Origin of the sequence: Thermohalobacter berrensis, from assembly GCF_003609645.1 — a bacterium.
Classification (GTDB): domain Bacteria; phylum Bacillota; class Clostridia; order Tissierellales; family Thermohalobacteraceae; genus Thermohalobacter; species Thermohalobacter berrensis.
Genome location: NZ_MCIB01000004.1, coordinates 1 through 89,535 on the forward strand (window position 1 = coordinate 1; position 89,535 = coordinate 89,535).

An 89,535-nucleotide genomic window follows, 5' to 3' on the forward strand; every position below is an offset into this window, starting at 1 on the left:
GGCTTCATTGGTTAAGTAACGGACATCTTAGTCTATCTTCTTTGGTTTAAGTAACGGACGTCGAAGTCTATCTTCTTTGGTTTAAGTAACGGACATCTTAGTCTATCTTCATTGGTTAAGTAACGGACATCCTAGACTCTCTTCTTAGGATAAGTAACAATCCTCATAGGCAATTAGAAAAGATAAAAAAGACAAAAAAATAAAAGCCGAGAACATAGTGATCTACCTTACACCACCATAGATAGCTTATTACCAAGCCATGATCTTTCGACCATGACCAAGCAGGTCACTACCTATGATAGTGGTCTGTTCAACCCTGCATGATATCTTAACAGCCCTATACAACCTCTCGGCTGTATAGAACCATTAGTAGAATTAAAAAATTCTACATCGACACCATACAGGATCTTAGCTCGACCTTATACGATAGGTTGGGACCCTATTGCAATCAAAATAATCGACTACAATAGAGCCTTTCCCAACCATATAAGATCTTCCCTCCGACTGCATGTGAGCCTTTCGACCTACATGCAATCTTTGGCCGACCCATATATACCCCAAAATAGGAGCATATATGAGTCTGGGCTCAACCACCATGTTCCCGACACTAATATTATGTGTAGCTATATAAATAATATGCAAAAATTTTTAAAATTTATTATCTATTTATATTTAAAAATAATATTCTAAAGTAAGAGTTATTATTGTATTAAAATTAGTTTTTTCATGGGTTATATAAGTGTATCTACCACTTAATTCAAGTTGTAATTAGGGTGAATATATATTATAATTTAATATATCATAGAAAAAGAATGTAATTTTTTAGATATTATATTTATTTTAAAATGTTTTATGGGGGTATAAAAATGGATTCTAGTGCCTTGTATGATACTGGAGTTTCTTTTGATGAGTTTGTAAATAGGGATAATGATACCTATAAAGAAAAAACTTTAGAAATACTTAATAGTATTAACTTTACTGAAGAACAAATAGAGAAAATAAAAAGTATAGATAAAAACATAAAGGTTTTAATATGTGGAGAAATATGGTGCCCCGATTGCATGATTAATATACCTGTTGTGGAAAAAATGAGAAAATATAATGATAAAATAGAACTTTCCATTGTTCCTAGAGATGGTAATGAAGAATACTTTATTAAATATGCTCCTTGTGAAAAGGTAAAAATACCTACTTTTGTGTTTTATGATGAAGATTTTAATGAATTAGGTAGTTTTGTAGAGCATCCAAAGAAAATCAAAGATATTGTATCAAATGGAAATCAAGCAAATATTATAGTTGCTAAAAGAAAATATAAAAAGGGCGAATATGCCCAAGAAACATTAAGGGATATACTTGAAATTCTACTATAGGAGTCGTTTCGACTCCTTATGTTTTTATAACACATAGGAAATTGTAATCAAAGAAAAATGGAAGGAGCAAAAGAATGAAAAAATTAAATGTGTTCATATCAGTATTATTACTTGTAATAATATTAGTAGGTGTTTATCAATTTCAAAAGGGTGATTTAATAGAAAAATTATCTCTTTCAAAAGTAAAAGCATCTGAGAAAGAACTTGAAACCTCTAATATTATAGACCATTATTTAGCACAGCCAAATTCAGATTGGAGTATTCATAAAGAAAAAGTAACTGTTAAAGGTATATATATTACTGGAAATACTCTTGCATATAATAAGAGATTTTATAAACTGTTAGATCTTTTAAATACTACAGAATTAAATACTATGGTAATTGATGTTAAGGATGACAATGGTATATTAACTTACGAATCAAATGTAAAGATGGCTAATGAATTTGGGGCGGACAAGCAACCAAAGGTTAAAAATTTCATGGAGAAGATGGAGATTTTAAGAAATAATAATGTATATCCAATTGCAAGAATTGTTACATTTAAAGATAAAATAGCAGCTTCTAGAAGGCCAGATTTAGCTATAAAAACAAAAGATGGCAAAGTATGGAGAGATAATAAGGGAAATGCATGGTTAAACCCATACAATAAAGAGTCTTGGGAATATCCAATAAGATTAGCAGAAGAAGCTGCTTTGATGGGATTTAAGGAAATTCAATTTGACTATGTAAGGTTTCCAACAGATGGAAATAGATCTATCATAGATTATGGTGAGATAGCTAAAAATAAAAGTATGGCTGAAGCTATTTCAGAGTTTTTAGCTTATGCAAGAAAAAGGTTAGAGCCTAAAGGGGTTTATGTATCTGCTGATATTTTTGGTTTAGTAACAACTGTTAAAGACGATATGGGAATCGGACAACACCTAGAAACCCTATCTACTAGTGCAGATATATTAAGTCCCATGGTTTATCCTTCACATTATGCTTTAGGGTCATATGGAGTTAAATATCCAGACTCAAATCCTTATAAAATAGTTCATACAAGTTTATCTACAGCTAAGAATAGAATAGACAAGCTTGAGACTCAAAAGAAAAAGGCAATTATACGCCCATGGCTTCAAGACTTTTCAGCACCATGGCTAAAGAAATTATATGGTAAACATTATGTAAGTTATGGGCCTGAGCAAATTCGAGCACAAATTAAAGCCACTTATGATGCTGGATTAGAAGAATGGATTTTTTGGAATGCAAGTAATAGGTATACAGAAAATGGGTATTTAAAAGAAGAAAATATAAACAATTAAAATAGAATTTAAAGAAAGAGGATTCATAAAGAATCCTCTTTCTTTTTACTTTTTTTACTTTGTTATATGTTTTTTATTCTAATGGAATAATAATTTTACTAAATTAAATTTAAGTAAAATATATTTATAAATATAGTTAATTAACTTTAAAGGGTGGTAAAATGAAATTTAGCAACTTTAAATTTTCTTTAGATGATGATTATTTTAATAGAAGTGAAAGACATTTATCCTTTGGAGATGTTAAAGAAAGAATTATAAAATTTATTAAAAGAGACCCTGTAGCTAGCTATAAGTTAGCCATAGGTACAGACTCACAAGTTAAAGGGGGCTATACAGTTTTTGCTTCAGCTATTGTTGTACATAGAGTAAAAAAAGGAGCATGGGGATGTATAAAGAAAAATATACTGGATAGAGAGGTAATGAACCTAAGAGAAAAAATATCAATCGAAACTAATCTAACTTTACAGTTAGCCTCTAAATTTACTCCCGATTTTTTTGATGAAATAACAGAAATAATATTGCCGTATGTGGATAAGGGAGCAAACTTTTCCCATGAAGTACATATTGACATAGGTAAAAAGGGAGAAACAAAAAGGTTTACGAAAGAAATGGTAGGATATTTTGCTGGACTCGATTTTGAGGCTAAAATTAAGCCAGAATCATATGCGGCTACTTCCTATGCAAATAAATATACAAAATAAAAAAATCCTTTGACTTCATAATAAAATGATGTTACAATATGTAGTGCTTTGGGTATTATACAAGTACAAAATATTGTAATTGGGGGTAAGAAAATGGCACTTACAGAAAACGCTATAAAAGTACTTGAAAAAAGATATCTTAAAAAAGACCTTAAGGGAAAAGTTGTAGAGACACCAAATGGAATGTTTAAAAGGGTAGCCAAACATATTGCTAAGGCTGACAAGCTGTATAATAAAAATGCAGATGTAAAAAAGATAGAAAAAGAATTTTATGATATGATGGAAAATCTTGAGTTTTTGCCAAACTCTCCAACTCTTATGAATGCTGGAAGAGAATTAGGACAATTATCAGCATGTTTTGTACTTCCTGTTGAAGATTCAATGGAAGGAATATTTGATGCTATTAAAAATGCTGCTCTTATACATAAAAGTGGTGGAGGTACTGGTTTTAGTTTTTCAAGACTTAGACCAAAGGGATCTACTGTTAAATCAACTGGAGGAGTAGCTTCAGGCCCTATAAGTTTTATGAGGGTTTTTAACTCTGCCACAGAAGCTGTAAAACAGGGTGGTACTAGAAGAGGAGCTAACATGGGAATACTTAGAGTTGACCATCCTGATATAATGGAATTTATTGAATGTAAAAAAGATATTACAGAGATTACAAACTTTAATATAAGTGTTGGTTTAACTGAAAAGTTTATGGAAGCAGTTGAAAAAGGAGAAGATTATGACCTTGTTAATCCCCACACAAAGGAGGTTACAGGTAAATTAAATGCTAGGGAAGTATTTCAGCGTATAATAGAAATGGCTTGGAATAATGGTGAACCAGGTATAATATTTTTAGATAGACTAAATAAATTTAATCCTACACCAGGATTAGGAGAAATAGAAAGTACTAATCCATGTGGTGAACAACCATTACTTCCATATGAATCATGTAACCTTGGTTCAATAAACTTAACTAAAATGCTTAAAAAAGTTGGAGACAAATATGAAATAGACTATGAAAAATTAGAAAAGACTGTATATAAAGCTGTTCACTTTTTAGATAATGTAATAGATGTAAATAAATATCCTTTAAAGAAAATAGAAGAAATGACTAAAAGCACAAGAAAAATCGGATTAGGAATAATGGGCTTTGCTGATATGCTTTTATATTTAGGTATTCCATACAATTCAGAAGAGGCTGTAGAATTAGCTGATAAGTTAATGAAGTTTATAAACGAAAAATCAAAAGAAAAATCTATGGAATTGGCAGAAGAAAGAGGAGTATTCCCTGCATATGATGATAGTATTTATAAAGATAAAGAAATAAAGATTAGAAATGCAACCACTACAACTATAGCACCAACAGGAACTATAAGTATAATAGGAGGTACAAGTAGTGGAATAGAGCCACTATTTGCTGTTACATATGTAAGAAATGTAATGGATAATGATAAATTAATTGAAGTTCATCCATTGTTTGAAAAAATTGCAAAAGAAAGAGGTTTTTACTCAAAAGAATTAATGGAAAAAATAGCAGAAGAAGGTTCAGTAAGCCATATAGATGAAGTACCAGAGGATATTAAGAAGATATTTGTTACTGCTCACGATATATCTCCAATATGGCATATAAAAATGCAGGCAGCTTTCCAAAACCATGTAGATAATGCAGTTTCTAAGACTGTTAACTTTAAACATGAGGCAACAAAAGAAGATGTTGAAGAAGTTTATATGTTAGCCTATAAACTAGGATGTAAAGGGGTTACAATATATAGAGATGGAAGTAGAGACAATCAGGTTTTAAGTACAGGAAAAACTAACCAAAAATCAGTAAATATTAAAGAAAAGGTAAAACCAAGACCAAGGCCAGATGTTACTGAAGGCATGACAGAAAAGGTTAAAATCGGATGTGGAAATCTATATATTACTGTAAACTATGATAAAGATGGAATATGTGAGGTATTTACTAACTTAGGTAGAGCTGGAGGCTGTCCAAGTCAAAGTGAGGCAACAAGTAGACTGGTATCTATTGCATTAAGGTCAGGAATGGATATTAAATCAATAATAGAGCAGCTAAAGGGTATAAGATGCCATTCAACACTTCGTCAAAGGGCAACAAACAAGAATATCAAAGTACTGTCTTGTCCTGATGCAATTGGAAAGGCCCTTGAAAAGGCTATGAATACTTATGTTGATTTAGATAATAACTTAACAGTAGATGATATAGCTAGGGAAATAGAAAAGGAGAAGGAAAATATTCTTGAAAATTCCTTAGCAAAAAATGAGGTTTCTATTAGTGCTGATACTGAAATTAGTGAAAGTTTATGTCCAGAATGTGGAACAAAGATAGAACATGAAGGTGGATGTACTATCTGTAGAAACTGTGGATATTCAAAATGTGGTTAAAATATCATAAATCAATATAAAAAGGATACCTAGAAATAGGTATCCTTTTTTAGATTCTTTAATACTTAAACTAATAAGGTTTAAAATAAATATAATTATTGCTTGGAGAGGTGTAAACATTTTACAATAATAGAAAATAAGTTTATTATTTTAATATAAAGTTTTATTACAATTATTATGTGATTAATTAGAATTCAAACAATTAAGTAAATGGGTTTATTATTTAATTATTAGTTAAGGGAAAATATGTAAAATCAGTTATAAAGTATAAAAAGTAAAAAGGAGAGTATTTAAATGAATAATAGGGTATTTAAAAACATATTAACCATAATTAGTTTTATGGCATTACAAATTGTTCTTTCGTGGATTTTACAGCTAATTATTTATGATATTTTAGCCACTGATATAGACAGTGCGATATTTTATACTTCAACACCAATAGTTCCTCTTATATATATCGGGCTTAATAGTCTTGGAGCATGGATTGCTTACAAAAAATCAAGAAATAAATTTAAAATTATTTCATGGGTTACTCTGTGTATGATTATATCTCCAATTACATACTTCTTTTTCTCTATGATAATATGGATTTAATAAGCTATGTATAATACCTATGGAAGGAGAATATGATTTGAAATTAAAATACTATATAACTGCTTTAATGTCTTCAATAGCATTATTATTTTATTTTTTTCCATGGATATATGATATGCACAAAGGATTAGATTTTTGGGAAATTAGTCTTAGTTGGTTTATGTATGCTTGGATATTATTACCCATACATATATTTTTTAGTATTCGATTAAAATTAAGAAATAATTCTAACTGGAAACACCATTTAATTTCTGCTATTCTTATTTTAATAACTTATATAATATTATATATTGCAATATATATTGGTATTATAGTACATGTATAGAAGATTAAAAAATGACATAAAAGGTTAAATATACCGGAAGATTCTTGAACTTTTCTATTTCATGAATATTTGTATAGAAATTTATCTAGATATGTATTACAGAATGTTAATAAAGCTATGCAGGATGATTATATCTAAATGTAGAAATTACTTAGTAAGAATATTCAAAAAATTAATAAAATCATGGAGGGACACAATGAGAAAAGAAATAGAAAAGTTAATAGACAATATAAGTAAAGTAATAATAGGGAAAAGGTCTGTTATAGAAAAAATAATTATATGTCTTTTATGTAAAGGTCATGTTTTACTAGAAGATGTTCCTGGCACAGGAAAGACTACTTTAGTACATTCTTTAGCAAAATCATTAAATTTATCTTTTAAAAGAATACAATTTACTCCTGACTTGTTACCTTCTGACGTATTAGGTATATCTGTATATAATCAGAAAAGTGGAGATTTTGAATTTAAAATAGGTCCAGTATATAGTAATATAGTTTTAGCAGATGAGATAAACAGAACTTCTCCTAAGACACAGTCAAGTCTTTTAGAAGCAATGCAAGAAGAACAGATAACAGTAGATGGTATAACTTATCCACTACCACAACCCTTTATAGTATTAGCAACACAAAATCCAATAGAATATGAAGGGACATTCCCACTTCCTGAAGCACAGCTTGATAGATTTATGATGAAATTATCACTAGGATATCCTGATAAAACAAGTGAAAAGGCTATCTTAAGGAAATTTAAGCTACAAAACCCAATTGAAACCCTTAAGTCGGTTCTATCTGTAGATGATGTTTTAAAGATGCAAAAGGAAGTTGAAAAGGTTCATGTTGACCAGGCTATAGATGATTATATTATAGAGATTGTTTCAAAGACCAGAGAAAATAAGGATATACGTCTAGGTGTTAGTCCAAGGGGATCAATCGCATTATTTAAAGCAGCACAAGGCCATGCATATATAAACAATAGAGACTATGTAATACCAGATGATGTAAAGAAATTAGTTATTCCTATTTTTAGTCATAGAATAATCTTAAAGCCAGAGGCCAAGATTAAAAAGCTAAATGAAAAAACTGTTTTAGAAAATATATTATTAGACACAAAGGTATCAGTGGTGAAAAATCATGGATAAACAATTAAAAATATTACTTTTATTATTAGTAATATTTGCCCTTTTAGTTGGAGGGAAATTTATTTATTTACTTTTGTTTTTAGTTTCAGCAGTTTATTTATATTCTTTATATACTTTGAAAAACTGTGAGGATAAAATTGTAGGTGTCTTTTGGGGGAATGATTATCAAGTTGAAAAAGGGGATAAGATAAAAGTCGATTATAAAATCTACAATAGTAGTATATTTCCTGTTCCATATATAATGATATTTCCTAATATATCTAAGAGATTAGATGATAAAGCTAGAGAAAAAGAAGTTTATTCATTATTACCCTTTGAATATTTAACTATTAAAAAGGAGTTTAAATGTAAACATAGGGGGACCTATCAGGTTGGAGAACTTGATGCTAAAATAGGAGATATATTTGGGATAAAAAATAAGAATTTCAAGATAAAAAATGATTTGGTTATAACAGTCTACCCTAAAGTATATAAATTAGATGCCTTTAATATATTTGGTAAAGAGTTTTATGGTAAGGTATCTGCAAATGAAAAATTTTATGAAGATTATTCTAGTATAAAAGATATTAGAAAATATCAGGTTGGAGATAGTCTAAAAAGGGTAAATTGGAAGGTTACAGCAAAAAAAGGTGAATTATATGTAAAAAATTATGATGTATCATCTGATACACAGATTCAGCTTTTTATGGATTTCCAGCTTGATAAATATAGTAATGATACAGATGGCTTAATAGAAGAAAAATTGGTTGAATGTGCAATAAGTATAATTCATTTTGCTCTATATAGAGATATAGATATAAACTTTGTCACATATACGGACCAAAAAATTAGCTTAAATGCAAGGAACATAAGTAGATTTAATGAATTTTTAGAGCTAAGTACAAGAATAAGACCAAGTAAAAATATTAATTTAGGTGATATTCTTTTAAATGAATTGAGGTCAGTTTCTTTAGGTTCAACTATTATTATACCAACACCTGAAATAGATGATAATTTAGTATCTTCTTCATTATCATTAAAAAAAATGGGGTATATCATAACCTTTATAGTTGTTAGGGATTTTAATAAGGATAAATGGGTATTAGAAAATATAAAATTAATAGAAAAAGCAGGAATAAGGGTTTACAGGGTTGATATTGAAGATGATTTAAACCTTGTACTGAGGTGATTATGTGGATAAAAATGATAAGTCAACATTTATTTTTAAGTTATATATTAATATTTTTATAAACTATTTTCTTATAAGACTATTATTTGATACTTTAGAAATAGAACATAACCTATATATGTCGTTAATTATCCTATTACTATCAGCAGTTTCTATTGTGCTTATATATATTATATGGAAAAAGCCCTTAATATTAGCTTCAGTAGTTTTAATATTATTTCCGATTATGATATTTATGTATAGATATGAACATGAAATATATCTGAAGATGCTACAAAAAATAGATGATTTTATTATATGGGCTTCTAGATTCTTAAGTGGATTAACCTTTCTTTATAATCAATATTTTTATATATTAGTTGTATTGATTATTTTCCTCCTTTCATTAATAACATTCGTTTTTGTGTTTAAAATAAAAAGTATTTATCCCTTAACTATATTTGGTACTATATTGTTTTTATATAGATGGTTTTTGTTTTTAGATAAGGCACTCATCTATTATATATTTTATATAATGCTTGTCTTACAGTTATACACATACAGAGTTTATAAGAAAAAGGAAAATTTATGGATTAATAAATCAATCTCTTTTGGTCCTGCAGTTTATAAAAGATGGATTATATATTCTACTAGTGTAGTAGTAATTATTGTCAGTATAGTTTCTGTATTTCCCAAAAACTTTGCTCCAATTACTTGGAGATGGCTCGATGATAAAGTACAAGAAATATTTCCTCAGGTTACAGAGTGGCGTAACTCAAGAAAGGCATCAGAGAATTATGGAAGTAGTATAAGATTTGATTTGTCTTTAACACAATATCAAGAATCCCACAAGAGACTGGGAGGGCCCATTAATAGGGATAATGTGTTAATGATGAAGGTAAAGAGTAAAGAACCATTGTATTTAAAGGGAATAGTTAAGGACTTTTATACAGGAGCCTACTGGAAATCTACAGAAGATGTATTTCATGAACAGATATCAAATACAGATTTAACTATACACAAAAATAAAGAAATTAAAGGTGAATTAATAGTTCAAACTATTGAGCATATAAACTTAACAACCTCAACATTGTTTAATAGTTATATACCTATAAAGGTAAGTCTTGAAGATAATACATTTTATACAACAGATGAATATGAGCTATTTGCTGGTATCCTTTTAACAAAAAATCAAAGATATACAATATACTCCATAAAAAAAGAAATCAATAGAGATGATATGAATACCTCCAGCTATAAAAAAAGAAAAGAGCATGAAAAATATTTACAATTGCCTGAAATATTACCTAAAAGGGTAGTTGAGCTTGCTAAGAAAATAACTAAAGGCTATAAAAATGATTATGATAAGGTAAATGCATTAGTAAAATATCTTAGAGAAAATTATAAATATACCTTAACCCCACCGGAAACCCCTTATAATAGGGATTTTGTAGACTATTTCTTATTTGATTTAAAAGAAGGATATTGCACTTATTTTGCATCATCCCTTGCAGTCCTTACTAGGAGTATAGGTATTCCATCAAGATATGTTGAAGGATTTAAAACTCCAAATGAAAAGGATGCAGGTATATATTATGTTTACAGTAGTAATGCACATGCTTGGACTGAGGTTTATATAGAAAATATAGGCTGGGTGCCCTTTGAAGCTACCCCTGCATATACAGGTATTAATTATGATGAGTACTTTGATGAAAAACAAGTTGAAAATAATAATGAAACACTATCTAATAATGAAATAACAGATTATAGAACAGGTAATGATGATATGAAAAATAGCCTTTTAGAAAATTTATTACAGGAAGAAAGTAATGTTAGTGTAAATGATTTTAAAGAGGAAAAGGACAATAGTAAAGGTATTTTAGTTATTTTTATTATTTTAGTTTTATTACTTTTAAGTAGAATAATATATAGTTATATTAAAATTAAAAAAATACTTGAATATGATTATAGAGAAAACAAAAGAGAAGGTATAATTAAATACTATTTGATGATTCTAAGTTTATTCAAATTGATAAACAAACAGAAATTAGAACATGAAACTTGCTATGAATATAGTAATAGAATAATAAAAGCATTACCTCAATATCTAGATAAATTACCTTATATAACAGATATTTTTATTAAATCAAGATATGGTAAAGAGGAAATAAATGAAGATGAAGTTTTAGATTTAAAAAACTATTTCCTAAAATGTGAGGAGTATGTTAAGAAACAGATAGGATTATTAAAATTTTTATTTTTAAAGTATATTATGATGAAAATATATAATATAAAAGTTGAGTGAGTCAGATGACCGTCTTCTGACTCATTTTAATATTTTGGTAGTTTTATTTAAATTAATTGCAAAAAATTTAAACATTAAATAATGGTATAATACTTATTATAAACTATTTTTTAGAGTAAGGGGGATAATATGAAATTGTTAAAACAAGTCTTTGTTATTCTAATGTTAGTTGTAATTATTTCTACTAATTGTTTTGCTCAGTCACAGCCTATACAGACATTAAAAAAAGAGATTATAGTAAATGATATAAGAAGGACAGTAAATATGGTAATTGTGGATTTAAATAATCCAGATATTGAATTAGATGTAGTAATATCCAATGATATGATAGGTGGAGATGAAGAGTTTGAAAATATGCTAAGTCGTAAAAACATAGATGCTGCCATAAATGCTAATTTTTTTGATGCGTATGAAAGCTTAGAGCCATATGGAACAATTATGAAAGATGGAAAAATATTATACCTTGAAGGTGAAAATACTTCCATGGGAATTAGTGAAGGAAATAATATAGTTTTTGATAGGTTTAAGACAGTAATAAAGGGCTATCTTGATGGGAAAAGACAAAACGAATGGAACAATAAAACTCAATCTATGGCCTTTTATTTGTTTGATGTTTGGTATGTCAATAATTTACCACTAGATCCTACAGGAGTATATCTTTATACACCTGAAAGGGGAGAATCTATCACAGTAGAAGGTGGTACAGCTATTGAAGTAATTAATAATAAAGTTAACAGAGTATTAAAAAATGTAGATAAAGTTAAAATACCTAGAAATGGGTACATAATATATTATGGCAGTCAATCAGCTACCCAAGATTACATTGATAATAGATTTAAAATAGGAAGAACTATTGAATTTGAATTTGAAACAAAATATACAGATCAAAAGAAAATAAGGAAGAACAAAGACATCAAAGATACACCAGAACAACCTAAAGAACCTACATTACTTTATGGTTGTGTTGATAAAACAACAAAAAACTATTGGGATTTAAAGAAAAACGAAATGGATTTTAATATTTTTAATGTATGGTATGTAAATACTAAACCAATTGATTCCACAGGTGTTTATCTTTACACACCTGAAAGGGGAGATAGTTTACAAGTACCTATAGGAAATGTTGTTATAGTTGAAAATGGAGAAGTAAAGGAAGTTTTATACAATACAAAACAATTTAACATACCAGATAATGGCTTTGTAATCTATTATGGAAAAGATGCAGCTGATAGAGAATATATTAAAGCAAGGTTTAGAGAAGGCAAGGCTATTGATTTTTATGATCCTAATACTAAAAAGATTAATACTGAGGAGATTATAAGTAAAGCAGTAGAGAAAAATAAAGTTGCCCTTTATGAAGAAGTTGAATATACTGAAAAACAAACAAAGATAAATTTAAATAATGTGCAGGATTTAATATCTGCTGGCCCATATCTAATAAAAGAAGGAAAAATAATAGTTAATCCAGAAGGTGAAGGATTTAAAGAAGAAAAGATTACTAAAAACAGGGCCCAAAGGAGTGCTATCGGTATAACACAGGATAATAAGCTACTTATGGTAACTGTAAGTAATGTTAATATGGAAGAATTGGCACAAATAATGCTACAACTTAGAGCAATTGAAGCAATGAACCTTGATGGAGGTGCTTCTAGTGCACTTTATGCAAATGGCAGGGTAATAACAAAACCTGGAAGAAGATTAAGTACTATTTTAGCAGTTTATAAACATAATGACAGTAATGATAAGCTAAAAGATACTGATAAAAGTATAGAGAATAAAATAGTAAACAGACAGTTTAGGGATATTTCTGAAGTCAAGAGATATGAGGAGAGTATTTTAGATTATACAGCAAATAAATTTTCTGATATAAATAAAAAGCACTGGTTTGCTAAAAATGTGAGTTATTTAGTGGCATTAAATATAATAGCAGGTTATGAAGATGGTACTTTTAGACCTAATAACGATATTAATGTAGATGCTTTTATAAAGATGATTATAACTTCACTAGGATATGATATACAAAATGGACCTACATATTGGGCATCCCCATATATTAAGAAGGCAAAAGAGATTGGTATAATTAATGGAGGAGAATTCCTCGAGTTTAACCGACCTATAAAAAGGGGAGAAATGGCTAGAATGATTGTACGAGCTTTAAATTCACAAATAAATTTAGATAAAGAGCAACTAAAAAAAGAGATTAAAGATTTTAACCAAATTGTTCCCGAGTTACAAGATGACATATTAAAGGCATATGGAATGGGTATTATTACGGGATATGAAGATGGTACTTTTAGACCTGACGAGACTGCAAATCGAGCTGCAGCTGCTACAATGATTGTAAGAATGTTAGATGCTAAATAAAGAAAATGTTTTCTCTTTATGTTGAAAAAAATATAGATATGTATTACAATATAGATGAAATTTAATAGATAATAAAAAACTGGGGAGCTAGGTGCACCTAGCTGAGAGGGAACTGATGCAGTTCCGACCCATAGAACCTGAACTGGGTAATACCAGCGAAGGGAGAATATTGTGTAATCCATTTATTTAGGATTATAGGATATATTAACCCTTTACCTTGAACCCAGTTAAGGTAAAGGGTTTTTTATTTTGAAAGGGGGTATTAGATGCCAGTAGTTAATGTAAGCCTTCAAGTAATACCAAGGGTAGAAGATGAAAGAATATATGAAGTTGTAGATAAGGTTATTAAATATATAGACTCAGCAGGAGTTAAATATGAGGTAGGTCCCATGGAAACCACTATGGAGGGAGAGCTAGATGAATTACTCCAAATAGTAAAAAAAGCACAGGAAATATGTGTAAAAGAAGGGGCCTCCAGAGTTTTATCAGTGGTAAAAATAGACTATAAGCCAGAGGGCGTGACTATGAATGAAAAAATTTATAAATATAGAAAATAAAACAATACCTATTGCATTTTTATTTTTACTAATAGCTATATGGCAGATAATAGTAGATGCTGGATTAGTAGCAAAATATATTCTCCCTTCACCTAAGGATGTATTTTTTACTTTTATAGATATTCTTCCAATGATAAAGGGGCATGTTTTAGTTACACTATATGAAGCACTATTAGGCTTTTTTATATCTATTGTATTTGCCTTAATTTTGTCAGTACTAATGGATAATATAAGTATTGTTAAAAAAGCTTTATATCCACTAATAGTTATTTCACAAACTGTTCCAATAATTGCCTTAGCTCCTTTATTTGTAATTTGGTTTGGGTTTGGTAGACTACCTAAAATAATAGTTGTCGTTTTAGTCTGCTTTTTTCCAATAGTAGTTAGTTTATTAGATGGATTAGAATCAGTAGATAGAGATATGCTTAATCTTATTAGGTCTATGGGTGGAAATAAATTTCAAATTTTTAGGTTTATAAAATTTCCGGCATCTATGGTTAGTTTCTTTTCAGGCCTTAGAATAGCTGCAACTTATAGTATAATGGGGGCAGTAATTGGAGAATGGCTAGGAGGAAGTGAAGGGTTAGGAGTGTACATGCTTAGGGTAAAACATTCCTATGCCCTTGATAAAATGTTTGCTGCAATTTTAGTAATAGTAATTTTAAGTATGACTTTATTTAGGATAGTGGCTTTAGTAGAGTACTTAGTAATGCCATGGACAAGAGAAATGGACAAATAAAATTTAGTTAAAAGGGAGGAATCATCAATGTTTAAAAAGACTATTTCTATTATGATTATTGGTTTATTAATATTTTCACTAGTTGGTTGTGGTGCATCAGAAAAAAATACAACTGAAAAACAAGAGCTAAAAAAGGTTACTGTTGTACTTGATTGGGTTCCAAATACAAATCACACAGGATTATATGTGGCAAAAGAAAAGGGATATTATAAAGAAGAAGGATTAGAGGTTGAAATTATTCAGCCTACAGAGGGAGGAAGTACTGACCTTATAGCAGCAGGTCAAGGTGAATTTGGTATAAGTTATCAGGAACAGGTTACATTTGCTAGAACTGCTGAAAATCCACTACCTATTAAAGCTATAGCTGCTATTATACAGCATAATACTTCAGGTTTTGCTTCACCTGTAGAAAAAAACATAAAAAGTCCTAAGGATTTTGAAGGAAAAAGATATGGTGGATGGGGTTCACCAGTTGAAAGGGCAATGTTAAAAGCACTTATGGAAAAGTATGATGGAGATTTTTCTAAGCTTGAGATGGTAGATATAGGAGCTGCAGATTTCTTTTCAAGTGTTCAAAAAGATGTAGATTTTACATGGATTTACTATGGTTGGGATGGAGTAGCTGCTGAAGTTAGAGATTTCCCTATAAACTTTTTAAAACTTCAAGATTTAGACCCAAGATTAGATTTCTATACTCCGGTTATAATTGCTAAAGAAGATTTACTAAATCAAAATCCTGAGCTTGTAAAGAAGTTCTTAAGGGCTACTACAAAGGGATATGAATATTGTATAGAAAATCCAGAGGATGCTGTAGAATCCTTATTAAAGCATGCACCTGAAATAGATAAAGAAATTGCAGTAGCAAGTCAAAAATATCTTGCTAAAGAATATCAAGCTGATGCTCATAAGTGGGGAGTAATGAAGGAAGAAATATGGAAAAACTATGGTGAATGGTTATATGAAAAGGGGCTAATAGACAAAAAACTTGATGTGAAAGAGGCTTACACAAATGAATTCTTGCCAAAAGAATAATGAGAAACTCTTGGTTAAAAACTTAAGAAAAAGTTTTGAAAATCTATTAGTAGTAGATAATATATCACTTACATTAAAAGAAAATGAATTTGTAACCCTTTTAGGGCCTAGTGGATGTGGAAAAAGTACAATTTTCAATATTATTGCAGGTCTATTAAATCCAGATAAGGGAAATGTATATATTGACGGAGAAAATTATACAGGAAAAACTGGTAGAGTAAGCTATATGTATCAAAAAGATCTGTTACTTCCTTGGAAAAGAATTATAGATAATGTTGCCCTTCCCCTTGTTATTAAAGGGGAAAGTAAAAGAAAAGCTAGGGAAAAAGTAAAAAAATACTTTGAGGTTTTTGGCCTTGAAGGATTTGAATATAAATATCCCTTTCAGCTTTCAGGAGGAATGAGACAAAGGGCAGCACTTATGAGAACATACATGTTTTCTAAGGATGTGATACTATTAGATGAGCCATTTGGAGGATTAGATGCAATTACTAAATCGAAAATGCAAAAGTGGCTCTTAGATGTATTAAATAAACTTAAAGCTTCTATTCTATTTATTACCCATGATATAGAAGAAGCAATATTCTTATCTGATAAAATATATATATTGTCAGATAGACCTGCTTCAATTAAAGAAGAAATAATTATTAATTTACCAAAACCTAGAGATAGAGAGATTACAACATCTGAAGAATTCAATGAAATAAAAAGACATATACTTAACATAATGAACAATTGATGGTTAATAACTTTAGCGGAGATTACATCTCCGCTATTTTTAAAATTAAAATTAGGAGTGATAAAATGGCTGTATTTGATAAAGAAGCTAAAGGATATGACAGATGGTATAAAACTGAAAAAGGAAAGTTTATTGATGATGTTGAGACTAAATGTGCATTTGACCTTTTAAAACTAAAAAAGGGTATGAAAATATTAGATATAGGGTGCGGAACTGGTAATTTTAGCATTAAATTAGCTAAAAAGGGATGTAAGGTTATTGGAATAGATATTTCAGATGAAATGTTAAAGATTGCAAGAGAAAAGGCTAAAGAGGAAGAATTAGACATAGAATTTTATAATATGGATGTATATAATTTAAAATTTGAAGATGAATCTTTTGATGCTGTTTTTTCAATGGCAGCCTTTGAATTTATTAAAGAACCTGAAAAGGCTATGGAAGAAATATTTAGAGTGACTAAAGGAGAAGGACAAATTTTAATAGGAACGATAAATAAGAATAGTAAATGGGGAGAACTATACCTATCTGATGAATTTCAAAAAAATACAGTGTTTAAGTATGGAGATTTTAAGACACTAGAAGATTTGAAAAAATTAAAAAATGAACATCTAATAGATACATCGGAATGCCTATTCATTCCTCCAAGTGCCCCTGAAGAAGACTTTACTGCAGAGAATGAAGAAAAATTATCTAAAACAGAAAAGGGAGGGTTTATATGTGCCCTATGGAAAAAATAGCATCATGTGAAATATCTTTTATACCTATAATGAGTAAAGATTATATTTCAGATATAAAAAAGGTACTTGAGATAATTAAATCTTATAATTTAGAGCATAATATAGGTATACTTTCAACAACAATAAGGGGAAATAAAGATGATATACTAAAATTAATTAAGAATATATATAATACAATGGATGAAATATGCAGTTTTACAATGGATATAAAAATATCAAATATATGTGGATGTGAGAAAGATAATTAATAATAAGTAAGTGGGAATAAATGACTATTTTCATACTAAGATTTAATATTTTTTACTTTATATGGTAAAATACTTATGGTAAAATATTCAATAGTAAAGCTATAAATGGGGTGAAAATATATGAAAAAGTTAGGATTAGTATTAGAAGGTGGAGGAATGAGAGGAGTTTATACATCAGGAGTTTTAGATTATTTTATGGAAAAAGAGCTTTACTTTCCATATGTAATTGGAGTTTCCGCAGGGGCTTGCAATGCACTATCATATTTATCTAGACAAAAGGGCAGAAGTAGAGATATAAACCTAACTTTTGCAGATGACCCCAGATATATTGATGTTAAGAATGTATTTAAAAGGGAAAATGTCTTTAATTTGGATTTTTTATTTAATGATATTTCTAAAAAATTAATACCATTTGATTATGAAAGATTTGAAAAAGCTGAAGAAAAATTTGTTGTATGCTGTACAGATTGTAATACAGGTAAGCCTGTCTATTTTGATAAAGATAGTTGCAGTGATATCTTTAATGCTGTTATGGCATCAAGTAGTTTACCATTTGTAAATTTTCCAGTAAAGCTTGAAGGAAAAACTTTATTAGATGGAGGAATTACTGATTCAATTCCCATTAAAAAATCTATAAAAGATGGAAATAGTAGAAATGTTATTATACTTACAAGACAAAAAGGATATAGGAAAAAACCCTTTAGATTTAGAAGGCTTGCCAAAAGATTCTATCCAGAATATGATAAGTTAGTTGATGCAATATGTAATCGCTATAAAGGTTATAATACTACATTAGATTTTATAGACAGACTAGAAAATGATAGAAGGGCTTTTGTAATAAGACCAAGTAAACCATTAAAGGTAAAAAGGACTGAAAAAGATAAAGAAAGATTAAAAGAAATATATAAACTAGGCTATGAAGATGCTGAAAAATTATTTGACGATATGATGAACTGGATAAAGGAAGAAAATAAAAGAAAGAATAAAGCTTCAAATTAAAAGAGCGGCTATTTAGCCGCTCTTAAGTATTAAAGTACTTCTTTTAAAAGCTTTATGAATAGTTTGTTTTGTGCTTCTATACCGATTGTTACTCTAATCCAAGTTCCCATTATAGGTCTTATAATCATGCCTCTTTTTTGAAGTTCAACAAATATTTTATTAGCATCTTTTTTAACATTTACAAATATATGGTTAGTTTCAGAAGGAGCATATTCAAGACCCAACTTGTCAAATTCTTGATATAAGTATTCTTTTCCTTTTTTATTTACCTCATAGCTTTTTTTGATAAAATCTTGGTCTTCCAATGCAGCAACTGCAGCAACTTGAGCCATTTTATTTACATTAAATGGTCCCCTTATCTTATTCATATTATGGATTATCTCTTCACTTGAAATAGCAAAACCTACTCTTAATGCTGCGAGACCATATGCTTTGGAAAATGTTCTTAAAATAATCACATTAGAATATTTGTCTAAAAGTTTAATACTATCATTTAGATAATCATCCCTTGTAACATATTCTCTGTAGGCTTCGTCATATACAACGATAACGTTTTCAGGAACATTTTCTAAAAATTCTATTAGTTTTTCTTCAGTAAACATTGTACCTGTAGGATTGTTTGGATTGCATAACCAGATTAATCTAGTTTTTTCAGTAATAGCTTCTCTCATTCCATCTAAATCATATGTCCAGTTCTTAAGAGGAACTACTATAGGCTTTCCACCCATCATCTTTGTTGTTGTTATGTATCTTGGGAATGTTATATCTGCCATTATTACTTCATCATATTTATTAATGAATGTTTTAGCAATAATGTCAACCATTTCATCTGAACCACTACTTGGAAGGATCTGTGTTACTTTTACACCAAGCTTTTCAGCTAAACTTTCTTTTAAAAGAGTAGCATTTCCATCTGGGTATATTGCAAGATTTTCTGCAGCTTTCTTTACAGCTTCAACAGCTTTAGGAGAAGAGCCTAGTGGATTTTCATTAGATGCAAGCTTTATAACTTCATCTAACCCGTATTCCCTTTTAACATCTTCAATTGGCTTACCAGGTTTATAAGCTTCAAGGTCTTTAATTTCCTCTCTAAATTTAATTGTCATGTCATTCTTCCCTCCCGCTTGTCATATTTGTATTAATATAATTATATCATAATAATAAGGTTAATATAATAAAGATATAAGCAATATTTATATTTATAGTTATTATTTTGAAATTTTTTTACAACACATAGGAAATTATAATCAAATAAAAACTGTGGATAAAATATAATTTCCGTTATGTGTTTCAAAAAAGTCAACATTTAGAATCTTTTATTTTTAATAAAAGACTTTTTTATAAAATTAGCTACATTTCACCTTATATTTCCAAAAATAATAAATATAATTGGAGGATTTTTTTATTCACTATAGAATATTATTAATAATCAGAAAATTCAAATTTTAAATCAAGGGGGAAATTTTATGAAAATATATGAAACTGATAAAATAAGAAATGTTACACTTTTAGGCCATGGGGGAAGTGGAAAAACTACATTAACAGAGGCTATGCTGTTTACAACAGGAGTAACAAAAAGAATAGGGAAAGTAGAAGATGGTAATACTGTATCAGACTTTGAAAAAGAAGAAAAAGAAAGACAGTACTCAATTAATACTTCTATAATTCCAGTAGAATGGAAGGACCATAAGTTAAACACTATAGATACTCCAGGATATTTTGATTTTGTAGGGGAAATAGAAAGTGCATTAAAGGTAGCAGCTGGTGCGGTAATCGTAGTAGATGCATCATCAGGAGTAGAAGTAGGAACGGAAAAAGCATGGCAATATACAAGAAGAGAAAAAATACCAACACTAATATTTATAAATAAAATGGATAAAGAAAATGTAAATTTTGACAAAGTTTTAAATGAGTTAAGAGAAAAGTTTGGGAAAAAGGTTGTCCCCTTTGAAATTCCATTAGGAGAAAAAGATGATTTTAGAGGACTTATAAATATAGTTGATATGAATGCAAGGGAATATAATGAAAAAGAAATAAAGTGTTTTGATACTGAGATTCCAGATAATGTTATGGATAAAATAGAACCCCTTAGAGAAATGCTAATTGAATCAGTTGCAGAAAGTGATGAAGAGTTATTTGAGAAATACTTTGCTGGCGAAGAATTTACAGATGAAGAAATTCATAGAGGATTAAGGGCAGGTGTAATAAACGGAGATTTAGTTCCTGTACTCTGTGGAGCAGCTTCTAAGAATATAGGAGTACAGACATTAATGGACATGATTTGGGATTACTTACCTGCACCTAAAGATATAGTAACTCCAGTTGGTGTTAACCCTGAAAACGAAGAACCAGTTGAAAGAAATATGGAGGCTAATGAGCCATTTTCAGCTTTAGTATTTAAGACAATTGCTGATCCATATGTAGGTAAAATATCACTATTTAAAGTTTTATCTGGTGAGCTTAAAAAGGATGATGAAATACTTAACTCAACTCAAGGGAATAAGTTGAAAATAAATCATCTTTATGTAATTAGAGGAAAAGAACAAATTGAGGTATCAAAGATTATAGCTGGAGATATAGGTGCAGTAACTAAATTAAATGATACCTATACAGGAGATACATTATGCTGTATGGAAAATCCAATTAAATACTCTGGTATTGAATTCCCCGAACCAGTAATGTTTTTGGCTGTAGAACCTAAATCAGAAAGTGATGAAGAAAAAATGAGTAATGGTTTACAAAAGCTTTCAGAAGAAGATCCGTCCTTTAAATCAATGTATAACAGGGAAACTAAACAAACTTTAATAGGTGGTCAGGGAGATATCCATTTAAGTGTTATTACAAGTAGATTAAAAAATAAGTTTGGTGTAGAGGTTGAATTAGTAGATCCAAAGGTTCCTTATAGAGAAACAATTAAAGGAAGAGCTGAGGCTGAAGGTAAACATAAAAAACAAACTGGTGGACATGGACAATATGGTCATGTATTTATTAGATTTGAACCAAGTCAAGAAGAATTTCAATTTGATGAGGAAATTTTTGGTGGTGCAGTACCTAAGCAATATATACCTGCTGTTGAAAAAGGTCTTAAAGAATGCTTTGAGGAAGGAATTTTAGCAGGTTATCCTGTAGTTAACGTAAAGGCTACATTGTATGATGGATCATATCATTCTGTTGATTCATCAGAACTTGCTTTTAAAATGGCAACAGCCCTAGCATACAAAAAAGGAATGAAAGAAGCAAAACCAATACTACTTGAACCAATAATGAATGTGGAAGTACTTATACCAGAGGATTATATGGGCGATATAATGGGAGATTTAAATAAGAGAAGAGGCAGAATATTAGGTATGGAACCACAAAAAGATGGTAAACAATTAATTAGAGCTGAAGTTCCTCAAGCAGAAATGTTTAAATATGCCTCTGACTTAAGGTCAATGACTCAAGCAAGGGGATCATTTAAAATGGAATTTTCTAGATATGAAGAAGTACCAGGTGAATTAACTCAAAAGATTATTGAACAGGCTAAAAAGGAAAAATAAAAAATTAGAAAAGCAGTTGAAAATTTTACGATTTAAAAATTTTCAACTGCTTTTTATGATTTATAGAAAATCATAATTAAATAAAAATAGTGAATAAAATATAATTTCCGTTATGTATTTAAAAAAAGTCAACTTTAAGAATTTTCTATTTTATAGAAGACTTTTTTATAATTTCTAAATAAAAAATATAAATACTTTTAAGGAAAATTACGAAGGAATAAATGTATATATTAACTCAAAAAATAAAAATACTCCTAATATTTTAAGGAGGAATTAAATTTGGCTGATTATTATATAAATCTTGATGAAGAATTAGGATTAAATGCAGTTACCAAGGTTTTAGAAGCTATGAGTGAAGTTAAAGAAGATGATACACTAATTATTAGTATGGATAGTGATGATGCAGCACAATCTAGGCATTTAGCTGAATTGTTAGAAAATAATGGTTTCGAATATCTTCCTAAAGGGAGTCATTCAGGAGAAAAGTATACCCTTATTGCCCACCTTCAAAATAGAAAGGAGGGGTAAAATGGGTAGAAAAAAAGATTATCGAAATAAAAAACACAGGACAAATGATGTAGTAATGGAAACCCAAAAAAAATTAGATATGTATAAAAAGGATGATGAGATAGAATCTCTTCTTACAGATAAAACAGCTTATGGTGAGTGGATGTCTACAACTAATGGTTGGGTAAGTTTTGAAGAACAAAATAATCATGTAGACCATATGGAAGAAATAACAAAAACAGAATAGGTAAAAGCGGCTACATTGTAGCCGCTATATTTTTAATGAAAAAATTGTTATTAGAAATGCAAAATAGATTTTATTTAAATTCCTTAGTTTTATAAAGATATTTTAAAGAAATTCTAAATAATACTTATATTCTACCATAATTGTGGAAATATACTTATTGAAAAATACTAATGAAAACTTATACAATATTATTAAAGGACAAAGAAAGTCAAAGTCAAATGAAAATTGAGGTGAATTTATGGCAAGACTAAGTGATGTAATTGAAGATTTTATAAAATCTCTTATGCAGGGAGAAAAAAATAAAGTTATAGAAATACAAAGAAATGAATTAGCTGAACATTTTAACTGTGCACCATCACAGATAAATTATGTTCTTACCACTAGATTTACAATAGATAAAGGATACTACATTGAGAGTAAAAGAGGTGGTGGTGGGTATATAAAAATAAAGAAAGTAAATATTAAAAGTGATAGGGATATATATAATCTTATATTAAATAAAATAGGTAATTCTATTACTAAAATGAAAGCCTACAGTATTATTGATAATTTTTTAGAAAAGGGTTTTATTAGTAGGAGGGAAGCAGCTTTAATGAAGGCATCACTTAATGAAAGATCATTAAATTCTGCTTCACAGTATAAAAATGAGTTAAGGGCTAGTATTATAAAAGAGATGCTGTTAGCGTTGTTAAGAGAGTAAGGAGGGGAAAGTAATGTTATGTGATGAATGTGGAAAAAATAAATCAACAGTCCATTACACTAAAATATTAAATGGAAAAAAAGAGGAGATTCACTTATGTGATGAATGTGCTAAGGATTATAAACAATTTGATATAGATTCTTCTTTTTCTATACACAACTTCTTAACTGGGTTATTAGATAATATGCAAGAGGGACCTTTTAAAAATGTTAATTATGTTCATGAACTAAAATGTAATAGATGTGGATTGACATATAATCAATTTAGAGAAACAGGTAAATTTGGCTGTAGTGAATGTTATAAATCATTCCATGATAAGCTAATACCATTATTAAAAAGGATCCACAGACATGATTCCCATATAGGAAAAGTTCCTAAAAGGGCAGGAAGTAAAATAAGGATTAAAAAGGAAATTACTAAACTAAAAAATAAATTAGAAATAGCAGTAAAAAAAGAAGAATATGAAAAGGCAGCTGAACTTAGAGACAAAATAAAGGAACTTAAAAATCAAATAGATAGTGATTAGGGGTGGTCTATATGTCTAAATGGCTAGAGGGAAAGGGTAAGGAAAATGACATAGTAATCAGTAGTCGAATTAGACTTGCCAGAAATATTGAAAATATTAAGTTTCCATATTTGATGAATAAAGATGATTCAGAGGAAGTAATTAATAATATAAAAAAGGCAATAATAGAAAGTAATACTGTTTTGTCTAGGGATTTCGATTTTCACAGATTAAATAAAATATCTCCCCTTGACAGAAAAGTTTTGGCTGAAAAGCACTTAATAAGTCATAATCTTTTAGAAACTCCAGAGAAAAGCGGTTTTTTACTAAGTAAAGATGAAAAAGTTACAATTATGATTAATGAAGAAGACCATATTAGAATTCAAGTGCTTTTTCCAGGTTTGGAATTATATAAAAGTTGGGAACTATGCAGTAACATAGATGATGTATTAGAAGAAAATATAAAATATGCCTTTGATGAAAAACTAGGTTATCTTACTTGTTGCCCAACTAATATAGGGACGGGAATGAGAGCCTCTGTTATGCTTCATCTTCCATGCTTAGTATTGACTGGCCAAATAAACAAGATTTTACAGGCTGTAAGCCAAATTGGTTTAACAGTTAGAGGAATATATGGTGAAGGCACAGATGCATTAGGAGACTTATTTCAAATATCTAATCAGACTACTTTAGGGGAAACAGAAGAGGAGATAATCGACAAATTAAAAAATATTGTAATCCAAATAATAGCAAAGGAAAGAAGTGCAAGGGATACTCTTTTAACTAAAAAGAGGACAGAAATAGAAGATAGAGTTTTTAGGTCTTGGGGTATACTTACAAACTCTAGAATTATAGATTCTAAAGAAGCTATGAAATTATTATCACATGTAAGAATGGGTATAGAAATGGGAATTATAAAAGATATAGGTCTTCAGGTAATTAATAAATTAATGTTTTCCACTCAGCCAGCTACAATCCAGAAATATTCAGGAATAGATTTAGATGCAAAACAAAGAGATATTAAAAGGGCAAAATTTATTAGGGAAAAACTGAAAAATTAGGAGGTGTCCCAAATGGCAATGTTTGGAAGATTTACTGAGAGAGCCCAAAAGGTTGTGGTTTTTTCACAGGAGGAAGCTAAAAGTTTAGGACATAATTATGTAGGAACAGAACACCTTCTTTTAGGGTTACTAAAGGAAGGAGAAGGTGTTGCTGCTAAAGCACTACAAAATTTAGGTGTGGATTTAAATAAAATAAGACAAGAAATTATAAATAAAGTAGGAAAAGGTGAAGATGGAGGGCAACTTTTAGGATTTACTCCTAGAACAAAAAGGGTTTTTGAATTAAGTATAATGGAAGCTAAAAGTTTAGGACATAACTATGTAGGAACAGAGCATCTTCTTTTAGCTTTAATAAGAGAAGGAGAAGGTGTTGCAGCAACTATATTAAAGGGAGCAGGAATAAATTTTTCAAAAGCAAGGGAAGAAGTGATTAAAATGCTTAATGAAAATTATGGAATGCAAGGTAAGGGTAAAGGAAGAAGAGATTCAGTAAAAACACCAAATCTAGATAAATTTGGCCGAGACCTAACTAAACTGGCTAATGAAGAAAAACTAGACCCTGTTATTGGAAGGGAAAAAGAAATAGAAAGGGTAATACAAGTTTTAAGTAGAAGAACTAAAAATAATCCATGTCTAATAGGTGAACCAGGTGTAGGTAAGACTGCTATAGCAGAAGGTTTAGCACAACAGATAGTAGAAGGTAAAGTTCCAGAAATACTTAAAGATAAAAGAGTAGTAACTTTAGATCTAGCTTCAATGGTAGCAGGTGCAAAATATAGAGGTGAATTTGAAGATAGATTAAAGAAAGTAATGGAAGAGATAAGAAAGGCAGGAAATGTAATTTTATTCATAGATGAAATGCATACAATTATAGGTGCAGGTGCTGCTGAAGGAGCTATTGATGCTTCTAACATACTTAAGCCAGCACTTGCAAGGGGAGAAATACAAGCAATAGGTGCTACTACATTAGATGAATATAGAAAATATATAGAAAAGGATTCAGCATTAGAAAGAAGATTCCAGCCTATAATGGTTGAAGAACCAAATATCGAAGATACAATTAAAATATTAGAAGGGCTTAGAGATAAATATGAAGCACATCATAGAGTAAAAATAACAGATGAAGCTTTAAAAGCAGCAGCTGAATTATCAAATAGATATATAACAGATAGATTTTTACCCGATAAAGCAATAGACTTAATAGATGAGGCTGCTTCTAAAGTTAGACTTAAGGCTATAACAGCCCCTACAGATTTAAAGGAACTTGAAAATAAGTTAGAAGAGTTAGCTCAGGAAAAGCAAGAGGCCATAAGCACTCAGAACTTTGAAGAAGCTGCTAGAATTAGAGATAAGGAAAAGGAAATAAAAGATGAGTTAGAAAAAAGAAAGGATGAATGGACTCAACAGAAACATACAGATTCAACTGAGGTTAATTATGAAACTATATCTGAAGTAGTATCATCATGGACTGGAATCCCTGTAAAAAAATTGGCTGAAGAAGAGTCTGAGAGACTACTTAAAATGGAGGAAATACTTCATGAAAGGGTTGTTGGTCAAGAACAAGCAGTAAAAGCAGTATCTAGTGCAATAAGAAGAGCTAGGGTAGGATTAAAGGATCCCAAAAGACCTATAGGTTCCTTTATATTCCTTGGACCTACTGGGGTAGGAAAAACAGAGCTTACTAAAGCATTGGCAGAAGCAATATTTGGTGATGAAGATGCAATGATTAGAATAGATATGTCAGAATATATGGAAAAACATGCAGTATCAAGATTAGTAGGTTCCCCTCCAGGATATGTAGGACATGAGGAAGGTGGACAATTAACTGAAAAAGTAAGAAGAAAGCCATATTCAGTTATCTTATTTGATGAGATAGAAAAGGCTCATCCTGATGTGTTTAATATATTATTACAAATATTAGATGATGGAAGATTAACAGATGCAAAGGGAAGATTAGTTGACTTTAAAAATACAGTTGTTATTATGACATCTAATGTTGGGGCTAGTACTATAAAGAAACAAAAGACATTAGGCTTTGCTGCAAATGTGGAAGATCAAGAAAAAGATGAGTATGAAAAAATGAAAGAAAATATTATGCAAGAATTAAAAAGATCCTTTAGACCAGAATTTATTAATAGAATAGATGAAGTTATTGTATTCCACTCACTTAAAGAAAGGCATATAAAAGAGATAGTTGATTTAATGGTTAATGATTTAGAAGGTAGACTAAAGAAGCTAAACATAAACATAAAAGTTACGGATAAAGCTAAAGAATATCTAGCGAAGGAAGGTTATGACCCAACTTACGGGGCTAGACCTCTTAAAAGAACTATAAGAAAGCTTATAGAAGACCAATTATCAGAAGAAATATTAAAGGGTGCAATATCCAAGGATGATAATATAGTAGTTGATTTTGACGGTGACAAGTTAACATTTAATAAAGAGACATTAAGTTATAAATAGAATTTATAAAAAAGTAGTGGGAAGGACAGATTTCTCACTACTTTTTTACTTTTCAAAACATAAAGGTAACAATATCTATAAATAGTAAAAACATACTATATCACCTCTAATGTATAATATGTTAATACTAATATTTAAGCTAATGATTTTGGTTATTAATTGAAATAATCTATATGATAGACTATAATTATTTACATAATAGTAAATACTTAAAAATATAAGATATTTAGGAGGATTTTTGTTGGCTAAGATTAAAACTAGGTTTATTTGTCAAGAATGTGGATATGAGACCCCTAAATGGATGGGAAAATGTCCATCATGTGACCAGTGGAATACTTTTGTTGAAGAAGTCTATGAAAAGAATAAAAAGATAGCAAAATCTAGATTAGAAGGAAAAGAAGCTAAAAAATTAGTAGACATAGAGACTAATGAGGAAGAAAGAATATCTACTTATATAGGTGAGTTAGATAGAGTACTTGGTGGTGGAATAGTAAAAGGTTCACTTATATTAGTTGGTGGAGACCCTGGTATAGGAAAGTCTACATTATTAATTCAAGTAGCTAACTACATTGCTAAGAATAAATTGAAAGTTTTATACGTTTCGGGAGAAGAATCTGCAAAACAGATAAAAATAAGAGCAAGTAGACTTGGTATTGAATCAGATGATCTTTATATTCTTGCTGAGACTAATGGGCAAATTATTAAAAATACAGTGGATAAGCTTAAACCAGATATTTTAATAGTTGATTCTATTCAAACAGTATATATTCCGGAGATTACTTCGGCTCCAGGTAGTGTTAGTCAAGTCAGAGAAATTACTTCTACCCTTATGAGAATGGCAAAAGAAAATGAAATGGCTACTTTTATTGTAGGACATGTTACTAAACAAGGTTCAATTGCTGGCCCAAGGGTTTTAGAACATATGGTTGATACTGTTTTATATTTTGAAGGTGAAAGACATCATACTTATAGAATATTAAGATCAGTAAAAAATAGGTTTGGTTCTACTAATGAAATAGGTATATTTGAAATGAGAGATAAAGGGCTTATTGAAGTTAAGAATCCATCAGAAATGCTCCTCTCAGGAAGACCTACCAATACTTCAGGGACAGTAGTGGTACCCAGTATAGAAGGTACACGACCTGTATTAATAGAAATTCAAGCCCTTGTAAGCTATACTGCCTTTGGAATGCCAAGAAGAGTTGCAACAGGTTTAGATTATAATAGATTAACACTAATGATGGCAGTTTTAGAGAAAAAAGTAGGAATGCAGCTTGCCAACTTTGATGCTTATGTTAATGTTACAGGGGGAATACAGATAAAGGAACCTGCAACAGATTTGGGGATTGTATGTGCTATAGCATCTAGCCTAAAGGATATACCCATTGACCCTGATACTGTAGTAATGGGGGAAGTAGGCCTAGCGGGCGAATTAAGAACAATTAATCATATAGATAAAAGGATAAATGAAGCAGCTAAACTTGGTTTTAAAACAGCATTAGTTCCTAAATCAAATCTTAAAGGTATGGAATATAATAAGAGTATTAAGGTTGTTGGAGTTACCAATATTAGAGATGCTTTAGATTTAGTTTTAGGAGGGTAGTAACTAAATGAGAATAGAAGACATTAAAAGTGATAATATATATGAGTCTTTAAAAATGTTAGCACCTGGAACACCACTAAGGGAAGGATTAGAAAATATTGTAAGAGCAAAAACAGGAGCTTTAATAGTTGTAGGGGATAGTGAGGAGGTGCTAAAGATTGTAGATGGAGGTTTTGAAATTAATAGCGATTTTACTCCAGCTCAATTATATGAATTAGCTAAGATGGATGGTGCTATAATATTAACTCAAGATATTAAAAGGATATTATATGCAAATGCACAGCTTATGCCAGATCCATACATTGCTTCAAAGGAAACAGGTATACGACATAGGACTGCTGAAAGGGTTGCTAAACAAACTGGTCAGCTAGTTATTTCTATTTCACAAAGAAGAAATATAATAACCTTGTATAAGGGATATTCCAAGTATGTATTAAAAGATGTAAGTGAAATACTAACTAAAGCCAACCAAGCTATACAAACCCTTGAAAAGTATAAAGCAGTATTAGACCAAAGTATGACTAACTTAAGTGCATTAGAATTTGAAGATTTGGTAACAGTCTATGATTTTGCTACAGTATTACAGAGAACAGAAATGGTTTCTAGAATAGTAAATGAAATAGAAAAGTATATATTAGAGCTTGGTAATGAAGGAAGGCTAATTGAGATGCAGCTTGAAGAACTAGCAGGAGATGTTGAAGAAGATGGCTTAAATATTATTAAGGATTATAATAAAGTTGAGGATAAAGACAATGAGGAAATAAGGGAAGAGATTAAGAATCTATCATCAGAAGATCTTTTAGATTTAACTAATATTGCTAAAATGTTGGGTTATGATGATGGGATTAATTCATTAGATATTAATGTTTCTCCAAAGGGATATAGGATATTAAGTAAAATCCCAAGACTACCCTCTAACGTATTAGAAAATGTTATTCAAATGTTTCCATCATTTCAGGATATCCTTAGAGCATCAATATCTGATTTAGATGCTGTAGAGGGAATAGGTGAGATAAGGGCTAGGGCAATAAAAGAAGGTTTAAGAAGAGTACAAGAGCAATCGCTATTAGATAGACATGTGTGATTTACAAACAATAAAGCGGCCTAATGGCCGCTTATTTTTGACATGTATTAAAAATATAATAATTTCAAAATTTTATATCTACTCATAATTACCTACTAACATTAACCACTAATCACTACCTAACCTACAACATACTATAAATACCTAGTGCTTTTAATTCTTTATATTTTTTAATAATTGAATCATATATATTTAGATCAAGTGTAGTAGATAAAGCTGCAATATAGAATAAGTGGTCACCAAGTTCCTCTTCAATTTTTTCTTTGCAATTATCACAAAGCGTTCCCTCTACGTGTGTTTTTAAGTTTTTCTTTATTTCTTCAATACTTTCTTTAGTGTAATCTTGTTTTTCACCATTAATTTTTATACAACCACAGGCAGTAACAGATTTGGTTAATGCCCTATTAATTTTAGCATTTGATTCTTCTAGTTTTGCCATGATATCTAGGATGCTTTTATGTCGTATTAACACATCAGAAACAGTATTTTCAAAATCATCCCACAACAAATCTTTCATCTGATCACCTCAGTTAGTTTAGTCTCTTTATTTAATTATACTTTTTTATAAAAGAATTTGTCAATTAGGAAATAAGTCTTATGTTGACAAGTTAAAAAGGGTGTGATAAAATAAAATAATTTGACAATTTCCCGAGTATAATGTATACTATTATTAGAAGCTTATGTCTATTTTGGGAGGGTATGTATATGTTTAATATTGGAGATAAAATTGTTTATCCCATGCACGGTGCAGGTGTCATTGAATCTATTGAAGAAAAAGAGATTTTAGGAAAAAAGAGAAAGTATTATGTAATGAAGATGCCTATAGGAGAAATGAAAGTTATGATCCCAGTAGATAATATAGAAGATATAGGAATAAGAGAGGTTATAACACAAGAAGAAGTAGAACAAGTTCTAGCAGTTTTAGGAGATAATAAAAGTAAAATGCCTAAAAATTGGAATAGAAGATATAGAGCAAATATGGATAAAATAAAGAGTGGAGATATATATGAAATAGCAAGTGTTGTTCGTAATTTAATGATTAGAGATAAGGAAAAAGGATTGTCAACAGGTGAAAGGAAGATGTTAAGTAGTGCTAAACAAATTTTAATAAGCGAAATTGTTCTAGCAAAAGGCATACAAGAGAGAGAGGCTGAAAATTTAATTGAAACTGTAGTGAATTAAGCGTCTTATATGGCGCTTTGTTTTTGTTTGTGAACATATAGACATACATTATAGTAAAAATTTATCATGATTAAGTATTAAGAAATGTGGTAAATTAGTTATATAATAATAAATTATTGGAAATAAATAAAGTATAGGAGGTGATAAAGAAATGGTTAATAAAATCTTAAGGGGAGCAGTATCTTTAGTAGGAGTTTTATTAGGGTATGGGATAGTAGCTTTGGCTAACTCTATTGAATACTTAAATTTTTTAAAAGAGTTTGGGTTTTATCCATATGTAATTTTTAGTTTAATTGGTGGAATTATATTTTTTATTATTTCACCCAGTATTATTAAAGTTGGAAAGAGACTTGCGGATTCTGTAGAAGGTGAATTACAAAAAGTACCAGCCTTTGATATGATTTTAGGTTCAGTTGGATTAATTATTGGACTTGTAATTGCATACTTAATAAGTCAACCATTTTTAAATTTAGAGATTCCGTACCTAGGAGTTATCATATCTATTATACTTTATTCACTTTTAGGATATCTAGGTGCAATAGTTCCTACTAAAAAAAGAGAAGACTTTTTATCAATTGTTAGCTTCTTTAAAAGGGGTACAAGTAAAGAAAAAAATTTAAAAACTAGCTCAAAGGTACAGCCTAAAGTTCTAGATACTAGTGTAATTATTGATGGAAGAATAGCAGATATTTGTAAAACAGGATTTGTTGAAGGCCCACTTGTTATACCAGAGTTTGTATTAGAAGAGCTTCAGCATATAGCTGATTCTTCTGATGCTTTAAAAAGAAACAGAGGAAGAAGGGGTCTAGATATATTAAACAAAATTCAAAAAGAAATAGATATTGAAGTTATTATTTATGATAAAGATTTTGAAGATATAAATGAAGTAGATAGTAAACTTTTAAAACTAGCTCAATTGCTTAAAGGTAAAGTTGTAACTAATGATTTTAACTTAAATAAAGTAGCTGAATTTCATGGTGTAGAAGTGTTAAATATAAATGAGTTAGCCAATGCACTAAAGCCAGTAGTATTACCAGGAGAAGAGATGGTAGTTAGAGTAATTAAAGATGGAAAGGAATCTGGCCAAGGAGTTGCTTACTTAGATGATGGCACAATGATAGTTGTTGATGGTGGTAAAAAGTATATTGGAGATACTATATCAGTAATGGTTACCAGTGTACTTCAAACTGCTGCTGGTAGGATGATATTTGCAAAGCCCAAATCAATAGCTGATAAAGCAGTATGAGGCTAAAACCCGGCGAAAGCCGGGTTTTATTAATTTTAGAAAATTATGCTATAATTAACTAGAGGTGATAGATATGTATAAAAATAAATATGTATCAGTAGTAATACCAGCTGCAGGATTAGGAAAAAGGATGAAAAGTAAAATAAACAAGCAATTTATTAAAATAAAAAATAAGCCAATATTAGCCTATACTATAGAAAAATTTGAGGAATGTAAATATGTAGATGAAATAGTTGTTGTAACAAGAAAAGAGGAAATGGAATTTTGTAAAGTAGAAGTTATTGAAAAATATGGCTTTAAAAAGGTTAAAGGAATTGTAGAGGGAGGAAAAGAAAGACAGGACTCTGTTTATAATGGATTACTTGCGGTTAGTGAAAATTGTGATATTGTTTTAATCCATGATGGAGCAAGACCATTTGTAAGTATAAAAAATATAGTTGATGGTATTAAAGGAGTATTAGAATATAAAGCTTGTGTTATTGGAGTTCCAGTTAAAGATACTATAAAAAAAGTTAATGACCAATTAGATGTAGTAGATACCCCTAAAAGAAGTGAATTATGGGCTGTACAGACTCCCCAATGTTTTGACTATAATTTAATCTTAAAGGCTTATAGAAGACTTGAGAATGAACAAATTCACGTTACAGATGACAGTAATTTAGTTGAGCTATTAGGACATAAGGTTAAAATGATAAAGGGAAGTTATGACAATATCAAGGTAACTACACCAGAAGATTTGAAAATAGGAGAGGTGATTCTAGAGAGTAACCAAAAATAGAGTGTAATAAGAGGAGGAAAAGACATGAGAGTTGGTATAGGATATGATGTACATAGATTAGTAGAGGGAAGAAAGTTAATTTTGGGCGGGGTTGAGATTAAACATAATAAAGGATTATTAGGACATTCAGATGCTGATGTTCTTATCCATGCAATAATGGATAGTATATTAGGGGCTCTAGGACTAGGTGATATAGGGAAGCACTTTCCTGATACTGACCTAAAATATAAGGGTATATCTAGTCTATTATTATTAAAGGAAGTATATAAACTATTAGAAGAAAAAGGCTATAGGATAAATAATATAGATTGTGTTATAGTAGCCCAAAGGCCCAAATTAGCTGATTATATTGACAAGATGAAAGAAAATATAGCAGATGTACTTAATACATCGAAGGAGAATATAAACATAAAAGCTACGACAACAGAGAAGTTAGGATTTGAAGGAAGGGAAGAGGGTATATCAGCTCAGGCAGTATGTACTTTATGTAATAAGTAGTAATTCGAGAAAAAAGTGAGAATAACTACTAAAAAACCCCTTTAGATAATATTAGAATAAACTGAATTGTTTGAAAAAAATGTAAAAATATGGTATAGTTAAATTACTAACTTATGCTATAAAGGGGGATTTTTTTTAAAAATGGGAAAAATAAAATTTAAGTATCCTATGATGTTGTTTGCTAAGTGTGAGTGTAGCAAACAAGTACCTATTGAAGAAATGGAAGTAGAGGAAAAATCAGATGATAAAGCTAAATTAAGATACAAGGTGAAATGTTCATTATGTGGAAAGAATATTGATAAGACCTTAAATTTAACAGAAGATGAAAAAGAGTTTACTGATTTAATGAATGTATTTAAAGTAATTCCTTCTATTAAAGATGAATTAGCTATTATTAAGTTAGATACTGTAAAGGGAAGAATGAAAGATAAAGAAATATTTCTATATGGCGACTATTCCCATTTAAGATTCTGGGATAATGTTGTTCAAAAAGATCTTATTAAAATTCCTTACGAGAGAAAAGAATAAGAATAAAGTTAAAATTTAATAAATACTGAGGGACTAACTATAATGTCCCTCAGTATTAGTTTACAACAGTCAAAGGGAATAAGGCCACTTTTCTAAAAATATCCCATCATTTGTAATAAATCCTTTATCCTTTCTAACTGAGGCTTAAACTCTGTAGTAAATAAATGTGAACATTTTTTTATATTTTTTTGTCCCATCAATAATTTTGAAGCAAAAGCCATACAGGTTGATTCGCCACATCTTTTACAGTTGATTTTAGGTAAGTGATTATATAATTCTATTGCTGTAGGTTTAGTACGCATTTCATACAAGGGTTGTATATTATCTTTGTTATTGTATGTGTTATTAATTAAATCCTTTACCATATCAATTATCTCATATGCATCCGTCTCGTTAATTGCCTTTGATACTGCAATTGAATCTTTATATAAAGTAATAATTCTAAACTCCTTCGTAAATGTTAAAGAAGGTATATTTTTATTAAATATGGCGTTTTTTATAACTCTATTAATATATGGCAGAACTTCGCCTATGTCAGTAGAAAGCTTACCTTTAAATCTTATTTTTTTGCTATCTGCTATACATGATTGCATATATGTTATGAATATCTCATCAAGATACATTAAATCACCCCAGGAGATTCTCTTAGTTATTGATAAAACTAGTTTAATTTGATAATTTCTTTTAATGCATTTACTAGAAGGTCAATGTCTTTTTTAGTATTGAAATAGCCTATTGAGATTCTTACAGTACCAGTATTTTTAGTTCCAATGATGCTATGGGCAGTTGGTGCACAATGTAGACCAGACCTTACCATGATTCCATAATCACTATCTAATCTATAGGCTACTTCTTCTGCAGATAGGCCTTCTATATTAAAGGAAACTACTCCAACAATCTTTTCAGGGTCCTTTGGACCATATATTGTAAGTTTATCTATTTCCATTAATCTATTTAAAGTATAAGCTATAAGTTTTTTTTCTTTTTCAAATATATTATTTATGCCTGTATTTAATATGTACTCTAGGCCTTCCTTAAGTCCGGCAATTCCACAAATGTTTAAAGTACCTGCTTCAAATTTATTAGGAAGATAATCAGGCTGATATTCATATGATGAATCTCCACCTGTACCTCCCTCTTTTAAAGGAGTTAGATTACCATTCCAATTCAAAATAAAGCCTCCAGTACCTGTAGGACCAAAAAGACTTTTATGACCAGTAAAAGTTAGTATATCAATATTATCCTTGTTAATGTCAATAGGATAAATACCGGCAGTTTGAGCTGCATCTACGACAAAGGGAATATCATACTTTTTAGCAATTTCTCCTATTTTTCTAATTGGTTGTATTGTACCTATTACATTTGATGCATGATTAAAGATTATTAAAGATGTATTTTTCCTAATATATTTTTCTACATCTTTAGGGTCTGTATATCCTTCCTTAGTACAAGGTACAGTAGATATAGTTATTTTCTTTTCTTTTTCTACTGTTTTTAAACATCTCCAGACAGCATTATGCTCAAGGCTACTGGTAATAACGTGATCTCCTTTTTTAACAATACCTTTTATTATTGTATTTATTGCTTCAGTTGCATTTGTAGCAAAGATTACATTACTAGTTTTTTCCTGTTTAAAGAGTTTAGCTATTAATTTACGAGTTTTGTAGACCAATCTATCAGCTTCTAAAGCTTTTCTATATGCTCCTCTACCAGAAGTAGTTCCTATATTATTCATATAATTAACTATCCCATTAACAACTTCAGGTGGTTTAGGGTAAGAGGTAGCTGCATTATCTAGATAAACCCCCATACTTGTCCTCCTTTTTGATAAAAATAGGTATAAATAAAAGAAATTTTATAACTTATTCTATATCTATAATATATTTTTTTATAACATTTGTAAATATTACCCAAAATTGCCTCATAAAAGGATTCTTGCTTTATAACTGTAAATATTGACAAAAAAGTAGGCTTGTGATATAGTTTTAACAAATAAAAAAGTTATATTTTGGAATCGAAATCATGAAGATTTCTTTAAGTCCTTATTGTGGGCTTTTAGAAATCTTTTTGTAAATTATAGGGAATTGGAGGTAATAAAATGTGTGAATCAACTGCTTATTTAATAACTAAAGATGGAGAAAAAAAGGTCATGGAAAATGTAGTAAACATGAAGCCGGAAAACGGTAAAGTGTATTTAACAGGACTTTTAGGAGACCAAAAAATAGTTGAAGGAAAAATAGAAGAAATAAAATTAATTGAACATAAAATACTGATTTCACAAGAGTAAAAGTTGATATGGGGGATTAAGAAATGATAATTGCAGTAATAGATGGAATGGGTGGAGGCATAGGAGGAGAAATTGTAGCAAAACTAAGGGAAGAGTTACCATCACATTTTGAAATCTATGCCCTTGGAAGTAATTCGATAGCAACCTCTACAATGTTAAAAAATCATGCTAATAAGGGTGCTACAGGAGAGAATGCTATTGTAACATCTGTCAAAAAGGCTAATGTAATTATTGGCTCAGTTTCTATAGTAATTCCAAATTCAATGATGGGAGAAATAACTCCTAAAATAGCAACGGCTATTGCTGATTCAGAGGCTTTTAAAATACTTCTTCCAATTGTACCTGAAAACTTTGAGCTAATGGGGCTTGAAAATAAACCTTTGATGTTGCTTATAAATGATGCAATTGAGTGTTTGAAAAAAGAGTTTAATATAAAATAATATTTTTAATATTTTGGGGGGAATAATATGAAAATACTTGATAAAAGGTATCATCACCATGATGATAGCGAATCTATTTCTTCTCAAGGGTTAAATGCTGACTCAAATGAAGAAAATAAAGATGAAAAAACTCTTAAGGTATTATTAGTACACTGGGTAAATCATAATAAATCTCACCAGGAAAACTTTCTTAAGTGGGTTGATAAGGCTGAAGAGATGGGTAAAGATAAAACGGCTCAATTTATTAAAAAAGCAAATGAGTACATAGAAAAAGCAAATGAAATGTTATTAGAAGCAAAAAAACATATGTAAATGGAAAACATATGTAAATGGAATAAAAGGGGAACTAGGTCCATGACCTAGTTCCCCTTTTATTCCATGATATTGAGTAATTAAAAATTGCTATAAAAAGTGCCTATTATAAACAAAAATTATAAAATAAAAATCATAAAAAATTACATACTGCATACAAATTATAGTGGTAATACCAAATGTAAAATTATGGATATAAATGAGAATAAATTATCAATTGATAACGGAAAGATAATCATTAAATTAACAATAAATTAACATGGTGAAAAACAAAAGAAAAACCAATGAATGTCTAATGACAACCTAATATAACTCTTAAAATACCAACAAAAAGTTAAAAAAACATATAAATCTATTGAAATATAAAAATGGATATGATAGGATATTATTGACAAATAATTCAAATTATATTCCACAATTTTGATAAAAAATTTACAAAATATGACTTTGATTGTTAAATATTTAACTAATCAACGTTAATTAATTAACAAAATTAAACCATGGGATGTATCAAAAGTTCAATATTTATTATTGAGTTGGGGGGAAGAAGATGAGTGAAAAAACAATTTCTTTGGATTTAACAACAGAAAAGCTATACAAGAAGGCTAAGGAAGAAAAAATTGAAACAGTGTGGGACAGAAAAAAGATAATGAAAGCACCATGTGGATTTGGAGAAAAAGGAATTTGCTGTAGATTATGCTCAATGGGACCATGTAGGATAAGCCCAGTTAAAGGGAAAGGAGCACAAAAGGGAATCTGTGGTGCAACAGCAGATGTAATAGTAGCAAGGAACTTTGCTAGGATGGTTGCAGGTGGAGCAGCTGCCCATTCAGACCATGGTAGAGATATTGTACATACTCTTTATATGGCAGATAAAGATGGGAACTACAAGGTTAAAGATGAGGAAAAGTTAAGGAAAATAGCTAATGAATTAGAGATACAAACAGAAAATAGAGATATATATGATGTTGCACGTGAAGTAGCAGAAATGCTATTAAATGAGTTTGGAAAACCTTTCGGTACTTTAGAGTTTATTGAAAGGGCACCAGAGAGTAGAAAGAAAATTTGGAAGGAACTTAATATTGAACCAAGGGCTATAGATAGAGAAATTGCAACTATTATGCACTCAACTCATATGGGATGTACTGGTGATGCTGAAAGTCTTATTAATATGTCTATGAGAACTGCCCTATCTGATGGTTGGGGAGGTTCCATGATAGGAACAGACATAAGTGATGTTTTATTTGGAACTCCAGTACCAAGAGAAACTGAAGCAAATCTTGGAGTTTTAAAAGATAATATGGTTAATATAGTTCTTCATGGTCATGAACCAACGCTATCTGAAATGATAGTTTTAGCTGCTGAAGATCCTGAGCTTGTTGAATTAGCCAAAAGTGTAGGAGCAGAAGGTATAAATCTAGTTGGAATGTGTTGTACTGCTAATGAGGTTACTATGAGACACGGAGTAAAAATTGCAGGAAACTTCCTTCAACAAGAATTAGCCGTATTAACTGGCGCAGTTGAAGCTGTAATTGTAGATGTTCAATGTATAATGCCTTCTTTAGTTACACTATCAGAGTGCTTCCATACGAAATTTATTACTACATCACCTAAGGCTAGAATAAAAGGTGCTACCCATTTAGAGTTTGAAGAAGAAAATGCACTTGAATCGGCTAAAAATATTGTAAGAGAAGCAATTGAAAATTATAAAAATAGACAAAGAGAAAAGGTATTTATTCCACAAGAAAAAAATCATGCTACAGTAGGCTACAGTGTTGAAAGTATAAAAAATCAATTAACTAGAGTAATGAATTCTAATGTAGATAATTCTAATCCAATAAAACCTCTTGCAGATTGTATAACTTCAGGTGTTTTAAGGGGAGCTGCAGGAATAGTTGGATGTAATAATCCAAAGGTTAAGCAAGATTATGGTCATATTGAAATGATTAAGAAATTAATAGCAAATGATGTAATAGTTGTTACTACAGGATGTAGTGCTCAAGCTGCTGCAAAGGCAGGTCTAATGAGTAAAGATGCAAGAAAATTAGCTGGAGAAGGTTTAAGAAGAGTTTGTGAGCTAGTAGATATACCACCAGTATTACATATGGGTTCATGTGTTGACATAAGTAGAATACTAAATCTAGTTTCAGATGTTTCTAAGTATCTAAATGTGGATATATCTAAGCTTCCTGTTGTAGGAGCAGCACCTGAATGGATGTCAGAAAAAGCAGTATCAATAGGTACTTATGTAGTTTCTACAGGTATTGATACATGGTTAGGTGTTGTACCACCAGTTACAGGTAGTGAAGAAGTTGTTGATATATTGACAAATAGAATGGAAGATATGGTAGGAGCTAAATTCTATATAGAACAAGATCCAATTAAGGCTGCTGAACAAATGCTTCAAAGAATAGAAGAAAAGAGGGAGAAATTAGGAATATAACTACTAATTAGGATTGGTGATGAAAATGAAAATAGCTATAACTGGAAAAGGTGGAGTGGGTAAAACAACATTTACAGCAATTTTAAGTAGATTATATGCATCTGATGGATATAGAGTATTAGCAGTAGATGCTGACCCAGATGCAAATTTAGCTTTAGCTTTAGGTTTTCCAGAAGAAATGATGGAAAAAATGGCACCTATTGCTGAAATGAAAAACTTAGTTACCGAAAGAACTAATTCAATTCCTGGTAGCTTTGGAAAGATGTTTAAGATGAATCCTAAGGTTGATGACATTCCAGATAGGTATTGTACTGAGTATAAAAATGTAAAGCTTCTTACTATGGGAACTGTTGATACTGGGGGAAGTGGATGTATATGTCCGGAAAATGTCCTACTTAAGAGACTTACTTCACATTTAATATTAAGGAATAAAGATGTAGTAATAATGGATATGGAAGCAGGAATAGAACATTTAGGAAGAGGTACAGCCCAAGGTGTAGATGCCTTAATAGTAGTAGTAGAGCCTGGGGCTAGAAGTCTTCAAACATATGAAAAAGTAAAAAAATTAGGACGTGATATAGGAATTACAAAAACATTAGTAGTTGGTAACAAAATCAGAGATGAGAAAGATGAAGAATATATTTTAAGTAAAGTTGATAAAGACAAATGTTTAGGATTTATACGTTATAGCCAAGATATAGTAGATTCCGACAGATCAGGAATGTCACCTTTTGATTACTGTAAAGAAACTGTAGAAGAAGTGAAAAAAGTTAAATCTAAACTTTTAAGCTTATAAAATAACTAGATAATATTAAACAAAGGGGGAAGAATGATGGGATTTAAATCTGATATTGAAATTGCTCAAGAGGCTAAATTAAAAGACATTAGAGAAATTGCTAAAAAAATTGGACTAACAGAAGATGATTTAGACCTCTATGGAAAGTATAAAGCAAAGGTAGATTATAACTTAATGAAAGAGGGCAAAAAAGGTAAAAAAGCAAAACTTATCTTAACTACAGCTATCAACCCAACGCCAGCAGGGGAAGGTAAAACAACAACTACTATAGGGGTTGCAGATGCATTGTCAAGACTTGGTAAAAAAGTAATGGTTGCATTAAGAGAACCTTCATTAGGCCCAGTATTTGGTATAAAGGGTGGAGCAGCTGGTGGAGGATATGCACAAGTTGTTCCAATGGAAGATATAAACCTTCATTTTACCGGTGATATTCATGCAATAGGTGCAGCAAATAATTTATTAGCTGCTATGTTAGATAATCACCTACATCATGGAAATAAACTAGGAATAGATACAAGAAAAATTACCTGGAGAAGAGCTGTTGATATGAATGATAGACAGCTTAGATATATAACTGATGGTTTAGGTGGAAAAGGAAATGGTGTACCAAGGGAAGATGGATTTGATATTACAGTTGCTTCAGAGGTAATGGCTGCTTTTTGTCTTGCTAATGATATTACAGATTTAAAAGAAAGATTAGGAAATATTATTGTTGGCTATACAAAGGACGATAAGCCAGTTACAGCAAGGGATTTAAATGCCCATGGAGCTATGGCAGCATTACTTAAAGATGCATTAAAACCTAACCTAGTACAGACATTAGAAGGAACTCCTGCCTTTGTTCATGGTGGACCATTTGCCAATATAGCCCATGGATGTAATTCTGTGATTGCAACAAAGATGGCTATGCACTTTGCAGATTATGTAGTAACTGAGGCTGGATTCGGAGCAGACTTAGGAGCTGAAAAGTTCTTAGATATTAAGTGTAGAATGGCTGATCTTGAGCCAGATGCAGTAATAATAGTAGCTACTGTCAGAGCACTTAAATATAATGGTGGAGTACCTAAGGATAAATTAAATGAAGAAAATCTAGAAGCACTAGAAAAAGGTCTTCCAAACCTATTAAAGCATATAGAAAACATAACTAAGGTATTTAACTTACCTGCAGTAGTAGCAATAAATAGATTCCCATTTGATACTGAAGCTGAAATAGATTTAATTAGAAATAAATGTAAAGAATTAGGAGTAAATGTAGCATTATCAGAAGTATGGGCTAAAGGAGGAGAAGGTGGAACAGAATTAGCTCAAGAGGTATTAAAATTAGTTGATGAAGAAAGCAATCTTGAGTTTGCTTATGATGTAAATCAATCAATAAAAGATAAAATAAGAGCTATAGCTCAAAAGGTATATGGTGCAGATGATGTAGCATTTACAAAGACTGCAGATAAAGAGATTGAAAAACTAGAAAGTCTAGGATTCAGTAATTTACCAATTTGTATGGCTAAAACACAGTATTCATTAAGTGATAATCCACACCTATTAGGAAGACCTGAAGGATTTAATATAACAGTAAGACAGGTTAAAGTATCAGCAGGTGCAGGATTTATAGTAGCACTTACCGGTGATATTATGACAATGCCAGGACTTCCAAAGGCTCCTGCTGCTGAAAAAATAGATGTAAAAGAAGATGGAACAATAACAGGCTTATTCTAATAAACAGAAACATAAATGGAGGGGAGAAGATGGATAAAGAAAGATTAGTACAAAAAAGCTGTAATGAGTTTGTAAATCTTCTCTCCTCTAAAGCTGCTGTACCTGGTGGTGGAGGAGCAGCAGCTTTAGTAGGAGGGATTGGAACTGCATTAGCTGGTATGGTATGCAACTTAACTGTAGGCAAGAAAAAGTATGCACAGTATGAAGATGATGTAAAACGAATTTTAAAAAGGGCTGAAGATTTGCAGAAAGATCTTTTAGATATGGTAGATGAAGATGCTGAAAACTTCTTACCACTTTCAAAGGCATATGGAATGCCAGCAAATACTGAAGAAGAGAAGAAGGAAAAGGAAAAGGTTATGCAACAGGCTCTTAAAAAGGCTTGTGAAGTACCTATAAAAATAGTTGAAACGTGTTATGAAGCTATAAAGCTACATCAAGGGCTAGTAGATAAGGGTTCAAGGCTGGCTATAAGTGATGTGGGAGTAGGTGTACAATGTTTGAAATCTGCCCTTATAAGTGGACAACTAAATGTAATTATTAATATAAACATGATAAAAGATGAGGAATATGTAAATAGAGTAAAGGAAAAAACAGAAAAACTAGTAAATGAAGGATCAAAAATAGCAGATGAAGTTTATGTAAAAGTAGAAAAAATTCTATCTAAATAAATTAAAAAAAGGGGGATTTAAGATGGGTGAAGTTATCTATGGTAAACCAGTTGCTGATAAGATTACTGAAACAGTAAAAAAAGATGTAGAAGAATTAAAAAATAGGGGTATTGTTCCTAAGCTAGCAATAGTTAGAGTAGGAGCTAAACCAGATGATTTGGCATATGAGAGAGGAGCATTAAAAAGATGTGAAAAGGTAGGTATAGAGCCTCAAGTAGTTGAACTTCCTGAAGATATTTCACAGGATGATTTTATAAAAGAGTTACATAAGTTAAATGATGATGAAATGGTTCATGGAATATTAGTATTTAGACCATTACCAAAGCATCTTGATGAATCAGTAATTAAATATGAAATTGCACCTGAAAAAGACGTTGACTGCTTTAGTCCTGTTAATGAAGGAAAGCTTTATGAGGGTGATGATTCTGGATTTTCACCATGTACACCAGTTGCAGTAATGGAAATATTAAAACATTATGATGTTAAATTAAAGGGAGCAGATGTTACTGTTATAGGTGCTTCAAATGTTGTTGGTAAGCCTGTAGCACTTTTATTATTAAATGAGGCTGCAACTCCTACTATATGTCATATTGATACTAAAGATACAGCTAAAGCTTCAAGAAATGCTGATATATTAGTTGCAGCTTGTGGTGTACCTAGACTAGTAAAAGAAAACTTTGTAAAAGATAGTGCTGTTGTGATAGATGTTGGTATTAATTTAGATGAGAACGGAAAATTATGTGGAGATGTAGACTTTGACAATGTAAAAGAAAAAGCTTCAAAGATTACTCCTGTTCCAAAGGGTGTTGGTTCTGTTACAACTTCAATATTAGCAAGACATGTAGTAAAGGCATGTAAAATGCAGACAGAAAAGCTTGCTGAGGCTCTTGTTTAAAAATTGTAATTAAAAAGGGGGACAGGAAATGATAATTTCAGAGCAAAAGCCTATTGAAGAGATTTTAGAAAGTATTAAAGATTGTAAAAAAGTAGTTATTACAGGATGTAGTTTATGTGCAACAACATGTAAATCTGGGGGAGAAGAAGAGATTTTAAAGCTAAAAGAAATTTTAGAGGAGCAGGGAAAAGAGGTTCTAGGATATAAAGTATTAGACCCTGCATGTAATTACTTAAAAGTAAGAAAAGATATGAAAAAACTTAAAAGTGAGTTAAAAGAAGCAGATGCTTTAATATCACTTTCTTGTGGAGATGGAACTCAGACTGTAGCAAAGGTAGTTAAGGTACCAGTTTATCCTGGAACAAACACATTATTTATAGGTGAAATAGAAAGAGTAGGAAAGTTTGAAGAGGCTTGTAGAGCATGTGGAGATTGCCAACTAGCTTGGACAGGAGGTATATGTCCTATAACAAAATGTCCAAAGAGTCTAATTAATGGCCCTTGTGGAGGGGCTATGGACGGAAAATGTGAAGTTAATTCAGATAATGATTGTGCGTGGGTTATGATCTATGAAAAATTAAAAGAAATGGATAAATTAGAAAATCTAGAAGAAGTAAAGCCTCCTACTGATTATCAAAAATGGGTACATCCTAGTAAGGTGAGTATCAGATAATAGAAAAAATAAAGATGTGTTTAAAAAGGGGGATTTTAGATGAGCTTACTCAGAGAGGTTTTAGAAAATGGAGAATTTGCAATTACAGCAGAAATGGCTCCTCCTAAGGGAACAGATATTTCACATTTAAGAAAATGTGCTCAACTTATGAAGGGAAGAGTTCATGGAGTAAATGTAACAGATTTTCAATCTGCAGTAATGCGTGTTACTTCCTTAGCAACTTGTAAGATACTAAAAGAAGAAGGATTAGAACCAGTACTTCAGTTAACTGGAAGGGATAGAAATAGAATTGCTACACAAGGGGAACTTCTTTCAGCGGGAGTTTTTGGAATAGAAAATGTATTGTGTTTAACAGGAGACCATACAGTTGTAGGGGACCATCCTCAGGCAAAGCCTGTATATGACTTAGATTGTATTGGAATATTACAAGCTGCTACTACTTTAATGGATGGTAAAGATATGGCAGGTAATGAGTTAAACAAGGCTCCAGAGTTTTATTTAGGGGCATGTGTAACTCCAGAGTATGAACCATTAGAAATTCAAATTATTAAAATGAAAAAGAAGATAAAAGCAGGAGCTAGATTTTTCCAAACTCAAGGTGTTTTTGATATTGAAACCATGAGAAAATTTAGGGAATTAACTAAAGATTTAGATTGTAAAATTTTAGCTGGAATCATTCCTTTAAAATCTGCTGGCATGGCTAAGTTTATGAATAAAAATGTACCGGGAATAAATGTGCCAGATAAGCTAATAGAAAGAATGAAGAATGCTGAAGACAAGAAAAAAGAAGGAATAAAAATCGCTGCAGAGCTTATTCAACAATTAAAAGAGGAAAATTTATGTGATGGTGTACATATTATGGCAATTGGAGCAGAAGAAAACGTACCAGTAATACTTGATGAGGCAAATCTAACTCCAAGTTATGCAGCTAATGCTTAAACTAAAGGAGTGAGAATATGAAGATATTAGTATTAGGAGGAGGACCAGGAGGATATGTAGCAGCCATAAAGGCTGCTATTCTTGGAGCAGATGTAACTTTAATAGAAAAAAAAGAAGTTGGAGGAACCTGTTTAAATGTAGGCTGTATACCTACAAAGGCATTATTAGCCTCATCAGAAGCCTTTGATATGGTTAATAAAGCTAAGGAATATGGGATTGAAATTAATGGTGATGTAAAAGTAGATTTTGCCTCAATGATGGAGAGAAAAAATAAAATAGTTGAGGAAATGATAAAAGGTATACAGTTTTTATTTGATAAAAAAAGCGTTAAGCTTGTTAGGGGATTTGGAAAATTAATAGATAAAAATAAGATAGAAGTTACTAAGGAAAATGGTACTAAAGAAGTAATTGAAGGAGATAAGATTATTATTGCTACTGGGTCTAAGCCTATAGTTCCTCCTATATTTCCCTATGATGGTGAAAATGTAATAACTAGTGATGAAGCACTTGCACTGGAAAATGCCCCTGAATCTATGATTATTGTTGGTGGAGGAGTAATTGGATGTGAATTCGGTCAATTTTTCAAAAAAATTGGAACAAAGGTAACAATAGTAGAAATGGCAAAGCAGCTATTAAATTATGAGGATAAAGATGTGGCCAAGCAGTTGCTAAGATCTTTTAAAAGAGATAAAATAAAAGTAAAGACTAACAAAAAAATAGAAAAATGTGAAATTAAAGGTAAAAAAGTAACAGCTTACCTAGATGGGGGTAAGACAATAGAGGCAGAAAAGATGTTAGTTGCAGTGGGGAGAAAACCAAATATAGAGAATATAGGATTAGAGGAATTAGGAATTGAGATTGAAAATGGAAAGATAGTAGTTAATGAAAAAATGGAAACAAATGTTGAAGGAGTATATGCAATAGGTGATATAGTAGACAGTCCTTTCCTTGCCCATGTGGCTTCTAAGGAAGGAATAATTGCAGTAGAAAATGCCCTTGGAAAAGACAAAAAGATAGATTATAAAGCTGTACCTAGATGTGTATACACAGATCCAGAAGTTGCAGCAGTAGGAATTACAGAAAAAGAAGCAAAGGAAAAGAAAATAGAATACAAAACAGGCACATTCCAATTTAGAGGCTTAGGAAAGGCAAAGGCTATAGGAAAGTTTCAAGGATTTGTAAAAGTAATTGCTGATAATGAAGACAGAATTATAGGTGCAGCAATAGTTGGACCACATGCAACTGACCTATTGGCAGAATTAACTTTAGCGGTGAAACTTGGACTTACAGTAGAAGAAGTAGGCGATGTCATTCATCCCCATCCAACACTATCAGAGGGTATAATGGAAGCATTACATGATGTACACAATCAATGTGTCCATTCTGTTTAGTAAGAATATGGGTGTAGGCTGTGTTTAGGCTACACCCATATTCCCAGTTATTGATTGCATATTAGGGGGTATTATTTATGAACTATACAATAGCTGTAGCAGGTAAGGGAGGAACTGGTAAGACAACTTTAACAGGGCTTTTAATTGATTATCTTGTAAAAACTAATAAGAAACCTATCATTGCCATTGATGCAGATGCAAATGCAAATTTAAATGAAGTATTAGGTGAAGAAGTAGATATAACTATAGGTGGAATAAAGGAAGAAGTAAATAAAACAGAAAAGGCTGGAAATAGCTTTCCGGGAGGAATGACTAAGGCTCAATATTTAAAGTATCGCCTAAATACAGGCATAACTGAAGGTAATGGATATGACCTTTTAGTTATGGGTAGACCTGAAGGGGAAGGATGTTATTGTTATGTAAATGGAATATTAAAAAACCAAATAAATACACTTTCTGAAAGCTACAAATACATAGTTATAGATAATGAAGCAGGTATGGAACATTTAAGCAGAAAAGTTGTAAAAAAACTTGATACTTTACTATTAATAAGTGATTGCTCAAGAAGAGGTATACAAGCGGTAGGAAGAATAAAAGAGCTTGTAAAGGAATTGGAACTTAATGTTGGTGATATTCACCTAATTGTAAATAAAGCTCCAGACGGAAAATTGGCTGATGGAATAAAAGAAGAAATAGAAAGACAGGGACTAAATTTATTAGGAGTAGTACCAATGGATATGAAAGTATATGAATATGATGCAAAAGGTACACCTTTAGTAGAATTGCCAGAAGACTCTGTATCTAAAAAAGCATTAAAGGATATCTTTTCAAAGATTAAACTTTAAGAAATAAACTATACTAAGGAGGCGATATTAGTGGCATTTAAAATGTCAGTCCAAAAGTCAAAGGGTAAGGTTCAAGAAGTAGAGATAGGAAAGGGAGAAAAGGCAATAAAAATTGGTGGAGAAAATGTAATACCATTTTATGATTTTGATGGTGATATTGGAAATTCTCCAAAACTTGGTATAGAAATATTAGATGTTTATCCAGAAGATTGGGTAGATTCATTAAAAGAACTATATAAAGATGTTGCTGATAACCCAGTTGAATGGGCTAAATTTGTTGAAAAAGAGATTAAGCCAGATTTTATATGTTTAAGATTTAAAGGAGCCGATCCTAATGAATTAGATAAATCTCCAGAAGAATGTGCAGAGGTTGCTAAGGCTGTTGCTGAAGCTATTTCCTTACCCCTAGTTATAGCAGGAACTAATAATCATGAAAAGGATGCAAAGTTATTTGAAAAGGTAGCCCCAGCAGTTCAAGGACATAATTGCTTATTCTTATCAGCTACTGAAGAAAACTATAAGGCTGTTGGTGCTGGAGTAGCTTTAGCTTATGATCATAAACTAGGTGCGGAGTCATCAGTAGACATTAACTTAGCTAAGCAGTTAAACGTATTATTAACTCAATTGGGAGTAAAAGGTGAAGATATAGTAATGAATGTAGGTAATTCAGCTGTTGGATATGGATTTGAATACTTAGTATCAACTGTAGATAGAATTAGGTTAGCTTTATTTAATCAAAATGATAAAACCCTACAAATGCCTATAATTACGCCTGTTTCTTTTGAAACATGGAATGTTAAAGAATCTATGGCAGATGAAAATGATGTACCAGAGTGGGGAAGTAGAGAAGATAGGGGAATTTCAATGGAAATATCTACTGCAGCTAGTGTAATTACAGTTGGTTCAAATGCAGTAGTTTTAAGACATCCGAAATCATTAGAAGTAATGAAAAAATTTGTAAGTGAATTGCACTAAACTAAATTAATTTAAAAGGTAAACAAAATTGTCAAAGGGGGAAGAAAAATGGCTTTAAAAGGGTTAGATATTTTTAAGCTAACACCAAAGAAAAATTGTAAAGATTGTGGCTTTCCAACTTGTTTAGCTTTTTCAATGAAGGTAGCAGCTGGGGCAGTTGAAATTAGTAAATGTCCTCATATGAGTGATGAAGCATTAGCAAAATTAGAAGAAGCCACTGCTCCACTAATGAGAACTGTAAAATTTGGTAAAGGTGATAATGAATATTCACTAGGTGGAGAAACAGTTTTATTCCGTCATGAGAAAACTTATGTAAATAGAAATAGATTTGCAGTAATGTTTACAGATGCTATGACTGATGAAGAGATTGATAAAAAGATTAATAATATCAAGAAAGTTAATTATGTAAGAATTGGAGAAGAAATGAAAGTAGAAATTGCTGCAATCAAGTATGAAGGTGACAAAGATAAATACTTAAATTTAGTTAAAAAGATTAAAGAGAGCGATTTAGAGGTTACTTATATGTTAGTTTGTGAAAAACCTGACATAGTTAAAGAGGCACTAGAATTATTAAAAGATGAAAATCCAATAATCTACGGAGCAAATAAAGAAAATTATGAAGAAATGGTAGGGCTAGTTAAAGATAACAAGTTTCCTCTAGGCTTAAAAGCTGATAACTTAGAAGGACTTTATGAACTAGTTGAAAAGGTACAAGAATTAAACTATAAAGAGCTTTTACTAGGAACAGAAGGAGAATCAATTAAAGATACATTTACAAAAACAGTTCAAATAAGAAGAACAGCACTAAAAGAAGAAGATAGAAAATTTGGTTATCCTTCAGTAGTTTTCGTTAATGAATTAGCTGGTGAAGATAAATTTATGACAACTGCATTAGCATCACTATTTACACTTAGATATGGTTCTATAATTGTCTTAAATGACATAGATTATTCAATAGCATTACCATTATTTGCACTTCGTCAAAACATATTTACTGACCCACAAAGACCAATGACAGTAGAACCTGATGTATATGCGGTTAATGATGCTGATGAAAACTCACCTGTATTAGTAACTGTTGATTTTGCATTAACTTATTTCATAGTATCAGGTGAAGTTGAAAGATCTAAAGTTCCTGCATGGTTAGCTATACCAGATGCAGGTGGATATTCAGTACTTACAGCTTGGGCTGCAGGTAAACTTAGTGGTTCAACTATTGCAAACTTTATTAAAGAAAGTGGAGTAGAAGAAAAAACTAAATGTAGAAAATTAATAATTCCAGGTAAAGTTGCAGTACTTAAAGGAGAAATAGAAGATAACCTACCAGATTGGGAGATAATAGTTGGTCCAGATGAAGCTATGCATTTACCAAAATTCTTAAAAGAATTAAATGAATCAATAAGAGCTGAGGCACAAGGGGCTTAATAGACCTTTTATAGTTAAAGAATTAACGAACAAATAAAGTGAAAAGTGGGGGGATTTTAATGGAAAAATTCATGACTATAGGTGAAAGAATACATTGTATTTCACCAACTATTAGGGAAGCATTACAAAATAGAGATCCAGAACCAATATTAAAAAGAGCTAAAGAACAGATTGAGGCGGGAGCTGACTACTTAGATGTAAATATAGGACCAGCAGAAAAAGATGGAGAGGAATTAATGGAATGGGTAGTAAAGCTTATTCAATCAGAGTTTGATAATGTGCCTCTTGCTTTAGATACTTCAAACAAGAAAGCAATTGAAGCTGGCCTAAAGGTTTATAACAGTGAAAATGGAAAGGCAATAATTAATTCTGCAGATGCTGGTTCTAGAATGGACTTATTTGAACTAGCAGCTAAATATGATGCAAAAATAATTGCTTTATGTGCCAAAAATGGAATACCAAGAGATAATGATGAAAGACTAGCTTATTGTACTGAAATGTTAGAAAAAGCTATGGAATTGGGAATGGAACCTACAGATATACTATTTGACCCATTATTTTTAGTTATAAAAGGTATGCAAGATAAGCAAACAGAAGTATTAGAAGCTATTAAGGCAATTACTGATATGGGACTTAAGACAACAGGTGGATTAAGTAATGTATCAAATGGTGCTCCAAAAGATGTAAGACCTATACTTGATAGAGCATTTTTAGCTATGGCTATGCAGTGTGGTCTATCATCAGCAATATTAAATCCATGTGATAAAGAGTTAATGGATATGATAAAGACTTGTGACGTAATTAAAGGAAATATACTTTATGCAGATTCTTACCTAGAGCTGTAACTTTAATTAAATGTGATATAAAGGGAAGAAAATTATTGTGTTGTTTAGATACCTAAAATTACACAATAATTTCTTCCCTATATGATTATATTATTAACTATTAAAAAAGGGGGATTTAAGGTGGAAAACCTATTTAAAACCATTTTTACAGGTTCAAAGCAAGCCCTTAAGGCTGCTGAAGATGTAGTTAAAAAGGCTATTGAAGAAAAGGGTAAAGACCATAATGTATCCTTTCCTGATACTGCATATTCTTTACCAGTAATCTATGCAGCAACTGGTAATAAAATTAAGACTCTAGGGGAATTAGAGGCTGCCCTTGATGTTGTAAGAGGGCTAATTGAAGAGGAAATGAAATTAGAAAAGGCATTAAATGGTGGATTGGCAACGGCTGTGTCAGCAGAGATAATTGAAGCAGTTAAATATGCTAATGAGGAGGCACCTTATAGTGAACCTTGTACAGGGTTTATACCAGATCCAGTTATTCGTTCATTAGGAGTTCCTTTAGTTACAGGAGATATCCCTGGAATAGCAGTTGTGTTAGGTGAATGTCCAGATAGTGAAACTGCAGGAAAAATTGTAAAGGATTATCAATCAAAGGGACTACTTACTTTCCTAGTTGGAAAAGTAATTGACCAAGCAACAGAGGCTGGAGTAAAAATGGGATTAGACTTTAGAGTTATCCCTGTAGGATATGATATAACATCAGTAATCCATGTTGTATCAGTTGCTATAAGAGCAGGACTTATATTTGGTAATGTTGAACCTGGTAAATTTGACAAACATATGGAATATACAAAAGAAAGAGTACCAGCTTTTGTAAATGCCTTCGGACCATTAAGTGAACTGGTTGTTTCATGTGGTGCAGGAGCTATAGCATTAGGTTTCCCAGTTATTACTGACCAAGAAGTACCTGAAGTACCTACATTGTTAATTACTCAAAAGGATTACGATAAGTTTGTTCCAACCTCTCTAGAAGCAAGGGGAATAAAGATTAAAATAACAGAACTTCCAATACCTGTTGCCTTTGCTCCAGCATTTGAAGGTGAAAGAATTAGGAAAGATGATATGTATATTGAATTTGGAGGAAATAAAACAGAAGCTTGGGAGCTTGTAAAGAGTGTAGATCCTTCAGAAATTGAAGACCATAAAATAGAGATAATAGGACCGGATATTGATGAGGTAGAAGGAGATCCAAAAAGACTTCCATTAGCTATTATGGTAGAAGTAGGCGGCAAAAACATGCAGGAAGACTTTGAACCTGTATTAGAAAGAAGAATTCATTACTTTATGAACTATACTGAGGGTGTAATGCACGTAGGTCAAAGGGATACTTCATGGATAAGAATAGGTAAAGAAGCCTTTGAAAAAGGATTTAGATTAAAGCATATAGGAGAAATATTATATGCAAAAATGATTGATGAATTTGATTCAGTTGTAGACAAATGCCAAGTAAAAATAATAACTGATGCAGAAAAGGTATCAGAGCTTAAGCAAAAAGAAGCAGAACCTAAATATAGAGCAAGGGATGAAAGATTAGCTTCATTAAGAGATGATAATGTAGATAAATTCTATTCATGTTTATTATGTCAATCATTTGCACCAGCTCATGTTTGTATAGTTACACCTGAAAGACTAGGACTTTGTGGAGCTGTAAGTTGGTTAGATGCAAAGGCAACATATGAGCTTGACCCAACAGGTCCTTGTCAACCTGTAGAAATAGAAGGGCTAGAAGACGAAGTTAAAGGTATATGGAAATCTATTAATGAGCATGTAGAACAAAAATCTGGTGGACAAATTAGTAGAATAAGTCTTTACAGTATTATGGAAGATCCAATGACATCTTGTGGATGTTTTGAATGTATTGCTGGGATCATGCCAGAGGCAAATGGTGTTATCATTGTTAATAGAGAATTTGATGGTGCTACACCAGTTGGAATGACATTTGGAGAGTTAGCATCAATGACAGGTGGAGGAGTTCAAACACCAGGATTCATGGGTCATGGTAGATACTTCATTTCATCAAGAAAGTTCATGTCTGCAGAGGGTGGACCTGGTAGAATAGTTTGGATGCCTAAAGAATTAAAGGATTATGTAAGGGAAAACCTAGATAAAACTGCTAAAGAGTTATATGGTATTGATAATTTTACGGATATGATATGTGATGAAACAATTGCAACTGATCCAGATGGAGTAGTAAATTACCTACAAGAAAAAGGCCATCCAGCCCTTGAGATGGATCCACTAATGTAATAGAGGGGTGATTTGATGTATCCAGATAATATAAAATATCATGAAGAGCATACATGGGTAAAGGTAGAAGGAGAATACGCATATATAGGAGTAACTAAATATGCTTCAGACCAACTAGGAGAAATTTTATTTGTTGAAATGCCTGAAGAAGATGACGAATTAGAAGCAGGAGAAGACTTTGGAGTTGTAGAATCATCAAAGGTAGCATCAGATTTAATTGCTCCAATTTCTGGGGAAGTTATTGAGATAAATGAGAAGTTAGAAGATGAACCAGAATATATAAATGAACAACCTTATGATGCTTGGATTGTAAAGATTAAAATAGAAGATGAAAGTCAATTAGATGAACTTTTAAATGCTGACGAATATAAGGAAAAGTTAGATTAATCAAAATCCCTACTAAGCATATGCTTAGTAGGGATTTTTATGGAGGCGATTTTATGGTAAAAGTAACATTTAAACCCAAAAATATCCAGATAGAAGCTAAAGTAGGAGAAAATTTATTGGAAGTAGCTAGAAGGGCAGATGTATTTATAGATGCTCCCTGTAATGGAAATGGTTCTTGTGGAAAATGTAAAGTAAAGATACTTAAGGGCAAAGTGGATTCTAAAAAATCACATCATATAAAAGAAAATGAATGGAAAAATGGATGGGTTTTAGCATGTGTTACTAAGGTAATTGAAGATATTGAGGTTGAGGTTCCTGAAAATGAGTCTTCTTGTATGAAAGGGATGAAAATAGAAGACCTTTCATCACCTAAAGATAGAGAAATTTTCCAAAGGGCTATAAATAAGATACTAGAAAATGGAATGGAATTTAGGTCATATGTAAGAAAGGATTATATTGAAATACCGCAGCCTACCCTTGATGATAACATTTCAGATTGGGATAGGATAAAAAGAAGTATAAGAAATGATTTAGGATATTCAAAGGTATTCTGTAGGCTTCCTATATTAAGAAGACTACCTCATATTTTAAGGGAAAGTAATTATAAAGTAACTATTACTCATATACCTAGAGGAGGTAATAGGACAACAATTGTCAACATTGAACAAGGTGATACTACAGATAGGCTTTATGGTGTTGCAGTAGATATAGGTACAACTAGTGTTGCTGCTTGTCTTGTTGATTTATATGAAGGGAAATTACTAGCTAAAGCATCATCAGGAAATGCACAGATGCAATATGGGGCAGATGTTATAAACAGAATTATATATGCAACAAAAAATAATGGACTAGAAAAACTTAATAAAGCTGTAATAAATGATACTATAAATCCACTTCTTAGGAAAATGTATTTAGATTCAGGTGTAGGTAAAGATGAGGTTATAGCCTTTGTTGCAGCAGGTAATACAACTATGTGTCATTTATTACTAGGGGTTTATCCAGACTACCTTAGACGAGAACCGTATATTCCTGCATTTGTGCGCTCACCATTTATTAAGGCTTCTGAGTTAGGGATAGATGTAAACCCTGAGACATTCTTATATATAACTCCTTCGGTTGCTAGTTATGTTGGTGGAGATATAACAGCAGGGGTTTTATCATCTGGGATGTGGTCTTCTGAAGAGAATGTTCTCTTTGTTGACCTTGGAACAAATGGTGAGATTGTTTTTGGGAATAAAGACTTTTTTGTAACATGTGCATGTTCTTCAGGACCTGCCTTTGAAGGTGGAGAAATTAGTTGTGGGATGAGAGCAGCAAGTGGAGCTATTGAAAAGATAGTAATAGATAAAAAAACTTATGATGTAAAACTTGATATTATCAATTCTAAAAAACCTAAGGGTATATGTGGTTCAGGTTTAATTCATCTTATAGCAGAAATGATGATTGCAGGGATAATTGATAGAAAGGGAAGAATTAACAGAAATATTGAACATCCTAGGATTAGATTTGATGAAAATGATATAGGTGAGTTTGTAGTTGCCTTTAAAGAGGATTGGGATATTGAAGAAGATATAACTATAACAGAGATTGATATAGATAACTTTATAAAAGCAAAGGGAGCTGTATATTCAGGAATTTCTACATTATTATTAAGCTTAGGAATGGACTTTGATACTATAGATAAGGTATATATAGCAGGAGGAATCGGAAATAGTATATCTATTAAAAAATCAATACAGATAGGTCTTTTCCCTGATATACCTGAAGAGAAATTTTCATATATTGGAAATAGTTCCTTGATTGGATGTTATCTTACACTAATGAGTGAAGATGCTAGGCTTAAAATGGAAGATGTGGCAAATCAGATGACTTACATTGAACTTAGTGCCCATCCGGGATATATGGATGAGTTTGTGTCAGCCTGCTTCTTACCACATACTAATATTGAAAGATTTCCATCAGTAGAAAAAATACTATAATACAATAGCCAATTTATTGTTTACAATTGACAATTAGTAAAAACAAAAATTGAAACGGGAACCGGGTTCCTGTTTCAATTGTAATAAGGAGGTTTTAAGTGGATAAAAATGCTGTAAAAGAAGATAGACAAGGGAAGGTTCCTTTTGAATATGTAAGAAAAATTTATAAAGATAAAGACCCTTTTACTATGGCTAAATTATCTGGTACAATTTATAATCAGAATAATAAAACCTTTAAATTAGAGTTAATGGGAGAAACTTATAAAGTTAAATATCCTACTGGAGAAGTTTTTGCTGATGATAATTATGAAATTAAAACCTATTCAGTGAAGACTCTTTTATTAAGATACCTTGTGAATGCTAAAGGTATTCCACTTACAGGTAAAGACATAACTTATAAAGAAATGCCTGGAGGACATGTTTACTATAGTAATTTCTACGGAAGGACTATAAGAAAGCTAGCTAGAATTTTTGGAAATAACATAGAACAGTTTGAGGCAGTACTCAAAAAAATAGGAGGAAAAAAGGTTTCTTTAGGAGATGTAGGTTATAGGGTACGTTTTTTAAATAATGTCTATATGACTTTACTTTTATGGGAAGGAGATGAGGAGTTGTCTCCTTCTGCGAATATATTATTTGATGCTAATGTTATATACTATTTTGATGCTGAAGATTTAGCAGTTGTTGGCGAAATAGCATTGTATATACTTAAAAATAATGGAAAAGTTCCCACATGGAAGGGATTATACAGTAACAAAAATAAATGATAAAAAATTAACAAAAAATTATTCTAAATAATTGAAATATAATTTCTTTTATATTATAATATTAGTTGAAAAAGGAATAAAATACCATATAAAAATTTAGTCATGAAGACTATTAAAGCCATGAAGGCTACTTATTTAAGTAGTTTTTGTGGCTTTTTCTATTTTTTGAAAGGAGATGATATTATGGATAAAAAACTATGGGAAAAATGTGTTGATTTCCATGGTCACGAATGTCCAGGGCTTGCTATAGGATATAGGGTTGCAGAGTCAGTTAGAAAAAGATTAGGATTAGATTTTTCAAAGGATGAGGAAGTTGTATGTATAACAGAAAATGATGCTTGCGGAGTTGATGCTATTCAGGTTATTTTAGGTTGTACCTTTGGTAAAGGTAATTTAATCTATAGAGGTACAGGAAAACATGCTTTTACTTTCTTTAGAAGAAATACAAATGAAGGAGTAAGAATTGTATTAAAACCTTTAAATGAAGAGATGGATAGAGAAAAACGACAAAATTACATATTAACTGCACCTGAAGAGGAAATATTCCAATTTAAAAAGCCAAATTTTGATTTACCAGAAAAGGCTAGAATTTTTAAAACAATAGAATGTGAAATATGTAATGAAGGAGCACCTGAGCATAAAATAAGGCTTATGGATGGAAAAAAGGTATGTTTAGATTGCTTTAAAGACTACTCAAGGGGATGGGACTAAAGCAATTTACAATTAAAAATGGACAATTCACAATTGAGGATAGATGAAGACAAATGTGAAATTAAACTTTTAGAGGGGGATTGAAAATGGATAAGACCAAAAAAATAGTTTATTCAAGTTTTTTTATTGCACTAGGGATAATTATACCAATGCTATTTCATACAATAAAAAATTTTGGGAGAGCATTTTTACCTATGCATATACCAGTATTATTGGGAGGATTTATTTTAGGTCCATATTTTGGACTATTAGTTGGATTGATTACACCTTTTTTAAGTTCTATACTTACTGGAATGCCACCAATTTTTCCTGTAGGGATAATAATGTTTTTTGAGTTATCAACCTATGGTTTTGTTTCAGGATTATTTTATAATAAGCTAAAACAGAATGAAATTATAACACTAACTTCAGCTATGATAATTGGAAGAATTATTGCTGCTTTAGTAGTAGCAGTTTTAGTCTATGGTTTTGGAGCAAAAATGCCAAACCCATTTACGTATATAAAAATGGCAGTTATTGTTGGATTGCCTGGTATTGCGATTCAAGTAATCCTAATCCCAATTTTAGTTCTTAGTTTAAAAAGAACACGTATATTACATGAAACTAATTAAAAGGAGGAAAAGAAATTGAAGCATAAGGAGTATTTCAATAGTATAGCTGAAAAATGGGATGATATGGTAGAACATAATAAGCAAAAGCTAAATATTCTTTTTAAACATATAAATATTGAGAAGGGAGAAAGTGTATTAGATGTTGGAACTGGCACGGGAGTATTAATTCCATATATACATAATTTTGTAGGGAATAATGGAGAAATTTATGCTATTGACCTTTCAGAAAAGATGATAGAAATTGCAAAGAAAAAGTATGATTTTAAAAATGTCAAATACTTTCAAGGTGATGTAAATAAATTAAATATGGAAAATGATTTTAATAGTATTTTATGTTATTCTGTTTTTCCTCATTTTCCTAAAAAGGAAGATACAATAAATAATCTGGCAAAAGGACTAAAGAGGAATGGCAAATTAGTTATATTCCATTCACAATCTAGAGAAAAAATAAATTCTATTCATAAAAATATAGGAGGAACAGTGGCAAATGACTTGTTACCACCAGTAGACGAAATAGCTAATATGATGATGAGGGCAGGTTTAGATGTGGAAAAGCAAATAGATAATAGTGATATGTTCTTCATAAAGGGCATAAAAAGGTAAAGGGAAAGATTGGAGGAGTTTGAAAGGAGTCTAACTTATGGACATTGATTATTTTAAAAAGTTATGGAAAAAAACTGATGAGGATAGAGATGCAGTAGAGAAGTTTTGGAATAGTAGAGCAGATGAATTTAATAAAAAAATTTCTAAAAGACAAGAAAAAGATAAGGATCCTATAAAATTTCTTATTGAAAACAATATGCTTAAAAGAGATTATAAAGTATTAGATATAGGGTCTGGACCTGGTAGATATTCAATAAGATTTGCTAAAGAATGCAAAAAAGTAGTAGCAATAGATATATCAGAAAAAATGTTAGAGAAAGCTATTGATAATGCCAAAAAAGAAAAACTAGATAATATTCAATTTAAAAAGGTATTTTGGGAAGATTTAAACCTTGAAGAAAATGATTGGAATAAAAAATTTGATTTAGTTTTTGCTTCTATGTGTCCAGGAATAAACAGCTATGAAACACTTTTAAAAATGGTAGATGCAAGTAGAAATTATTGTTTTTTGAGTGGTTTTGCACATAGAAATGATTATTTATGGAATAAATTATATAAGAAATTAAGGGGAAAAGATTACCCTAGATTTTATGATAATAAGATTTATTGCATTTTTAATATATTATGGAATATTGGATATTATCCCGAGATAAGATACATAGATAAAAATTGGGAAGAAACCTATTCAATAGATTATATTTGTAATTTTTATATATCTAGGTTTGAATTGGAAGGAGAATTAAGTATAGAAGAAAAGGAACAAATATGCAAATTATTAAAGGAATATTCTAAAGATGGATATGTAAAAGAAAATGTAAGTTCTAAAGTTGCTTGGATTTACTGGAGTGTTAAATAGAAAGGGGATTTTAATGGGAAACAAAAATATTTTAATTATTTCATTTATATTAATATTATCTCTTCTAGCTGGATGTGGTCAGGATAATATACAAGCAAATGAAAAATTAAATAAAAATAATGATAACCTAGTCATAAGATTAGAGGGAGGAGATTGGGGATATCCAACACCTTTTTTACATTATAGAAGGGGTCCGGGAGCATATAAAATGAAATTAATATTTGATAGTTTACTTGAAAAGGATGAAAAGGGTCTAATACCTTGGCTTGCAAAAGAATGGGAAATTAAAAATGATGGAAAAGAATACATATTTAAATTAAATAAAAATATAAAATGGCATGATGGAAATAAATTAACTGCAGATGATGTTAAGTTTACGTTTGAATACTATAAAGCTCATCCTCCTGTTTGGAACAATCTAATAGTTAATGGGAAAAATATAATAGAAAATGTAGATATTATAGATGATTATACAATTAAATTTATTGTTAATGAAAAGAATGCAACATATCTAGAGAGAGTAGGAACTATGCCAATAATACCTAAACACATATGGGAAAATGTAAAAGATCCACTTAAATTTTATAGAGAAGAAGCAGTTATTGGATGTGGACCATATAAACTTACTAATTATAGTAGAGAACAGGGAATTTACAAATTTAAAGCCTTTGAAAACTATTGGGGACCTAAACAAAAAGTAGATGTAATAGAATTTGTACCAGTAAGTGATCCAATCCTAGCCTTTGAAAAAGGTGATATTGATACTTTGATGGCATCTCCAGATATATTAAATAGATATGAAAACAATGAAGGATTTAAGGTAACTAAAAATAAACCATTCTGGGGATATAGGTTAATTTTTAATATGGATAATAGACCTGAATTAAAGGACAAAAGTTTAAGAAAGGTTTTTGCTTATGGAATAAATAGGGATGAATTAGTTCAAAAAGTTGCTAGAGGGGCAGGTATAGTTGCTAGTATGGGTTATCTTCCAAAAGCACATAAGTGGTATAATCCTGATATTAAAAAATATAATTTTGATATTGAAAAAGCAAGAAAACTTATAAATGGCAAAGAGTATAGTTTTAAATTATTAATAGGAAATTCTCCAAAAGAAGTAAAAATTGCTGAACTTATTAAACTAAGCCTTTCTAAAGTAGGGATTAATATAGAGGTAAAAAGTGTTGATAATAAGACAAGAGATGGATTGGTAAAAAAAGGTGATTTTGAGCTGGCCATTATAGGTCATGGAGGATGGGGAAGAGACCCAGATTTATTAAGGGATATGTACTATTCCTCTGAAACTATGGAAAGTAATAGCCCAGCCTCAGGCTCATTGCCTGGATTTTATAATGAGAAAATAAATGAATTAGCTTTGTTACAGATGAAACAGCTTAATTTTGATGAGAGAAAAGAAACAATTTATAAACTACAAGAGGTTATTGCCCAGGAGGTTCCACAAATCCCTCTATTTAATACAATTGGATATTTTGTATTTAGACCTTTAAAATATGATGGATGGATGTATACTTATGATCATCATTATCCTGAACATTGTAAGTTATCGTACTTAGAAAGGAAGTAATATTAAATGAACAAGCCTATTATTGGGAAAGCATTAGAATATATAATAACTTTCTTTATTATTCTAACATTAAACTTTATGGTTCCTAGGCTTATGCCTGGGGACCCATTTACATTTCTTTCAAATGATGAGGTAGGTGTATCATTTACTTTTACAGAAGAGGAAATAAAAAAGTATAAAGACTATTATGGATTAAATAAACCTATAACTACTCAATATGTAGATTATTTAAAAAACACACTAAGTGGATATTTGGGATATAGTATTTTTTATAATGATGAAGTTTTAAATATTATTACTGAGAGAATTACATGGACAATTTCTTTAGTATTTATATCAACTTTGATTAGTGCTTTTTCTGGAAGTTTATTAGGTTCTATTTCAGCATACTATAGGCATAGAAAAATAGATAAAGTATTATACTTTTTCTTTGTTAGTATTTCTCAAATCCCTCCATTTTTAATAGGACTCTTAATTTTATATTATTTTGGAGCATATTTAAAGTTATTTCCATTATCAGGGGGTATAACTCCTTTTATGGAATATAACTCATATTGGCATAAAATAATAGATTTAGCATATCACTTCATATTACCCGCTTTAACATTAAGTTTTGTAAATATAGGGAATTTTTACTTAGTGTCTAGAAATAGTGTTATAGAAATACTTTCTAAAGATTATATAACTACTGCTAAAGCTAAAGCACTTAAAAAAAGGAGAATAGTTTTTGTACATGCCTTAAGGAATGCTATTTTCCCTATTGTTACAAGGATATTTTTAAGTTTTGGAACTGTAATAGGTGGAGCTGTTTTAATAGAAAATGTATTTAATTACCCAGGATTAGGACTTTTAATGAAAGAGGCTGTTTTTTATAGAGATTATCCCTTAATACAGGGAATATTTACGATTATGGCATTATTCGTTTTAACAATGAATCTACTATCTGATTTAATAAATAAAAAACTAGATCCGAGGTTGAGCTGATATGGGAAGAATAATTAATATTATAAAGGACTTTTCTTTAGTAGGGAAAATATCATTAATAGCCTTAGTTATTATTTTAATAATAGCTATCTTTGCACCCTATTTATCAAAGTATCCACATGATAAACCAGTTGCTAGTCCCTTAAAGTCACCGACTAAAGAACATATTTTAGGCACAGATGACCTTGGAATAGATTTATGGGCACAAATAATACATGGAGCTAGAATAAGTTTAATAGTAGGTTTAGGTACTGCTTTAATTGCAGGGGTAGGTGGAAGTACTATAGGCATACTAGCTGGGTATTTTGGAGGGTTTATAGATAAATTTTTAATGCGATTAGCTGATGTAATGATAGTGCTTCCTGAACTTCCTACTATGATTGTGTTAGGAGTTTTCTTTGGCTCCAGTATCTATAACATCATTATAGTGCTAAGCCTTTTTTCATGGATAAAGCCTGCCAGAATTGTTAGATCAAAAACTTTGTCAATTAAAGAGGAAAATTTTATAAAAATAGCACAAATATATGGTGCTAAATTTCATTATATAACAATAAAACACATTATGCCTTATATTTTTCCATTAATTTTAATTAGCTTTATAAAGTTAATAAATAGAGCAATTATTGCTGAAGCTTCCCTTTCTTTTTTAGGATTAGGTGATCCTACATCTAAAAGTTGGGGTCTTATATTAAATTATGCAATTAATTTTAGCGGAATATATTTTACTCCATATTGGAAATGGTGGGTTTTGTCCCCTTTGATAGCTATTACGATAACAGTAGTATCTATAGCTATTATAGGTAGAGAATTTGAAAAGATATTTAAACTAAAAATATAACTATAAAGAGAGGTTTGAAGAGTATGGGAAACACATTATTAAAGGTTGAAGGACTTAAAGTGAATTATTTTTCAGAAAATGGAAAAATTGAAGCCATTAAAGAAGTATCTTTTAATGTAAAAAAGGGAGAAACTATAGGTATTATAGGTGAATCTGGTAGTGGGAAGACTTCTATAGCCATGGCTATAACTGGTCTCTTAGAAAATAATGCAGAGGTTAAAGGAAAAATTATATATGAAGGAGTTAATCTTTTAGATTTAAAAGAGGAAGAAATAAATAATTATAGATGGAATAAAATAGCCATTGTTTTTCAAAATAGACTTGATGTTTTAAATCCTGTATTAACTATTAAAGAACAGATTACTGAAGTAATAATAAGGCATAATAATTTATGTAAAGATGAGGTTTATAAAAAAGTAAGAAATCTTTTTGAAAGTATAGGATTAAGTAAAGATTGGTTAAATAGATATCCCCATGAACTTTCTGGTGGAATGAGACAAAAGGTCTTAATAGCAATGGCCCTTGCTTGTGAACCTGATCTTTTAATAGTTGATGAACCTACTTCATCTCTTGATGCTGATTCAAGAAGTGAAATAATAAACTTGCTTAAAGGAATTCAAAATAGTAATAGAAAATTTTCTATGATTGTTGTATCCCATGACCTTACATTAATTAAAGAGCTTACATTTAAAGTTTTAGTATTATATTCAGGTCATATATTAGAAGAGGGTATTACTAGAGAGGTTATAAAGAATCCTCTACATCCATATACAAGGGGGCTTTTAAATTCATCACCTGAATTAAACCCATATCAAGATTTATGGGGGATACCCATATCGTTGAAAGAAGAAAAAGGAAAGGGATGTCCTTTTTACCAAAGATGTAACCAAGCAAGGATAGAATGTTCAGAACAAGTCCCTAAGTTAAAGAATTTATCTCTAGAAAGAAAAGTTGCTTGTAACAGAGGTGGTATATTAACTATATTAGAAGCTAAAGGGATATGTAAAAAATTTACATACAAAAACAGAGTAATTAAGGCCTGTGATAACTGTAATATAGATATAAAGTCTGGAGAAATTGTTGCATTAGTAGGACAGTCAGGTTCAGGAAAAACTACTCTAGCTAATATAATCTCAGGATTTTCAAAGGCAGATAATGGAGAGGTAGTTTTTGATGGGAATAAAATAGAAAATTTTAAGGAAATAAGAAAACTTAATGGGTTACAGATTATTTTTCAAGACCCATTTTCCTCTATAAATCCAAATTTTACTATAGAAGAAGCTATAAGGGAACCCCTTGATATTTTAAAGATTGAAACAAAGGATTTAAGAAAAGAAAAAGTAAAGAAAATACTGACAGATGTACAATTACCAGTAGAACAAAGTTTTGTAAAGAAGAAATGTATGGAATTAAGCGGAGGTCAGCGTCAAAGAGTTGCAATTGCCAGAGGTTTAATCATGGAACCCAAAATTTTAATTGCAGATGAAATATGTTCTATGCTAGACCCTTCAACCAAAGCTAATATGTTAAGATTACTTAAAGAACTTCAAAACAAAAAAGGATTTTCAATGTTATATATTACACATGATTTAAATATTGCTAGAAAAATCTCAGATAGAGTCTTTGTGATGTACAACGGGAACCTAGTAGAAAGTGGTAATGCTTATGAAATATTCAATAAACCAAAATGTAATTATACGAAAAAATTAATCCAAAAAGGGTTTATGAAAGCACTATAATAAAAAAATTTTCTATTAAAAATAGAAGATTCTCAAGGTTGACTTTTGTAAAACACATAACGGAAATTATGTTTTATCCACAATTTTTATTTGATTATAATTTCCTATGTATTATAAAAAATCCCCCTTTAAATAAAGGGGGATTTTTATATTTAAACTTTAAATCTTTTTACCATTTCACTTAATTGTTGAGCATACTCTGCTTGTTGTTGTGCAACACTTGCAACTTCTTCAATGGCTTCAGCTACTTCTGTTACACTACTAGCTATTTCTTGTGAACCAGCACTTGATTGTTCGATAGAGCTTGCAACTGATTCAATAGCAGTATTAACCTGTTCCATTGAGGCTAAGGTTTGTTGTGTACTTGATGCCAAATCTTCAACTATACTATTTATTTTTTCTGAATCCTCCATATACTGATTGCTTGTTTTAACTAAATTTTCATAGTCTCCAGATACTTTTCTATCTATAAACTGTAATATCTCTTGGGCATTGTCTGAAAGATCGTTAAAAGCATTTTGAACATCCTTTATAACACTTTGAATATTAGCAGCTGCATTTGTAGATTCTTCGGCTAATTTCCTTACTTCTTCAGCAACAACAGCAAATCCTTTTCCTTGATCCCCAGCTCTTGCAGCTTCAATGGCAGCATTTAGGGCTAAAAGATTTGTCTGTTCTGCCATATCTGAAATAATGTTAGCCATCTCTTCGATATCTTTAACTACTTCTCCCTTCTCTATAGCTTGTTTTACTCCTTGTCTTCTTTCCAAATATATTGTTTCTGCCATGCTTTTAGATTTTTCAGCATTTTCTTTCATATCATGAGCTTTTTTCTTAATGTCTTTAGCAAGTATATTTCCTTCTTCTGCCCTTTCTGCTAAATGTTTTGTAGCTTCTGTTACCTGTTCAACAGATGCCCTAATTTCCTCAGTGGAAGCACTACTTTCTTCCATACCAGAAGCCATCTGTTGTGTTGTAGCATTAACATTTTCTATCTGAGCTGAAACTTCTTCAACTGTAGCAGAAAGTTGCTGGCTAAATGAACCTAAATCGTCAGATTTATTTCTAATTCCTTTTATTAATTTTCTTAAATTAATATTCATTTTGTTAAAGGCTCTAGATACCATTCCAATTTCATCATTATTTTTAACTTCAGCTTCTTTAGTTAAATCACCTTGAGCAATTTGGTCAGTAGCTTTTCTTAGATTATCTAATGGTTTTAATATATTTCTTATTAAGAAAATTAAGCATAAGCTTATTACTGCAAAAGAAATAGATGCAATGATTATTCCATTAACAATTATTTCTTTAATAGCGGAATTTAAATTTTTCATAGATATTCCAACATTAACAGCTCCAACATGTTTTCCATCTATATATAAGGGTTTTAAAACATCATATACTTCAGTATTTTCTACTTCGTAGAAATATGTACCAGTATAAGTTTTTCCATCTACAGCTGCTGTTTTACTTCCAACATCACTTAACTCAATTCCAATACGGTCTCTGTTACTGTGGGCAACTGCTTTTAGATTTTTATCTATTATAAGAGCATATACTATATTTTCATTTTGTGCTAGTTTTTCAAGTAGAGCCTGTTTATCAAAGCCATTTCCTATATTTTTAATAAAATCTGCTGATATTCCTACTTGTACTATGCCTCCATTTTTTAAGGAAATAGCTCCATATTTATAATATTTTCCATCTACTTGACTTTTTCTAATTTCTTCAATTACTTCTTTTTTTTGTCCACTAAATAGTGGATAAGCAGCATGATCTTCTGGATATACATAACCAATATTTCCTTCTAAATTCGAATAAATTATTTTTCTATTTGAGTCAGCAACATTAATTTCAGCTAAATTATATTTTTTTGCAATATTACTTAAATATTCATTAGATAGATTTTCATTTTCAGATACAAAGTTTCCAATAGTTTTTATTTTATCTTCAAGCAGAAGATTTAAAGTTGATGATGCACTATTACTAACTTGAATTTCATGTACAATATTGTCTACTAAATGTAATCCGTCGTCCTTCATTTGACTAGTTATTTTTTCCTTTGCTGTATATATTGATATTCCTGTAAGCAAAGAAAATGATAGTAAAAGTAATAAGAGAGATATTGAGATAATTTTGAATCTTATTGAGATATGTTTAGTTTTTAGCATACTATGCCTCCCTATATTAAATATGTTAAAAAATGATGTTAAAAATTAAGTGAAAGTAGATATAGTTTGATTTAGATTGTTAATATTTTATAAAACTACAACAAATATTCTATAATAAAACTTTTAAAAAGGTCAACATAAATTTACAAGAATGTACTCTGATTTACAAAATTAGACAATTTCCACAAAGTGTTTTATGATATTTAATATAGAATAAATAAGAAATATTAAATGAATACTGTTAAATCAGTAAATACTGCTATTATTTTACTATATTTTACTCTTATCAATGTTAAAAATTTATTAAAGTTAACTAAAAATTAGCTTTTTGTCTTGTTTATTTAAAAATTAAATCAAAAAGGAGAGATTAAATGGTTTTAATTTTAGAGGATATTCTTGTAAAAGATGTTATGTCTAAGAATTTTATAGTATTAAAAGAAAGTGATACTTTATCTCTAGCAATTGAAAAACTGCTTAAGTTTAATATGAGGGAAGTTTTTGTTAAAGATAAAGATAAAAAAATAAAGGGAATTGTTACTTTAGCTGATATATCAAAGATAAAGAATAGTGATTTAAGTGAAAAATTAATTTTAAAAGAGTTTATGACAAATAAGATAATAACAATTAATAAAAACAATACTCTTTTACAGAGTAGAAATATTATGTTGAAAAATAAAATTGGGAGACTACCTGTTATTGAAAATGGCAAGCTTATTGGTGTTATAAGAAGAAATGAGATAATAGATTATTTTTATATGGAGATGGAGGAATTTGGGAAAAGGGTAGGACATGTAGTTAATAATATAAATGAAGCAATTTGTGTTACAGATAAAAATGGTAAAGTAATTTTATGGAATAAAAAGGCTGAAAAACTATATGGATTATCTTCTAAAGAAATAATAGGCAAGAAAATTGAAAGTTTTTTTCCTAATGCAGCAGTTTTAAAAGTATTGAAGTCTAGGAAACCTATAAAGAATCTATACCATACTCCAAAGGAAAACTATCATGTGGTTGTTAGTGCACTACCAATATATATAAATAATGAATTTGCTGGGGTTGTTACAACAGATAGGGATATAACAGAAATAAAGAAATTATCATACAAACTTGAAAAGGTTACAAGTAAAGTTAGATTTCTTGAGGATGAAATAAGGAAATACTCTTCTAATACTTTCGGACAAATTATTGGTAAAAGTGCTAAACTTTTAAAAAAGATAGAAATAGCAATGCAAGTTGCAAAAACAGAGGCATCTGTTTTAATTACGGGAGAAAGTGGTACTGGAAAGGAATTGTTTGCAAGGGCTATACATGACCATAGTGGAAGAAAAGGTCTTTTTGTTCCAGTAAATTGTAGTGCTATACCAAGTGAGTTATTTGAAAGTGAATTTTTTGGATATGAAAAAGGAGCTTTTACAGGAGCAGATAAAAACGGAAAAACGGGAATATTGGAATTGGCAAACAATGGAACTATTTTCCTTGATGAGATAGGGGATATGCCTTTACATATGCAAGCTAAACTATTGAGAGTCTTACAAGAAAAAAAAGTTAGAAGGGTAGGAGGCAATAAATATATTCCTATAAATGTAAGAATAATTTCTGCTACAAATAAGGATTTAAATAAATTAGTAGAAGAAGAACAATTTAGAGAAGATTTATATTATAGATTAAATGTAGTAGAAATAGACTTACCGCCATTAAGAGAGAGAAATGAGGATATTATATTATTAATACACTATTTTATAAAAGAAATATCTAAAAAACATAACAAACCTATTCCTCAAATTGATAAAGAAGCCATAGAAATATTACAAACTTACAAATGGAAAGGAAATATTAGAGAGTTAAAAAATGTAATTGAATATTTGATGGTAATTGATAGTGAAAAAATTATAACAAAGGATATGATCCCAAAATATATATTGGAAGATATAGACATGAAAGAAGTAAAGGATAATTATCCTCTTGATTTGAATAAAGCTATTTGTAAACTAGAAATAGACACAATAAAAAAAGCCCTTAGTATAGCCAATGGAAATAAAAAGAAAGCGGCGGAAATTTTAAATATTCCCAGGAGTACTTTGTATTATAAGATGAAAACTTATGGTATAGAGTGTCAATAATTCAACATGTGTCGAATTATTGACACTCTATTTTTTTTTGTTGATTTCTTAGTTTGTGATAATATTGTCAAAAGCAAGTGTCAAAAAGCTGACAAATTATGTTGTATCAGTCTATTGTAAAGTTTTATAAAAAAAGAATAAAGGATATATTGATTAATATTATCCACATTAAAATATGGCAACAACAAACTATTTGTAGCGTATTTTAACGAAAAAAGTAGATTTTTATAATTTTTTATCGAAAAAACAATAAAAGAATCAAAAGTTGGCACGGGGATTGCATATCCATATTAGTGAAATTTTTCTCAATCAACCTGCTAAAAGGAGGTGACAAGATGAAAATAAGTCTACCACTAAGACAGCACATAGGTAAGCCTTGCAAACCTTTGGTAAAGGAAGGGGATGAAGTTAAAAAGGGCCAACTTATTGCTGTACCAGAAGGACTAGGAGCTAATATTCACTCCAGTGTTTATGGAAAAGTAGAAAAAACAACTAATGAAAAAATAGTTATTAAAGCTGATAAAGAACAACCAAAAGAATATGTAAAAATTAAAGAAACAAATGATTATCTTGAGGCAATAAAAGAAGCAGGAATAGTTGGAGCTGGAGGAGCAGGTTTTCCTACACACGTAAAATTAGATGTTGACTTAAAAGGTGGTTATGTTATTGCAAATGCTGCAGAATGTGAACCTATTTTAAGTCACAATATAGCTTTTGTTGAAGAAAATCCTGAGATAATTATAAAGGGTCTTAAGTATGTAATGGAAATAACCAATGCTTCTAAAGGCTATATAGCCATAAAACCTAAATATAAAAAAGCAGCTATATCAATAGCTAAAGCGTGCAAAGAAGGGGATATAGAGGTTAAGTTTTTACCTGATATGTATCCTGCAGGAGATGAAAGAGTTATTATAAGAGAAATATTAGGAGTCGAACTTAAACCAGGACAACTTCCACTTGAAGCAAATGCTGTTGTATCTAATATAGAAACCCTTAAAAATATAACTTTAGCTATTGAAGAGAGAAAACCAGTAATTACTAAAGATATTACTGTAGGTGGAAGAGTTTTAAATGCTAGGAAAGGTAAAGTTTTCTTTGATGTACCTATAGGGATACCTGTTAAGGAATATATTGATAAATGTGGTGGATATTTAAATCCACACGGGGAAATTGTATTAGGAGGACCTTTTACAGGTGAAGGTAGTAAAGAAAATTCTCCTATTACAAAAACTACTGGTGGTATTTTAGTAAGTATGCCTTTCCCACAAGAAAAAGAGAAAGTTGGAGTTATAGCTTGTGAATGTGGTGCTCAAGAGGAAAGGTTAGAAGAAATTGCAGTTGGTATGGGAGCAGAGGTTGTAGCTACTACTAAATGTAAGAGAATGAAGGAAGTAAATGGAAGATATAGATGTGAAAAGCCTGGTATGTGTCCAGGACAAGCTGAAAAAGTTTTATATCTAAAGAATCAAGGAGCACAAGCTATAATTACTGGAACTTGTGAGGATTGAACTAACACAGTGATGAAGGTAGCTCCCAGGTTGGGAGTTAGAATATATCATAGTACAGACCACATTTTAAGGGCTTGTGGTCATAGGTTATATAGAAGAAAAAAATAAAATTAAAAGGAGGGATATATATGTCAATTACTGAAGAAACTGCAAAACAACATGCTAATGATTATGCTGTTACTTGCTGTAGATTTGAAGCAGGAACAGTTATTGATCCATCTACACTAGAAGATCCAAATATATTCCCTGATTTAGAGGATTCAGGATTATTAGAAATACCAGAAAATTGCTTAAAAATAGGTGAAGTTTTAGGGGCAAAATTAAAAGAAACAGTTGATGCTTTAACACCACTTACGTCAGATTTATTAGATGGAGTTAATAAAATGGAAGAAACTAAAGAAGAAGTTGAAGAAGTTAAAGAAGAAACAAATAAAGAAACAAATAAAGAAACAGAAAATGTAGTACAACCAGTAACAAATATTCAAAGCGGTTCAGTGAAGATTCATATAGGAGAAGGAAAGAATATTGATTTAGAAATTCCATTGGGCATGGTAAATGCACCAGGAGTTGTAAATAATACAGAAAATAATTCTGTTAAGGAAAATGAAGTACAAGTTGTTAATGAAGAAAAAACAGAAAAAGATAAACCAGCAAAAGAAATAAGAAGATTAAAAAGAAAATACTTTAAAATAGATAAAGTTGAATTTGGAGACGAAACAAAAATTGAAGGATCAACATTATATATAAGAAAAGATATATGCGAAGATGCTAAGAAAGTAGATCCATTAGTTGTAGATATGAAAGTAGATATCATAGGTCCAGAAAAATATGGTGAATATAGTGAAACAATAATGGATGTTCAACCAATTGCAACTAAAGAAGAAGGAAAATTAGGTGAAGGTACAACTAGAGTATTAGATGGAGCAATAATGATGGTAACTGGAACAGATGAGAATGGAGTTCAAATTGGTGAATTTGGTTCTTCTGAAGGTATATTAGAAAAAAATATTATGTGGGGTAGACCAGGTGCTCCAGATAAGGGAGAAATATTTATCAAAACAGAGGTTACTATAAAAGAGCATACTAATATGGAAAGACCTGGTCCTTTAGCTGCACATAAAGCAACAGATTTCATAACTCAAGAAATAAGAGAAGCTCTAAAGAAGCTTGATGATAATATGGTAGCTGATGAAGAAGAATTTGTACAATATAGAAGACCAGGTAAGAAGAAAGTAGTAGTGATAAAAGAGATAATGGGACAAGGTGCTATGCATGATAACTTAATTTTACCTATGGAGCCCGTTGGGGTTCTTGGAGGCAAGCCAAATGTAGATTTAGGTAATGTTCCAGTAGTTCTATCACCACTTGAAGTATTAGATGGAGGAATACATGCTTTAGTTTGTATAGGACCAGCTTCAAAAGAGACATCCAGACATTATTGGAGGGAACCACTAGTACTAGAAGCAATGCAAGATGAAGAAATTGATTTAGCAGGTGTAGTATTCGTAGGTTCTCCACAGATAAATTCAGAAAAATTTTATGTATCTGAAAGATTAGGAATGCTAATTGAAAGCATGGATGTTGATGGAGCAATAATTACGACAGAAGGTTTTGGAAATAACCACATAGACTTTGCTAGTCACCATCAACAAGTTGGAAAAAGAGATGTATCTGTTGTAGGTATGACATTTGCAGCTCAACAGGGTGCTTTGGTCGTAGGTAACAAATATATGAAGCATATGATTGATTTAAACAAATCTGATCAAGGTATAGAAAATGAAATATTATCAAACAATACACTTTGTCAAGAAGATGCTATTAGAGCATTAGCTATGTTAAAGACAGTTATGGCGGGAGAAGAAGTAAAACAACCAGAAAGAAAATGGAATCCAAATGTTAAAGTAAATAACGTTGAATTAATTGAAAAAGAAACTAACAAGAAAATAGATTTAGTAGAAAATGAACAAGTATTGCCAAAGAGTAAAAAGAGAAAAGAAATATATGAAAAAGAAGAATAGGTGATTTGATGGACAGATTAAAATATAAAGACAGGCAAATATATATGGAAGGAATCATAGTAGATATTAAAGATGGGGCTGTAGCAATAGATTTAAAGGGAAGACTTGGTTCACTTAAAGTTCCGAGAAGGATGTTAGTTTCTGATTATGAGCTGAAAACTGGACAAGAAGTAGGCTTTGTAATGAGTTATCCTGAAATTTTAAATGATAAGCCTAATGAGAAATACGTAAAAAAGGAGGTTGAAAAATGGCTTTAACAACTATTAAAGGTTTGCAATCTGAGATTTATGTACCAATAACTCCTGAACCTGTTTGGGCTCCAGTAAAGAAGGAATTAAGTGAAATGACAGTTGCATTAGTTACTGCTGCTGGAGTTCATTTAAAATCTGACAAGAGATTTAATTTAGCAGGTGATTTTACTTATAGAGATGTACCAGGTGATACACCTACAGAAGAATTGATGGTATCCCATGGAGGATATGATAATGCTGATGTAAATAAGGATATTAACTGTATGTTTCCTATTGACAGATTAAGAGAATTAGCTGAAGAAGGTTTTATAAAGGCTGTTGCACCAATCCATTTTGGTTTCATGGGTGGTGGAGGAGACCAGCAAAAATTTAGAGAAGAAACTGGTCCAGAAATAGCTAGAAGACTAAAAGAAGCAGAAGTAGACGCAGTATTGTTAACTGCTGGCTGAGGTACTTGCCATCGCTCTGCCGTGATTGTGCAGAGAGAGATTGAGAAAGTGGGTATACCTACTATTATAGTTGCTGCACTTTCTCCTGTTGTTAGACAAAATGGTGCTCCAAGAGCAGTTGCTCCACTAGTTCCAATGGGTGCAAATGCAGGAGAGCCTAATAATCCAGAAATGCAAAAGGGAATAGTTGTAGATGCTTTAAAACAATTAGTTGAAATAGATACACCTGGAAAGATTGTACCACTTCCTTATGAATATATAGCAAAAGTATAAAAAATATTAAATCAAGCTTTCCTGTTTAAATAAGCAGGAAAGCTTGATAAAAAAAGAGGGTGAAAAAATGAATGACGAAATCACCTTAAGAAGATTAGTAATAAAAACATTTCATATTAATAAGGTTGTATTTGGTGATAATAATTCTATTGATAATGGGATTCTAACTATAAATAAAGATTTTAAAAATACATTACAACAATCGGAGGATATTATAGAAGAAATAAAGATTAATATAATTGAGCCTAGAAAACATGACATATGGGTTAATACCATAATGGATATTATCCCCATATCTACCAAAGCTTTAGGAAAAATAGGAGAAGGAATTACTCATACTTTAACTGGTGTATATGTTATGCTAACGGGAGCTGATGTAGAAGGTAACCAGATGGCTGAATTTGGTTCTTCCGAGGGAATTTTAAAAGAAAAACTTAAGTTAAATAAAGCAGGAACACCTTCTGAAAATGACTATATAATACATTTTGATGTAATATTAAAAAAAGATCTTACTTTTAATAGAAAATTACCCCTCACCATTCATAAGGTATGTGATGAGTTTATACAAGAGTTTAGGCAAATTCTTAAGAAGATGGATGGTAGACAAGCTACTGAAACACATGAGTTTTATGACAAAATAAGACCTAATAAAAAGAAAGTGGTTATAGTAAAACAAGTTGCCGGACAAGGTGCTATGCATGATAATCAATTGTTTTCTAATGAACCTTCTGGTTTTAGTGGTGGAAAATCCATTATAGATTTGGGAAATGTTCCTATAATAATGACCCCTAATGAATATAGAGATGGGGCATTACGTGCCATGACTTAAGGAGTGATTTTATGGGTATAGGACCTTCAACTAAAGAAACAACCTTACATCATTTTAGAGATCCACTTTTAGATGTGGTTTCAAAGGATAATGATATAGATTTAGCTGGAATTATAATTGTTGGAACTCCCCAAGATAACAAGGAAAAACATTTTGTAGGTAAAAGAACGGCAGCATGGGTAGAAGCAATAAGGGCAGATGGTGTAATTATTTCTGTAGATGGTTGGGGGAACTCTCATGTAGATTTTGCAAATACTATTGAGGAAATAGGAAAAAGAGGTATTCCTGTTGTTGGTATGAGTTTTGTAGGTACCCAAGGTAGTTTTGTTGTTAAAAACAAGTATATGGATACAATTGTTGATTTTAATAAGTCCCAAGAAGGTGTAGAGACAGAAGTAGTAGGAGAAAACAATGTTGATTATCTAGATGCTAAAAAGGCAATAGCTTTATTAAAGTTAAAAATGATGAGAAAGGGGAATAATTAATGCAAGCTACCAGAAGTATTCATGTGGTTGATTCCCATACAATGGGAGAACCTACTAGAGTTGTTGTAGGTGGAATTCCTAATATTCCAGGAAAAACTATGGCTGAAAAGAAAAAATATTTACAAGAGAATATGGATGATATAAGAACTTCCCTAATGCATGAACCTAGAGGTCACAACGATATGTTTGGTTCAATTATGACTACACCAGTTAACGATGAAGCTGATTTTGGAATAATCTTCATGGATGGTGGTGGCTATTTAAATATGTGTGGCCACGGTTCTATAGGAGCTGTCACAATAGCTATAGAAACAGGAATGGTAAAAGCTAAGGAGCCCATTACTGAAGTAACTATGGATACACCGGCAGGATTAGTAAAAGCAAAGGCTAAAGTACAAAATGGAAAAGTTAAAGAAGTTTCAATTGTAAATGTTCCAGCTTTTCATTATAAAGAGTTAGAAATTGAAGTCCCAGAATTAGGAAAAATAAAACTGGATATTTCCTTTGGAGGAAGCTTTTTTGCCATAGTAAATGCTAAAGAATTAGGTCTTAAAGTAAAATCTGAAAATATAAGTAAACTTATAGACTTAGGGATGAAAATTAGAGATATTATTAACAAAAATGTGGAAATTAAGCATCCTAATCTAGAACATATTAAAACTGTAGACTTAGTAGAGATTTATGATGAGCCTACTCATCCTAAAGCAAATTTAAAAAACGTTGTTATATTTGGGGAAGGGCAATTTGATAGATCCCCTTGTGGCACTGGGACAAGCGCTAAGCTTGCTACATTATATTCTAAAGGTCATATTAAAGAAAACGAGAATTTTATTTATGAAAGTATTTTAGGCACTTTATTTAAAGGTAGGATTTTAGGTACAACAAAAGTAGGTAATTATGAAGCTGTTATACCTGAAATAACTGGCGCGGCTTATATTACTGCATTTAATCAATTCATAATTGATCCTGAAGATCCTGTGAAACATGGATTTTTAGTAAAGTAATTTTTAAAAAGGTTTGTCAAAAAAATAACTTATAGGGGGTATTGTATGTTAACTATTATTTTAGGAGTTTTAGGTATATTTGGACTTTGGTTTGCATTTGTATTCATTAGTGACTTTATGAAAAATAAGAGCAACTTAGAAACTAACTCTTGGAGTAAGGTTACAGGAATTGGATTTTTAACTAACTTTTTTGATACTTTAGGAATTGGTTCTTTTGCGCCAACTACAGCTTTACTTAAATTTTTTAAGCAAACACAGGATAGAGTAATTCCTGGAACATTAAATGTTTCGTGTACTATACCAGTTATACTTGAAGCTTTTATTTTCATTACTGTAATTCAAGTTGACATTATTACTTTAGTTTCCATGCTTGCAGCTGCTACAATTGGTGCTTGGGTAGGAGCAGGAATTATATCTAAGTTGCCTGAAAAGAAAATTCAGATAACAATGGGAATAGCATTATTTGTTACTGCCTTTTTAATGTTTGCAGGTAAAATGAATTGGTTCCCTAGTGGAGGAGATGCCATTGGACTAGAAGGAAGCAAACTAATAATAGCAGTAGTTGCTAACTTTATTTTAGGTGCATTAATGACTGCAGGTATAGGTCTATATGCTCCTTGTATGGCATTAATCTATTTCTTAGGAATGTCACCAAGGGTTGCATTTCCAATAATGATGGGTTCATGTGCTTTCTTAATGCCTGTAGCATCAGTAAAATTTGTTAAAGAGGGAGCTTATGATAGAAAAGCTTCAATGGGTATTACTTTAGGTGGTATAGTAGGTGTTATTATAGCAGCATATATAGTTAAGTCTCTACCATTAGAAATATTAAAGTGGTTAGTAATAGGAGTAATATTATATACTTCAATCACAATGTTAAGGTCAGCTATGAAACCAAAACAGGTTTCATATGAATAAAAATAGCAATTAATTATAAAGTATATTTATTATTAGAAAATTACTAAAATGGTTATTTAGACTATATTGACAAATGAAGAAACTGGTGAAATACAGAACTGTCCCCCCCTGTTTCACCAGTTTCTACTATTTATATATAGGAGAGTCACTCTATATAAAAGTTTAGAACTTCAAAGAGTGACTCTCAAAGTATTTATATATATTCCCAAAAAACATAAAAAATGGTTAGAGAGGAGAAAAACTAATGGAAGTTATTTCGAAACCAAGTTTAATATGGTATCTTTTAGCTTATGCAATTATCATGGTATTTTTAGGAATAAGGTCATCTCAAAAAATAAATAATAGTGAGGACTTTATATTGGCAGGAAGAGGACTTGGTGCCTTTGTATTGATGGGAACTCTTATAGCTACTTGGTGTGGAAGTGGAACGATAACGGGAGGTCCCAATTCACTAGCATATTCTTATGGTTTTTGGACAGCTGTTAGCCAAAGTTCTGTTGAAGTTATTGGAATATTGTTTCTAGTAATTATAGCAAATAAGATAAGAGAAAATGGTAAATATACTATATCTGAAATACTGCAAGAAAAATATGGGGAAGGTGCACGCATTCTTTCTGTAATAATTATAGTAATGGCTTACTTGGGAATAGTATCATATCAATACAAGGGATTAGGATATATACTAAATGTTGCCACAGGAATTGATGTTGAACTAGCCACAATTTTAGGAACCATTCTTATAATATTTTTAGCCACTGTAGGAGGATTAATGTCTGTAGCTCTTACAGATGCTATGAGTGCTTTTTTTATTGTAATTGGAGTTATAATAGGTGCCCCAGTTGCTATGTCAATGGCAGGAGGCTGGGATAATGCAATGGCTACTTTACCGAAAGATTCTTCAATATTAGGAGGACTTACACCATTACAGTTTATAGGTTATATTGTACCAGCATTATTTTTACTGCTTGGGGACCAAAATATGTATCAAAGGCTTTCTGCTTCTAAAGGTAAAAATGAAACCAAATTAGGGGCAATAGGATGGCTTATAGGAATATTAGTTATATATCCAGCAGTGGCAGTTATAGCTTTTGCAGCTAGAGTTAATTTTCCAGATATAAATCCTGGTATGGCACTTATTGCCACAACAACTATAATGCCTACTTTTATAGGAGGGCTTATGTTAGCTGCAGCTGCGGCATTTATAGTTACAACTGGAAACTCATTTCTGTTATCTGCTGCAACAAGTGTAACGTACGATATATATGGAAGGTATATTAATCCTTCAGCTTCAGAAGAAAAGAAATTAAAAATAATAAAAATAATAATTCCTATATTAGGAGTTTTAGCTTTTATTATAATAAATTACTTTAGCCAAATACTAGAAGTTCAAATGTATGCTTATACTGTATATGGAGCAGGAATAACACCGGCAGTATTGGCAGTATTTCTTTGGAAAGATGTAACTAAAGAAGCAGGAATATCATCTATGTTAGTAGGGGTTACAACTACACTAGTTTGGGAAATAATTTTGAAAAAGCCAATGGATTTAAATAGTTCAGTTGTTTCTATTCCAATTGCAATAATAACGATTATAATAGTTACATTTTTGACAAGAAATAAAAATAAAACCTCAAATATTCATGAAGTAAATGGATAATATAAATTTAGGATTCCCTTTATATTATAATGTTTTACTAGAAATTAAAGGGAATCCTAAATTTTTAGTTCAAGTTAAATACTCTGACAAAAGTTATATAGAGTAATCAAGAGTTTATATAAAGGAGGGGGAAAATGAATAGAAAAAGATTAGAAAAGATTATAAAAAATATGGAGAAGTATAACATACCTCAAATGATAATAACATCTTCAGATTCTATATTTTATTTACTAGGTGAATGGATTCACCCAGGGGAAAGAATGCTAGCTCTTTATATTAATACTGATGGAAATGTTAGATTATTTATAAATGAATTATTTCCAATTACTAAGGATTTAGGAATAGATATATGTATTCATAAAGATACTGATGATCCTATTGAACAATTGGCTAAAATAATTGATAAAAATAAAGTTGTTGGAATAGACAAAGAATGGCCTTCTCACTTTTTGATTAGTCTTCTTAAGGAAAAAGAAGGACTTAAAGTAGAAAATGGTTCAATAGTAGTAGATGAAGCTAGAATGATAAAAGACGAAAAAGAAATTGAACTTATGAAAAAAGCCTCAGCTATAAATGATAAAGCTATGGAAGAAATAATTGAGTTTATAAAAGGTGGATGTAGTGAAATAGAAGCTACTAAAAAGCTGTCAACAATATATTCAAAGTATGGAAGTCACAGTTTTGCATTTAATCCAATTATATGTTACGGAGAAAATGCTGCTGATCCCCATTATATTCCAAATGAGACTGAACTACAGAAAAATAACTGTATTATAATAGACATTGGATGTATTAAAAATGGATATGCTTCAGATATGACTAGAAGTCTATTTTATGGTCAACCAGATGATGAATATAGAAAAATATATGACCTAGTATATAAGGCTAATTTAGAAGCAATAGAATCTGTTAAACCAGGAGTAAAGTTTAGTGATATAGATAGAGCAGCAAGGAAGGTTATAGAAGATGGAGGTTATGGTGAATATTTTATTCATAGAACTGGACATAATATAGGTATTAATGTACATGAATACCCTGATGTTAGTTCATCAAATGATATGGAAATTATTGAAGGGATGGTTTTTTCTATAGAGCCAGGGATTTATTTGCAAGGTAAATATGGAGTTAGAATAGAGGATTTGGTTGTAGTAACTAAAGATGGTTGCGAAGTCCTTAATAAATTTTCTAAAGATCTTATAGTATTTAGTTAATAATAAATACTAAAATTCACGGTTATATTTAATTGTATTTAGAATGGTACAATATTTTTATTTCTATAGAAGTTTTAGAATAAGCAAGTATTTACAAATATAAGTTTTTCTGTTATAATATGTTCAAAATAAAAGAAAATAATAATAAATTATTAAAAGGCAAAGAAGGGAAGTAGTAGATATTCACGGTCTACAGAGAGGAAATCCTAGGCTGAAAGATTTCCGTCCCTCTGAATATTGAACCCGTCCCAGAGCTGCCAGACGGAAATTAGTATGTCTGGTCGGTTTTTATAACCGTTATCATTAAGTAAGAGGACTATTAAGTCAACTAGGGTGGTACCGCGGATAAAACCTCCGTCCCTAATATGCTTTGGGGATGGGGGTTTTTTTGATGCATATACAATACAAATAATATTTAAAGACAATAATTAATAAAGAAAATTATCTTAATATTAAAAGAAAGGAGATGTAAAGCATGAGAATGTCTAAGCTATATATGCCAACATTAAGGGAAGTTCCATCGGAGGCGGAAATACCAAGTCATAAGTTATTACTTAGAGCAGGAATGATGAGAAAACTAGTTTCTGGAGTATATTCTTATCTACCATTAGGATATAAAGTTTTGAAAAAAATAGAAGATATTGTTAGGGAAGAGATGGATAAGGCTGGTAGTCAAGAGGTGTTAATGTCAGCTATTCAACCAGCTGAATTATGGAAACAAAGTGGAAGATGGTATGATTATGGCCCAGAAATGTTTAGGTTAAATGATAGACATGAAAGGGAGTTCTGTTTAGGACCAACCCATGAAGAGATATTTACTGATCTTATAAAAAATGAGTTAAAATCATATAAGCAATTGCCTTTAAATATATATCAAATCCAAACAAAATATAGAGATGAAAAAAGGCCTAGATTTGGTCTTATGAGATGTAGAGAATTTATAATGAAGGATGCATATAGCTTTGATAGAGATGAAGAAGGTATGAAAGAGTCCTATAGAGAGATGTGGGAGGCATATGAGAAAATATTTACAAGATGTGGTCTTAAATTTAGAGTAGTTGAAGGTGACTCTGGAGCTATGGGAGGAAGTGATTCCCATGAGTTTATGGCAATGTCAGAGGTCGGAGAAAGTGAAATAGCATATTGTGATGATTGTGATTATGGAGCAACTGATGAAAGGGCAGAATGTATTTATGACCTTAAAGAACAAGATAATGAAGAATTGGAAAAAGAGAAAGTTCATACTCCTTCAGTAAAAACTATAGAACAACTTGAAGACTTCTTTAAATTACCAGCAGATAAATTCGTAAAAATGCTTATATACAAAGTAAAGGATGAAATAATAGGTGTACTAATACCAGGAGATAGAGAGTTGAACGAAATTAAACTTTGTAACTTATTAGAAGTACCAGAACATGAGCTTATCCTTGCAGATGAGGATATCATTAAAGAAGTAACAGGTGCAGAGGTTGGATTTGCTGGTCCATTAGGACTTAAAAAAGATATTAGACTATTAGTTGATTCTAGAGTTACAAAGATGAAGAACTTTATTGTAGGTGGAAATGAAACAGATTATCATATTAAAAATGTTAACTATGGTAGAGATTTTGAGGGAGAAGTAGTAAATGACTTACTTCTTGTTCAAGAAGGAGATAAATGTCCTAAATGTAATTCTACTTTAAAAATTGCTAGAGGAATAGAAGTAGGGAACATATTCCAATTAGGTACTAAATATAGCAAAAGCTTAAATGCTACTTATTTAGATGAAAATGGGAAAGAACAGTATTTCCTTATGGGATCATATGGTGTAGGTGTATCAAGAACAATGGCAGCAATTATAGAGCAGAGCCATGATGAAAATGGTATTATATGGCCACTATCTGTAGCACCTTATCATGTAGTAATAACTATAGTAAATGTTAAAAAAGATGAACAAATAGAATTAGGTGAAAAACTATATAAAGAGTTATCATCAAAGGGAATCGAAGTATTACTTGATGATAGAAAAGAAAGACCTGGGGTTAAATTTAAAGATGCAGATTTAATAGGTATACCTATTAGAATTACTGTAGGTAGAAAAGCAAATGAAAACATTGTAGAATTTGTATTAAGAAGAGACGGAGAAAAAATTGAAGTAAAAGCTGATGAAGTATTTGAAAAAATTAAAGAAGAATTTGAAAGGCAAAACCTTAAGCTTTAAAAAAAGTCCTTCATCCAAATGGATGAAGGACTTTTTTTATGGCTTAGTATACCTTTTAAATATTATGTTTAAACTAATACAAAATAAATATTAAAAAGATTAAGGAGGTTAAATATGGATAAGGATGATAAGGATAAAAAAACTTCTCCACCTAGATTTACTTTCCTATCTATAAGCTGGTGGATTTTTCATATAATATTAATCTTTTTAGTTTTTTTTATTTTAACGAGGGTCTTTTAACTGATTAAAGTAATCCTAGGAGGGTATTATATGGTAAAGAAAGTTTTAAGTATTAGTTTTATATTTTTGTTAATATTTAATTTAATTGTGTTTTCTCAGGCTAAGGATGATATTGTTGTAAGCCTTGGAGAAGACTTAACAGAAGAGGAAAAGCAGCAAATGTTAAATCTTTTCAATACTAAAGAAGATATTAGAATAATTACTGTTAGTAATGAAGAAGAAAGAAGATATTTAGGTAAATATATTAATGAAAATGTAATTGGAACAAGGGCAATTTCTTCAGCTTTTGTTGAAAAATTAGATAATGGTGAAGGAATTAAGGTAGAAACTTATAATATTACTTGGGTTACAAAGGAAATGTATATGAATGCCTTAGTAACTGCAGGTATAAAGGATGCTAAGGTAAAAGTAGCTGCACCAATTAATGTTTCAGGTACAGCAGCACTTACAGGTATCATTAAAGCATTTGAAAAAGCCACAGGTTTAAGTATTAACACAAAGAAAAAAGAGGTTGCCAATAAAGAGATAGCTAAAACTGGCAAATTGGGTCAGCAAATTGGAAAAGATAATGCAAGTCAGTTAATAAAAGAAGTAAAGGAAGAGGTTATAAATAGAAATTTAAGGGATGAAAAAGAGATTAGAAAAATTATAATAGAAATATCCGGTAAGTTAGATATAAACTTAAATGAAAATCAAGTTAATGAAATAGTTGATTTAATGAAGGATATATCAAGATTAAATCTTGACCTAAAAGAAGTAAAGAATCAATTAAAGGGAATATCTGATAAGGTAAAGGAAATAGCACAAACTAATAGGGAAGTTAAATCAATACTTGAAGTTATACTTGATTTTTTAAGGCGAATATTTACTAATATTATGACAAAGTTAAATAACTTGATACAATAATAGATGTGGTATATAATATACACAGATAAAAGGATACTAGGAGGTATTTATATGTCAGAAGTTAGAGTAAGATTTGCCCCAAGTCCTACAGGGTATTTACATATAGGTGGATTAAGAACAGCACTTTATGATTACTTGTTTGCAAAACAAAATGGTGGTAAATATATTTTAAGAATCGAGGATACAGATAGAAGTAGATATGTAGAAGGAGCTATTGAAAACCTTATAGAATCCTTGATGTGGGCAGGAGTGGAACATGATGAAGGTGTTTTTATAGAAAATGGCAAACTAGTACAAAAGGGAGAATATGGCCCATATATACAATCAGAAAGATTAGACATATACAAAAAATATGTTGATGAATTAATTGAAAAAGGGCATGCATATTATTGTTTCTGTTCAAAGGAAAGACTTGACAAGGTTAGAGAAAACCAAAAGAAAAAAGGATTAATCCCAAAATATGATGGGTATTGTAGAAATATTAGTATAGAAGAAGCTAAAAAGAGAATAGAAGCAGGAGAGAAGTATACTGTAAGATTGAAATTACCAACTAATAAAGATATTACATTTACTGATCTTATAAGGGGTAAAATAACAATAAATACTAAGGATATAGATGACCAAGTTTTATTAAAATCAGACGGTTTTCCAACTTATCATTTAGCTGTTGTAGTTGATGACCATCTAATGAAAATAACTCATATAGTTAGAGGAGAAGAATGGTTACCATCTACTCCTAAACATGTTTATCTATATGAGGCATTTGGTTGGGAGCAGCCAGTATATGTACATCTTCCAACAGTATTAAATAAAGATAAAAAGAAGTTAAGTAAGAGACATGGAGATGTATCTGTAGGTGACTTTAGGAAAAAAGGATATTTACCTGAGGCATTAGTTAACTATTTAGCATTAGTTGGTTGGAGTCCAGAAAGCAATAAAGAAATATTCTCAATGGATGAGCTTATTAAAGAATTCTCATTTGATAGGGTATCAAATACAGGTGGAGTATTTGACCAAGGTAAGCTTAACTGGATAAATGGACAATATATTAGAAAGAGTACCGTAGATAGAATCACTAAGCTAGCTATTCCACATCTTATTGAAGCAGGTTATATAACTGAAGAGGATGTTGAAAATAGATATGAATGGATAAAGACTATGGTTTCAACAGTTCAAGAAAGCTTATCATATGTAGCTGAGATAGTTGATAAGGTAGATATCTATTTTAAAGATGAAATAGACTTAAGTGATGAAAAGGTAAGGAAAGTTCTTTCAGGAGAACAAGTACCACAATTATTAGAAGCATTTAAAGAAGAATTAAATAATATAGAAGAAATAGATGATGAATTTGCCAAAAAAGTATTTAAAAATATTCAAAAGAAAACTAAAATAAGAGGTAAAAGCTTATATATGCCTATTAGAGCTATGTTAACTGGACAGTTACATGGACCAGAAATGGGAGATATTCTTAAAGTTTTAGGTAAACAAAATATACTAAATCGAATAGAATATGTAAAAGAAGAAATTTAAAAAGAGATATTTGTTAAAGGTAATGATAAGGTAAAGTAGATCTATAATACTTACAGAGAGGAATCTCTATAAGCTGAGAGAGATTCTAAGTCCCTCATAGATTGAAGTGCACCTTTGAACCGTTATCTGAAATTTAAGTAGGATAAACCGGTGGCACCGTTATAGCCTAAAGAGTGGGACTTAATAGTCCAAATAGAGTGGAACCGCGGAAAAACCGTCTCTTATTTATAAGGGACGGTTTATCTTTTTAATTGAAAATTTAACTAAAAAATTAAAAATTGAAAATGTAAAATTTAATATATTAGTTATAATATCTAATATACAATGGCTAATTTTTCAATTAATATAAAATGATAATTAAAAAGGAGGTATTTTTATGGGGTGTTTAAAACAATAAAAGAGGATATAAAGGTGATCTTTGAAAGGGATCCTGCAGTGAAAAGTTTATTAGAAGTAATATTATGTTATCCAGGGCTACATGCGTTAATCATTTATAGGATAGCCCATAGGTTTTACCAAAAAAGATTTTTCCTGATAGCTCGTTTTATCTCTCATGTAGGTAGGCTCTTAACAGGAATTGAGATTCATCCAGGGGCTAAAATAGGAAAGGGTCTCTTTATAGACCATGGAATGGGAGTAGTTATAGGAGAAACAACAGAGATTGGAGATAATGTAACAATATATCAAGGAGCTACTTTAGGAGGAACAGGAAAGGAAAAGGGTAAAAGGCATCCAACAATAGGTAATAATGTTGTTGTTGCAAGTGGAGCAAAGGTACTAGGACCAATAAAAATTGGAGATAATTCTAAAATAGGAGCAGGAGCAGTTGTTCTTAAAGAAGTTCCAGAAAATTGTACAGTTGTAGGTATTCCTGGAAGAGTAGTTAAGAAGGATAATAGAAGGCTAAGGCCTGTTCATAAGGAAATAGATTTAGAACATGGTAAAATGCCTGACCCGATTGCAGAAGAGCTTAATAAATTAAGGGAAAGAATAAGTGAATTAGAAGATTATATTTATAAAAATAGAAAGGAGGATAAAAATGAAGCTGTATAATACTTTAACTAAAAAGAAAGAGGAATTTAAACCTATAAATCCTGAAAGAGTTACTATGTATGTATGTGGACCTACAGTTTACAATTATATTCATGTTGGGAATGCTAGACCATTAGTAGTATTTGATGTTTTAAGGAGATATTTTGAATATAAAGGTTATGAAGTAGATTACCTTGTGAATTTTACAGATATTGATGACAAAATGATAAATAGAGCTAATGAAGAAGGGACAACTGTTAAAGAAATAGCTGATAGATTTATAAAAGAATATTATAAAGATGCTGAAGGCTTATTATTAAAGGAAGAAGGAACTAAGCATCCTAAGGCCACTGAACACATTACAGACATTATTAATTTTATAAAAAGTCTTGTTGACAAAGGGTATGCATATAATGTCGATGGCAATGTATATTTCGACATAACTAAATTAAAGGATTATGGAAAATTGTCCAAAAAAAATGTTGAAGATCTTGTATCTGGAGCAAGGATAGAGGTCAATAAAGAAAAGAAAAATCCAGGAGATTTTGCCCTTTGGAAAAAGGAAAAACCAGGAGAACCTTCATGGGATAGTCCTTGGGGTAAAGGAAGACCTGGTTGGCATATAGAATGCTCTGTTATGGCTAGAAAATATTTAGGAGATACTATTGATATTCATGCAGGTGGAACAGACTTACAGTTTCCACATCATGAGAATGAAATTGCTCAAAGTGAAAGCTTAACAGGCAAACCATTTGCAAAATTCTGGATGCATAATGCCATGGTTAATGTGTCAGATGAAAAGATGTCAAAATCAAAAATGAATTTCTTTACAGTAAGAGAAATAAGCAAAGAATATGATTTAGAAGTGTTAAGATTTTTCCTGTTATCAGCCCATTATAGAAGTCCAATAAACTTTAGTAAAGAACTAGTAGAACAATCTAAAAAAGGTTTAGACAGATTATATAATGCTAAGAATAACCTTGAGCATTTACTAGAGCATACGGAAGAGAAAAATGTAGAAGAGAAAAATGATGTATTAGAAAAACTAAATGAATTTAAAGCTAAGTTTGAAGAAAGTATGGAAGATGACTTAAATACTGCTGATGCTATAGCTGTATTATTTGAGTTAATTAAATATACTAACAGCAACTTTTCTGCTGAAACATCTAAGGATTTGGTTCAAAAAGCATATAATTTATTAGTGGAATTAAGTAGTATATTAGGTATATTGTCAAAAAAGGAAGAAATATTAGATGAGGAAATAATCGAACTTATCGAAAAGAGAAATGAAGCTAGAAAAAATAAAGACTATGAACTAGCCGATAAAATTAGGGATGAACTTAAAGAAAAGGGTATAATTATTCAAGATACACCTGAAGGAACTAAATGGAGAAGAGTTTAGAAAGTGAGTTGAAGTAAAGTTGACAGAATTAAACTTAAAATTTGAAAAATGGGATGAAAAGGACGTTAGGCTTTTATCTCCTTTACAACTTGCATATATAGGAGATGCAGTTTATGAACTTTTTATAAGGAACTTTCTTTTAAAAGAAATGAATATATCAGTAAATGAACTTCATAAGCAAGCTGTAAGATATGTTAAAGCAGAAAGTCAAGCAGAAATAATACACTCACTTAAGGATAAACTTAGTGATGAAGAATGGGCTATAGTAAAAAGAGGAAGAAATGCTAAAACTGGTTCGGTTCCTAAAAATGCTAATCTTTCAGATTATAGATATGCAACAGGATTTGAAGCATTAATTGGTTTTTTATATCTAGTAGGTAAAAGGGAAAGGATTTTAGAGTTGTTAAACACAGCAATCAAAATAATTGACAATTGATAATTATAGATATAGTCCTATGTAAGTATACTTTAATATGCTGATGGATTATAATCCATCAGCATATTTTTTTACATTAACACATAAGACTATTGGCTACTATTTTCTATTTACATTATATGTTATAATAACTTTAATAGTAAAGAAGTGGACAAGTAGAAAGGAGAGTATATATGGCTTCAAAACTTAAGGTTAATTTATTAAAATACACACCTGAACCGGAAAAATTAGTTGCTTCTGCAGCAAAACTTTGTTATTCACCGGTTGGAATAGACGAAATAGAGGAAAAATTAGATAAAGAAAAAATAGAAAAATTCTTAGATATGTTAATGGGGTTAGGTCATGAATCACCTGTTGAACATGTGAATTTTACTTTTGCAGTTGAAGGAGTATCTAGAGTACTTACTCATCAACTAGTTAGACATAGAATAGCATCATATTCTCAACAATCACAAAGATACGTAAAGCTTGATCAATTTGAATACATAATTCCACCTAGTATTGAAAATAATTCTAAGGCTAAAGAATTATTTATTAAAGCTATGGAAGAAGATCAAAAGTATTATAATGAAATAACTGAGACATTATTTAAGGATCATTATAAAGAATTCTTAAATGAAGGTTACTCTGAAAAAAGAGCAAGACAGTTAGCAGAAAAGAAAGCAATAGAAGATGCTCGCTATGTATTTCCAAACTCTTGTGAAACAAAGATAGTATTTACAATGAATGCTAGAACTCTCTTTAACTTTTTTAAACATAGATGCTGTAATAGAGCCCAATGGGAAATTAGAGAAATGGCTATACAAATGTTGAAACAAGTAAGAAAAGTAGCACCAACCCTATTTAAATATGCAGGTCCAAACTGTATTAATGGCCCATGTCCTGAGGGAAATATGACTTGTGGAAAAATTGAAGAAGTAAGGGAAAAATTTAAAAAACTTTAAATTAATAAAACATAAAATAGAGGAATAACAAACTACTAAACACAGACACTAAAGATTATAAAAGAAAAGTAAGAGGTGAAAAAATTGGGTGACAGAAACTATATTGAAGGCAGAAACCCAGTAATTGAAGCTATAAGATCTGATAGACCAATAGAAAAGATACTTATAGCTAAGGGCTCAAAGCAGGGTTCAATTAGAAAGATAAAGGGTATGGCTAAAGATAAAGGAATAGTAATTCAGCATGTTAATAAAAGTAAACTTGATTCTATATCTAGGACTAACTCCCATCAGGGAGTTGTTGCGTTAGTGGCTGAATATAAGTATAGAACAGTTGATGATATTTTAGATGTTGCTAAAAAACGTAATGAAAAACCCTTTGTAATTATACTTGATGAAATTAAGGATCCTCATAATCTTGGAGCTATAATGAGGACTGCAGAGTGTGCTGGAGCACATGGTATTATAATACCAAAAAGAAGATCAGTAGGATTAACCCCGACTGTTGCTAAAAGTTCTGCTGGAGCAATAGAGTATATGCCTGTAGCTAGAGTTTCAAATATTGTATATACTATCGAAGAGTTAAAAGAAAAAGGATTATGGATATATGGTGCAGATATGGATGGTGAAAAGAATTACTATCAAGAAGACTTAACTGGAGCAGTAGGACTTGTTATAGGAAGTGAAGGTAAAGGAATTAGTAGACTTGTAAAAGAAAAGTGTGATTTTCTAGTTAAAATACCTATGAAGGGAAAGGTTTCATCTCTAAATGCATCTGTTGCAGCTTCTATTATGATATACGAAGTACTAAGACAGAGGAGTTTGAGTAGATGAAATGAGTAGAAATAAGAAAGAAATACTATTTGTAGACGGGTATAATGTAATAAATGCATGGCCAGAGTTAAAAAAATTATGTAGCATTAGTCTTGAAACAGCCAGAAATAAACTTATAGAAATAATGTCAGAATACCAAGCTTATACAGGAGTAAAAGTTATTATAGTATTTGATGCCCATTTAGTAAAGGGAAGCCTAGGAAGTAAAGAAACAATTTCAAATGTGGAAGTAGTTTATACCAAAGCACATGAAACAGCAGACCATTATATTGAAAAGACATTAGATTCAATAGGTAAAAGGAAAAGGGTTAGAGTTGCAACATCTGATTGGACTGAACAACAGATTGTTTTAGGCAGAGGTGGTATAAGGATATCGGCAAGGGAACTAAAAGCAGAAGTAGATAGTATGAAAAGAAGAATAAAAAGGAAAACAGAAAAAAAGACAATTAAGGAAGAAAATCAGTTAGGAAATTTTATTGACAAAGATACATTGAAAAAATTGGAAAAACTAAGGAGAAATGAGTAAATAGCT

Annotated in this window: 85 protein-coding genes, 1 riboswitch and 2 other annotated features; of the genes, 80 read left to right on the top strand and 5 right to left on the bottom strand. The window is 30.7% G+C overall.

What is annotated here, in order from left to right; genetic code table 11:
• Positions 1 to 866 precede the first annotated feature (866 nt).
• The 17 genes from BET03_RS03750 to BET03_RS03830 all read left to right on the top strand — a co-directional run bounded on the left by BET03_RS03750 (position 867) and on the right by BET03_RS03830 (position 18,687).
• Positions 867 to 1,370 carry a thioredoxin family protein gene (locus BET03_RS03750; protein ID WP_120167437.1) on the top strand — a complete coding sequence of 168 codons (504 nt, stop codon included), beginning with the start codon at positions 867 to 869 and terminating at the stop codon, positions 1,368 to 1,370.
• Positions 1,371 to 1,444: 74 nt separating this feature from the next.
• Positions 1,445 to 2,671: a putative glycoside hydrolase gene (locus tag BET03_RS03755; RefSeq protein ID WP_120167439.1), complete on the top strand. Its 1,227-nt coding sequence runs from the start codon at positions 1,445 to 1,447 to the stop codon at positions 2,669 to 2,671.
• A gap of 161 nt (positions 2,672 to 2,832) precedes the next feature.
• Positions 2,833 to 3,372, top strand: a complete 540-nt coding sequence (locus tag BET03_RS03760) for a ribonuclease H-like YkuK family protein (protein WP_120167441.1) — start codon at positions 2,833 to 2,835, stop codon at positions 3,370 to 3,372.
• 93 nt (positions 3,373 to 3,465) lie between these two features.
• Positions 3,466 to 5,763 (top strand): vitamin B12-dependent ribonucleotide reductase, encoded by a 2,298-nt coding sequence (locus BET03_RS03765; protein ID WP_120167443.1) that lies wholly within the window; start codon positions 3,466 to 3,468, stop codon positions 5,761 to 5,763.
• Between the two features lie 294 nt (positions 5,764 to 6,057).
• On the top strand, positions 6,058 to 6,357 hold the full coding sequence (locus BET03_RS03770; protein WP_120167445.1) for a hypothetical protein: 300 nt from the start codon (positions 6,058 to 6,060) through the stop codon (positions 6,355 to 6,357).
• Positions 6,358 to 6,394: 37 nt separating this feature from the next.
• Positions 6,395 to 6,682 (top strand): hypothetical protein, encoded by a 288-nt coding sequence (locus BET03_RS03775; protein ID WP_120167447.1) that lies wholly within the window; start codon positions 6,395 to 6,397, stop codon positions 6,680 to 6,682.
• 196 nt (positions 6,683 to 6,878) lie between these two features.
• Positions 6,879 to 7,820, top strand: a complete 942-nt coding sequence (locus tag BET03_RS03780; protein WP_120167449.1) for an AAA family ATPase — start codon at positions 6,879 to 6,881, stop codon at positions 7,818 to 7,820.
• Positions 7,813 to 8,988: a DUF58 domain-containing protein gene (locus BET03_RS03785; protein WP_120167451.1), complete on the top strand. Its 1,176-nt coding sequence runs from the start codon at positions 7,813 to 7,815 to the stop codon at positions 8,986 to 8,988. The genes BET03_RS03780 and BET03_RS03785 overlap by 8 nt, the downstream gene beginning before the upstream one ends.
• A 4-nt stretch (positions 8,989 to 8,992) precedes the next feature.
• Positions 8,993 to 11,272, top strand: a complete 2,280-nt coding sequence (locus BET03_RS03790; protein WP_120167453.1) for a transglutaminase-like domain-containing protein — start codon at positions 8,993 to 8,995, stop codon at positions 11,270 to 11,272.
• Between the two features lie 129 nt (positions 11,273 to 11,401).
• Positions 11,402 to 13,636 carry a phosphodiester glycosidase family protein gene (locus BET03_RS03795; RefSeq protein ID WP_120167455.1) on the top strand — a complete coding sequence of 745 codons (2,235 nt, stop codon included), beginning with the start codon at positions 11,402 to 11,404 and terminating at the stop codon, positions 13,634 to 13,636.
• A 70-nt stretch (positions 13,637 to 13,706) separates the two neighbouring features.
• Positions 13,707 to 13,817: riboswitch (TPP riboswitch) on the top strand.
• Positions 13,818 to 13,902: 85 nt separating this feature from the next.
• Complete coding sequence (locus BET03_RS03800) at positions 13,903 to 14,193, top strand: thiamine-binding protein (RefSeq protein ID WP_120167457.1); 291 nt, start codon at positions 13,903 to 13,905, stop codon at positions 14,191 to 14,193.
• The gene (locus BET03_RS03805) at positions 14,165 to 14,932 is read left to right on the top strand and encodes an ABC transporter permease (protein ID WP_120167459.1); all 768 of its coding nucleotides are present in this window, start codon (positions 14,165 to 14,167) and stop codon (positions 14,930 to 14,932) included. The genes BET03_RS03800 and BET03_RS03805 overlap by 29 nt, the downstream gene beginning before the upstream one ends.
• A gap of 27 nt (positions 14,933 to 14,959) precedes the next feature.
• Positions 14,960 to 15,964, top strand: a complete 1,005-nt coding sequence (locus BET03_RS03810) for an ABC transporter substrate-binding protein (protein ID WP_120167461.1) — start codon at positions 14,960 to 14,962, stop codon at positions 15,962 to 15,964.
• A complete protein-coding gene (locus BET03_RS03815; protein WP_120167463.1) occupies positions 15,942 to 16,703 on the top strand; it encodes an ABC transporter ATP-binding protein in 762 nt (253 codons plus the stop codon). Before BET03_RS03810 ends, BET03_RS03815 begins: the two co-directional genes overlap by 23 nt.
• A 65-nt stretch (positions 16,704 to 16,768) precedes the next feature.
• Positions 16,769 to 17,440 (top strand): class I SAM-dependent methyltransferase, encoded by a 672-nt coding sequence (locus BET03_RS03820; RefSeq protein ID WP_120167465.1) that lies wholly within the window; start codon positions 16,769 to 16,771, stop codon positions 17,438 to 17,440.
• Entirely contained in the window at positions 17,428 to 17,688 is a 261-nt protein-coding gene (locus BET03_RS03825; RefSeq protein WP_183108711.1) for a YkoF family thiamine/hydroxymethylpyrimidine-binding protein, read from the top strand. The genes BET03_RS03820 and BET03_RS03825 overlap by 13 nt, the downstream gene beginning before the upstream one ends.
• A gap of 120 nt (positions 17,689 to 17,808) precedes the next feature.
• A complete protein-coding gene (locus BET03_RS03830; RefSeq protein ID WP_120167469.1) occupies positions 17,809 to 18,687 on the top strand; it encodes a patatin-like phospholipase family protein in 879 nt (292 codons plus the stop codon).
• Between the two features lie 29 nt (positions 18,688 to 18,716).
• On the opposite strand, the gene hisC is transcribed toward BET03_RS03830, so the two are convergent.
• Entirely contained in the window at positions 18,717 to 19,793 is a 1,077-nt protein-coding gene (gene hisC / locus BET03_RS03835) for a histidinol-phosphate transaminase (RefSeq protein ID WP_120167471.1), read from the bottom strand.
• A 360-nt stretch (positions 19,794 to 20,153) separates the two neighbouring features.
• Between hisC and fusA the strand changes: the two genes are divergently transcribed.
• The 9 genes from fusA to disA all read left to right on the top strand — a co-directional run bounded on the left by fusA (position 20,154) and on the right by disA (position 30,396).
• The gene (gene fusA / locus BET03_RS03840; protein WP_120167473.1) at positions 20,154 to 22,226 is read left to right on the top strand and encodes an elongation factor G; all 2,073 of its coding nucleotides are present in this window, start codon (positions 20,154 to 20,156) and stop codon (positions 22,224 to 22,226) included.
• A 279-nt stretch (positions 22,227 to 22,505) separates the two neighbouring features.
• On the top strand, positions 22,506 to 22,754 hold the full coding sequence (locus BET03_RS03845; RefSeq protein WP_120167475.1) for a hypothetical protein: 249 nt from the start codon (positions 22,506 to 22,508) through the stop codon (positions 22,752 to 22,754).
• Between the two features lies 1 nt (position 22,755).
• Positions 22,756 to 22,980: a hypothetical protein gene (locus tag BET03_RS03850; RefSeq protein ID WP_120167477.1), complete on the top strand. Its 225-nt coding sequence runs from the start codon at positions 22,756 to 22,758 to the stop codon at positions 22,978 to 22,980.
• A 238-nt stretch (positions 22,981 to 23,218) separates the two neighbouring features.
• Positions 23,219 to 23,680 carry a CtsR family transcriptional regulator gene (locus tag BET03_RS03855; RefSeq protein WP_120167479.1) on the top strand — a complete coding sequence of 154 codons (462 nt, stop codon included), beginning with the start codon at positions 23,219 to 23,221 and terminating at the stop codon, positions 23,678 to 23,680.
• A 13-nt stretch (positions 23,681 to 23,693) separates the two neighbouring features.
• Positions 23,694 to 24,206 (top strand): UvrB/UvrC motif-containing protein, encoded by a 513-nt coding sequence (locus BET03_RS03860; protein ID WP_120167481.1) that lies wholly within the window; start codon positions 23,694 to 23,696, stop codon positions 24,204 to 24,206.
• An 11-nt stretch (positions 24,207 to 24,217) separates the two neighbouring features.
• Positions 24,218 to 25,246, top strand: coding sequence for a protein arginine kinase (locus BET03_RS03865; RefSeq protein ID WP_120167483.1), 1,029 nt, complete (start codon positions 24,218 to 24,220; stop codon positions 25,244 to 25,246).
• A gap of 12 nt (positions 25,247 to 25,258) precedes the next feature.
• Positions 25,259 to 27,709, top strand: a complete 2,451-nt coding sequence (locus BET03_RS03870) for an ATP-dependent Clp protease ATP-binding subunit (protein WP_120167485.1) — start codon at positions 25,259 to 25,261, stop codon at positions 27,707 to 27,709.
• 241 nt (positions 27,710 to 27,950) lie between these two features.
• Complete coding sequence (radA, locus tag BET03_RS03875; RefSeq protein ID WP_120167487.1) at positions 27,951 to 29,312, top strand: DNA repair protein RadA; 1,362 nt, start codon at positions 27,951 to 27,953, stop codon at positions 29,310 to 29,312.
• A 7-nt stretch (positions 29,313 to 29,319) separates the two neighbouring features.
• On the top strand, positions 29,320 to 30,396 hold the full coding sequence (disA, locus tag BET03_RS03880; RefSeq protein ID WP_120167489.1) for a DNA integrity scanning diadenylate cyclase DisA: 1,077 nt from the start codon (positions 29,320 to 29,322) through the stop codon (positions 30,394 to 30,396).
• Positions 30,397 to 30,520: 124 nt separating this feature from the next.
• On the opposite strand, the gene BET03_RS03885 is transcribed toward disA, so the two are convergent.
• Positions 30,521 to 30,913 (bottom strand): nucleoside triphosphate pyrophosphohydrolase family protein, encoded by a 393-nt coding sequence (locus BET03_RS03885; protein WP_120167491.1) that lies wholly within the window; start codon positions 30,911 to 30,913, stop codon positions 30,521 to 30,523.
• Between the two features lie 188 nt (positions 30,914 to 31,101).
• On the opposite strand from BET03_RS03885, the gene BET03_RS03890 reads away from it, so the two are divergent.
• From BET03_RS03890 to BET03_RS03910, 5 genes are all read left to right on the top strand, one after another.
• Positions 31,102 to 31,578 carry a CarD family transcriptional regulator gene (locus BET03_RS03890; RefSeq protein ID WP_120167493.1) on the top strand — a complete coding sequence of 159 codons (477 nt, stop codon included), beginning with the start codon at positions 31,102 to 31,104 and terminating at the stop codon, positions 31,576 to 31,578.
• Positions 31,579 to 31,729: 151 nt separating this feature from the next.
• Positions 31,730 to 32,824 carry a PIN/TRAM domain-containing protein gene (locus tag BET03_RS03895; RefSeq protein ID WP_120167495.1) on the top strand — a complete coding sequence of 365 codons (1,095 nt, stop codon included), beginning with the start codon at positions 31,730 to 31,732 and terminating at the stop codon, positions 32,822 to 32,824.
• A 73-nt stretch (positions 32,825 to 32,897) separates the two neighbouring features.
• Positions 32,898 to 33,602: a 2-C-methyl-D-erythritol 4-phosphate cytidylyltransferase gene (gene ispD / locus BET03_RS03900; protein ID WP_120167497.1), complete on the top strand. Its 705-nt coding sequence runs from the start codon at positions 32,898 to 32,900 to the stop codon at positions 33,600 to 33,602.
• Between the two features lie 24 nt (positions 33,603 to 33,626).
• On the top strand, positions 33,627 to 34,100 hold the full coding sequence (ispF, locus tag BET03_RS03905) for a 2-C-methyl-D-erythritol 2,4-cyclodiphosphate synthase (RefSeq protein ID WP_120167499.1): 474 nt from the start codon (positions 33,627 to 33,629) through the stop codon (positions 34,098 to 34,100).
• 141 nt (positions 34,101 to 34,241) lie between these two features.
• Positions 34,242 to 34,628 (top strand): hypothetical protein, encoded by a 387-nt coding sequence (locus BET03_RS03910; RefSeq protein ID WP_120167501.1) that lies wholly within the window; start codon positions 34,242 to 34,244, stop codon positions 34,626 to 34,628.
• Between the two features lie 92 nt (positions 34,629 to 34,720).
• Here the strand turns inward: BET03_RS03910 and BET03_RS03915 are convergent, their stop codons facing one another.
• Positions 34,721 to 35,251: a (Fe-S)-binding protein gene (locus BET03_RS03915; protein ID WP_120167503.1), complete on the bottom strand. Its 531-nt coding sequence runs from the start codon at positions 35,249 to 35,251 to the stop codon at positions 34,721 to 34,723.
• Between the two features lie 38 nt (positions 35,252 to 35,289).
• Positions 35,290 to 36,438 carry an aminotransferase class V-fold PLP-dependent enzyme gene (locus BET03_RS03920; RefSeq protein ID WP_120167505.1) on the bottom strand — a complete coding sequence of 383 codons (1,149 nt, stop codon included), beginning with the start codon at positions 36,436 to 36,438 and terminating at the stop codon, positions 35,290 to 35,292.
• Between the two features lie 288 nt (positions 36,439 to 36,726).
• Here BET03_RS03920 and BET03_RS03925 point away from each other — a divergent pair, with 288 nt between their 5' ends.
• From BET03_RS03925 to BET03_RS04055, 27 genes are all read left to right on the top strand, one after another.
• Positions 36,727 to 36,915 carry a CooT family nickel-binding protein gene (locus BET03_RS03925; protein WP_120167507.1) on the top strand — a complete coding sequence of 63 codons (189 nt, stop codon included), beginning with the start codon at positions 36,727 to 36,729 and terminating at the stop codon, positions 36,913 to 36,915.
• A 23-nt stretch (positions 36,916 to 36,938) separates the two neighbouring features.
• The gene (locus BET03_RS03930; RefSeq protein WP_120167509.1) at positions 36,939 to 37,355 is read left to right on the top strand and encodes a DUF3842 family protein; all 417 of its coding nucleotides are present in this window, start codon (positions 36,939 to 36,941) and stop codon (positions 37,353 to 37,355) included.
• Between the two features lie 27 nt (positions 37,356 to 37,382).
• On the top strand, positions 37,383 to 37,667 hold the full coding sequence (locus tag BET03_RS03935) for a DUF8180 domain-containing protein (protein WP_243096853.1): 285 nt from the start codon (positions 37,383 to 37,385) through the stop codon (positions 37,665 to 37,667).
• A 550-nt stretch (positions 37,668 to 38,217) separates the two neighbouring features.
• Positions 38,218 to 40,110, top strand: coding sequence for an anaerobic carbon-monoxide dehydrogenase catalytic subunit (gene cooS, locus BET03_RS03940; RefSeq protein WP_120167511.1), 1,893 nt, complete (start codon positions 38,218 to 38,220; stop codon positions 40,108 to 40,110).
• Between the two features lie 19 nt (positions 40,111 to 40,129).
• Positions 40,130 to 40,906 carry an ATP-binding protein gene (locus tag BET03_RS03945; protein ID WP_279230333.1) on the top strand — a complete coding sequence of 259 codons (777 nt, stop codon included), beginning with the start codon at positions 40,130 to 40,132 and terminating at the stop codon, positions 40,904 to 40,906.
• 36 nt (positions 40,907 to 40,942) lie between these two features.
• A complete protein-coding gene (locus tag BET03_RS03950) occupies positions 40,943 to 42,619 on the top strand; it encodes a formate--tetrahydrofolate ligase (RefSeq protein WP_120167523.1) in 1,677 nt (558 codons plus the stop codon).
• 29 nt (positions 42,620 to 42,648) lie between these two features.
• On the top strand, positions 42,649 to 43,290 hold the full coding sequence (locus BET03_RS03955; RefSeq protein ID WP_120167525.1) for a cyclodeaminase/cyclohydrolase family protein: 642 nt from the start codon (positions 42,649 to 42,651) through the stop codon (positions 43,288 to 43,290).
• A 22-nt stretch (positions 43,291 to 43,312) separates the two neighbouring features.
• Positions 43,313 to 44,185, top strand: coding sequence for a bifunctional 5,10-methylenetetrahydrofolate dehydrogenase/5,10-methenyltetrahydrofolate cyclohydrolase (locus BET03_RS03960; RefSeq protein ID WP_120167527.1), 873 nt, complete (start codon positions 43,313 to 43,315; stop codon positions 44,183 to 44,185).
• A 28-nt stretch (positions 44,186 to 44,213) separates the two neighbouring features.
• Complete coding sequence (locus BET03_RS03965) at positions 44,214 to 44,858, top strand: methylenetetrahydrofolate reductase C-terminal domain-containing protein (RefSeq protein ID WP_120167529.1); 645 nt, start codon at positions 44,214 to 44,216, stop codon at positions 44,856 to 44,858.
• Between the two features lie 39 nt (positions 44,859 to 44,897).
• A complete protein-coding gene (locus tag BET03_RS03970) occupies positions 44,898 to 45,797 on the top strand; it encodes a methylenetetrahydrofolate reductase (RefSeq protein ID WP_120167531.1) in 900 nt (299 codons plus the stop codon).
• Positions 45,798 to 45,814: 17 nt separating this feature from the next.
• Entirely contained in the window at positions 45,815 to 47,188 is a 1,374-nt protein-coding gene (gene lpdA, locus BET03_RS03975) for a dihydrolipoyl dehydrogenase (RefSeq protein ID WP_120167533.1), read from the top strand.
• 77 nt (positions 47,189 to 47,265) lie between these two features.
• Positions 47,266 to 48,033 (top strand): ATP-binding protein, encoded by a 768-nt coding sequence (locus tag BET03_RS03980; protein ID WP_120167535.1) that lies wholly within the window; start codon positions 47,266 to 47,268, stop codon positions 48,031 to 48,033.
• A gap of 30 nt (positions 48,034 to 48,063) precedes the next feature.
• The gene (gene acsD, locus BET03_RS03985) at positions 48,064 to 49,008 is read left to right on the top strand and encodes an acetyl-CoA decarbonylase/synthase complex subunit delta (RefSeq protein ID WP_120167537.1); all 945 of its coding nucleotides are present in this window, start codon (positions 48,064 to 48,066) and stop codon (positions 49,006 to 49,008) included.
• 48 nt (positions 49,009 to 49,056) lie between these two features.
• A complete protein-coding gene (gene acsC / locus BET03_RS03990; RefSeq protein ID WP_120167539.1) occupies positions 49,057 to 50,433 on the top strand; it encodes an acetyl-CoA decarbonylase/synthase complex subunit gamma in 1,377 nt (458 codons plus the stop codon).
• Positions 50,434 to 50,492: 59 nt separating this feature from the next.
• Complete coding sequence (gene acsE, locus BET03_RS03995) at positions 50,493 to 51,278, top strand: carbon monoxide dehydrogenase/acetyl-CoA synthase methytransferase subunit (protein WP_120167541.1); 786 nt, start codon at positions 50,493 to 50,495, stop codon at positions 51,276 to 51,278.
• 120 nt (positions 51,279 to 51,398) lie between these two features.
• Complete coding sequence (gene acsB, locus BET03_RS04000; protein ID WP_243096854.1) at positions 51,399 to 53,528, top strand: acetyl-CoA decarbonylase/synthase complex subunit alpha/beta; 2,130 nt, start codon at positions 51,399 to 51,401, stop codon at positions 53,526 to 53,528.
• Between the two features lie 15 nt (positions 53,529 to 53,543).
• Entirely contained in the window at positions 53,544 to 53,915 is a 372-nt protein-coding gene (gene gcvH / locus BET03_RS04005) for a glycine cleavage system protein GcvH (protein ID WP_120167545.1), read from the top strand.
• Between the two features lie 53 nt (positions 53,916 to 53,968).
• Positions 53,969 to 55,894: a corrinoid activation/regeneration protein AcsV gene (acsV, locus tag BET03_RS04010; protein ID WP_120167547.1), complete on the top strand. Its 1,926-nt coding sequence runs from the start codon at positions 53,969 to 53,971 to the stop codon at positions 55,892 to 55,894.
• 98 nt (positions 55,895 to 55,992) lie between these two features.
• The gene (locus BET03_RS04015; protein ID WP_120167549.1) at positions 55,993 to 56,661 is read left to right on the top strand and encodes a DUF3786 domain-containing protein; all 669 of its coding nucleotides are present in this window, start codon (positions 55,993 to 55,995) and stop codon (positions 56,659 to 56,661) included.
• Positions 56,662 to 56,844: 183 nt separating this feature from the next.
• Complete coding sequence (locus BET03_RS04020; RefSeq protein ID WP_120167551.1) at positions 56,845 to 57,372, top strand: FmdE family protein; 528 nt, start codon at positions 56,845 to 56,847, stop codon at positions 57,370 to 57,372.
• An 86-nt stretch (positions 57,373 to 57,458) separates the two neighbouring features.
• Positions 57,459 to 57,983 carry an ECF transporter S component gene (locus tag BET03_RS04025; RefSeq protein ID WP_207666033.1) on the top strand — a complete coding sequence of 175 codons (525 nt, stop codon included), beginning with the start codon at positions 57,459 to 57,461 and terminating at the stop codon, positions 57,981 to 57,983.
• A gap of 15 nt (positions 57,984 to 57,998) precedes the next feature.
• Complete coding sequence (locus BET03_RS04030) at positions 57,999 to 58,586, top strand: class I SAM-dependent methyltransferase (RefSeq protein WP_120167555.1); 588 nt, start codon at positions 57,999 to 58,001, stop codon at positions 58,584 to 58,586.
• Positions 58,587 to 58,623: 37 nt separating this feature from the next.
• A complete protein-coding gene (locus BET03_RS04035; protein WP_120167557.1) occupies positions 58,624 to 59,442 on the top strand; it encodes a class I SAM-dependent methyltransferase in 819 nt (272 codons plus the stop codon).
• A gap of 13 nt (positions 59,443 to 59,455) precedes the next feature.
• The gene (locus BET03_RS04040) at positions 59,456 to 61,027 is read left to right on the top strand and encodes an ABC transporter substrate-binding protein (RefSeq protein ID WP_120167559.1); all 1,572 of its coding nucleotides are present in this window, start codon (positions 59,456 to 59,458) and stop codon (positions 61,025 to 61,027) included.
• A 6-nt stretch (positions 61,028 to 61,033) separates the two neighbouring features.
• Complete coding sequence (locus tag BET03_RS04045; RefSeq protein ID WP_120167561.1) at positions 61,034 to 62,011, top strand: ABC transporter permease; 978 nt, start codon at positions 61,034 to 61,036, stop codon at positions 62,009 to 62,011.
• Between the two features lies 1 nt (position 62,012).
• Positions 62,013 to 62,849 carry an ABC transporter permease gene (locus tag BET03_RS04050; protein WP_120167563.1) on the top strand — a complete coding sequence of 279 codons (837 nt, stop codon included), beginning with the start codon at positions 62,013 to 62,015 and terminating at the stop codon, positions 62,847 to 62,849.
• Between the two features lie 23 nt (positions 62,850 to 62,872).
• Complete coding sequence (locus BET03_RS04055; RefSeq protein WP_120167565.1) at positions 62,873 to 64,588, top strand: ABC transporter ATP-binding protein; 1,716 nt, start codon at positions 62,873 to 62,875, stop codon at positions 64,586 to 64,588.
• Between the two features lie 152 nt (positions 64,589 to 64,740).
• Here the strand turns inward: BET03_RS04055 and BET03_RS04060 are convergent, their stop codons facing one another.
• A complete protein-coding gene (locus BET03_RS04060) occupies positions 64,741 to 66,759 on the bottom strand; it encodes a methyl-accepting chemotaxis protein (protein ID WP_120167567.1) in 2,019 nt (672 codons plus the stop codon).
• Between the two features lie 371 nt (positions 66,760 to 67,130).
• Here BET03_RS04060 and prdR point away from each other — a divergent pair, with 371 nt between their 5' ends.
• The 22 genes from prdR to BET03_RS04160 all read left to right on the top strand — a co-directional run bounded on the left by prdR (position 67,131) and on the right by BET03_RS04160 (position 89,529).
• Positions 67,131 to 68,879, top strand: coding sequence for a sigma-54 dependent transcriptional regulator PrdR (gene prdR, locus BET03_RS04065; protein ID WP_120167569.1), 1,749 nt, complete (start codon positions 67,131 to 67,133; stop codon positions 68,877 to 68,879).
• A gap of 335 nt (positions 68,880 to 69,214) precedes the next feature.
• The gene (prdC, locus tag BET03_RS04070; protein WP_183108712.1) at positions 69,215 to 70,495 is read left to right on the top strand and encodes a proline reductase-associated electron transfer protein PrdC; all 1,281 of its coding nucleotides are present in this window, start codon (positions 69,215 to 69,217) and stop codon (positions 70,493 to 70,495) included.
• Between the two features lie 20 nt (positions 70,496 to 70,515).
• On the top strand, positions 70,516 to 72,405 hold the full coding sequence (gene prdA, locus BET03_RS04075) for a D-proline reductase (dithiol) proprotein PrdA (RefSeq protein WP_120167574.1): 1,890 nt from the start codon (positions 70,516 to 70,518) through the stop codon (positions 72,403 to 72,405).
• A gap of 8 nt (positions 72,406 to 72,413) precedes the next feature.
• Entirely contained in the window at positions 72,414 to 72,662 is a 249-nt protein-coding gene (locus BET03_RS04080; protein ID WP_120167576.1) for a CBO2463/CBO2479 domain-containing protein, read from the top strand.
• Positions 72,653 to 73,105, top strand: a complete 453-nt coding sequence (locus BET03_RS14100) for a glycine/sarcosine/betaine reductase selenoprotein B family protein (RefSeq protein WP_479725446.1) — start codon at positions 72,653 to 72,655, stop codon at positions 73,103 to 73,105. The genes BET03_RS04080 and BET03_RS14100 overlap by 10 nt, the downstream gene beginning before the upstream one ends.
• A 48-nt stretch (positions 73,106 to 73,153) precedes the next feature.
• On the top strand, positions 73,154 to 73,378 hold the full coding sequence (locus BET03_RS14105; RefSeq protein WP_479725447.1) for a hypothetical protein: 225 nt from the start codon (positions 73,154 to 73,156) through the stop codon (positions 73,376 to 73,378).
• Positions 73,379 to 73,445: 67 nt separating this feature from the next.
• Positions 73,446 to 74,207: a proline reductase cluster protein PrdD gene (prdD, locus tag BET03_RS04090; protein ID WP_120167580.1), complete on the top strand. Its 762-nt coding sequence runs from the start codon at positions 73,446 to 73,448 to the stop codon at positions 74,205 to 74,207.
• Between the two features lie 11 nt (positions 74,208 to 74,218).
• Positions 74,219 to 74,692: a glycine/sarcosine/betaine reductase component B subunit gene (locus BET03_RS04095; protein WP_120167582.1), complete on the top strand. Its 474-nt coding sequence runs from the start codon at positions 74,219 to 74,221 to the stop codon at positions 74,690 to 74,692.
• Positions 74,692 to 75,696 (top strand): proline racemase, encoded by a 1,005-nt coding sequence (locus BET03_RS04100; RefSeq protein ID WP_120167584.1) that lies wholly within the window; start codon positions 74,692 to 74,694, stop codon positions 75,694 to 75,696. Before BET03_RS04095 ends, BET03_RS04100 begins: the two co-directional genes overlap by 1 nt.
• 45 nt (positions 75,697 to 75,741) lie before the next feature.
• Positions 75,742 to 76,614 carry a sulfite exporter TauE/SafE family protein gene (locus tag BET03_RS04105; RefSeq protein ID WP_120167586.1) on the top strand — a complete coding sequence of 291 codons (873 nt, stop codon included), beginning with the start codon at positions 75,742 to 75,744 and terminating at the stop codon, positions 76,612 to 76,614.
• Between the two features lie 244 nt (positions 76,615 to 76,858).
• Positions 76,859 to 78,271 carry a sodium:solute symporter family protein gene (locus BET03_RS04110; RefSeq protein WP_120167588.1) on the top strand — a complete coding sequence of 471 codons (1,413 nt, stop codon included), beginning with the start codon at positions 76,859 to 76,861 and terminating at the stop codon, positions 78,269 to 78,271.
• A gap of 134 nt (positions 78,272 to 78,405) precedes the next feature.
• Entirely contained in the window at positions 78,406 to 79,482 is a 1,077-nt protein-coding gene (locus BET03_RS04115; protein WP_120167590.1) for a M24 family metallopeptidase, read from the top strand.
• 153 nt (positions 79,483 to 79,635) lie between these two features.
• Positions 79,636 to 79,847, top strand: a binding site (T-box leader).
• Between the two features lie 110 nt (positions 79,848 to 79,957).
• Positions 79,958 to 81,682 (top strand): proline--tRNA ligase, encoded by a 1,725-nt coding sequence (locus BET03_RS04120; RefSeq protein ID WP_120167592.1) that lies wholly within the window; start codon positions 79,958 to 79,960, stop codon positions 81,680 to 81,682.
• A 114-nt stretch (positions 81,683 to 81,796) separates the two neighbouring features.
• Entirely contained in the window at positions 81,797 to 81,922 is a 126-nt protein-coding gene (locus BET03_RS13900; RefSeq protein WP_279230334.1) for a hypothetical protein, read from the top strand.
• 30 nt (positions 81,923 to 81,952) lie between these two features.
• Positions 81,953 to 82,828 carry a DUF1002 domain-containing protein gene (locus BET03_RS04125; RefSeq protein ID WP_120167594.1) on the top strand — a complete coding sequence of 292 codons (876 nt, stop codon included), beginning with the start codon at positions 81,953 to 81,955 and terminating at the stop codon, positions 82,826 to 82,828.
• A gap of 51 nt (positions 82,829 to 82,879) precedes the next feature.
• Complete coding sequence (gltX, locus tag BET03_RS04130) at positions 82,880 to 84,358, top strand: glutamate--tRNA ligase (protein WP_120167596.1); 1,479 nt, start codon at positions 82,880 to 82,882, stop codon at positions 84,356 to 84,358.
• Between the two features lie 13 nt (positions 84,359 to 84,371).
• Positions 84,372 to 84,583 (top strand) — a binding site (T-box leader).
• A 156-nt stretch (positions 84,584 to 84,739) separates the two neighbouring features.
• Entirely contained in the window at positions 84,740 to 85,411 is a 672-nt protein-coding gene (gene cysE, locus BET03_RS04135; protein WP_120167598.1) for a serine O-acetyltransferase, read from the top strand.
• Positions 85,398 to 86,792 (top strand): cysteine--tRNA ligase, encoded by a 1,395-nt coding sequence (cysS, locus tag BET03_RS04140; RefSeq protein ID WP_120167600.1) that lies wholly within the window; start codon positions 85,398 to 85,400, stop codon positions 86,790 to 86,792. The genes cysE and cysS overlap by 14 nt, the downstream gene beginning before the upstream one ends.
• 19 nt (positions 86,793 to 86,811) lie before the next feature.
• Positions 86,812 to 87,228 (top strand): Mini-ribonuclease 3, encoded by a 417-nt coding sequence (locus BET03_RS04145; protein ID WP_120167602.1) that lies wholly within the window; start codon positions 86,812 to 86,814, stop codon positions 87,226 to 87,228.
• Positions 87,229 to 87,401: 173 nt separating this feature from the next.
• Entirely contained in the window at positions 87,402 to 88,172 is a 771-nt protein-coding gene (thyX, locus tag BET03_RS04150) for an FAD-dependent thymidylate synthase (RefSeq protein WP_120167604.1), read from the top strand.
• Positions 88,173 to 88,256: 84 nt separating this feature from the next.
• Positions 88,257 to 89,003, top strand: a complete 747-nt coding sequence (rlmB, locus tag BET03_RS04155) for a 23S rRNA (guanosine(2251)-2'-O)-methyltransferase RlmB (RefSeq protein WP_120167606.1) — start codon at positions 88,257 to 88,259, stop codon at positions 89,001 to 89,003.
• A 1-nt stretch (position 89,004) separates the two neighbouring features.
• On the top strand, positions 89,005 to 89,529 hold the full coding sequence (locus BET03_RS04160) for an NYN domain-containing protein (RefSeq protein WP_120167608.1): 525 nt from the start codon (positions 89,005 to 89,007) through the stop codon (positions 89,527 to 89,529).
• Positions 89,530 to 89,535 lie beyond the last annotated feature (6 nt).

Bases quoted from the DNA above. Each gene is read 5' to 3' on its own strand.
- BET03_RS04105 (WP_120167586.1), top strand. From the start codon at position 75,742: ATGTTAACTATTATTTTAGGAGTTTTAGGTATATTTGGACTTTGGTTT.
- BET03_RS03950 (WP_120167523.1), top strand. From the start codon at position 40,943: ATGGGATTTAAATCTGATATTGAAATTGCTCAAGAGGCTAAATTAAAA.
- fusA (WP_120167473.1), top strand. From the start codon at position 20,154: ATGAAAATATATGAAACTGATAAAATAAGAAATGTTACACTTTTAGGC.
- BET03_RS04055 (WP_120167565.1), top strand. From the start codon at position 62,873: ATGGGAAACACATTATTAAAGGTTGAAGGACTTAAAGTGAATTATTTT.
- BET03_RS03820 (WP_120167465.1), top strand. From the start codon at position 16,769: ATGGCTGTATTTGATAAAGAAGCTAAAGGATATGACAGATGGTATAAA.
- BET03_RS03750 (WP_120167437.1), top strand. From the start codon at position 867: ATGGATTCTAGTGCCTTGTATGATACTGGAGTTTCTTTTGATGAGTTT.
- BET03_RS03825 (WP_183108711.1), top strand. From the start codon at position 17,428: ATGGAAAAAATAGCATCATGTGAAATATCTTTTATACCTATAATGAGT.
- acsE (WP_120167541.1), top strand. From the start codon at position 50,493: ATGGAAAAATTCATGACTATAGGTGAAAGAATACATTGTATTTCACCA.
- BET03_RS03870 (WP_120167485.1), top strand. From the start codon at position 25,259: ATGGCAATGTTTGGAAGATTTACTGAGAGAGCCCAAAAGGTTGTGGTT.
- BET03_RS03855 (WP_120167479.1), top strand. From the start codon at position 23,219: ATGGCAAGACTAAGTGATGTAATTGAAGATTTTATAAAATCTCTTATG.
- BET03_RS03970 (WP_120167531.1), top strand. From the start codon at position 44,898: ATGAGCTTACTCAGAGAGGTTTTAGAAAATGGAGAATTTGCAATTACA.
- BET03_RS03865 (WP_120167483.1), top strand. From the start codon at position 24,218: ATGTCTAAATGGCTAGAGGGAAAGGGTAAGGAAAATGACATAGTAATC.
- BET03_RS03895 (WP_120167495.1), top strand. From the start codon at position 31,730: ATGGTTAATAAAATCTTAAGGGGAGCAGTATCTTTAGTAGGAGTTTTA.
- BET03_RS03980 (WP_120167535.1), top strand. From the start codon at position 47,266: ATGAACTATACAATAGCTGTAGCAGGTAAGGGAGGAACTGGTAAGACA.
- BET03_RS03910 (WP_120167501.1), top strand. From the start codon at position 34,242: ATGGGAAAAATAAAATTTAAGTATCCTATGATGTTGTTTGCTAAGTGT.
- BET03_RS03815 (WP_120167463.1), top strand. From the start codon at position 15,942: ATGAATTCTTGCCAAAAGAATAATGAGAAACTCTTGGTTAAAAACTTA.
- BET03_RS03860 (WP_120167481.1), top strand. From the start codon at position 23,694: ATGTTATGTGATGAATGTGGAAAAAATAAATCAACAGTCCATTACACT.
- BET03_RS03955 (WP_120167525.1), top strand. From the start codon at position 42,649: ATGGATAAAGAAAGATTAGTACAAAAAAGCTGTAATGAGTTTGTAAAT.
- thyX (WP_120167604.1), top strand. From the start codon at position 87,402: ATGGCTTCAAAACTTAAGGTTAATTTATTAAAATACACACCTGAACCG.
- BET03_RS04040 (WP_120167559.1), top strand. From the start codon at position 59,456: ATGGGAAACAAAAATATTTTAATTATTTCATTTATATTAATATTATCT.
- BET03_RS04120 (WP_120167592.1), top strand. From the start codon at position 79,958: ATGAGAATGTCTAAGCTATATATGCCAACATTAAGGGAAGTTCCATCG.
- BET03_RS13900 (WP_279230334.1), top strand. From the start codon at position 81,797: ATGGATAAGGATGATAAGGATAAAAAAACTTCTCCACCTAGATTTACT.
- lpdA (WP_120167533.1), top strand. From the start codon at position 45,815: ATGAAGATATTAGTATTAGGAGGAGGACCAGGAGGATATGTAGCAGCC.
- prdD (WP_120167580.1), top strand. From the start codon at position 73,446: ATGAATGACGAAATCACCTTAAGAAGATTAGTAATAAAAACATTTCAT.
- BET03_RS03830 (WP_120167469.1), top strand. From the start codon at position 17,809: ATGAAAAAGTTAGGATTAGTATTAGAAGGTGGAGGAATGAGAGGAGTT.
- BET03_RS04125 (WP_120167594.1), top strand. From the start codon at position 81,953: ATGGTAAAGAAAGTTTTAAGTATTAGTTTTATATTTTTGTTAATATTT.
- BET03_RS03785 (WP_120167451.1), top strand. From the start codon at position 7,813: ATGGATAAACAATTAAAAATATTACTTTTATTATTAGTAATATTTGCC.
- gcvH (WP_120167545.1), top strand. From the start codon at position 53,544: ATGTATCCAGATAATATAAAATATCATGAAGAGCATACATGGGTAAAG.
- BET03_RS03800 (WP_120167457.1), top strand. From the start codon at position 13,903: ATGCCAGTAGTTAATGTAAGCCTTCAAGTAATACCAAGGGTAGAAGAT.
- BET03_RS03960 (WP_120167527.1), top strand. From the start codon at position 43,313: ATGGGTGAAGTTATCTATGGTAAACCAGTTGCTGATAAGATTACTGAA.
- BET03_RS03755 (WP_120167439.1), top strand. From the start codon at position 1,445: ATGAAAAAATTAAATGTGTTCATATCAGTATTATTACTTGTAATAATA.
- BET03_RS14100 (WP_479725446.1), top strand. From the start codon at position 72,653: ATGGCTTTAACAACTATTAAAGGTTTGCAATCTGAGATTTATGTACCA.
- BET03_RS03920 (WP_120167505.1), bottom strand. From the start codon at position 36,438: ATGGGGGTTTATCTAGATAATGCAGCTACCTCTTACCCTAAACCACCT.
- BET03_RS03805 (WP_120167459.1), top strand. From the start codon at position 14,165: ATGAAAAAATTTATAAATATAGAAAATAAAACAATACCTATTGCATTT.
- BET03_RS03885 (WP_120167491.1), bottom strand. From the start codon at position 30,913: ATGAAAGATTTGTTGTGGGATGATTTTGAAAATACTGTTTCTGATGTG.
- BET03_RS04045 (WP_120167561.1), top strand. From the start codon at position 61,034: ATGAACAAGCCTATTATTGGGAAAGCATTAGAATATATAATAACTTTC.
- BET03_RS04025 (WP_207666033.1), top strand. From the start codon at position 57,459: ATGGATAAGACCAAAAAAATAGTTTATTCAAGTTTTTTTATTGCACTA.
- acsV (WP_120167547.1), top strand. From the start codon at position 53,969: ATGGTAAAAGTAACATTTAAACCCAAAAATATCCAGATAGAAGCTAAA.
- BET03_RS03965 (WP_120167529.1), top strand. From the start codon at position 44,214: ATGATAATTTCAGAGCAAAAGCCTATTGAAGAGATTTTAGAAAGTATT.
- BET03_RS03915 (WP_120167503.1), bottom strand. From the start codon at position 35,251: ATGTATCTTGATGAGATATTCATAACATATATGCAATCATGTATAGCA.
- ispD (WP_120167497.1), top strand. From the start codon at position 32,898: ATGTATAAAAATAAATATGTATCAGTAGTAATACCAGCTGCAGGATTA.
- BET03_RS03945 (WP_279230333.1), top strand. From the start codon at position 40,130: ATGAAAATGAAAATAGCTATAACTGGAAAAGGTGGAGTGGGTAAAACA.
- cooS (WP_120167511.1), top strand. From the start codon at position 38,218: ATGAGTGAAAAAACAATTTCTTTGGATTTAACAACAGAAAAGCTATAC.
- BET03_RS03770 (WP_120167445.1), top strand. From the start codon at position 6,058: ATGAATAATAGGGTATTTAAAAACATATTAACCATAATTAGTTTTATG.
- prdA (WP_120167574.1), top strand. From the start codon at position 70,516: ATGTCAATTACTGAAGAAACTGCAAAACAACATGCTAATGATTATGCT.
- acsC (WP_120167539.1), top strand. From the start codon at position 49,057: ATGGCTTTAAAAGGGTTAGATATTTTTAAGCTAACACCAAAGAAAAAT.
- BET03_RS04160 (WP_120167608.1), top strand. From the start codon at position 89,005: ATGAGTAGAAATAAGAAAGAAATACTATTTGTAGACGGGTATAATGTA.
- disA (WP_120167489.1), top strand. From the start codon at position 29,320: ATGAGAATAGAAGACATTAAAAGTGATAATATATATGAGTCTTTAAAA.
- BET03_RS03850 (WP_120167477.1), top strand. From the start codon at position 22,756: ATGGGTAGAAAAAAAGATTATCGAAATAAAAAACACAGGACAAATGAT.
- hisC (WP_120167471.1), bottom strand. From the start codon at position 19,793: ATGACAATTAAATTTAGAGAGGAAATTAAAGACCTTGAAGCTTATAAA.
- BET03_RS04035 (WP_120167557.1), top strand. From the start codon at position 58,624: ATGGACATTGATTATTTTAAAAAGTTATGGAAAAAAACTGATGAGGAT.
- BET03_RS04115 (WP_120167590.1), top strand. From the start codon at position 78,406: ATGAATAGAAAAAGATTAGAAAAGATTATAAAAAATATGGAGAAGTAT.
- BET03_RS04095 (WP_120167582.1), top strand. From the start codon at position 74,219: ATGGGTATAGGACCTTCAACTAAAGAAACAACCTTACATCATTTTAGA.
- BET03_RS03890 (WP_120167493.1), top strand. From the start codon at position 31,102: ATGTTTAATATTGGAGATAAAATTGTTTATCCCATGCACGGTGCAGGT.
- prdR (WP_120167569.1), top strand. From the start codon at position 67,131: ATGGTTTTAATTTTAGAGGATATTCTTGTAAAAGATGTTATGTCTAAG.
- BET03_RS03925 (WP_120167507.1), top strand. From the start codon at position 36,727: ATGTGTGAATCAACTGCTTATTTAATAACTAAAGATGGAGAAAAAAAG.
- BET03_RS03780 (WP_120167449.1), top strand. From the start codon at position 6,879: ATGAGAAAAGAAATAGAAAAGTTAATAGACAATATAAGTAAAGTAATA.
- BET03_RS04060 (WP_120167567.1), bottom strand. From the start codon at position 66,759: ATGCTAAAAACTAAACATATCTCAATAAGATTCAAAATTATCTCAATA.
- BET03_RS04020 (WP_120167551.1), top strand. From the start codon at position 56,845: ATGGATAAAAAACTATGGGAAAAATGTGTTGATTTCCATGGTCACGAA.
- BET03_RS03765 (WP_120167443.1), top strand. From the start codon at position 3,466: ATGGCACTTACAGAAAACGCTATAAAAGTACTTGAAAAAAGATATCTT.
- BET03_RS03760 (WP_120167441.1), top strand. From the start codon at position 2,833: ATGAAATTTAGCAACTTTAAATTTTCTTTAGATGATGATTATTTTAAT.
- BET03_RS03930 (WP_120167509.1), top strand. From the start codon at position 36,939: ATGATAATTGCAGTAATAGATGGAATGGGTGGAGGCATAGGAGGAGAA.
- BET03_RS03935 (WP_243096853.1), top strand. From the start codon at position 37,383: ATGAAAATACTTGATAAAAGGTATCATCACCATGATGATAGCGAATCT.
- cysS (WP_120167600.1), top strand. From the start codon at position 85,398: ATGAAGCTGTATAATACTTTAACTAAAAAGAAAGAGGAATTTAAACCT.
- BET03_RS04110 (WP_120167588.1), top strand. From the start codon at position 76,859: ATGGAAGTTATTTCGAAACCAAGTTTAATATGGTATCTTTTAGCTTAT.
- BET03_RS03810 (WP_120167461.1), top strand. From the start codon at position 14,960: ATGTTTAAAAAGACTATTTCTATTATGATTATTGGTTTATTAATATTT.
- BET03_RS04080 (WP_120167576.1), top strand. From the start codon at position 72,414: ATGGACAGATTAAAATATAAAGACAGGCAAATATATATGGAAGGAATC.
- BET03_RS04100 (WP_120167584.1), top strand. From the start codon at position 74,692: ATGCAAGCTACCAGAAGTATTCATGTGGTTGATTCCCATACAATGGGA.
- BET03_RS03795 (WP_120167455.1), top strand. From the start codon at position 11,402: ATGAAATTGTTAAAACAAGTCTTTGTTATTCTAATGTTAGTTGTAATT.
- BET03_RS04050 (WP_120167563.1), top strand. From the start codon at position 62,013: ATGGGAAGAATAATTAATATTATAAAGGACTTTTCTTTAGTAGGGAAA.
- gltX (WP_120167596.1), top strand. From the start codon at position 82,880: ATGTCAGAAGTTAGAGTAAGATTTGCCCCAAGTCCTACAGGGTATTTA.
- ispF (WP_120167499.1), top strand. From the start codon at position 33,627: ATGAGAGTTGGTATAGGATATGATGTACATAGATTAGTAGAGGGAAGA.